At 57.9% G+C, this 113645-nt stretch carries 99 protein-coding genes, 1 tRNA gene and 16 pseudogenes (2 of these 116 cut by a window edge); 55 read left to right on the top strand and 61 right to left on the bottom strand.

Translation table 11 applies throughout. The annotated features are described in order from the left end of the window. The 11 genes from AABC73_RS16675 to AABC73_RS16625 all read right to left on the bottom strand — a co-directional run. Window positions 1-209, bottom strand: partial view of an MFS transporter gene (locus AABC73_RS16675; RefSeq protein WP_341520127.1) — the 5' portion only. It extends 1153 nt beyond the left edge of the window; only the first 209 of its 1362 coding nucleotides appear in the window; it begins with the start codon at window positions 207-209; its stop codon lies off the left edge, out of view. 116 nt (window positions 210-325) lie between these two features. Then, the gene (locus AABC73_RS16670) at window positions 326-1129 is read right to left on the bottom strand and encodes an enoyl-CoA hydratase/isomerase family protein (RefSeq protein WP_341520126.1); all 804 of its coding nucleotides are present in this window, start codon (window positions 1127-1129) and stop codon (window positions 326-328) included. 19 nt (window positions 1130-1148) lie between these two features. Beyond that, window positions 1149-2687 carry an AMP-binding protein gene (locus AABC73_RS16665; protein WP_341520125.1) on the bottom strand — a complete coding sequence of 513 codons (1539 nt, stop codon included), beginning with the start codon at window positions 2685-2687 and terminating at the stop codon, window positions 1149-1151. Beyond that, entirely contained in the window at window positions 2687-3193 is a 507-nt protein-coding gene (locus tag AABC73_RS16660; RefSeq protein ID WP_341520124.1) for a (2Fe-2S)-binding protein, read from the bottom strand. Before AABC73_RS16660 ends, AABC73_RS16665 begins: the two co-directional genes overlap by 1 nt. A 2-nt stretch (window positions 3194-3195) precedes the next feature. Then, the gene (locus AABC73_RS16655) at window positions 3196-4002 is read right to left on the bottom strand and encodes an FAD binding domain-containing protein (protein ID WP_341520123.1); all 807 of its coding nucleotides are present in this window, start codon (window positions 4000-4002) and stop codon (window positions 3196-3198) included. Continuing rightward, on the bottom strand, window positions 3999-6995 hold the full coding sequence (locus AABC73_RS16650; RefSeq protein WP_341520122.1) for a molybdopterin cofactor-binding domain-containing protein: 2997 nt from the start codon (window positions 6993-6995) through the stop codon (window positions 3999-4001). The genes AABC73_RS16655 and AABC73_RS16650 overlap by 4 nt, the downstream gene beginning before the upstream one ends. Window positions 6996-7189: 194 nt before the next feature. Further along, the gene (locus AABC73_RS16645) at window positions 7190-9247 is read right to left on the bottom strand and encodes a pyridoxamine 5'-phosphate oxidase family protein (protein ID WP_341520121.1); all 2058 of its coding nucleotides are present in this window, start codon (window positions 9245-9247) and stop codon (window positions 7190-7192) included. 52 nt (window positions 9248-9299) lie between these two features. Further along, complete coding sequence (locus AABC73_RS16640; RefSeq protein ID WP_341520120.1) at window positions 9300-9929, bottom strand: glutathione S-transferase; 630 nt, start codon at window positions 9927-9929, stop codon at window positions 9300-9302. A gap of 161 nt (window positions 9930-10090) precedes the next feature. Continuing rightward, window positions 10091-10993, bottom strand: a complete 903-nt coding sequence (locus AABC73_RS16635; protein ID WP_341520119.1) for a LysR family transcriptional regulator — start codon at window positions 10991-10993, stop codon at window positions 10091-10093. A gap of 3 nt (window positions 10994-10996) precedes the next feature. Continuing rightward, window positions 10997-11893, bottom strand: coding sequence for a LysR family transcriptional regulator (locus tag AABC73_RS16630; protein ID WP_341520118.1), 897 nt, complete (start codon window positions 11891-11893; stop codon window positions 10997-10999). A 126-nt stretch (window positions 11894-12019) separates the two neighbouring features. Further along, window positions 12020-12925, bottom strand: coding sequence for a LysR family transcriptional regulator (locus AABC73_RS16625; RefSeq protein ID WP_341520117.1), 906 nt, complete (start codon window positions 12923-12925; stop codon window positions 12020-12022). 87 nt (window positions 12926-13012) lie between these two features. On the opposite strand from AABC73_RS16625, the gene AABC73_RS16620 reads away from it, so the two are divergent. From AABC73_RS16620 to AABC73_RS16610, 3 genes are read left to right on the top strand one after another with little or no spacing between them, the layout of a single operon-like run. Continuing rightward, window positions 13013-14146, top strand: a complete 1134-nt coding sequence (locus AABC73_RS16620; protein WP_341520116.1) for an alanine racemase — start codon at window positions 13013-13015, stop codon at window positions 14144-14146. Window positions 14147-14191: 45 nt separating this feature from the next. Beyond that, the gene (locus tag AABC73_RS16615) at window positions 14192-14566 is read left to right on the top strand and encodes a RidA family protein (RefSeq protein ID WP_341520115.1); all 375 of its coding nucleotides are present in this window, start codon (window positions 14192-14194) and stop codon (window positions 14564-14566) included. Window positions 14567-14588: 22 nt separating this feature from the next. Further along, on the top strand, window positions 14589-15284 hold the full coding sequence (locus tag AABC73_RS16610) for an HAD-IA family hydrolase (RefSeq protein WP_341524258.1): 696 nt from the start codon (window positions 14589-14591) through the stop codon (window positions 15282-15284). Window positions 15285-15307: 23 nt separating this feature from the next. Here the strand turns inward: AABC73_RS16610 and AABC73_RS16605 are convergent. Beyond that, a pseudogene (locus AABC73_RS16605) lies at window positions 15308-15939 on the bottom strand (TetR family transcriptional regulator). Window positions 15940-16069: 130 nt separating this feature from the next. Here AABC73_RS16605 and AABC73_RS16600 point away from each other — a divergent pair. From AABC73_RS16600 to AABC73_RS16585, 4 genes are all read left to right on the top strand, one after another. After that, a complete protein-coding gene (locus AABC73_RS16600; RefSeq protein ID WP_331152476.1) occupies window positions 16070-16726 on the top strand; it encodes a class I SAM-dependent methyltransferase in 657 nt (218 codons plus the stop codon). A gap of 25 nt (window positions 16727-16751) precedes the next feature. Beyond that, window positions 16752-17618, top strand: a complete 867-nt coding sequence (locus AABC73_RS16595; RefSeq protein WP_341520114.1) for an SDR family oxidoreductase — start codon at window positions 16752-16754, stop codon at window positions 17616-17618. A gap of 13 nt (window positions 17619-17631) precedes the next feature. Next, complete coding sequence (locus AABC73_RS16590; protein ID WP_341520113.1) at window positions 17632-18858, top strand: arabinose transporter; 1227 nt, start codon at window positions 17632-17634, stop codon at window positions 18856-18858. 79 nt (window positions 18859-18937) lie between these two features. Beyond that, window positions 18938-19633 carry a tRNA (adenine(22)-N(1))-methyltransferase TrmK gene (locus tag AABC73_RS16585; protein WP_331152478.1) on the top strand — a complete coding sequence of 232 codons (696 nt, stop codon included), beginning with the start codon at window positions 18938-18940 and terminating at the stop codon, window positions 19631-19633. Between the two features lie 84 nt (window positions 19634-19717). Here the strand turns inward: AABC73_RS16585 and AABC73_RS16580 are convergent, their stop codons facing one another. Then, window positions 19718-20329, bottom strand: coding sequence for a glutathione S-transferase (locus AABC73_RS16580; protein WP_341520112.1), 612 nt, complete (start codon window positions 20327-20329; stop codon window positions 19718-19720). A gap of 109 nt (window positions 20330-20438) precedes the next feature. Here AABC73_RS16580 and AABC73_RS16575 point away from each other — a divergent pair, with 109 nt between their 5' ends. Then, a complete protein-coding gene (locus AABC73_RS16575; RefSeq protein ID WP_331152480.1) occupies window positions 20439-21335 on the top strand; it encodes a LysR substrate-binding domain-containing protein in 897 nt (298 codons plus the stop codon). 57 nt (window positions 21336-21392) lie between these two features. On the opposite strand, the gene AABC73_RS16570 is transcribed toward AABC73_RS16575, so the two are convergent. Then, a complete protein-coding gene (locus AABC73_RS16570; protein ID WP_341520111.1) occupies window positions 21393-22139 on the bottom strand; it encodes a transporter substrate-binding domain-containing protein in 747 nt (248 codons plus the stop codon). Between the two features lie 188 nt (window positions 22140-22327). Here AABC73_RS16570 and AABC73_RS16565 point away from each other — a divergent pair, with 188 nt between their 5' ends. Next, the gene (locus AABC73_RS16565) at window positions 22328-22918 is read left to right on the top strand and encodes an NAD(P)H-dependent oxidoreductase (RefSeq protein ID WP_047578098.1); all 591 of its coding nucleotides are present in this window, start codon (window positions 22328-22330) and stop codon (window positions 22916-22918) included. Here the strand turns inward: AABC73_RS16565 and AABC73_RS16560 are convergent. Next, window positions 22883-23788 carry a LysR family transcriptional regulator gene (locus AABC73_RS16560; protein ID WP_341520110.1) on the bottom strand — a complete coding sequence of 302 codons (906 nt, stop codon included), beginning with the start codon at window positions 23786-23788 and terminating at the stop codon, window positions 22883-22885. The two genes, AABC73_RS16565 and AABC73_RS16560, sit on opposite strands and share 36 nt — an antisense overlap. A gap of 102 nt (window positions 23789-23890) precedes the next feature. On the opposite strand from AABC73_RS16560, the gene AABC73_RS16555 reads away from it, so the two are divergent. Next, window positions 23891-24265, top strand: a complete 375-nt coding sequence (locus AABC73_RS16555; RefSeq protein WP_341520109.1) for a cupin domain-containing protein — start codon at window positions 23891-23893, stop codon at window positions 24263-24265. Between the two features lie 9 nt (window positions 24266-24274). On the opposite strand, the gene AABC73_RS16550 is transcribed toward AABC73_RS16555, so the two are convergent. Then, entirely contained in the window at window positions 24275-25771 is a 1497-nt protein-coding gene (locus tag AABC73_RS16550) for an FAD-dependent oxidoreductase (RefSeq protein WP_341520108.1), read from the bottom strand. 95 nt (window positions 25772-25866) lie between these two features. Between AABC73_RS16550 and AABC73_RS16545 the strand changes: the two genes are divergently transcribed. Further along, on the top strand, window positions 25867-26310 hold the full coding sequence (locus AABC73_RS16545; RefSeq protein ID WP_341520107.1) for a MarR family winged helix-turn-helix transcriptional regulator: 444 nt from the start codon (window positions 25867-25869) through the stop codon (window positions 26308-26310). Between the two features lie 220 nt (window positions 26311-26530). Then, window positions 26531-26863 (top strand): annotated as a pseudogene (locus AABC73_RS16540) (MlaA family lipoprotein); the annotation flags it as partial. Window positions 26864-26929: 66 nt separating this feature from the next. Here AABC73_RS16540 and AABC73_RS16535 read toward each other — a convergent pair. Together AABC73_RS16535 and AABC73_RS16530 are read right to left on the bottom strand one after the other, a co-directional pair. Beyond that, window positions 26930-28246 (bottom strand): ATP-binding protein, encoded by a 1317-nt coding sequence (locus AABC73_RS16535; RefSeq protein ID WP_341520106.1) that lies wholly within the window; start codon window positions 28244-28246, stop codon window positions 26930-26932. Window positions 28247-28301: 55 nt separating this feature from the next. Beyond that, the gene (locus tag AABC73_RS16530) at window positions 28302-29006 is read right to left on the bottom strand and encodes a response regulator (RefSeq protein ID WP_341520105.1); all 705 of its coding nucleotides are present in this window, start codon (window positions 29004-29006) and stop codon (window positions 28302-28304) included. Window positions 29007-29156: 150 nt separating this feature from the next. Here AABC73_RS16530 and AABC73_RS16525 point away from each other — a divergent pair, with 150 nt between their 5' ends. Both AABC73_RS16525 and AABC73_RS16520 read left to right on the top strand, forming a co-directional pair. Further along, the gene (locus tag AABC73_RS16525; protein WP_341520104.1) at window positions 29157-30320 is read left to right on the top strand and encodes an efflux RND transporter periplasmic adaptor subunit; all 1164 of its coding nucleotides are present in this window, start codon (window positions 29157-29159) and stop codon (window positions 30318-30320) included. Continuing rightward, entirely contained in the window at window positions 30320-33439 is a 3120-nt protein-coding gene (locus AABC73_RS16520; RefSeq protein ID WP_341520103.1) for an efflux RND transporter permease subunit, read from the top strand. The genes AABC73_RS16525 and AABC73_RS16520 overlap by 1 nt, the downstream gene beginning before the upstream one ends. A gap of 6 nt (window positions 33440-33445) precedes the next feature. Here the strand turns inward: AABC73_RS16520 and AABC73_RS16515 are convergent. Both AABC73_RS16515 and kdgR read right to left on the bottom strand, forming a co-directional pair. Then, window positions 33446-33601: pseudogene (locus AABC73_RS16515) on the bottom strand (TonB-dependent receptor); the annotation flags it as partial. A 200-nt stretch (window positions 33602-33801) separates the two neighbouring features. After that, on the bottom strand, window positions 33802-34584 hold the full coding sequence (gene kdgR / locus AABC73_RS16510; RefSeq protein WP_065832284.1) for a DNA-binding transcriptional regulator KdgR: 783 nt from the start codon (window positions 34582-34584) through the stop codon (window positions 33802-33804). A 151-nt stretch (window positions 34585-34735) separates the two neighbouring features. On the opposite strand from kdgR, the gene AABC73_RS16505 reads away from it, so the two are divergent. The 6 genes from AABC73_RS16505 (at window position 34736) to uxuA (ending at window position 42089) form a co-directional block, all read left to right on the top strand. After that, on the top strand, window positions 34736-35737 hold the full coding sequence (locus tag AABC73_RS16505; protein ID WP_341520102.1) for a sugar kinase: 1002 nt from the start codon (window positions 34736-34738) through the stop codon (window positions 35735-35737). A 4-nt stretch (window positions 35738-35741) separates the two neighbouring features. Further along, window positions 35742-36953: a D-mannonate dehydratase ManD gene (gene manD / locus AABC73_RS16500; RefSeq protein ID WP_331152495.1), complete on the top strand. Its 1212-nt coding sequence runs from the start codon at window positions 35742-35744 to the stop codon at window positions 36951-36953. A 67-nt stretch (window positions 36954-37020) separates the two neighbouring features. Then, on the top strand, window positions 37021-38052 hold the full coding sequence (locus AABC73_RS16495) for a Zn-dependent oxidoreductase (protein ID WP_341520101.1): 1032 nt from the start codon (window positions 37021-37023) through the stop codon (window positions 38050-38052). A gap of 67 nt (window positions 38053-38119) precedes the next feature. Further along, on the top strand, window positions 38120-39412 hold the full coding sequence (locus AABC73_RS16490; protein ID WP_341520100.1) for an MFS transporter: 1293 nt from the start codon (window positions 38120-38122) through the stop codon (window positions 39410-39412). A 26-nt stretch (window positions 39413-39438) separates the two neighbouring features. Next, the gene (locus AABC73_RS16485; protein WP_341520099.1) at window positions 39439-40896 is read left to right on the top strand and encodes a mannitol dehydrogenase family protein; all 1458 of its coding nucleotides are present in this window, start codon (window positions 39439-39441) and stop codon (window positions 40894-40896) included. A gap of 17 nt (window positions 40897-40913) precedes the next feature. Continuing rightward, window positions 40914-42089 (top strand): mannonate dehydratase, encoded by a 1176-nt coding sequence (uxuA, locus tag AABC73_RS16480; protein WP_341520098.1) that lies wholly within the window; start codon window positions 40914-40916, stop codon window positions 42087-42089. Between the two features lie 110 nt (window positions 42090-42199). Here uxuA and AABC73_RS16475 read toward each other — a convergent pair whose 3' ends face one another. Genes AABC73_RS16475 through AABC73_RS16465 form a run of 3 tightly spaced genes read right to left on the bottom strand, consistent with a single transcriptional unit; the run spans window position 42200 to window position 45509 of the window. Further along, a complete protein-coding gene (locus tag AABC73_RS16475) occupies window positions 42200-42904 on the bottom strand; it encodes a FadR/GntR family transcriptional regulator (RefSeq protein WP_341520097.1) in 705 nt (234 codons plus the stop codon). Between the two features lie 57 nt (window positions 42905-42961). Continuing rightward, window positions 42962-44488: an altronate dehydratase family protein gene (locus AABC73_RS16470; protein ID WP_341520096.1), complete on the bottom strand. Its 1527-nt coding sequence runs from the start codon at window positions 44486-44488 to the stop codon at window positions 42962-42964. A gap of 10 nt (window positions 44489-44498) precedes the next feature. Next, a complete protein-coding gene (locus tag AABC73_RS16465; RefSeq protein WP_341520095.1) occupies window positions 44499-45509 on the bottom strand; it encodes a zinc-binding alcohol dehydrogenase family protein in 1011 nt (336 codons plus the stop codon). A 306-nt stretch (window positions 45510-45815) separates the two neighbouring features. Between AABC73_RS16465 and AABC73_RS16460 the strand changes: the two are divergent. After that, window positions 45816-46169: pseudogene (locus tag AABC73_RS16460) on the top strand (decarboxylase); the annotation flags it as partial. Between the two features lie 307 nt (window positions 46170-46476). Further along, complete coding sequence (locus AABC73_RS16455; protein WP_341520094.1) at window positions 46477-47007, top strand: glyoxalase superfamily protein; 531 nt, start codon at window positions 46477-46479, stop codon at window positions 47005-47007. A gap of 59 nt (window positions 47008-47066) precedes the next feature. On the opposite strand, the gene AABC73_RS16450 is transcribed toward AABC73_RS16455, so the two are convergent. The 8 genes and pseudogenes from AABC73_RS16450 to AABC73_RS16415 all read right to left on the bottom strand — a co-directional run bounded on the left by AABC73_RS16450 (window position 47067) and on the right by AABC73_RS16415 (window position 53515). After that, window positions 47067-47927 (bottom strand): DUF1989 domain-containing protein, encoded by an 861-nt coding sequence (locus tag AABC73_RS16450; protein WP_341520093.1) that lies wholly within the window; start codon window positions 47925-47927, stop codon window positions 47067-47069. Between the two features lie 41 nt (window positions 47928-47968). Beyond that, window positions 47969-48088 (bottom strand): annotated as a pseudogene (locus AABC73_RS16445) (thiol-disulfide oxidoreductase); the annotation flags it as partial. Between the two features lie 59 nt (window positions 48089-48147). Beyond that, window positions 48148-49863: an amidase gene (locus AABC73_RS16440; protein ID WP_341520092.1), complete on the bottom strand. Its 1716-nt coding sequence runs from the start codon at window positions 49861-49863 to the stop codon at window positions 48148-48150. Between the two features lie 159 nt (window positions 49864-50022). After that, a complete protein-coding gene (locus tag AABC73_RS16435) occupies window positions 50023-50988 on the bottom strand; it encodes an endonuclease (RefSeq protein ID WP_341520091.1) in 966 nt (321 codons plus the stop codon). Window positions 50989-51048: 60 nt separating this feature from the next. Continuing rightward, entirely contained in the window at window positions 51049-51387 is a 339-nt protein-coding gene (locus AABC73_RS16430) for a hypothetical protein (protein ID WP_341520090.1), read from the bottom strand. A 22-nt stretch (window positions 51388-51409) separates the two neighbouring features. Continuing rightward, window positions 51410-51511 (bottom strand): annotated as a pseudogene (locus tag AABC73_RS16425) (two pore domain potassium channel family protein); the annotation flags it as partial. An 8-nt stretch (window positions 51512-51519) separates the two neighbouring features. Continuing rightward, window positions 51520-53100 (bottom strand): sensor domain-containing diguanylate cyclase, encoded by a 1581-nt coding sequence (locus AABC73_RS16420; protein WP_341520089.1) that lies wholly within the window; start codon window positions 53098-53100, stop codon window positions 51520-51522. Window positions 53101-53236: 136 nt separating this feature from the next. Beyond that, window positions 53237-53515 carry a helix-turn-helix transcriptional regulator gene (locus tag AABC73_RS16415; protein ID WP_341520088.1) on the bottom strand — a complete coding sequence of 93 codons (279 nt, stop codon included), beginning with the start codon at window positions 53513-53515 and terminating at the stop codon, window positions 53237-53239. A gap of 299 nt (window positions 53516-53814) precedes the next feature. Between AABC73_RS16415 and AABC73_RS16410 the strand changes: the two genes are divergently transcribed. Then, a complete protein-coding gene (locus AABC73_RS16410) occupies window positions 53815-54117 on the top strand; it encodes an SDR family NAD(P)-dependent oxidoreductase (RefSeq protein WP_341520087.1) in 303 nt (100 codons plus the stop codon). Continuing rightward, complete coding sequence (locus tag AABC73_RS16405) at window positions 54038-54355, top strand: SDR family oxidoreductase (protein WP_341520086.1); 318 nt, start codon at window positions 54038-54040, stop codon at window positions 54353-54355. Before AABC73_RS16410 ends, AABC73_RS16405 begins: the two co-directional genes overlap by 80 nt. A gap of 44 nt (window positions 54356-54399) precedes the next feature. Here AABC73_RS16405 and AABC73_RS16400 read toward each other — a convergent pair whose 3' ends face one another. Next, window positions 54400-54993 carry a TetR/AcrR family transcriptional regulator gene (locus AABC73_RS16400; RefSeq protein WP_341520085.1) on the bottom strand — a complete coding sequence of 198 codons (594 nt, stop codon included), beginning with the start codon at window positions 54991-54993 and terminating at the stop codon, window positions 54400-54402. A 153-nt stretch (window positions 54994-55146) separates the two neighbouring features. Between AABC73_RS16400 and AABC73_RS16395 the strand changes: the two genes are divergently transcribed. Next, window positions 55147-55905 carry an SDR family oxidoreductase gene (locus AABC73_RS16395; RefSeq protein ID WP_341520084.1) on the top strand — a complete coding sequence of 253 codons (759 nt, stop codon included), beginning with the start codon at window positions 55147-55149 and terminating at the stop codon, window positions 55903-55905. A gap of 484 nt (window positions 55906-56389) precedes the next feature. Here the strand turns inward: AABC73_RS16395 and AABC73_RS16390 are convergent, their stop codons facing one another. From AABC73_RS16390 to AABC73_RS16375, 4 genes and pseudogenes are all read right to left on the bottom strand, one after another. Then, complete coding sequence (locus tag AABC73_RS16390) at window positions 56390-56806, bottom strand: nuclear transport factor 2 family protein (RefSeq protein WP_341520083.1); 417 nt, start codon at window positions 56804-56806, stop codon at window positions 56390-56392. A gap of 47 nt (window positions 56807-56853) precedes the next feature. Further along, on the bottom strand, window positions 56854-57273 hold the full coding sequence (locus tag AABC73_RS16385) for an ester cyclase (RefSeq protein WP_341520082.1): 420 nt from the start codon (window positions 57271-57273) through the stop codon (window positions 56854-56856). Between the two features lie 79 nt (window positions 57274-57352). After that, window positions 57353-57991, bottom strand: a pseudogene (locus AABC73_RS16380) (NADPH-dependent F420 reductase); the annotation flags it as partial. Between the two features lie 30 nt (window positions 57992-58021). Next, complete coding sequence (locus AABC73_RS16375) at window positions 58022-58756, bottom strand: SDR family oxidoreductase (RefSeq protein WP_341520081.1); 735 nt, start codon at window positions 58754-58756, stop codon at window positions 58022-58024. Window positions 58757-58869: 113 nt separating this feature from the next. Here AABC73_RS16375 and AABC73_RS16370 point away from each other — a divergent pair, with 113 nt between their 5' ends. Then, on the top strand, window positions 58870-59232 hold the full coding sequence (locus AABC73_RS16370; RefSeq protein WP_341520080.1) for a helix-turn-helix domain-containing protein: 363 nt from the start codon (window positions 58870-58872) through the stop codon (window positions 59230-59232). A 239-nt stretch (window positions 59233-59471) separates the two neighbouring features. Here the strand turns inward: AABC73_RS16370 and AABC73_RS16365 are convergent, their stop codons facing one another. Next, the gene (locus tag AABC73_RS16365) at window positions 59472-60131 is read right to left on the bottom strand and encodes a glutathione S-transferase family protein (protein ID WP_341520079.1); all 660 of its coding nucleotides are present in this window, start codon (window positions 60129-60131) and stop codon (window positions 59472-59474) included. A gap of 171 nt (window positions 60132-60302) precedes the next feature. Between AABC73_RS16365 and AABC73_RS16360 the strand changes: the two genes are divergently transcribed. The 5 genes and pseudogenes from AABC73_RS16360 to AABC73_RS16340 all read left to right on the top strand — a co-directional run bounded on the left by AABC73_RS16360 (window position 60303) and on the right by AABC73_RS16340 (window position 66406). Continuing rightward, entirely contained in the window at window positions 60303-61190 is an 888-nt protein-coding gene (locus AABC73_RS16360; RefSeq protein WP_341520078.1) for a LysR substrate-binding domain-containing protein, read from the top strand. Further along, window positions 61186-61425 (top strand): annotated as a pseudogene (locus AABC73_RS16355) (hypothetical protein); the annotation flags it as partial. The gene AABC73_RS16360 and the pseudogene AABC73_RS16355, both read left to right, overlap by 5 nt. Before the next feature lie 149 nt (window positions 61426-61574). Further along, entirely contained in the window at window positions 61575-63158 is a 1584-nt protein-coding gene (locus AABC73_RS16350; protein WP_341520077.1) for a ShlB/FhaC/HecB family hemolysin secretion/activation protein, read from the top strand. Between the two features lie 7 nt (window positions 63159-63165). Next, window positions 63166-65508 (top strand): filamentous hemagglutinin N-terminal domain-containing protein, encoded by a 2343-nt coding sequence (locus tag AABC73_RS16345; RefSeq protein ID WP_341520076.1) that lies wholly within the window; start codon window positions 63166-63168, stop codon window positions 65506-65508. Next, a complete protein-coding gene (locus AABC73_RS16340) occupies window positions 65477-66406 on the top strand; it encodes a FecR domain-containing protein (RefSeq protein WP_341520075.1) in 930 nt (309 codons plus the stop codon). The genes AABC73_RS16345 and AABC73_RS16340 overlap by 32 nt, the downstream gene beginning before the upstream one ends. A 29-nt stretch (window positions 66407-66435) precedes the next feature. Here AABC73_RS16340 and AABC73_RS16335 read toward each other — a convergent pair whose 3' ends face one another. Beyond that, a complete protein-coding gene (locus tag AABC73_RS16335; protein ID WP_341520074.1) occupies window positions 66436-67305 on the bottom strand; it encodes an NmrA/HSCARG family protein in 870 nt (289 codons plus the stop codon). Window positions 67306-67544: 239 nt separating this feature from the next. On the opposite strand from AABC73_RS16335, the gene AABC73_RS16330 reads away from it, so the two are divergent. Further along, window positions 67545-68420 carry a LysR substrate-binding domain-containing protein gene (locus AABC73_RS16330; protein WP_341520073.1) on the top strand — a complete coding sequence of 292 codons (876 nt, stop codon included), beginning with the start codon at window positions 67545-67547 and terminating at the stop codon, window positions 68418-68420. A 489-nt stretch (window positions 68421-68909) separates the two neighbouring features. Here AABC73_RS16330 and nhaA (AABC73_RS16325) read toward each other — a convergent pair whose 3' ends face one another. Next, window positions 68910-70136, bottom strand: a complete 1227-nt coding sequence (gene nhaA / locus AABC73_RS16325) for a Na+/H+ antiporter NhaA (RefSeq protein ID WP_341520072.1) — start codon at window positions 70134-70136, stop codon at window positions 68910-68912. A gap of 289 nt (window positions 70137-70425) precedes the next feature. Between nhaA (AABC73_RS16325) and AABC73_RS16320 the strand changes: the two genes are divergently transcribed. Further along, window positions 70426-72303, top strand: coding sequence for a DUF294 nucleotidyltransferase-like domain-containing protein (locus AABC73_RS16320; protein WP_341520071.1), 1878 nt, complete (start codon window positions 70426-70428; stop codon window positions 72301-72303). Next, window positions 72303-73025 carry a 3'-5' exonuclease gene (locus tag AABC73_RS16315; RefSeq protein ID WP_341520070.1) on the top strand — a complete coding sequence of 241 codons (723 nt, stop codon included), beginning with the start codon at window positions 72303-72305 and terminating at the stop codon, window positions 73023-73025. Before AABC73_RS16320 ends, AABC73_RS16315 begins: the two co-directional genes overlap by 1 nt. A gap of 111 nt (window positions 73026-73136) precedes the next feature. On the opposite strand, the gene AABC73_RS16310 is transcribed toward AABC73_RS16315, so the two are convergent. The 5 genes from AABC73_RS16310 to AABC73_RS16290 form a co-directional block, all read right to left on the bottom strand. After that, window positions 73137-74249 carry a mechanosensitive ion channel family protein gene (locus AABC73_RS16310; protein WP_341520069.1) on the bottom strand — a complete coding sequence of 371 codons (1113 nt, stop codon included), beginning with the start codon at window positions 74247-74249 and terminating at the stop codon, window positions 73137-73139. An 87-nt stretch (window positions 74250-74336) separates the two neighbouring features. Continuing rightward, a complete protein-coding gene (locus AABC73_RS16305) occupies window positions 74337-76007 on the bottom strand; it encodes a BCCT family transporter (RefSeq protein ID WP_341520068.1) in 1671 nt (556 codons plus the stop codon). A 242-nt stretch (window positions 76008-76249) separates the two neighbouring features. Further along, a complete protein-coding gene (locus AABC73_RS16300; RefSeq protein WP_341520067.1) occupies window positions 76250-77485 on the bottom strand; it encodes a D-alanyl-D-alanine carboxypeptidase family protein in 1236 nt (411 codons plus the stop codon). Between the two features lie 79 nt (window positions 77486-77564). Beyond that, window positions 77565-78965: a HAMP domain-containing sensor histidine kinase gene (locus tag AABC73_RS16295; protein WP_341520066.1), complete on the bottom strand. Its 1401-nt coding sequence runs from the start codon at window positions 78963-78965 to the stop codon at window positions 77565-77567. Continuing rightward, window positions 78943-79620, bottom strand: coding sequence for a response regulator transcription factor (locus tag AABC73_RS16290; protein ID WP_341520065.1), 678 nt, complete (start codon window positions 79618-79620; stop codon window positions 78943-78945). The genes AABC73_RS16295 and AABC73_RS16290 overlap by 23 nt, the downstream gene beginning before the upstream one ends. Window positions 79621-79780: 160 nt before the next feature. On the opposite strand from AABC73_RS16290, the gene AABC73_RS16285 reads away from it, so the two are divergent. Next, entirely contained in the window at window positions 79781-80572 is a 792-nt protein-coding gene (locus AABC73_RS16285; protein WP_341520064.1) for a substrate-binding domain-containing protein, read from the top strand. A gap of 83 nt (window positions 80573-80655) precedes the next feature. Here AABC73_RS16285 and AABC73_RS16280 read toward each other — a convergent pair whose 3' ends face one another. The 4 genes from AABC73_RS16280 to AABC73_RS16265 all read right to left on the bottom strand — a co-directional run bounded on the left by AABC73_RS16280 (window position 80656) and on the right by AABC73_RS16265 (window position 85594). Then, on the bottom strand, window positions 80656-81042 hold the full coding sequence (locus tag AABC73_RS16280; protein WP_341520063.1) for a DUF1850 domain-containing protein: 387 nt from the start codon (window positions 81040-81042) through the stop codon (window positions 80656-80658). Beyond that, window positions 81039-83066, bottom strand: coding sequence for a TRAP transporter permease (locus tag AABC73_RS16275; protein ID WP_341520062.1), 2028 nt, complete (start codon window positions 83064-83066; stop codon window positions 81039-81041). The genes AABC73_RS16280 and AABC73_RS16275 overlap by 4 nt, the downstream gene beginning before the upstream one ends. Before the next feature lie 80 nt (window positions 83067-83146). After that, on the bottom strand, window positions 83147-84100 hold the full coding sequence (locus AABC73_RS16270) for a TAXI family TRAP transporter solute-binding subunit (RefSeq protein WP_341520061.1): 954 nt from the start codon (window positions 84098-84100) through the stop codon (window positions 83147-83149). Window positions 84101-84316: 216 nt separating this feature from the next. Further along, a complete protein-coding gene (locus AABC73_RS16265) occupies window positions 84317-85594 on the bottom strand; it encodes a DUF2254 domain-containing protein (protein WP_341524257.1) in 1278 nt (425 codons plus the stop codon). Window positions 85595-85832: 238 nt separating this feature from the next. Between AABC73_RS16265 and nhaA (AABC73_RS16260) the strand changes: the two genes are divergently transcribed. Next, window positions 85833-87206, top strand: coding sequence for a Na+/H+ antiporter NhaA (gene nhaA / locus AABC73_RS16260; protein ID WP_341524256.1), 1374 nt, complete (start codon window positions 85833-85835; stop codon window positions 87204-87206). Between the two features lie 19 nt (window positions 87207-87225). Here nhaA (AABC73_RS16260) and AABC73_RS16255 read toward each other — a convergent pair whose 3' ends face one another. Next, on the bottom strand, window positions 87226-88644 hold the full coding sequence (locus AABC73_RS16255; RefSeq protein ID WP_341520060.1) for an FAD-binding oxidoreductase: 1419 nt from the start codon (window positions 88642-88644) through the stop codon (window positions 87226-87228). Between the two features lie 48 nt (window positions 88645-88692). Continuing rightward, complete coding sequence (locus tag AABC73_RS16250; RefSeq protein WP_341520059.1) at window positions 88693-90027, bottom strand: MFS transporter; 1335 nt, start codon at window positions 90025-90027, stop codon at window positions 88693-88695. Window positions 90028-90828: 801 nt separating this feature from the next. On the opposite strand from AABC73_RS16250, the gene AABC73_RS16245 reads away from it, so the two are divergent. The 5 genes from AABC73_RS16245 (at window position 90829) to AABC73_RS16225 (ending at window position 95932) form a co-directional block, all read left to right on the top strand. Beyond that, window positions 90829-91803 carry a tripartite tricarboxylate transporter substrate binding protein gene (locus AABC73_RS16245; RefSeq protein WP_341520058.1) on the top strand — a complete coding sequence of 325 codons (975 nt, stop codon included), beginning with the start codon at window positions 90829-90831 and terminating at the stop codon, window positions 91801-91803. 64 nt (window positions 91804-91867) lie between these two features. Continuing rightward, complete coding sequence (locus AABC73_RS16240; protein WP_341520057.1) at window positions 91868-92359, top strand: tripartite tricarboxylate transporter TctB family protein; 492 nt, start codon at window positions 91868-91870, stop codon at window positions 92357-92359. A gap of 11 nt (window positions 92360-92370) precedes the next feature. Further along, entirely contained in the window at window positions 92371-93891 is a 1521-nt protein-coding gene (locus AABC73_RS16235) for a tripartite tricarboxylate transporter permease (protein WP_341520056.1), read from the top strand. Between the two features lie 288 nt (window positions 93892-94179). Continuing rightward, complete coding sequence (locus tag AABC73_RS16230) at window positions 94180-94908, top strand: AraC family transcriptional regulator (RefSeq protein ID WP_341520055.1); 729 nt, start codon at window positions 94180-94182, stop codon at window positions 94906-94908. Between the two features lie 79 nt (window positions 94909-94987). Beyond that, window positions 94988-95932, top strand: a complete 945-nt coding sequence (locus tag AABC73_RS16225) for a DMT family transporter (RefSeq protein ID WP_341520054.1) — start codon at window positions 94988-94990, stop codon at window positions 95930-95932. A gap of 23 nt (window positions 95933-95955) precedes the next feature. Here AABC73_RS16225 and AABC73_RS16220 read toward each other — a convergent pair. Next, window positions 95956-96163: pseudogene (locus AABC73_RS16220) on the bottom strand (TolC family protein); the annotation flags it as partial. An 88-nt stretch (window positions 96164-96251) separates the two neighbouring features. On the opposite strand from AABC73_RS16220, the gene AABC73_RS16215 reads away from it, so the two are divergent. From AABC73_RS16215 to AABC73_RS16205, 3 genes are all read left to right on the top strand, one after another. Next, window positions 96252-96866 (top strand): TetR/AcrR family transcriptional regulator, encoded by a 615-nt coding sequence (locus tag AABC73_RS16215; RefSeq protein ID WP_341520053.1) that lies wholly within the window; start codon window positions 96252-96254, stop codon window positions 96864-96866. Between the two features lie 76 nt (window positions 96867-96942). Next, window positions 96943-98049 carry an efflux RND transporter periplasmic adaptor subunit gene (locus AABC73_RS16210; RefSeq protein WP_341520052.1) on the top strand — a complete coding sequence of 369 codons (1107 nt, stop codon included), beginning with the start codon at window positions 96943-96945 and terminating at the stop codon, window positions 98047-98049. Continuing rightward, entirely contained in the window at window positions 98046-101132 is a 3087-nt protein-coding gene (locus tag AABC73_RS16205; protein ID WP_341520051.1) for an efflux RND transporter permease subunit, read from the top strand. Before AABC73_RS16210 ends, AABC73_RS16205 begins: the two co-directional genes overlap by 4 nt. A 75-nt stretch (window positions 101133-101207) precedes the next feature. On the opposite strand, the pseudogene AABC73_RS16200 reads toward AABC73_RS16205, so the two are convergent. Then, a pseudogene (locus tag AABC73_RS16200) lies at window positions 101208-101474 on the bottom strand (LysR substrate-binding domain-containing protein); the annotation flags it as partial. A gap of 32 nt (window positions 101475-101506) precedes the next feature. Here AABC73_RS16200 and AABC73_RS16195 point away from each other — a divergent pair. The 6 genes and pseudogenes from AABC73_RS16195 to AABC73_RS16170 form a co-directional block, all read left to right on the top strand. Then, window positions 101507-101887, top strand: a pseudogene (locus AABC73_RS16195) (phytanoyl-CoA dioxygenase family protein); the annotation flags it as partial. Window positions 101888-101986: 99 nt separating this feature from the next. Beyond that, window positions 101987-102214: pseudogene (locus AABC73_RS16190) on the top strand (hypothetical protein); the annotation flags it as partial. 254 nt (window positions 102215-102468) lie between these two features. Beyond that, window positions 102469-103104 carry an NADPH-dependent F420 reductase gene (locus AABC73_RS16185; RefSeq protein WP_341520050.1) on the top strand — a complete coding sequence of 212 codons (636 nt, stop codon included), beginning with the start codon at window positions 102469-102471 and terminating at the stop codon, window positions 103102-103104. A gap of 49 nt (window positions 103105-103153) precedes the next feature. Continuing rightward, a complete protein-coding gene (locus AABC73_RS16180; protein WP_341520049.1) occupies window positions 103154-104119 on the top strand; it encodes an SDR family oxidoreductase in 966 nt (321 codons plus the stop codon). 184 nt (window positions 104120-104303) lie between these two features. Then, window positions 104304-104924: an NAD(P)-binding domain-containing protein gene (locus AABC73_RS16175; RefSeq protein WP_341520048.1), complete on the top strand. Its 621-nt coding sequence runs from the start codon at window positions 104304-104306 to the stop codon at window positions 104922-104924. A gap of 63 nt (window positions 104925-104987) precedes the next feature. After that, entirely contained in the window at window positions 104988-105458 is a 471-nt protein-coding gene (locus AABC73_RS16170; protein ID WP_341520047.1) for a nuclear transport factor 2 family protein, read from the top strand. A gap of 530 nt (window positions 105459-105988) precedes the next feature. Here the strand turns inward: AABC73_RS16170 and AABC73_RS16165 are convergent. Together AABC73_RS16165 and msrA are read right to left on the bottom strand one after the other, a co-directional pair. After that, on the bottom strand, window positions 105989-106456 hold the full coding sequence (locus AABC73_RS16165; RefSeq protein ID WP_341520046.1) for a DUF1203 domain-containing protein: 468 nt from the start codon (window positions 106454-106456) through the stop codon (window positions 105989-105991). 187 nt (window positions 106457-106643) lie between these two features. Continuing rightward, entirely contained in the window at window positions 106644-107150 is a 507-nt protein-coding gene (msrA, locus tag AABC73_RS16160) for a peptide-methionine (S)-S-oxide reductase MsrA (RefSeq protein WP_341520045.1), read from the bottom strand. Between the two features lie 217 nt (window positions 107151-107367). Here msrA and AABC73_RS16155 point away from each other — a divergent pair, with 217 nt between their 5' ends. Next, window positions 107368-107574 carry a hypothetical protein gene (locus AABC73_RS16155; protein WP_341520044.1) on the top strand — a complete coding sequence of 69 codons (207 nt, stop codon included), beginning with the start codon at window positions 107368-107370 and terminating at the stop codon, window positions 107572-107574. A gap of 25 nt (window positions 107575-107599) precedes the next feature. Further along, window positions 107600-107779, top strand: a pseudogene (locus AABC73_RS16150) (cation:dicarboxylase symporter family transporter); the annotation flags it as partial. A gap of 110 nt (window positions 107780-107889) precedes the next feature. Here the strand turns inward: AABC73_RS16150 and AABC73_RS16145 are convergent. The 7 genes and pseudogenes from AABC73_RS16145 to AABC73_RS16115 form a co-directional block, all read right to left on the bottom strand. Continuing rightward, entirely contained in the window at window positions 107890-108780 is an 891-nt protein-coding gene (locus tag AABC73_RS16145; protein WP_341520043.1) for a serine hydrolase domain-containing protein, read from the bottom strand. 84 nt (window positions 108781-108864) lie between these two features. Next, window positions 108865-109014, bottom strand: a complete 150-nt coding sequence (locus AABC73_RS16140; protein WP_341524255.1) for a DUF4174 domain-containing protein — start codon at window positions 109012-109014, stop codon at window positions 108865-108867. A gap of 228 nt (window positions 109015-109242) precedes the next feature. Further along, the gene (locus AABC73_RS16135; RefSeq protein ID WP_341520042.1) at window positions 109243-109437 is read right to left on the bottom strand and encodes a hypothetical protein; all 195 of its coding nucleotides are present in this window, start codon (window positions 109435-109437) and stop codon (window positions 109243-109245) included. A 122-nt stretch (window positions 109438-109559) separates the two neighbouring features. Further along, window positions 109560-109829: pseudogene (locus AABC73_RS16130) on the bottom strand (helix-turn-helix transcriptional regulator); the annotation flags it as partial. A gap of 23 nt (window positions 109830-109852) precedes the next feature. Continuing rightward, window positions 109853-109987, bottom strand: a pseudogene (locus AABC73_RS16125) (DnaB-like helicase C-terminal domain-containing protein); the annotation flags it as partial. Between the two features lie 124 nt (window positions 109988-110111). Next, a pseudogene (locus tag AABC73_RS16120) lies at window positions 110112-110276 on the bottom strand (ParA family protein); the annotation flags it as partial. 166 nt (window positions 110277-110442) lie between these two features. Further along, window positions 110443-110518: transfer RNA gene (locus AABC73_RS16115), tRNA-Asn, on the bottom strand. Window positions 110519-110680: 162 nt separating this feature from the next. Here AABC73_RS16115 and AABC73_RS16110 point away from each other — a divergent pair. The 3 genes from AABC73_RS16110 to AABC73_RS16100 form a co-directional block, all read left to right on the top strand. After that, window positions 110681-112306, top strand: a complete 1626-nt coding sequence (locus AABC73_RS16110; RefSeq protein WP_341520041.1) for an NADP-dependent glyceraldehyde-3-phosphate dehydrogenase — start codon at window positions 110681-110683, stop codon at window positions 112304-112306. An 87-nt stretch (window positions 112307-112393) separates the two neighbouring features. Then, window positions 112394-113023, top strand: coding sequence for a biliverdin-producing heme oxygenase (locus AABC73_RS16105; RefSeq protein WP_341520040.1), 630 nt, complete (start codon window positions 112394-112396; stop codon window positions 113021-113023). A gap of 211 nt (window positions 113024-113234) precedes the next feature. After that, window positions 113235-113645, top strand: partial view of a DMT family transporter gene (locus AABC73_RS16100; RefSeq protein ID WP_341520039.1) — the beginning only. Its footprint extends 474 nt past the window's final position; 411 of the gene's 885 nt are visible here — the first part of the coding sequence; its start codon is at window positions 113235-113237; the stop codon falls past the right edge of the window.

Raw genomic sequence — 113645 nt, 5'->3', positions numbered from 1 at the left:
AGGGTTGGCGTGTCCGACGGAAAAAACAGTCGGCCAATGATTGGCGCCACGTACAGCAGGATGAACAGGTCAAACAGGTCCAGCGCCCAGCCGAAGGTCGAAGCGAAGCCTGCCAGCAATGCCTTGCGTGCAGGTAGATAGCCTGCGGCGGGCGCGTCCGGCGGCGAGGCGGTTGAGTGCGTCGTGGTGCTGGTATCGATTGTTGCCATGACAGTGACTCCGATTTTTATAGTTATCAGGGAGAAACATACTCAAACAAGCACTGGCGAAACGAGGGGGGTGCAGGAGCTTCGCTGCTGCACCGGTATCGCTTGCGCAGGATCTGTCATTCGCCCTTGAATACGGCTGCTCGCTTGCCATGAAATGCCTCGACGCCTTCCTTGAAATCCTGGGAGCTGCGCAGGCGGCTGTAGCAATGGCCTTCCATCTCGATGGCCACGGTCAGCGGCGAGTTTTCGTTGTCGTTGATCAGACGCTTGGCAGTGCGCTGGGCCAGGGGCGAGAAGCGGCACAGTTCTTCCACCAGGGCGTCGACCGTGTTTTCCAGCTCGTTATCCGGGACGCATTCAGTGGCGATACCCCAGTTGTAGGCCTGCTGCCCGCTGATGCGCTTGGCACGCATGACCATGTGCTTGGTGCGGGTGATGCCGATCATTTTCTGCAGGCGGGCAGAGCCGCCCGAACCGGGAATCTGCCCCAGATTCTGTTCCGGCAATGCGTAGCGGGTGGTCTCCGAGGCGACGCGAAAATCACAGGTCAGGGACAGCTCGAAACCCACGCCAAAGGTGTAGCCGCGATTGGCGACAATCACCGGTTTCTCACAGCGGGCAGGCGCTGCCACGTTCCAGGCCAGCTTGGAGACATGCTCCGGCGAGGCCTCAAGGAAGCCCTTGATGTCACCGCCGCTGGAAAAGTGCTCGCCTTCCGCGCGCAGCACGATAACCCTAACTCCCGGATGTTCGTCGAGGGCCTCGAATACCTGGCGCAGCACATCGCGCTGGGGCATGGCGATCACGTTCAACGGTGGGCGGTTGAGAATGATGTCGGCGCGCTGCCGGGCCGTATCGACCACGACCTGAAAGCCATCGAATTCGGTGTCGAGAAATTGCTGGATCGATTGCAGTTGCATGTGAATGTCCTCCTGGGGATTAGCACGCGGTCTTCAAGGTTTTTGCCTGATGCTCTTCGAGCAGCACGCGACGTAACACCTTGCCGACCGGCGATTTCGGGATTTGATCGATGAACTGGTAGTGACGCGGACGCTTGAATTTGGCCAGCCCCGAGGCGATGCAGTGCGCATCGAGTTCGGCCTGGCTGACGGCGCAACGCAGCTTGATGAAGGCCGCGATGATCTTGCCCCATTGCTCGTCCGGCAGGCCGACCACCACCACTTCTTCAATCGCGGGGTGCAGAGACAGCAGGCTTTCGATTTCCACCGGGCTGACATTCTCGCCGCCGGTAATGATCAGGTCGTCGACCCGGCCAGTGACGAAAAGGTCGCCGTCTGCATCGAAGTAGCCGATATCACCGGTGAAGTACCAGCCATCGTGCAGTGCTTTGGCCGTGGCATCCGGGCGATTCAGGTAACCCTCGAACGCTTCATCGCTGGCGAGGTCGGCAATGATCTGGCCTTCCTCACCCTGGCGGGACGCGATGCTCGGGTCGGTGGTATCCAGTGGCACGATGCGGATGCGCTGATTAAGCGCACCCCGACCGGAAGAACCCGGTTTGTGATGGGCGTGCTGGTCGATGGTGAAGGTGTAGATTTCCGAACAGCCGTAATGATTGACGAACAATTCCGGCTTGAAGGCCTGCTCGACGCGCTTCATCAACCCGTCACTCATGGGCGCACCGGCGAAGCCGATTTTTTTCACGCTGGCGACCCGTTCCTTGCGAAAGCCCGGATGCTCGATGAGCATGTGATACAGGGTCGGCACCAGGTACAGGTTGCTGACCTGCTGCTGCTCAATGGCTTGCAAAGTCGCTTCCGCATCGAAGCGCGGCACACAGACGAAATGTCCGTCGATCAAGGCCATGGACAGCAGCGAGCGCACGCCCATGGTGTGATACAGGGGCATCACGCCGAGCGTGCATTCGTCATGCCGGTACAGATTCTGCGCGACATGGGCCACAGCTGCCGCGCGCTCGGCACGGTGGCGGCGTGGTACGCCCTTGGGCTTGCTGGTGGTTCCGGAGGTATACAGCAGCAGGGAAAAATCCTCGGCCGTGGCGCGCAGGATGGTGGCGGCTGGGGCTTCGGCGCATAGCTCCTCGAAGCTCAGGTCATCCGATGCCACACGTTCGCCGCTGGCGATACGCGGCAGGGCGGCGGCGCTGGGGCAGGCGGCCAGCGCCGCAGCGGTGGCGTCGTCATAGGCGATGGCCTTGACCTGCGCATCGGTGATGCAATGGGCCAGTTCTTCGCCGGTAGAGCGCCAGTTCAGCGGAGTCACGACTATCCCGGCAAATTGGCAAGCCCAGTGCAGGGTCGCCATTTGCCAGCGGTTTTGCATCGCTACCAGCATCCGGTCGCCGCGTTTCAGGCCCAGGCGTTCCAGGCCGTGGGCGGCACGTTGAATATCGATGAACCACTGCTGGTAGGTTTTTTTCAGGGCTGCATCGCTGACCGCCACTGCATCGGGACGGCGTTCGACGGCAGCGAGGAAGCTGCGTCCGAGATCGAACATTATTGTTTTACCTCCTGGTTCGTTTGACGTTGTGATGCCACTTCAAGAACAGCCCGGACCATGCCGGTGTAACCGGTGCAACGGCACAGATGCCCGGACAGCATGTCGCGAACCTGGGTTTCGTCCGGGACGGGTACCCGTTCGAGGAAGTCCACGCAGGACATGAGAATGCCCGCCGTGCAAAAGCCGCATTGCAGCGCGTGATGACGGCGGAATGCCTGCTGCAGATCGCTGAGTACATCGTCCTCGGCCAGCGATTCCACGGTGTCAATGCGTCGCTCATGGCTCTGCACCGCCAACATCAGGCACGAGCGCATGGCCACACCGTCCACCAGCACAGTGCAGGCACCGCAGACGCCATGTTCACAGCCGACATGCACGCCAGTGGCGCCCAAGTCATGGCGCAGGAAATCACACAGCTGGGTGCGCGGTTCGGTGCTTGCCTGACGGTCGCGGCCATTGAGTTTCAGGTTGACGAGAAAAGCTTGGTCGGCATTGACGCGCATGATCAGACTCCTTCAATGAGGCGCTGCCCCAGTTCGCGAACCAGCTGTCGGCGATAGGCGGCGCTGGCGTGTACATCGTCCTGAGCGTCCAGCGACCAGGCCACTTCGTTCAATGCATCCTTGAGCGTGGCGCCACGGACCAGGCGCCGATGTTGCGGCCGGTCGCTGACGCCGCCGATGCCGAACTCCACCTGTTCCTCACCGATCGCCGCCGCCAGGGCGACCATGGCGAAGTCACCGTGACGCATGGCAATTTCCTGGAAGCGGTAGGTAATGCCTTCGCGCTTGAGGGGGAAGCGCACCTCGACCACCAGCTCGTCAGCACGCTTGTCGGTAGTCAGGATTCCCTGGAAGAACTCGTCGGCTTTGACGCTGCGCTGACCTTTTTTCGATTGCAAAACGATTTCCCCGCCAAGGGTGACCAGGCACAGCGGCAATTCGGCGCTGGGGTCGGCGTGGGCGACGGACCCGCAGACCGTGCCGCGGTTGCGGGTCTGGAAATGCCCGATCCACGGCATGGCCAGGGCCAGCAGCGGCACTTCATCGGTCAATGACGGGCGTTCCAGCAATTGCGCCTGACGTATCGCCGCGCCCACTGCCAGACAATCCCGGCGCCGCTCGATGAAGTTCAGGTCTGGCACATGGTTGATGTCGATCAGCAGTTTTGGCTGGGCCAGGCGCATGTTCAGCACTGCCATCAGCGACTGGCCGCCGGCAATGATCCGGGCCTCCTGGCCATACTCTGCGAGCAGGTCGAGCACCTCGCGACGGCTGCTGGCGCGTACGTAATCAAACGAGGCCGGCTTCATTGCGCACCTCCTTTGCCCAGCAGCGCGGCAACGGTGGCTTTCAGGCGTGTCCACCAGCTGCCGCTGATTGCCTGGCCGGTGACCCGCTGGGAAAGACGGGTGAATATCTGACCGATGATGACTTTCGAAGCACCTTGCAGCATGCGCCCGCCCACCGCGGCGACCTTGCCGCTGACCGAAACCTGATAGTGGTATTCAAGGCGTGTCTGGCCATTTTCCAGTTCGACGAACCGCACCTTGGCGTGGCCGATGGCCGATCCCATCGAGCTGTTGCCCGAGCCGGACAGGCGCAGGGAGTGCGGCGGGTCCAGATCACTGAGGGCCACCTTGGCCTCGAAGCGCGCCCGAATCATGCCGACGCCCACGGTGACATCGGCGCTGTAGCGGTTTTCGCCTTCCAGCTCCAGTGCATGGCATCCGGGGATGATCGCCTTGAGGGTTTGCGGATCCAGCAGGGTGTCGAATACCTGTTGCGGCGTGGCCGGGATCACCACCGAATCGCTGGCGCGCAGAGCCGGGCCGCCGGTGGCTTCGGCCGGGAAACTGTCGTCCTGTTCCATGCCAGCGGGGCGCGGCGGCTCGTCGATGCCGATCAGGGTGCGAACCCTCGACGGCGTCAGCGGCAGGCGGATGTCGTCACGACCCAGCGCATCGGCCACCGCATTGGCGATGCACACCGGCGTACTCATGTTGTTGCCTTCGCCGACACCCTTGGCCCCCAGCGGAGTGAAAGGCGAGGGCGTTTCCATGTGCAGGATCATTGGCTCGATGACTTCCGGGGCGGTGGGCACCAGATAGTCGGCGAAGGTGCCGGACAGGAAACTGCCATCGGCGCCGTAGGCGAATTCTTCCATCAATGCGGCGCCCAGCCCCTGGGTGAAACCGCCACGGATCTGGCCATCCACCAGGTCCGGGTTGAGCATGCGTCCGGCGTCGTGACTGGTGATGTAGCGATCGATATGGATCGCGCCGGTGACCGGGTCAATTTCCAGGGCGCAGATATCAAAGACGAACCCGTAGCACAGCGAGCTGTTGACCAGGTCCGCGTCATCTGGCGCGGTCAACTGCGGCGGCGACCAGAATGCCGTTTCGCGCATGCCGCCGGACTCGCCCTCGGGCAGCAAACCCGGCGCCCAATGCGCTGCACCGGCAATCCGGTGAAAGGGCGCGCCAGGACCGTCCACCACGAAGACCTTGCCACCGGCAAAGCGCACGTCCTCAGCATCTACCTTGAGCTGCACGGCGGCCAGCCTGGCCAGCCGATCACGAATTTTGATTGCCGCCTGATACACAACGCCGGCCACGGCCCCGGCAAAGCGGCTGGAGTAGTTGCCCGAGGCAATCGACCAGGCGTCTTTCTGGGTGTCGAGCTCGACATTGACGATGATCGATTCCAGAGTCACGCCCAGCACTTCGGCCACCACTTGCGCGACGGCGGTCTGATGGCCCTGGCCTTGAGGCGTGGAGGACACATGCACCGTCACGTCACCCAAAGGCCCGACGGTGATGGTGGCGGTACTCACCGCACCGTTTTTCGGCCCGGCCTTGCGGCGCTCTTCGGCGGTCATGGCGGTGGTGATATAGCCCATGTTGGATATCGACGGTTCGACCACGGCGGCATAGCCGATGCCGTAGATCCGGCCTTCGGCGCGCGCCTTGTCGCGGCGCTGGATCAGTTCGGCCAGCCCGCCATCGTTGACCGCCAGGGCGATGCCCGCCTGGTAATCGCCGGAATCCAGCAAAGCGCCGGCTGCGGCGCGGTAGGGGAACGCGTCGGCAGGCACAAGATTGCGGCGAATCACTTCCAGAGGATCGAGCTTGAGCTGCACGGCGATGTGCTGCATCAGTCGCTCCAGGGCGAAATAGACTTGTGGCCCACCAAAACCACGGTTCAGGCCGGTAGGGGTCTTGTTGGTCAGTACCACCCGGTTGCGGACCAGCAGGTTGCGTATGGCGTAGGCCCCGGTAAGGTTGCCGTGCATGCGGTAGAACGTGGCCGGTTCCGGGGCGCGCAGGTAGGCTCCGCAGTCATCAATCTGGTCATAGCGCATGGCTGTCACCCGACCATCGGCGTCTACCGCCGCTTCGATTTCAGTGACGCGGTTGGTGGCCGATGACGCCCCCTGCAAATGTTCCAGGCGATCCTCCACCCATTTCACCGGCGCGCCGACCTTGCGAGCGGCCAGACCCATCATCACCACATAGGGAAAGACGCCCTGCTTGATGCCGAAGCTGCCGCCGGAGTCCTTGGGGGTGCGCAGGCGCAGACGATTGCCTGGCACGTTCAAGGCTCGCGCCATGACCGTATGCAGCGCGTATGGACCCTGGAAGTTGGCCATCACGTCATACACGCCAGTAGTGCGCTCAAATTGCGCGAGGACCACATAACATTCGATTGGCGTACAGGAACTGCGCGGATACTGAATCTTCAGCGAGATCCGATGGGCTGCGGACTCGAAGGCCTGTTCGGGTTCGCCATAGCGAAAATGACGTTCGTTGACAACGTTGCTGCCGACCGCTTCGTGGAGCAACGGCGCCTGTTCACCGGTAGCAGCCTCGGGATCGATGATCGGCGGCAGCGGCTCATAATCAACGCGCACCGCTTCGATGGCGTCCTCGGCCAGATAACGATTCTCGGCAATCACCACCGCAACTGGTTCGCCGACGTACCGCACCTTGTCGACCGCAACGCACCAATGCTCCATGGGTTGCCGCACGCCTACCGGAAACGGCAGCGCCCAGCGTTTGACGTCTTCGCCGACCAGTACGCCATGGACGCCTTTCATGGTCAGCGCGGTGGCGAAGTCGATGGCGGTAATACGGGCATGGGCATGGGGCGAGCGGACGATTGCCGCATGCAAGGTGCCGGGCGGGATGGCCGCATCGTCGGCATATCGACCCAGACCGCGCAGCAGGGCGGCATCTTCGACACGCGCTTGCCGGGCGCCGATATGGCCGGTGTTGGCTTGGGTATCAGGCGGATGACTGTTCATGTTCCGGGCTCTTGTTTTTATGCATCGCAGTCATTGAACGTGCGATTGCTTTAGAGCCGAGTGTGAACAATGGGACCGCACAATGCCTTGCCTTGGCTGACGGAGTTCCGCGCGGGAGTCGGGAAATTTGCCCTGGAGTCTGAAATTCGTCAGTGCGGACTTCGTCAGCGGCAAGTCAAAGCGTTATTTCCTCCCTAGAGATCCAGGACCAGAGGCTGGATGCCGCTTTCGCCCTCTGCAGGAACTGCGCAGCAGATCAGCACCATATCGTCTTCCGGCAGTTCTGCCGGCGGGTTGGGGTAGTGGACCTGGCCGCTGATTAGCCGCGTTCTGCAGGTGCCGCACGACCCGCCGCGACAACTGAAGTCGGGGTTCAGGCCACGGCTCTCCGCCAGTTCCAGGAGACTGCCGGCTTGCGGGGTCCAGCGCGCTTCCTTGGCGGAGGTTGCGAAGTACACCGGCACCGGCGTGCTGGCGGGTGGCGGCTGAATCAAGATCGGACGCTGTGCATCGCCGTGGCGCTGTAGTGTCGAGGGGCCAAAGGCTTCGGCATGGATACGCAAGTCAGGGATATTAAGGCTGCGTAAACCGTCGTACATGTCCTGAGTAAAACTGGCCGGTCCGCACAGGTAGAAGTCGTAGTCGTCGAGCGGCAGGTTGGCCTTGATGTCCTTGAGGGTCAGACGTCCCGACAGCTCAAAATCCACGCCCGGTTGCGCGTTCTCGCCAGCGTTGCTCAACGCGCGCCACAGGTGCAGAAGGCCCGAGGCACGCTGCTTGAGTTGCTGGATCTCATTCTGGAAGGGCAGGTCATGCAGGGTTTTGCCGCCTTGAAACAGGTAGACGGGCTGACTCCGCTGCTGCTTGTCGATCTGCGCCACCAGCTCCCGTGCCATGGATAACAACGGGGTAATACCTACGCCGGCACCGATCAGTACGACAGGCCGTTCGCTGTCGGTCTTCAGGGTAAAACTGCCCAGTGGATGGCGAATTTCCAGAACATCGCCTACGTGCAGTTGCTCATGCAAGTAGCGCGAGGCTGGGCCCTGGACCTTGACGCTGATGCGCAGATGGTTATCGGAAGGGGCGCTGGACACGCTGTAGGTTCTGATCAGCACGTCACTGCCATTTGGCTGAAGGCGAACCGGAATGTGTTGTCCTGGGAGGAAGGTCACCGCCGCGCCATCCAGTGCTTCGATATACAGCGAACGGATGTCCGTGGCTTCCTGCTCCACGCGCACCACGCGCCATTGATGCCATTGCCGACGTTGCTCGATTTCCCGCAGGCGCTGGTCGGCGCCGGCCCATGTGCCGGTCATCAGGCTGGTGGGCGCAAATTCCTCAAACTGCCAGCGCAGCGAGACTGCCCCGGGGCGATGCACGACTTGCTCCACATCGAAGGTCCACAGACGCTCGGCTCCCTCGAAAGCGTTGATCATTGGGCTTTCCAGGATCAACTCGGTACGTCCGCTGAGCTGCAGCACGTCGCCGGTGCTGAAATCGACGAACAACAGACCGGCCTTGGGGTTGAGCTGCAGATTGCCCAGGGTATTGAAGTGCAGGTTGCCGGCGTAGTCGGGAATCACCAGACGATTGCCTTGCACCTTGATAAACCCAGGCCTCCCGCCGCGATGCGAGACGTCGACCGAGCGTTGCTGGTCGTCGTGCACCATGTAGCTGGCGACGAAGAAGGTGTCGGCATTGTCGATCATCTCGACAGCGCGCGGGTCTAGCTCGGCAAGGTCCTGCCTTGGTGGCCTGACGGCCAGCTCACTTGAAAATCGTGTATAGGTGCGGCGCTGGATGTACTGCGGGCAGTTGCCGAACGCATGTTCGACGGCGATTTCCAGGCGCCGCTCCGACGCCTGGGTAATCACCCCGTTGATACGGTTTCTGCGCCGCGTGTGCAGCTCGATACCGAGCATGCCGATGGCACTGCCAGCTTGCAGCCCGGGTGCGGCAGGGTCTTGCGGATCTGGCGCACTATCGAGGCTAAGGTGCTTCGGATCGGGGGAGGAGACAAAGCCTTCCGGTCCCTCGATCAGGGTCGCCCAGGGACGATTCTCGGCATCCACCGCGCCGACGATCATGAACGGCAGCTGGTGGTAGAAATCCCGGTGCTGGTCGGGGAGGTAATCGCGGATGAACTTCTGCCCGGCCGCCTCCATGCGGTCCGATGCGCCGATCTTTTGTTGCAGCGCGCGCTCACCGGCATGCCAGGGGGAACGGCGGTGTTTCGGGAGGGTTTCCATGAACGGGCACTCCTTGTGGCTGCCGGAGCTTGCCGGCAGCCTTGGTCCGGGTTCAGCTCGCCAGCAGGCCGGCGGCGGTGGACTGCATGGGCACGAACCCCGGAAGCGCTTCGACCCGCGCCAGCCAGGCGCGCAGGTTCGGGTAGTCCTGAAGCGATACATTCCCTTCTGGCGCATGAGCGATATAAGCGTAGTTGGCGATATCGGCGATGGTTGGCGCATCGCCGGTGAGGAACTTCACCGTGCCCAGCTCCGTTTCCATCATCTTGAACAAAGCATGGGCGCGGTTGATGACGTCCTCAGCATTGAGCGACGCACCAAACACAGTGATCAGGCGCGCCGCAGCCGGACCGAATGCTACCTGGCCCGCAGCCACCGACAGCCAGCGCTGCACCCGTGCCGCCGCGACGGGCTCTTGCGGCAGCCAACGACCGTCGCCGTAGGTTTTTGCCAGATAGACCAGAATCGCGTTGGAGTCGCTGAGCACGGTACCGTTGTCATCGATCACGGGCACCTGGCCGAAGGGGTTCAGTTTGAGGAATTCGACTTGCTTGTGCGCGCCTTTGGCGAGGTCGACGAACACCAGTTCAGTCGGCAGCTCAAGCAGCGAGAGCAACAGTTCCACACGATGGGCGTGGCCGGAAAGCGGATGGCGGTACAGTTTGATCGGGTGTTGAGGCATGTCGGAAACTCCGTATCCAGTGAGTGGGGCTTGCCGCAGCAAGCCGGTCGGCTTTGGTGATACGGCATGCTGCGCCTGGATGCAGCAGAACAGAATCGCCATGACGGGCAATCCATGATTTCAGTTTCTGCAACAAGGGCGTCGGAGCCGCCTGGCGGTTGTCAGGCCTGCAAAGCCTGATGAAGGCGTAAACGCGGCACTGCAAAGTCGATGAAAGTACGCACTCGCGCGCTGGCTTTACGTCCTTCACGGTAGATAAGCTGCGCCGGCAGATCAGGCGCCGTGAACGCTTGCAATACGGGTTCAAGTCGCCCGGATTGCAGCTCCTGATGGACCTCGTAGCTCATGCAACGGATCAGCCCCAGCCCGCAGGCTGCGGCGTGAATCGCGCCTTGCTGAGTCGTGCAGGTAAGGACTTGTGTGGTTCTGACCGTGTGCATGAAGGTATCGCCGTGCAACCGCCAGTCGGCCCCGTGGCCTGTGGATGTCGCAAGGAGGGTCCGATGCGCGCGCAGATCATCGGCCGTTTCGGGTCGTCCCCATTGGGCAAGGTAGGCGGGAGAGCCGCAGATGATCGGCCTGACGGTGCCAATCGATACGGCGAAACTGGATGAGTCGGGAAGATGACCAACCACCAGCGCGACATCGATGCCTTCCTCCAGCAGCTTGGGCATGCTTTCGCGGGTGAGGGTCAGCAGTTGCACGTCGGGGAAGGTATCCAGGTATTCCACTGCCAACGGTGTAAAAACCTGGTTGGCCATCAGCAAGGGTAACGCGACGGTCAACTTGCCAGTGGGGCGGCTATGCAGGCCAGCGGCCGACCGCTCGGCCTCGGCGGTTTCCTCCAGGATAAGCCGGCAACTGGCGGCGAACTGTTCGCCCGCACGGCTCAGGCTTATCCCACGAGGGCCGCGCAATAGCAGTACGGTTCCCAGGCGAGTTTCCAGTGCAGTCACTGTAAGCATGATGGTGGCGGGTGACAGAGCAAGGCTGCGCGCCGCCGATGCCAGGCTGCCTGCCTTGACCACTGCGGCGAAGATTTCTATCTGGCGGTAGTGGCCCATCAGTTACGGCGTCCCCGATTGCTGCAGTGCCGAATCGTCCACAAGCCTGCTGTAACAGTGATCGACAAAGGTCCTCACCCGGGCCGAAACCTGTCTGCCGCTCTGGTAAAGGATATGCACCGGCAGCGGCGGGGTGCCAAAGTCTGCAAGCACAATCTCGAGTTCACCTTTGGCCACGGCTTCCGCTACCTGATAGGAAAGCACCCGAGTAAAGCCCCACCCCATGCGCGCGGCATTGATGGCCGCCTGATTGGAGCTGACCACCAAACGGGGTTGCGGAGTGATTACCGTGGCCTCATCCGGACCGCTGAACTGCCAGTGGGTCAGTAAGCTGCTGGCCGAGGACATGACAATCTGCGCGCCCTGCATATCCTGCGGGTGAGCAGGGCGGCCGACGCGATCAAGAAACGCGGGTGCGGCACAGATCACCGAACGGATTTCCCCCACTTTCAGCGCGTGGAAGCTTCCTTCGGGGAGCTGTCCGATGCGTATGGCGACATCAACGCCCTCGTCGGCCATGCTCACCAGGCGATCTACCAGCAGGGCATTGACCGCTACTTCGGTGTGCGCCGTCAGGTATTGCGCAATCAGCGGAATCAGGAACAGCTCGCCGAACATCACGGGCGCGGTAACCGTCAGGCTACCCCGCGCACGCAGGCTGCTGCCGGAGGCCAGCTCTTCTGCCTCTTCGAGCTCCAGCAAAATGCGCTTGCAGTCCTCCACATAACGCTGGCCGGCTTCGGTTAGCCGAAGGGTGCGCGAATTACGGGCGAGCAACAGCGTGCCAAGGCGGCTCTCCAACGCGGCGATGGCGCGCGTCACACTGGACGGCGACATGCCCAAAATCTTGCCGCCACCGCCGAAACTCTTCGCCTCGGTAACGGCCAGCAGCACTTTCATTTCCTGGAACCGGTCCACGGCCATCTCCGTATTAAGCATCAGCAGGAACAGGAGATTAGTTTGTCTGCCTGATGAGTGTGTGCATTTCGCAGCGTTCCGGGGGGTGTGTGGAGCGAGGCCGGCGGCTCATTGGCGCCAGGACGGCTGCGGGAGGAACTGATCCTGGAGAAAACGCAAAAAGTTGCGGGTTCGAGCGGGCAGTCCCTCACGTTGATGGGTCAGCGCCACGACATTGGCATCCGGCAGCTTCCAGCCGGGCAGCAGTCGGATCAGCGTGCCATCCGCCAAAGCATCGGCAACGTCCCATTCCGAACGCATGATGACGCCGTGACCTTCGCATGCCCACTGGCGAATGACACTTCCTTCATTGCAGCTCAAGGCGGGGCGAACGCGCACACTGATCGTTTTACGCGCCCGCGTAAAATGCCAGAGCGTCACGTCTTCATTGTTTTCGCGCAGCGCAATGCACGGCAGGCTTGCCAGCTGTTCGGGATGTTCAGGCAGACCGTGTTGTTCGAGAAAGGCGGGTGACGCGCACACGTAGCGGCGATTGGGCGCAATGGAATGGCACACCAGATTGGACGCGTGCAGTTCGCCAATATGGATGACGACATCAAACCGATCGGCCACTTCGACCATCGGCCGTTCAGACAAACTCAACGCAATCTCGACTTCCGGGTGCTGACGTTGAAACGCGGCCACCGCGGGCGCCACATATTGGCGTCCAAAGCCGAAGGGCGCGTTGATTTTCAGCTTGCCGACAAAGCCGCTGCGCCGCTCATGCAAATCCGCCAGCAGGTTATCGAATTGCTCGACCAGCTCTGCGCCCCGCAGGCACAAAAGCTCGCCTTCATCGGTGAAGCGCAGCTGCCGGGCCGACCGATCCAGCAAGCGAATGGACAGTTTCTTTTCCATTTGCTGCAGCCGCTGGGTCACTGCCGAGGGTGTCAATCCCAGCTTGCGCGACGCGGCCAGCAAACTCTCACTTTCCCGAATGACCAGCAGAAAGCGGATATCGAGTGTTTCATTCATTAAGTTTCACTGAATATTAGAGTTAGCAACATTAAATTCTAATCTGAATCTGGAGGTTTAGAATAGCGCCATTCCAGGAGACCACCCATGTCAGCACTCAACTCTGCTATCGAAACACCGGCTTTGTTGCTGGACCGCGATCGTCTCGACGCCAACATCCAGCGGATGCGCAATAAACTGGCGCCGTTCAACGTGGTATTGCGTCCCCACGTGAAGACCAACAAATCGCTGGAAGTCACCGAGCGCCTGTTTGCCGGTGGGCGCGGGCCGATTACCGTTTCCACCCTGCGCGAGGCGGATTTCTTTTTCGAGGCAGGGTTTACCGACATCTTGTATGGGGTTGGCATTGCGCCCAACAAGTTTGCTCATGCTGCCGCGTTGATCCATAAAGGCGCAGCGCTCAAGCTGGTGCTCGACAATCTGCAGACCGCCAGGCAACTGGCCGATTTAGCCAAAACCACGGGTCAGGTGTTTGATGTCCTGCTGGAAATCGATTGCGACGGTCATCGCTCCGGCCTTGGTCCGCAATCACCCTTGCTGGTTGAAATCGCGCAGTTGTTAAGCGCCAGTGGCATCCGGGTCAGCGGCGTAATGACCCACGCCGGCAAGTCCTACGACAGCCAGTCAATCGCGCAAATCGAGGCTTGCGCCCGGCAGGAGCGCGCGGCAATTATCGAAAGCAGCCAGGTGCTGACCCGTGCAGGTTTCAACCTGTCGATCATCAGCATTGGTTCAACACCCACGGCGCTGTTTACCGAGAATTTATCAGGGGTGACCGAAGTTCGCGCGGGTGTGTTCGCATTCTTCGATCTGGTCATGGCGGGCCTGGGTGTGTGTCAGGTGCAGGATATTGCCGTCTCGGTCCTGACGTCTGTGATCGGTTATCAAGCTGAAAAAGGCTGGATCATCACCGATGCGGGATGGATGGCACTTTCTCGTGATCGGGGCACCGCTAAACAGGCCGTCGATCAAGGCTATGGCATCGTGTTCGACGCCTCAGGCCAACCGATTGGTGATCTGATCGTCAGTGCAACCAACCAGGAGCACGGAATCATTTCATCGCGATCCGGCAAGCTCGATCCCTCCAGTTTTCCGCCCTTGGGCACGCTGCTGCGAATTCTGCCGAACCATGCTTGCGCGACCTCGGCGCAGCACGCCGGGTACCACGTTCTGAGCGAAGGACGAGGCCTGGGTTTCTGGCCACGTATCTCGGGCTGGTGATTGTTCAGTTCGAATTCAGAACGTTGATCGGTAAAGGAGCGGGAAATGAAGTTGATCACAGCGGAAAAACTGCCTGCGCCAGGCGGGCATTACTCTCACGGCGTACTGGCGGGAAAGCTTCTGTTCATTTCCGGGCAGTTGCCGTTTCCGCCAGGCGAACAGGAGTTTCCCGAGGGGATAAAAGCCCAGAGCATTCAAGCGATGGCAAATCTGGAAGCTGTGCTCCAGGCGGCGGGAGCTTCCTTGAATAACCTGGTCAATGTGCAGATTTACATTGTTGATGTGGATGACTGGCCGATCGTCAATTCGACTTACTCGGCACTGATGGGCGCGCATCGACCTGCGCGAGTGATCATCCCCTGTGGACCACTCCATCATGGGGCCTTGGTGGAAATATCAGCAGTGGCTGAAATTGAATAACTCTTGAAGAAGGGCAGTGATTATGAAATCAGGTTGCAACAATGGTCAGCACGCTCCTCAACCAGCGGCTGCGGTGCAACTCGTCCTGTTCGACTTGCTCACCGCGTTACTGGATTCGTGGACACTGTGGAATTCCGTCGCAGGCTCCGAAGAAATGGGACGCACGTGGCGTATGGCTTATTTGAAAGCCACTTACGGCTGTGGAACCTATCGGCCCTATGAAACGCTGGTCGAGGAGGCCGCCATCAGCGTGGGATTGGGTAAGGTGGCTGCAGCAAATCTGGAGGCGCGCTGGACGGAGTTGCAGCCGTGGCCTGAGGCCAAACGCGTTCTCAGCGAATTGGCACCGCACTACAAACTGGGCGTGGTCACCAACTGTTCGGAGAAGTTGGGACGCCTTGCAGCGGATCTGCTGGGCGTGCCGTTTGATGTGATTGTCACTTCTGAACAGGCCGGTTTCTACAAGCCTGATCCAGAACCTTACCGGCTCGCGCTGCAACTTGCGGGTGTCGAGCCCGCTCACGCTGTATTCGTCGCAGGCTCGGCCTACGATCTGTTTGGCACGCAGAAAGTCGGCTTGCCAACCCTCTGGCATAACCGGATAGGGCTCGATGCCCCAGCAGGCGCGCCTGCTCCGTTATTCATGCGCCCGACACTGGATAGCCTGGTTGAGGACATCACAACCCTGAGCGCACACCGCTCTGCAGGTCACGACTGACCGAGTGACGCGCTTCGGCTCGCTCAGCGCTGATTAAGCACGGTCACATACGCGCTGAACATATCTGCCATGGCATCAGCGTAGGCAGTAATTTCGGCGGCAGTACGAGGGCTTTCCGAGAAGTCCTTTCCCACCGTACTGAAGGTCGTGGATATCAAATCGCAGGCCAGGGCGCGGGTTGTTTCAGGGACCTCAGGGAGCAGTTCAAGCATGAAGGTTTGAAAAATCTGCTCCCCCGTCGCTCGAACCTCGTGCGCTTCGGGCGCGTCCGGTAGAGCGGCGCGGCGTCATTGAGTGCAACCCGCATCTGCGCTTCTTCGCACTCCGAATGAATAAAGGTATGCACCAGCGTCCGCAGCCGCTCAAGGGGCGGCTTGTCCATGTCACTGAGGATCGCGCAGAGCATTTGCGTGGTTTGCTGCCATTCATCACTCTGCAGTCGAAACAGGATGGCGGCCTTGTTGGGGAAGTATTGATACACCGAACCGATGCTGACGCCTGCCTTTTCCGCGACGCGGGCCGTGGTGAAACGCGCCGCACCTTCTTTGGCCAAAACCTGAATAGCCGCTTCGAGGATGGTCGCCACCAGCTCGGTCGATCGGGCCTGTTTGGGCTGTTTGCGTGAGGAAATCTGCGAGGTCTGGCGACTGGTCATAGGGCGTTCCTGCCTGGGTGCTAATGCGAATAGCGAATGTGACGGATTGCTCGCATAATTTTAATGCGACGAATTAGTCGCATATTAGCCCGGCGCCTTGAGGCGCTCAACCTTGAAACGGGAAGCGACCATGAACACCCTTACCGCAGCACCGATGGCCCCGCTGATTGAACGCCTGTACGCCCGCGCCAACGCCGCCACCAGCGACGCGTTCAGCACGATTTCCGCTGATGAACGCGAACGCCTCATGCGTAGCAAGACGGACTATCGAGAACTCTACGGCCTGTTGAAAGACCTGTGGCTACCGGTCTCGCGGGACACCGGCAAGCTGTTGTACATGCTGGCGCGCAGCGCGAAGGCGCGGTCCATCGTCGAGTTCGGCACTTCGTTCGGGCTCTCGACCTTGCACCTGGCCGCCGCCCTGCGGGACAACGGCGGCGGTGTGCTGATCAGCAGTGAATTCGAAGCGTCGAAAATTGCCCTGGCCCGCGAGCACCTGATTGAAGGCGGGGTGAGCGACCTGGTGGACATTCGCGAGGGCGATGCGCTGGTCACCTTGGCCACTGATCTGCCTGATGCCGTCGACCTGTTGCTGCTCGACGGCGCAAAGGCTCTTTATAGCGATGTGCTGAGCCTGGTCGAAAGCCGCCTCAACGCGGGCGCAGTGGTGGTGGCCGACAACACCGATTACTGCCCGCAATACCTGGCCTACGTTCGCTCGCCGCAAAACGGTTACCTGTCCGTGCCGGTCGGCGAGGACGTCGAGCTGTCAGTACGCCTGAACTAATACCCTATCGATGGAGGATTGAACCATGCACGTATTTGTTACGGGGGCCACCGGTTGGGTGGGTTCCGATGTGGGAAAAGATTTGCTCAACGCCGGTTACCTGGTGACAGGGCTGGCCCGTTCCGAGGACAAGGCAAAAGCGCTGGCAGCCACGGGCGCTAAGGTGCTGCGGGCTACGCTCGATGACCTGGACAAACTGCGCCGTGCTGCCTGGATGGCAGACGCGGTCATCCACACCGCTTTCAATCATGACTTTTCGAGATTTGCCGAGAACTGCCAGCAAGACCGGCAAGTGATCGAAGCGTTGGAAAACTCCTTGAAAGGTTCCGACTGCCCGCTGCTTGTTACTTCAGGGTTGTCCGGGCTGCCCCGGGGTGCAACCGAGGCGCAACAACCCAACTCGGCATCCCCACGCCAGTCCGAAGCCGCCGCCAGATCCCTGGCCGAGCGCGGCATACGTGCGGCGACGGTGCGGCTTGCGCCCTCGGTGCATGGTGCAGGCGACCATGGTTTCCTGCCCATCCTGATCCGGCTGGCCCGGGAGACGGGCGTATCGGCTTACATCGGTGACGGACAAAACTGCTGGTCCGGTGTTTGTCGAACGGACGCCGCGCAGGTCTATCGGTTGGTCCTGGAGCAGGGTGTCACTTCGGCGGCGTATCACGCGGTCGCTGACGAAGCCGTGCCGTTCAAGGCCATTGCCGAGGTCATTGGGCGACGACTCGGCTTGCCGGTGGAGTCCAGAGAGCCAGCCCACTTTGGCTGGTTCGCCACGATGGCCGGGGCCGACATGACGGTGTCCAGCGCCCACACGCGAGCATTGCTTGGCTGGACACCCAGCGGCCCCGACCTGCTGACGGACCTTGATCAACCTGCCTATTTCGCCCTCTGAAAGGACGCTTTCCATGACACAACAAAGCAGCGAGCATTCTTCGGCTCCGGCAGCACTCGCGCCTTCGGTTATCAATGTGCTGCTGAAATTGCTGCCCATTACCGCCGCCGTATTTGTCAGCTTTCTAATCATTGGTATGCAACTGCCGGTGCTGCCGCTGCACCTGCACAACACCTTAGACATGAACACGTTGGTGGTCGGTCTGGTGATCGGCGTGCAGTTCGCTGCGGCGCTGTTGTCGCGGTCCTGGGCCGGAAACTTTGCCGATATGCGCGGCGCCAAGCGCGCCATGCTCACCGGTATTCTGGTCGCGGCGAGCTCAGGATTGCTCTATCTGGCGTCGCTGGCATTTGTGGACGTGCCGGTGATTTCGGTGTGGATTTTGCTCGCCGGGCGCGTGGTGCTGGCCTTGGGCGAAAGCCTGATCGTGACCGGCTCAATGGGCTGGGGCGTCGGGTTGGTGGGGCCGCAGAACGCTGGCAAGGTCATGGCCTGGATTGGCATTGCGATGTACGCCGCTTTTGCGCTGGGTGCGCCCCTCGGCGTGGTGGTCAATGGCGAATGGGGTTTTGGCGGGATTGCAGTGGCGACGTCAATGATTCCGCTGCTGGCGTTGGCAATCGTGGCGGGGGCGCAAGGCGTCCCACCCACCAGCCAGCGGCGCACCTCGTTTTTCAAGGTGTTGAGCGCGGTTTGGGTGCCCGGCCTGGGCCTGGCATGTTCCAGCGTCGGCTTCGGTGTGATTACCGCTTTTGTGGCGCTGCTGTTTGCCGCCAAAGACTGGGGCAATGCATCGTTGGCGTTTACTGCGTTTGGCCTGGCGTTTATCGGCGCGCGCATTTTCTTCGGTCATCTGCCAGACAGCATCGGCGGTGCCAAGGTGGCGTTGGTCTGCGTGATCATTGAAGCAGCAGGGCAGTTGCTGATCTGGGGCGCGGATTCTCCCTTGATGGCTTATCTGGGCGCGGCACTGACCGGCTTCGGGTATTCACTGGCGTTTCCCGGTTTTGGTGTTGAGGCAATAAAACGGGCACCACCGCAGTCGCGCAGCCTGGCAATGGGCGCCTACGTTGCGTTTCTGGACATCTCGTTGGGGATCAGCATTCCGCTGGCCGGTGTCCTGGCGGGTGTGGCGGGGGTTGCTTCGGTGTATCTGGCGGGAGCCGCTACGGTTGCCCTGTCGGTGGGCGTGGCGTTGATACTGCTTTGCAAAGCGCAGGGAGGAGGGCGTCAGGCTTGAAATAGACGGCGTTGCTCGACAGAATCGCCCTCCGATCCGGCCGACGTTGCCGGGCGTTCGTGGTGAAAAGGGGCTGCAGTTGAATCAACAGACATTGTCCATGCGCCTGGAACGCGTGGCGGCGCATGTGCCGGCCGGTGCGCGGCTGGCCGATATCGGCTCGGATCACGGCTATCTGCCGGTGGCGTTGATGCGTCGAGGCGCAATCGCGGCAGCGGTGGCCGGTGAGGTGGCATTGACGCCATTCCACGCGGCCCAACGCACCGTGCGCGAGAGCGGTCTGGACCAGCGGATCACCGTGCGCCTGGCCAATGGCCTGGCGGCAATCGAGCCGGGCGATGCAATCACCGCGATCAGCCTGTGCGGTATGGGTGGCGAGACGATCCGCGACATCCTCGACAGCGGCAAGGCGCACCTGAACGGCCAGGAGCGCCTGATCCTGCAGCCCAACGGCGGCGAGCAGCCATTGCGTCAATGGCTGATGGACAATGGTTACTGCATCCTCTGGGAAGAAGTGCTGCGGGAGAACCGCTTCGATTACGAAATCATCGTCGCCGAGCGTGCCGGGCCGGTGATGTACACCGCCGAAGAACTGTACTTCGGTCCGCTGCAGATGCAGGCACGTAGCCCGGCGTTCCTGTTCAAGTGGCAACGCCTGCTGCGCCTGAAGCAGCGGACCCTGAGCCAATTCGCCCGGGCACAGCAGGCCGTGCCCGAGGAGAAAGTACTGGAGGTCGCCCGGCATGTCCGGTGGATTACCGAGTTGCTGGCTTGAGCCTGGACGAAGTGAAGCACACTTTGAACCGGCCTTGATTCGCAGCCATATCTGACTCGGATTCAGCCGGGCCGCTGCCAGTACTCAAGCGATGGGATAGCGTTGGAACAGTTCAGTCTGTTCCAGACTCTCGGCAAATGCGCGGATCGCAGGGAAGTCCTCGGACTTGACGAGGTCGGGCACCATCAACTGAATGAACGACCATGCAACCGCGGTGCTGATCGCCGCCTGGTCCGGCCGAGGATTTCGCGGCGGTTCGGCTGTGGTGATCTGTGTTTCCAGCTCATGACAAGCAGCCAGCAGTTGCCGGGTGATGCGCTCCACCCAAGGCTGGTGCAGCTTTTGCGCGGGTCGCAGCTTGTGTTCATAGACCACTTGCACGGCTTTTTCGCAGGCCGCCAATGCCAGCCCTACGGTGCGCAAGGCCGCACCTCGAGCCTGTGGTTGCTGCGGCAACAGCTTGGCGGCCGGGGCGCTGGTGGCTTCGAAGTAGTCAATGATCAGCGTCGAATCCATCAGTACCGTACCGTCGTCGAGGGACAGTGTCGGCGCTTTGACCACCGGATTGATCTGGGCAAACGCCTCGAACGTGCTGAACACGGACAATGGCTCATGTTCGAATTCGACCCCGAACACGTCCAGGGAAATGGCGACTCGGCGAACATAGGGTGAATCCAGCATGCCCCAAAGCTTCATTTGCTACTCTCCGTCTCGTATGACCAAGTATTTACAATGCCTTACATTAGCGCGCTATTACTGACTAGAATATCGGCAATTATTATCAATATAGGTAAGTATTTCTTACATGTTCAACATTCCTCCTGCTACTGGCCTGCGCAGTTTCGAAGCGGTGGCAAGATTGGGTAGCGTGAATGCGGCGGCCAAGGAACTGCATGTCACCCACTCGGCCATCAGCCAGCAGATCAAAGTGCTTGAACAGACAATCGGGGTCACCTTGTTCGTGCGCGAGGGGCGAGGGCTTCGGGTCAGCGAAGATGGGCGGTTGTACGCCCTGCAGATTCGCGAAGCGCTCGGTGACATCGCTGAAGCAACGCGCCTGATCAAGGCGCAACCCAAGTCCAGCGAGTTGGTCGTTGCTGTTCTGCCGTCGTTCGGATGTCGCTGGCTAGTGCCTCGCATGCCGCGTTTCCTGGCGCTGCATCCTGATGTCAGTGTTCGCTTGCAGGCCGGTCTGGCGGTGTCCAGTTTGCATAAGGAATCTGTGGACCTGGGCATCCGTATAGGGCACGGGGATTGGGAGGGCATGGAAAGTCGGTTGCTGTTCCATGACGAAACCCTCGTTGTAGCCGCGCCGCATTTCAACGGTGGAGAGCTTCCGCGAACGCCAGAGGAAATCATCAGGAGCACAATCATTTTCAGCATGGAGTCGTGGCAGCCGTGGTGCCGCGCAGCGGGTCTGGACGCAGACGTACCGCGAGTGGGGCTATGCAGCAATGACTCCAACCTCGTGCTGCGGGCGGTTAGCCTTGGCCAGGGCATTGCTCTGGAACGCCGCAGCCTTGTGCACGACGCCATTGCGCAAGGTGAGTTGGTACAACTTACCGAGTTTACCGCGCCTTACCCTTATCCTTATTGGCTCGTAGTGCCCAATCAGGAACGCTCGAAATCGCGGCAACGTGATTTTTCCGAATGGTTGATTACAGAGGTCGATGAATACCTGAATCCTGGGTCATCGACATAACAGTCGATGCCCGTCGCGGTGGAATATGGCTGGGGACAGTGGCGCCGCTTCCGCGCTTTATTGCCCGACCGTTTGCTGGTATTGACGCTGGATGCGTTCCAGCTCGCCCGAGTGACGCAGTTGCGCCAAAGCCTTGGCCCAGGCGGCGACCAGTTCGTCGTCACAGTCGCGGCTGAAGGCGATGTACAACGACGAGCGATAGAGCTCGATGGGGATCTGCCGTAGCGTTCCGGGCGCGATGTTCAACTGGCGGCTGTAAAAAACTACCCCGGCATCGGTATCGCCAATGATGATGCGGGTGCGCCCGGCCATCAGCATGCGGTAGAGCTGCAGGTTTTCGGTGGCGCTTTTGTCGAGGTTGTTGAAACCCAGCGACTGCAGCATATCGGGTACCAGGCCGGCATGGCGGGTTGTGATCCGCGGCGCGTGCAGCAGTTGCTCCAGGGAATTCACCGGCGGCGCGTTGGCCAACTGATAGGGGTGGATGGACTCCTCAACGATCGGCCCAACCCACTTGTATAACGGCTCACGCTCAGCCGTGCGGAACATGGAATACATGATCGTCCTGGGCCGGGTTTGTAATACGCGGGTGGCTCGCATGCTGGGCAGCAGCACCACTTCAAAGTTATCTCCGGTCAGCGCCATGATCGCCCGGACGATTTCCGTGGTCATGCCGGTGAGCTGATTGTTCTCTTCGTAGTTGTACGGTGCCCATTCTTCGGTAACGACCTGATACGGCTCGGCCCTCGCAGGAGTGCCGAGCAATACCCACAACGATGCGGCGGCAAGTGTCCAATGTTTCACGTTTTCTGCCCGGTGGGCTGTTCGGTGTTCCAGGACGGATCGAACAGGCAAGACAAGCATAGACCGGGATCCTCGTCCAATGTCGGTGAAGTCACGTAGCGGGGCAGAATTGATGGCGCCGCGGTTATTCTCCTTTCGCACAATCGGCGGCTATTCTCGATAGACCCAATTATCCAGGAGCCCTGATCATGACCCACTCCGAACCGCTTACCATCGCCGTATTGCTCGGCTCTGTGCGTTCCGACCGGCAAGGGATAAAAGCCGCGCGCTTGCTTTTGGCGGCGCTTGAACAACGTGGCCATGAGGCAGTGCTGGTCGACCCGATGGTGACTCGCTTGCCCTTGCTGGACCGTATGTATAAGGAGTACCCAAAAGGTTCGGCACCGGCCGAGCTGGAGCAACTGGCTACCCTGTACCGTCGAGCCGATGGTTTTCTGTTGGTCAGCGCTGAATACAATCACGGGGTACCGCCAGCGTTGAAAAATCTGCTGGATCATTTTCTGGAAGAGTATTTCTGGCGGCCTTCGGCGATAACCTGTTACTCCGCTGGCGGATATGGGGGCGTGCGGGCGGCAATGCAGCTGCGGATGATCCTCGGGGAATTGGGCATGCCGAGTATTCCGAGCCTGTTTGCCATTCCTCGAATCGGTGACGCCCTGAGTGACGATGGGCAAGCCAAAGAGGAGCGCACAACCAGGCAAATGAATGGATTTCTGGACGAGTTTGAATGGTATGCGCAGGCGCTACGGCGTCAGCGCGCGAGCGGCACGCCCTATTAATGTGGGCAGCATTGCCGACTGGCGATAGTGCTCGCGAATAACCTCCGCCATCTCCAGTGCCCCGTCGCCTGCGCTGTGCGAGACGTGCAGCTCGATGGCGAAGTCGGGCAACAAGGGCAGTCCGGAATCTGCTCCCAGCTCCCGGAAATCTCCCGGCATCAGCGAGCGTAACCACGGCGTCAGGGCCAGGCCGCTGCGTACGGTGGACAGCGTGGCATCCACCGAGGCGTTTTCGAATACCACTCGCCAACTGATGTTCGCCTGGCCCAGCAGTGAGAATACCGTACGGCGAAAGGTGCAGGTTGGCGTCACGAAACACAGAGGTAATGGCCTTTGGCGAAACAGTTCGTCCGCCGCGCCGATCCAGACCAAGGGTTCCAGGCTGAGCCGCTCGCCAACAGCCTCGTCCTCAGGGCACTGACTCATAGTCAGATCCACCAGACCTCTGGAAAAATCCTGCAGCAGATCGACCGAAGAGCCGGTCACAATCGTGACCTCTACGTTTGGATGGCGATGGGCGAAGGCTTTCAGAATGGGGGCGCAATGTGCTCCGGCCATGTCGTAAGGCACGCCAACCCGTACCGTTTCTCTGATCTGCGGCCCGATCATTTCCTCGCACACACTGTCGTTGAGCTTGAGCAGACGGCGGGCTTTGGGCAGAAAATCCGCCCCACGGTCGGTCAGCTGCGTTCCCTGAGGATCGCGTTCCAGCAACAGACAGTCGAAAAACCTCTCCAGCCGCTTGACCTGCTGGCTGATACCGCCTTGGGTGAGATGCAGCTGACGTGCGGCCGCGCTGATGCTGCCGGTCTGCGCAACCGCAACGAAGGTGCGGATCAGGGCAAGGTCGATGGTGCGCAATCTGGACATTGTGAGGGCCATTACAGTTGCTAATGGCCGCATTATAAACATTCGATATTGCCCGTCATCCCTCCCAGGTAAATTGGTGATCCCTTCTACGGAGTCCTGCTCATGATGCTCAGCGGTCACACCACAAACATCGAGTCAGCCTTGGCCAAGGTCAGCCAATACTGGTCGCCACAGGTCATTGGTCAGGTCAACGATCAGTACATCAAGGTTGCCAAGCTCAAAGGCGAGCTGATGTGGCATGCCCATGCCAATGAAGATGAGCTGTTCATGGTGGTTTATGGAACCCTCAAGATTCAGTTGGAAGATCGGGACATCGTCCTCCAGCCTGGTGAGTTCTGCGTCATCCCCAGAGGCGTCCGGCACAATCCCGTGGCGTTGGACGAGTGCGGAATCGTGCTGATTGAAACGGTCACCACACTGCATACCGGGGATGAAATCAGCCCGAGAAGCGTGTCTGTCGAGCAACAGCTGCGATAAGGGCCGACATCAAAAACGTGAGGGCGGACTTACCATCGAGCTGATGTAGCGTTTCAGCGTCTCTTCACGTGCGGACGAAACGATGGCCGCGATATAGCAGTCGGGTCGCACAAGAACCCAGTCCCCAGCGGATAAACCGTAGGCATCACTGACCTGTCCGCACTCATCGATGACGTCACCACCCGGCCCGAAAATATGGGTGCGCAAGTGGCTGAGCACTGGCATTGCGCAGCGGGATGTCTGGTAACCCAGCAGGGTCCAATGCGTGCCCTTGAACAATTCGAAAAGCCGAGTTGGCTGTCCTCCCGCCCCGCGAATCTGCGCATCAGGGGCGCGCGCACCGGCGACCAGTTCGCGAGTTCGATCCGTTTGTTGCAAGGACAGTGAAGAGTCCGGGTAGCCGATATCGAGTTGTTGCACTTCACGGCCCCGGCGGTTTTCGCCTGTTTTGGACGCATCCAGCAATTTTATTGCAAGCTTGAGCATGCCCTCAGCGATAGGGCGGCGCTCCTCCTCGTAGGTATCCAGGAGCTTGTCAGAAGGTCCGGCAAGGGCTGCGGCCAGCTTCCATCCAAGGTTGTAGGAATCCTGAACGCTGGTGTTCAGACCCTGGCCTCCCGTTGGCGGATGAATATGTGCGGCGTCACCCACCAGGAACACGTTGCCCACGCGGTAGAAATCGGCCAGACGCGCATTCATGCTGTAGGCGGACGCCCAATGGACCGATGCAATCTCGATATCAGTACGACCGGTTCGCTCGGTCACCATGACTTCCAGGCCTGCGGCGGATAAGTCCACATCGCCTTCAGTAGGAATGGGGGCTTGCAGTTGAAAGAGTTCGGTCCCCGCCAGCGGACATAAATGCAGTTGCTGCGCTCCGGAGCCAAACTGGTGCCATGCGTCCCGGGTCAAGCCTTTGAGGACAATGTCAGCCACTACGGCGCGGATACCCAGTGTCGCGCCTGGAAATCCGATACCCACCGCACTACGCACAAAGCTGCGACCGCCATCCGCGCCGACCAGATAGCGGGCTTGCAGGATGTTCTCGCCCTCAGGGCTGGCAATTCTGGCCTCGACGCCCTTGTCACTTTGCTTCAGGCCCACCAGCTCGCAGGCGTACTCCGGATAATGGCCCAGCTCTGCCAGTCGCTCGCGCATCACCGCTTCAGTCAGGAATTGGGGGAGCATGAGCGGCTGCTGATAGGGCTCCGAAGGCGTCGTATGGCGGGCGGACTCTGTGGTCTCGGGCTTGGTAAAGCTGCCATCCGCCAGATATTTCCGGGCTGGCGGGTACAGGCCCCCGGCGGCTGCGGCGCGGTCAATGATGCCCAGATCCTCAAAGACTTCCTGGGTGCGGGGCTGAATGCCTTTGCCTCTTGAACCGTGGAACGGTGCCGGCATCTTTTCCAGAAGACGGAACGCCACGCCACGTCGCGCCAGGTCTATGGCAAGCGTCAAGCCTGCCGCACCCGCTCCGCAAATCAGCACATCGGTGAATGATTTCATGTCGTCGCCTTCCTGATTGAGTGTATTATGCACGCATTAGGAGAAAGGCTATGCCATCGAAGAAAAGAGTGCAAGATACACATAGTTCGAAACAGATGAGGGAGCTGCACGGCGCGCTGATCAGTATCGTCAGCGTGATGAACAGGCCTCGAAATGACGAAAGGCTGATCAATGAAGCAGGCGTTCGGCTTGATCAGGCGCTTTTTCGCTTGCTGGTGCTGATCGAGCGTCTGGGACCGATTGGTGTCGTTGAGTTGGCCGATCGTCTGGGCCGGGACTACACGACCATCAGCCGACAGGTCAGCAAGCTCGAAAGCATGGAGCTTGTCACGCGTCACGAAAATGCCGCTGACCGTCGCTTGCGGCAGGCAGTCATCTCGCCCAAAGGCAAGGAAATGACGGACAGCATCGACGCCGCACGTGAGCAGCTCGGCCGCGCGATATTCGAGAATTGGTCTGAGGAAGACGTCGACAGCCTCGTGCGACTCATGCGCAAATTCGCCGATGCGCTGGAGCAACAACTGCCAGCCGGGTCTTGAGGAGATTGAACCTCGCCTGCGCAGAAAGCGGCCCGGATATCGCGAGGTTTACGTGGGCTCGCTGCCGGAATGAATGCGCAGGAGGGGAGGTGGAATCACTCCCGGCACTACGCCATAGATTTCAACCTGGTAACAAAACTACAGGAGCGGCATAAAGCAGAAATCTTCAGGCAAAAAAGCGCAGGCAGGATCGCCAGCAGTCCTTGCCGAGATGCCTTGTATGCCAATTATCAAATGCGCTTCACCTGTTGTTCGCTCCACGCTTGCCGGTTTTGTTGCCGTGCTTGCCAGCGGTTGCGCGAGCGCGCCCTCTGCACCGGGGGGCCCCTGCGATAACGTGAGCTACACCCTTCATGATCCGGCGGAACCGGTCAACCGTGGCATCTTCGCTTTTAACCGCACGGTCGACGATTACGCGTTGGCGCCGGTTGCCCGTGGTTATCTGCACTTGCCGGACTTCTTCCAGGCGGGCATTCATAACTTCGTCGCCAACTTCGGCGAACCCAAGGTCTTCATCAACGACCTGCTGCAAGGCAATGGCGAACGCTCGGTCGCCACCTCGCATCCCGTTGACCCGCATGATCCGCTGGATAATCAGCAATGGGAAGGCGGTGAAGGTTTAGTTGCATGGTGTGCTGGCGAGCGGCAAAAAAATCTCAAATCTGGCGCCGCCAAGTGGCGATGAGCCGACGACGACTCTGCCGCCCTGGCATTCCACGGCCCGTCGACTGATTGCCAAACCCAGGCCGAAGCCTCCGGTGTCGCGATCCCGGCTTCTGTCCATGCGGTAAAACGGTTCGAAGACGCGCTCGCGCTCATCGACAGGTATCCCGATGCCATCGTCCTCAATGCTGACAATGAGGCCGTTGTCAGGATGCGCCCGTGCAATAACCCGAATCTGCCGTTCACAATATCGGATCGCGTTGTTGATCAGGTTTTGTATGGCGCGCGCGGTCAGGCGCGGGTCAAGCACGAAGCGCTCGGGTGCGTCTTCAAACTGCAGGATCAAGGTGAATTCTCGGCTTTCCTGTTCGTCGATAAACCCGCCCAGCACGCTGTCGAGGTAAGCCTGCATCGGCACTTCCTGTAGCTCAGGGAGCTGGTACGGTGATTGCAGGCGAGTGTACGAGAGCAGCTCGTCAATCAAGGTGTCCAGCTCTCGCACATGTCCGAGCATCTGTTCCAGTCGCAGCCTGGTTTGCGGCTCCAGCGGGTCGGCCATGACCAACGCCATACCGAACTCCAGCCTCGATAAAGGCGTGCGCAATTCGTGGGAGACTGCATTCAGCAGCTCCTGTTGCTGATTGAGCAATCCTTCAACGTCCTGAGCCATTTTGTCGAACACCTGGGCCAGTTCGCCAATGTTCGAGCGCGGCGAAATCCGGGTTCGTTCTGCCAGGTTGCCGTTGCCCAGCATCATCGCAGTGCGCTTGAGCCGTTGCAGATCACGCCAGTGCGGCCATACCCAGATCAGCAGGCAAGCGAGCAGCGCTGCGCCAACCAGAATGTTCATCAGCCAGTAGATGATATTGATGTCGACCGGTGGATCCGGCGACACCAGTTCAATCACATGATCACCGGGAAGTTGTGTCAGCGCGGTTCCCAGCTCGCCGAAGTAGCCGCTGCGCACGGCATTCTTGCCCTGTTTCAGGGCCTCGCGTTCGCTTGCGGTCAGGCTGGGGTCCGCCAGCGAGATGACCCTCAGCTGCAGAGGCGTGAAGTCTGCCTGCAGCTCCCGCTCCAGTGCTGGCCAGGAATCTTGCGGGGTCTGACTGAAGCGCACCTGGATCAGCCGTAAGGTGCCCTTGGCCTGCTGTTGGTTGTAAGTGCCGGTGCGCTCATCGAACAAGCTCAATACCAGCCCCGGAACGGTGTAGAGCGCAACGCCGTAAGTCACCAGCATGATCAGGTACAGCCGAGCGAGCATTTTGAACATGGGGATTGATCAACTATTGAAGTCGGAAGGGAAGCGTAACGTGCAAAGGGTCGGGCTACTCATCCCACTCGGAGCGGCTTAACAAGTAACCCTTGCCCCATACGGTTTTGATCTTGCGGGGTTCGCTCGGGTCATCTTCGAATTTGCGGCGCAGCTTGGAAATCGCGACATCCACCGAGCGGTCAATCCCGTTGAATTCGATGCCGCGCAGTTGCTGGATCAACTGATCGCGACTCAAGACTTCGCCGACGTGAGTGGCAAGCACCAGAAGCAGATTGTATTCGCCGGATGACAGGTCCACGTCCTGCTTGCGCCATCGCACCTGGCGCTCGGTCAAGTCGATGACGAGCTGGCCCAGGACGATTTGCCGAGGATCGCTGCGCTGGGCGGCGGCGGGGGTGCTGCGCCGCAGTAGCGTGCGAATTCGTGCCAGCAGCACTCGCGGCTCGCAGGGTTTGGCGACGTAATCATCCGCGCCGGTTTCCAGGCCAAGTATCTGGTCGTCGCTCTGGTCACGGGCAGTGAGCATGATGATCGGCAGTGCAGGCCTTTCGTCCCGCAACTGCCGACAGACATGCAAGCCATCCAGGCCCGGCAGCATCAGGTCGAGAATGACCAGGTCGGGTCGCAACTGATGCATGCCTGCAACCGCCTTATCGCCACGGTTGATCACCGCCACTTCGTATTCGAAGCGCTGCAGGTAGCTGGCAATCAGCTCAGACAGCGCCGCGTCATCCTCGACAAGCATTATCCTGGTCATTCTTCGGGCCGTTTCGCAAAGTGAGCAGCATAACCAGGGCATGCCAGGTTAGTACGAAGCCTTAACACTTCTTCACATCTTCCCAACACTTGTTTACATGCACTTTAGAGAGTGTCTCTAGCATGGCGTGATCTTTAGGGGAACGCCATCATGCCGTCTTTTTTTCGTCTCGATCCATACCGTTTGCTGCTGTGTGCGGGTCTTGCCGCGCTGACCGCTTGCGGTAAGCCGCCTGCGCCGCAAGACATGCCGTCGCCGCGAGTGAGTGTGGAAACGGTCAAGACGCAGGGCCTGACGCTAACCACAGAACTTAATGGCCGTCTGGTTTCACCGCGTACTGCCGAAGTTCGCGCGCGAGTGGCGGGCATCGTGCTACAGCGGGTCTATCGCGAAGGCACTGACGTCAAGCAAGGTGATGTTCTCTTTCGCATCGATCCTGCGCCGTTCCAGGCCGATGTCGACAGCGCCGAGGCGGCTTTACGCAAGGCCGAAGCCAACCAGTATCAGACCCGATTGCAGTCAGATCGTTATGCAGAATTGGTGATGATCAATGCCGTGAGTCGTCAGGAAGCGGAAAACGCGCGCGCTGGTTTTCTGCAAGCCCAGGCGGATGTGGCGTCGACCAAGGCCGCCCTCAAACGCGCGCGCCTGAACCTTGGTTACGCCACCGTCACCGCGCCAATTTCCGGGCGCATCAGCAAGGCGCTGGTTACGGAAGGCGCATTGGTTGGGCAGGGCGACGCCACTGCACTGGCGACCATTCAGCAATTACAGCCGATCTACGCAGATATCAATCAGTCCACCCGACAGATCAGCGAGCTGCGCACGTCATTGCGCCAGGGCCAGTTGCAGCAACTTGACCAGGGTCAGATTACCGCGACGCTGATTCAAGAGGATGGCAGCCCTTACCCACTGAAAGGCAAGTTGCTGTTTTCTGACCTGACGGTCGATCAAAGCACCGGCCAGATCGTCCTGCGCAGCGAGTTCCCCAACCCGCAAAGTGAGCTGCTGCCAGGCAGTTTCATTCGCGTGCAGCTGGATCAGGCTCGCACGGAAGGGGGCATCACCATTGCCCAGCGCGCGGTACAACGCGATGCCGGAGGCAAGGCCCTGGTAATGATTGTGGATGCTGAGGGCAAAACCCGGGAACGTGCCATTGAACTGGGCGGGGTGCAGAAGAGTCGCTGGATCGTAAAGACCGGGCTTGAAGCGGGTGATCGGGTGGTGGTGTCAGGTCTGCAGCATGTGCAGCCGGGTATGCCAGTCACCACAGAAGAGCAGGGCGCGCAATCGTCTGCTGCGGAGCAGAAGTAATGCCGCACTTCTTTATTGATCGGCCGGTATTCGCCTGGGTCATCGCGTTGTTTATTGTCCTCGCGGGCCTGTTGGCGATACCGAAACTGCCCGTAGCCCAGTATCCCAGCGTCGCGCCGCCACAAATCGAGTTGACCGCGACGTATCCCGGTGCGTCCGCCCAGACCATCGACGAAAGCGTGGTGAGCCTGATCGAGCAGGAACTCAACGGCGTCAATCACCTGCTGTATTTCAGCTCCAGCAGCAGTCAAGGCCAAGCCACCATTACCGTAACCTTTCAGCCGGGCACTGATCCCGAGCTGGCCAAGGTCGACGTGCAAAACCGGTTGAAAGTCGTCGAACCCCGCTTGCCGCGCGCAGTAAGCCAGCAAGGGTTGCAGATCGAGGAAACCTCGGCTGGCTTCCTGATGATTGCGACGTTGACCTCCACGGATGGGCGAATGGACGAAATAGCCCTGAGCGATTACCTGACGCGTAACGTCGTCAACGAACTCAAGCGGCTTGATGGTGTGGGTAAAGCGCAGTTGTTTGGTTCCGAGCGCGCCATGCGTGTCTGGATAGATCCGCAAAAGCTCGTCGCTTTCAACCTGACGCCCGCTGATGTCAGTCAGGCTATTTCCGAGCAGAACGTTCAGGTCTCAGCCGGCAGTATCGGCGACTTGCCGTCTGCCACCGATCAAGAGCTGACCGCAACGGTCATGGTCAAAGGCCAGTTAAGTACCCCTGAAGAATTTGCTGCTATCGTACTCAAGGCCAATCCGAACGGGTCCAACGTGACCATCGGCGACGTGGCGCGGGTTGAAGTCGGTGGCCAGAGCTACAATTTCGCGACGCGCCTGAATGGTCAGCAATCGGTGGCGTTGGGTGTACAACTGGCACCGGCAGGCAACGCGATGAGTACTGCCACCCACGTGCGGGACAAGCTTGATGAGTTGTCGAAGTATTTTCCGGCCGGGGTGAAATACGACATCCCTTACGATACGTCGCCTTTCGTGAAAGTCTCGATCACCAAGGTTATCTACACCTTGCTTGAGGCCATGGTGCTGGTGTTCATCGTGATGTTCGTGTTCCTGCAGAACATTCGTTACACCTTGATTCCAGCCCTTGTAGTACCCGTTGCACTGATGGGTACGTTTGCGGTGATGTATGTGCTCGGCTTTTCAATCAACGTGCTGACGCTGTTCGGCATGGTATTGGCCATCGGTATTCTGGTGGATGACGCCATTGTCGTCGTGGAAAACGTCGAAAGACTGATGGTGCAGGAAGGACTTTCACCCAAAGACGCCACGCGCAAGGCCATGACTGAAATCAGCAGCGCAATCATCGGCATCACGCTGGTACTGACCGCTGTATTCATCCCCATGGCCTTCATGTCCGGATCCGTCGGCGTGATCTATCAGCAGTTCTCGATTTCCATGGCGGTTTCCATCGTGTTCTCGGCTTTCCTTGCCCTGAGCCTGACGCCAGCCCTGTGCGCAACCTTGCTCAAGCCGATTCCGGAAAATTCGCATCACGAGAAGAAAGGCTTTTTTGGCTGGTTCAACCGTCGTTTCGAGCGAATGAGTGACGGCTATGAAGGCTGGGTCAGCAAAGCGGTAGGCCAGTTGGGCCGCTATATGCTGGTGTTCCTGGTGCTGGTGGGCATCATGGGGCTGTTATTTACCCGTCTGCCGTCTTCGTTTCTGCCGGTTGAGGATCAGGGTTACACCATCACTGATGTTCAGTTGCCGCCGGGTGCCAGCCAGAGCCGCACCATCGAAATCGCCAAACAGATCGAGGCGCACAACGCGCAGGAACCCGGTATTGCCAATACCGTGATGATTCTCGGCTTCAGTTTTTCCGGTAGTGGACAAAACGCTGCGCTTGCGTTCACTACGTTGAAAGACTGGTCTGAACGAGAAGCGCAAGACTCGGCGCAATCCATTGCGGATCGTGCCAGCGCTGTATTTTTCGCATTCAAGGACGCCATGGTCTTCAGTCTGCTGCCGCCTCCGGTAGAAGGTCTGGGCACGTCGGGTGGCTTTGAAGTGCGCTTGCAGGATCGCAGTGGGCAAGGTTATGCCGCCTTGCGCCAGGCCCGTGACGATCTGCTGAGCAAAGTCATCCAGAGCCCGATCCTGCAAAACGTTCGCGAAGCCGCTCTGGCCGAAACACCTCAAGTCAACATCGAAGTGGATCGTCAGCAGGCCAATGCCATGGGTGTTTCGTTCGCCGCCATTGCCAGCGTGCTGTCCACGTCGCTGGGTTCGGCCTACGTCAATGACTTCCCGAATCTTGGCCGCATGCAGCAAGTAATTGTGCAGAGCGAGGGTGATCGTCGGCAGCAGGTAGATGACGTCATGAAACTGGAAATCAAAAACAACCAGGGACGCATGGTGCCAGTTTCGGCATTTTCCACAGTCAAATGGACAAGAGGGCCCGCGCAGCTCAATCGCTACAATGGTTATCCTTCGGTGAGCCTGTCTGGTGAGCCTTCCCCGGGACACAGCACCGGTGAAGCGATGGATGAGATGGCGCGTCTGGCGTCTGGCCTGCCATCCGGTTTTGCACTGCAGTGGACGGGTCTGTCGTTGCAGGAAAGCATATCGGGTGGCCAGGCGCCGTTGTTGCTCGGCCTGTCCATGCTGGTGGTGTTTTTGTGCCTCGCGGCGCTCTACGAAAGCTGGGCTATTCCAGCTGCTGTTTTGTTGGTAGTGCCGTTGGGAGTTATCGGCGCGGTGTTGGCGGTGACGTTACGCGGCATGCCTAACGATGTGTTCTTCAAAGTCGGGCTGATCACCATCATTGGTCTATCGGCCAAGAACGCGATCCTGATCATCGAATTTGCCAAGAGTCTCCACGATCAAGGCATGAGCCGTGTCGAGGCCAGCATTCAAGCTGCACGCTTGCGCTTGCGCCCGATCATCATGACGTCGCTGGCATTCATTCTTGGTGTAGTTCCACTGGTCTTCGCCTCGGGCGCAAGTTCGGCCAGTCAACAGGCCATCGGTACCGGCGTGATCGGCGGCATGCTGACGGCGACGCTGGCGGTGGTTTTTGTGCCGGTGTTTTTCGTCATGGTCATGGGGATCGTGGAAAGGGTGAGGCCGGTCCCGGAGGAAACCAGGACCGCATCGTGATTGGGCCAGGCCGATTTCGTAGTTGCTGCCGATCACCGGTTTGAGCATCGAACCGCCCGTGTCACGGACGGTTTGTGGTTCGAATACATCGGTGTAGCTGGCATAAACCGCCCATTCGCGATTCAGGTCATAGACGATGCCGGCGTAGGGCGTGACTTCCCCGATTGCACAGATGCCGATGAATATGCGCCAGCAGTCAACGATGATGATCGCTGAAAAAGACTCCCGGTTTGCTGGACGAAGGAGATTGCACTGGTTGGTTTTACAGGTCTTATTGAAAATCGTTCGCAATAATACCTGCGACGAGAGTCAGTGCAATCCTGTGTGAAACGGAGTAGCGCGTTGCGGACCGGCTGCGTCAGCTATTGCACATGCCAGCCTAGCTGGCTGGAAATCTGCTGCGTGGCTTCCATCAGCCGCTTGACGTAGTCCTGCTTGAGTTCTTCGCGAAAGCGAAAGCAGGGGAATGACACGCTCATGCCACCGATCACATGGCCAAAGCGATCGCGGATGGGCGCGGCCAGACAGCGCATATTGTCTTCGAATTCTTCATGGTCTTCGGCATAGCCCTGGGCGCGAACCACTTCCAGTTCCTGCAGATACGCCTCGATGCTGGTCAGGGTGTTGGCAGTGCGGCGCTCGAAGCTTTCCTCCTGCAAATGGGCGATCAGCTCAGGCTGCTCCAGCCACGCCATCAGCACCTTGCCGATACCGGTGCAATAAAGCGGCGCACGTCGGCCGATTCGCGAGTACATGCGCAGATTGTATTTGGAGTCGATCTTGTGCACGTAGACGATGTTGCCTTCGTCGAGAATGCCCAGGTGTACGGTCTCGCCGGTCAATTCGTTGATACGCCGCATACCCGGCTCCGCTTCGCGGACGATATCCAGATGGGGCAGGGCTTGCGCGCCCAGTTCAAACAGCCGAACGCTGAGACGATAGCGATCCTCGGCATCCTGCACCACATAGCCACGGGCCTTGAGCGACTGCAGAAACCGATAAACCGTGCTTTTGGACATGTCCAGCTTCTGCGCGATTTCCGACACACCGCTTTCCTCGGGATGCTCGGCCAGGGCCTCAAGGACAGCCATGGTCCGGGCGACGGCGGAGACCAGTTCGTTGTTCTGAAGGGTGCTGTTGTCCATGAAGGCTCCAACGGGAACGAAAACCCAAGGATATACGTTAGCGAATCAAAACGCTGTTTCATTTTTCTTGACGCTCCAGAAAATCTGACTAAACTCGGCCTCAAGCTTTTAAAATGAAACGCCGTTTTAAAAACAACAAAGGCGCGCAGTGATGAAGGTAATTCCCGGGCAACGCCCGCAAACCGTTTCACCTCGTCCACTCAAAGTGGCGCTGGTGGGCGAGTGCATGATCGAGATGCGCGGCGAGCCAGTCTCAGGTTTCAGCCAGACCTTCGGCGGCGACACGCTCAACGCTGCGGTTTATCTTTCCCGATTGAATCCCGACTCGCGGATTGTCGCGGACTACGTCACCGCCATCGGCGCCGACAGCTTCAGTGACGCCATGCGTCAGTTGTGGCGCGACGAAGGCGTCGGCGACCAACATGTGCGCGTGATCGAGGATGCGCTGCCGGGGTTGTACTTCATCCAGACCGACACCCAAGGCGAAAGACGCTTTCTGTATTGGCGTGGCGAAGCCGCAGCGCGGAGCATGTTCGACGGCCCTGAAGCCGAGGTCCTGTTGCATGCCCTTGCGGAGTACGACTACGTCTATCTGAGTGGCATCAGCCTGGCGATTCTCACTGCCAACGGCCGCGAGCGCCTGATGCAGGCTTTGCGCCTGGCCCGTGAATCCGGTACGCGCATCGTCTTCGACAACAACTACCGTCCCCATTTGTGGCCCGATGCCCAGGTTGCGCGCCAGGCCTATGGAGCCATGCTGCGCCTGACTGACCTGGCGCTGATTACCTGGGAGGACGACGCCGCATTGTTCGGTTATGCCGACGTCGAGGCGTTGTTCCAGGCCTACGCAGATTTTGGCGTTGCCGAAGTCGCCCTCAAGCGTGGCGTCGCCTCGTGCTTGATTCAGTGTGCCTCAGGTCGTTTCGAAGTGCCCGCCGAACAGGTGCGGCAGATCGTCGACACCACCGCGGCGGGCGATTCCTTCAGCGCGGCTTATCTTTCGTGTCGCCTGCAAGGCGGTGAGCCACAACTGGCGGCGCGTTGGGGCCATCGACTGGCGGCTCAGGTCGTCCAGCATCGCGGTGCGCTGATCCCCTGCGCCGCCATGCCCACCCTGAACATGCCTTCATTTTCTTCTGCCGTAGAGGCCTGATCTTATGAAAATTATTGAAGCCCGCGTCATAGTTACCTGCCCGGGTCGCAACCTGATCACCCTGAAAATCGTCACAGATTCCGGTATCTACGGCATCGGTGATGCGACCTTGAATGGCCGGGAACTGGCGGTGGTCGCCTACCTTGAAGAACACGTGCTGCCAGCCCTGATCGGTCGCGATGCCCAGCGCATCGAAGACATCTGGCAGTACCTGTATCGCGGGGCCTACTGGCGCCGTGGCCCGGTAACCATGACCGCGATTGCCGCCGTGGATGTCGCCCTGTGGGACATCAAGGCCAAGGCCGCGCAAATGCCGTTGTACCAGTTGCTCGGAGGCAAAAGCCGCGAGCGGGTGATGGTCTACGGGCATGCCACGGGCAAGGACATCGAAGGTTGCCTGGACGAAGTCGCCCGGCATGTCGAGCTGGGTTACAAGGCGGTGCGCGTGCAATGCGGGATTCCCGGCATCGCCACCACTTATGGCGTGGCCAAGCGCAGCGGTGAGCGTTATGAGCCGGCCGACAGCGACCTGCCCGCTGAACATGTGTGGGACACCGCCAAATACCTGAACCATGTGCCCAAGCTGTTTGCCGCAGTGCGCGAGCGTTTCGGCGATGACTTGCACATCCTCCACGACGTGCATCACCGCCTTACGCCCATTGAAGCAGGCCGCCTGGGCAAGTCGGTCGAGCCATTCAACCTGTTCTGGCTCGAAGACTGCACCCCGGCCGAGAATCAGGAAGCCTTCCGCCTGATCCGCCAGCACACCACCACGCCGCTGGCGGTGGGTGAGGTGTTCAACTCCATTCATGACTGCCGCGAGTTGATCCAGGAACAGTTGATCGACTACATCCGCGCCACGCTGGTACACGCCGGTGGCATCACCCATGTGCGCCGCATTGCCGACTTTGCCGCGCTCTATCAGGTGCGTACCGGCTTCCATGGCGCCACCGACCTGTCGCCGGTGTGCATGGGCGCGGCGCTGCATTTCGATACCTGGGTGCCCAATTTCGGCATCCAGGAACACATGCCCCACGACGAACGTATCGACGAAGTGTTTCCCCACGCCTATCGCTTTGAAGATGGCCACTTCACCCCCGGCGAAGTCCCGGGGCATGGCGTCGACATCGACGAGAACCTGGCGGCGAAATACCCCTACAAACGCGCCAGCCTGCCGGTGAATCGCCTGGAAGACGGCACGCTCTGGCACTGGTAAACGCTGTTTCGACTGATCAATAACTACAAGAACACAGGGCACCACCCGCCCTGGCAGGAGTTACCCGATGAAAGCTTTTCAAGTAAGAGCACCTTTTGAATTCGGCCTGGCGCACGTCGAGATGCCCCAAGTGGCGCCTGGTGAAGTCAAGGTCGACGTCGCTTACGCCGGTATCTGCGGCTCGGACATGCACATCATCCACGGGCAGAACGCCTTTGTGCGTTTTCCTCGGGTGACCGGCCATGAGTTCTCAGGCGTGGTGCGTGAAGTGGGCGAGGGCGTCGAGAACCTCAAGATCGGCGACCGCGTGTGCATCGACCCGGTCATCAGCTGTGGTACCTGCTACCCGTGCAGGATCAACCGGCCGAATGTCTGCACGCGACTGCAAGTGATCGGCGTGCACCGTGACGGCGGTTTCAGCGAGCAAGTCTGTGTGCCAGCCGAGAATGCCCACCGCTTGCCTGACTCGATGTCCCTGAGCCACGCGGCGCTGGTGGAACCTTACTCCATCGCCCTCAACGTACTCGATCGCATGCAGCCCCATCCGGGCGACAGCCTGTTGATCTACGGCGCAGGCGTGATTGGCCTGACCCTGGTGCAGATGGCCCGGGCGTTGGGGCTGACCGACATCACCGTGACCGACGTCATCGACACCCGCCTGGAGACTGCCAAGGCTCTGGGTGCCAGCCGCACCCTCAACGGCAAGGATGTCGACGTCGAGGCGACCATGCGCGAATTGACCGATGGCGAAGGCGTGCCGCTGATCGTTGACGCAGCCTGCATTCCCGCGCTGATGCCGCAAATGGTGAGCCTGGCCTCGCCAGCGGGGCGGATCGGCCTGCTGGGTTTCAACGCGGTGCCGAGCGATCTGGTACAGCTGGAAATGATCAAGAAAGAACTGACGCTGGTGGGGTCGCGCCTGAACAATCGCAAGTTCCCACGGGTGATCGAACTGATCGCCAGCGGCAAATTGCAAGTCCAGGAAATGATCAGTCATCGCGTCAGCTTCGACGAAATGCCGGCGGCAATCGACTTGATCGAAAGCCATCCCGAACAGACCCGCAAGGTCCTCGTGGAACTGAACGGCGCTCATCAATAGTCCGTTGTAGATACTCGTGCCCATCCGGGCACCCTCACCGAATAAACACAACAAGCGGGAGGTTCCAATGTTTGGTCAAGGTCGCACGTTAATCATCATCATGCTGTTCCTGGCAGGCGTCATCAATTACCTGGATCGCTCGGCATTGTCCGTTGCGGCCCCCTTCATCCAGAAAGACTACGGTCTGACGACGGGTGAAATGGGCATGATCTTCAGTAGTTTTTTCGTCGGTTATGCAGTGTTCAACTTTGTCGGCGGCTGGGCGGCCGATCGCTACGGGGCGAAAACCACGCTGTTGCTGGCGATGGTGCTGTGGTCGCTGTTCAGTGGTCTCACAGTGCTGACCATCGGTTTCACTTCGCTGGTGTTCATCCGCATCCTGTTTGGTATGGGTGAAGGGCCGTTGAGCGTCACCACGAGCAAGATGGTCAACAACTGGTACACCCCGAAACAACGGGCGCGGGCGCTGGGTACGTCGATGTCCGGCACGCCATTGGGCGGCGCGATTTCCGGGCCGGTGGTGGGTTTTATCGCCATCAGTTACGGCTGGAAGGTGTCGTTCATCATCATTATGGCGTTGGGCCTGATCTGGGCGCTGGTGTGGTTCAAGTTCGTCAAGGACAAGCCTAAAGGCAAGGTCGCCGAGGAAATTCTGCAGGCCGAGGGCAAGAGCGAATTTGCGGCGCTGCCGGTTCATCCGTTGCGTTACTACCTCAAGCAACCGACGGTGCTGTTCACCGCGCTGGCGTTCTTTTCCTATAACTACACGCTGTTCTTTTTCCTGACCTGGTTCCCCAGCTACCTGACCATGGCCCACGGCCTGAACGTCAAGGACATGAGCATCGCCACGGTCATCCCCTGGCTGCTGGGTTTCCTCGGTCTGGCCCTGGGTGGTTTCATTTCCGACTTCGTGTTCAAGAAAACCGGGCGGATAATGTTCTCCCGCAAAGTGGTACTGGTGACATGCCTGTTGGCCTGCGCCGCCTGTATCGCCCTTGCCGGGATCGTCAAAACCCTGTATCCGGCGGTCATCCTCGTCGCCCTGGCCGTGTTCTTCCTGTACCTCACCGGTGCCATCTACTGGGCGATCATTCAGGACACCGTGCCTGCCTCGCGGGTCGGTGGTGTCAGTGGCTTCATGCACTTTCTGGCTAACACCTCGGGCATCATTGGCCCGACCCTGACCGGCTTCCTGGTGGAATTCACCGGTTCGTTCACCAGTGCGTTCCTGCTGGCGGGGCTATTGACCGTGATCGGCGCCGTGTGTGTGGCGCGCTATGTCAAACCCCTTTCGGCGGCGGATACCGGTAGCGCTGAGGCGCAAAGCCCGCAACCAGGTTCGGCCCTGAGCCGACCATAACCCGTCATGACAAAAGGAGCATGTCGATGCCTGTTGTGAAACGTGTGCCCTCTACCGGTGCTGTCCGTGAGATCGGCATCGTGCATCTCGGCCTGGGGGCGTTTCATCGCGCCCACCAGGCGGTCTATCTGCAACGCCATCTCAACCGCCACGGCGAAAGTGACTGGGGATTGTGCAGCGCCAACCTGCGCTCGAATCGCACATTGGTTGATCAATTGCGCGAGCAGGACGGCCGCTACCATGTGGCCGAGTATCGCGACCGCGAGCAGGTGACGCTGCGTGAAATCGGTGTATTGCGCGAAGCCCTGTATGTGGGTGAGGGCGGCCACGAACTGGAATTGCTGTTGCAGCGCATGGCCGCGCCGCAAACACGGATCGTCACGCTCACCGTAACCGAGAAAGGTTACTGCCTGAGCCCAGCCACCGGGCAGTTGCGCATGGAAGATCCGGCGATTGCCCACGACATCGCTCATCCGCAAGCGCCGCGCACAGCGCCCGGAATTGTCCTCGAAGCACTGCGTCGTCGCCGTGCCGCAGGCATTCCGGCGTTTACCGTGTTGTGCTGCGACAACATGCCGGATAACGGCCAGCGCACTCGCCAGGCGGTGAGTGCATTGGCAGCGATGCAGGACGAAGGATTGACGCAGTGGGTCAACGAACACGTGGCGTTTCCTGGCTGCATGGTTGACCGGATTGTCCCCGCCATGGATGGCGAGTCATTCGCTCGGCTGGAACAGCAACTGGACTGCCACGACCGTGCGGCGGTGGTCTGTGAAAGTTTCAGCCAGTGGGTGATCGAGGATCACTTTCCGCTCGGGCGTCCGGACTGGGAGGTGGAAGGCGTGCAGATGGTGGACGACGTCCGTCCGTTTGAAACGATGAAACTGCGCATGCTCAACGGCAGCCATTCGTTGCTGGCCTACCTGGGTTTGCTGGTCGGCCACGAATCGGTGTTCGACGCCATCAATGATGCGGATCTGGCGCAGTTCGTCGGGCGTTACATGGCCGAGGAAGCAGCGCCCACCCTGGACATGCCGGCGGGCATCGATCTGGCGGTCTATGCCGAGGATCTGAAGGCGCGCTTTGCCAATGACAGCCTGCAACATCGCCTGCGCCAGATCGCCATGGACGGCTCGCAGAAACTGCCGCAACGCTGGCTGCTCAGCGCGCAGCAGTTGCTCGACGAGGGGCGTGGCCTGGCCTGCACCGCGTTGGGGATCGCCGCATGGATTTACTATTGCACGCAGCCGCTACCCGACGGTTCGGTGCGAGTTATTGACGACCCCTTGAGCGCAACCTTTGCCGATCTGGCTGGAAGATTCGACGGCGCGTTGTTGGTGGACGCCTTTCTCGATCTGGACGAAGTTTTCCCGGCGGCGCTTTCCGAGCGCGCAGCATTTCGCGACGCGGTGCAACGCGCCTATGGCGCCCTGATTCGCGACGGCGTGGGCAGCCTTTTACACACCTTTGCTGCACACAACTAACAAGAAAGGAGAACAACATGGAACAGACATGGCGCTGGTTTGGCCCCAAAGACCCGATCTCCCTGGCGGATGTCCGCCAAACCGGTGCGACCGGAATCGTCACCGCGTTGCACGAAATCCCCAATGGCGAAGTCTGGCCGGTGGACGCCATCGCGGCGCGCAAACAGATGATCGAAGCCGCAGGCTTGAGTTGGTCGGTGGTGGAAAGCATTCCGGTGCATGAAGACATCAAGCGCGGTTGTGGCCGGCGCGACGAGTACATCGCCAACTACCAGCAAAGCGTGCGCAATCTGGCGAGCTGTGGCATCGATATCGTTTGCTACAACTTCATGCCGGTGTTGGACTGGACCCGCACTGATCTGGCCTGGGAGTTGGCGGACGGCGGTTGGGCGTTGCGTTTCGATCAAACCGCGTTTGCCGCGTTCGACCTGTTCATCCTCCAGCGCCCGGATGCGCAAGCCGAATACAGCGCCGGGGATATCCAGCTGGCCAAGGCCTACTTCGAGCAACTGACGCCAGCGCAGAGCGAAACCCTGGTCAACACCTTGATCGCCGGTTTGCCTGGCGCCGAGGAACACTACAGCCTGGAAGACTTCCGGGCCTTGCTGCGCACCTATGCCGAAATCGATGAAGCCCGGCTGCGTGAACACCTGGGGTACTTTTTACGCGCGGTGATTCCGGTTGCAGAGGAAGTGGGCGTGCGCATGGCGATCCACCCGGACGATCCACCCCGGGCGCTGCTCGGCTTGCCGCGCATCCTGTCCACCGCCGAAGACGCCCAGTGGTTGCTGGACGCCGCCCCAAGCCCGGCCAATGGCCTGACGTTCTGCACCGGCTCCTATGGCGTACGCGCAGACAACGATCTGGTGGCAATGGCCAAGCACTTTGCGCCGTTCATTTACTTTACCCACCTGCGCTCAACCCGCCGCGAGGCGGACCCGCGCAGCTTCCACGAAGCCCATCATCTGGACGGCGACGTCGACATGGTCGGGGTCATCAGTGCCCTGGTGGCAGAAGAGCGCAGGCGTGAACGCGAAGGTGGCCCACGCTTGCCGCTGCGTCCGGACCATGGGCACCAACTGCTCGACGACCAGCACCGTCAAAGTAACCCTGGCTATTCGCTGATCGGTCGCCTCAAGGGGCTGGCAGAAATTCGCGGTGTGGAATTGGCCGTGCGTCAGCAGTTGGGTTGAGATTCGGATTTTTTCTGTAGCAGCAAGGCTTGCCCGCGAAGAACGATAACGCGGTGATTCAGACATACCGCATTGGTTTCTTCGCGGGCAAGCCTCGCTCCCACGCAGATCTACTCTTCCGGCTCCAGCGTTTTGAGCCAACGGCTCTCCGAACGGCTCAAATGCTGGCGCATTGAAGTTTGCGCGCCGAGGACGTCTTTGTTGGCCACTGCGCGAAGTATCGCCTCATGCTCGATTACCGCAGCTTCCCAGGTCAAAGCGTTCTCGGAATGTTTGCTGAGGTGAGCCGAAATAGGGTTATGTCGCTCATCGAAGAGTGCGGTGATGATCCGCACCAGCGCGCAGTTGCCACTCATCTTAGCCAGCCGATGATGAAATTTGCGGTCGTCTTCCAGAGGCGGCAGGCCATTTGCGATGCTGACACGCATGGCGTCAATGCATTCCTGCAGATAGCGATAGTCGCTTTTTTTGCCATGCAGACAGGCCAGAATCACCGACTCACCTTCGATCAAGGCGCGGGCCTGCATCAGTTCCGAGGGGCTTTCGCCCAGGGTTACGCTCTGGTTTTGTCCGTCCAGGGTCAGGGCCCGCACGTACACGCCTGAGCCCATCCTGATTTCGACGCCGCCTTCTATTTCCAGGGCGATGAGCGCCTCACGAAGCGAAGGTCTGGAAACACCGAGAATTTGCGTCAAATCGCGTTCGGGGGGAAGCCTGGAACCCGGTTTGAAATCCCCTTGAAAGATGTAATCCCGCAGTTGGTCGGCGATTTTCTGGTACGGCTTTCGCTCAGCGGAGTTTGTCGGTGAGGCCATCGGTACGGCGTCCATCAGAGAGTTGGCGAAGGCTACCATAGTGACTGGCTGTGCGTTTCACATCACCGCGCCGATCTGCCAGGGCAGGAACTCGTTATCGCCCAGGCCGTTTTCTTCACTGCAGGTGGGTCGTCCGGAAGCGGTGTCCAGCATCAACTGGAATAACCGCTGACCGGCTTCGGCCACCGACTCCAGGCCATCGACAATACCGCCGGCATTGAAATCCATATCCAGTTCCATGCGCTGGAACAAGCCGGTGTTGGTGGCGATCTTCAACGATGGCGTGGGCTTGCAACCGTAGGTCGAGCCACGGCCAGTGGTGAAGCAAATCAGATTCGCGCCCCCCGCAACCTGACCGGTGGCCGACACCGGGTCGTAGCCCGGCGTGTCCATGAACACCAGGCCGTGGGCATCGATCGTTTCAGCGTACTGGTAAACGCCCATTAACCCGGTAGTTCCGGCTTTCGCCACGGCGCCCAGGGATTTTTCCAGGATAGTGGTAATGCCGCCGGCCTTGTTGCCCGGCGAGGGGTTGTTGTTCATGTCACCGTCGTTGTGGCGCACGTAGGCTTCCCACCAATGGATCCGCTCCATCAATTTCGCCGAAATATTGGCTGATGCGGCGCGGGCAGTCAGCAGGTGTTCGGCACCATAGATTTCCGGCGTTTCTGAAAGAATGGCGGTGCCGCCTTGCCGCACCAGCAGGTCTACAGCAGCCCCGAGTGCCGGATTGGCGGTAATGCCCGAGTAACCATCCGAGCCGCCGCATTGCAAACCGACGCTGAGATGGCTGGCCGCAACGGTAGTGCGCCGGAAGTTGTTGATGACCGGCAGCATCTCTTCAATATGGGCTATGCCACGTTGCACAGCCTCGCGAGTACCGCCCGCTTCCTGAATGATCAGGCTGGTCTTGAGCAGGGCTGAGCGATCCCCGAGTTCATTCATCAGCGGGGTCAGCTGGTTGACCTCGCAGCCCAGGCCGATCAACAGGACACCGGCAAAGTTGGCGTGATCGGCGTACCCGCGCAAGGTACGTTTGAGGATATCGATGCCTTCACCTTTCGCACCCATGCCACAGCCGCTGCCGTGAGTGATTGCCACAACGCCGTCGACGTTGGGAAAGTCTTTCAGGCGCTCGGAAGAAAATGCGTTGGCGATGTGCTTGCAGACGGTTGCCGAGCAATTGACGCTGGAAATAACCCCGATGTAGTTGCGCGTACCGACGCGTCCATCGTCGCGGACAAAGCCTTCGAAGCTCGCCGGTTCACTGCTCAACAAAGTGGCCGCATAGATGTTCTGCACGCTGTGTTCGGCGTTGGTTGTGGGCATGTCCAGGTTGTGGACGTGGACATAATCTCCGGACTCGATGCCTTGGGTCGCCAGGCCGATGGTCTGACCATACTTGAGCACCTGTTGACCCGCTGACACCGGACGCAGGGCGATCTTGTGGCCGGACGGGATTGGCTGTCGGGCAATCAGCGCGATACCGTCGGCGCTGAGCTGCTGTCCTGCGGCGATATCGCCTCGGGCTACGGCGACATCGTCACCGGGTGTCAAAACAAGCAAAGATTGCGAATCACTCATCACGCTGCTCCTAACACTCGATGATTGCTTTGACGACGCCTTGTTTCGGGTCGAGCAATGTCGTGAATGAGTTGGCAACATCGCCCAGCGTCAGCCGATGAGTATTGAGGGCGGCATCCGGAATCAACCCGTTGCGCAAGCATTCCTCGACATGACGGAAGTCTTCCTTGGTGGCGTTGCGGCTACCCATCAACGTGGCTTCACGCTTGTGAAATTCGGGGTCGGAGAAGGTGATGGAGTCCCGAACTACCGAAATCATCACGTAGGTGCCGCCGTGGGCGATGAACTCGAACCCGCGCTCCATTGCCCGGGCATTGCCGGTGGCATCAAACACGACGTCGAAAAAATCACCCTCGGTGAGCTCAGCCAGGGACTCCTTGTCGCCTTCGCCGATTTTCACCGACGCGTGAATCTTCAGGTGTTCCTTACAGAACGACAGACGATCATCACGGGTATCCAGAACGGTGACTTTGGCGCCGCGCAGGCTGGCAAAGATCGCTGCCGCCATGCCAATCGGGCCGGTGCCAACCACCAGCACGCGCTTATCCGCCTGGACATTTGAACGACGTACGGCGTGAGCGCCGATGGACAGAAACTCGATCATCGCGGCCTGATCAAGGGAAATTCCCACTGCCTTGTGGACGAATTCGTGAGGAATGCTCAGATATTCGGTAAAGGCACCGTCGCAGTGAACCCCCAACACTTGAATGCGGGTGCAGCAGTTGGTTTTGCCCTGGCGGCAGGCGATGCATGTCCCGCAGGAAAGATAGGGCATTACGTACACGACATCACCCGTGTCGAGATCGCTGGCGCTGTCCGTTTCTTCTACAAGTCCGGAGAACTCATGGCCCATCACGCGGGGGTATTCAAGGTAAGGCTGATTGCCGCTGAAAATATGCAGATCGGTGCCGCAAACCCCGACGCGCTTGATGCGGATAAGGATCTCTCCTGGCTTTCTGATCGGTTTTTCACGCTCGATGGCAATTAGCGACCCTGGTTCGTTACAGATGACAGTCAGCATGGTGATGCTCCTTGGCTGGCGCGCAGGCGACGGATGTCGATAAGCGGGAGAGGGCACCGAGCGCCCGGCTGGCGGGGAATCTACACATTCTGAGGATCTCTTTTTTGTTGTAGGCGGACAGTTGCCCGCCGGGATGATCAAGACCCAAAAACTACACGCCGAGGAAAATATTGGCAAGACCAATATCTGATAAATCCTAATTGGACAGACCAAATTGCGGTTTTTGGATCCGACAGTTTCGCCTGCCAAGAATCATTTTCGGGTTTGACGCCACGCCAGGCTTCAACATAATGGAATCCGGTAACGGGAGGTGTGAGTGGTCTGAGGGCTGTCCAGGAACTGCGGCAGTTCAACTTTGACCTGTGCTTTCTAGGCGCTTGCGCCATCGACCCGGACAACGGCGTGACAGCGGTCGGTCTCGATGACGCCGATTTCAAACGCGCGATAGTGGCGGCGAGCGGTCAGGTGGTGGTGGCCGTGACCAACGAAAAACTGTCTAGCGTTGCGCACTATCAGGTCGCTCCCTGTGAAGAAGTCGCCACGTTGGTGGTGGAGCACGACGCGCCCCGCGAGCGGCTCGGCCCCTTCTTTGACCAGATTGCCAATGTCATGACCGCGACCGCCGAGCAGTGGTCCGAGCAGGAAATGGCTGACCGATAAGCAGGCATGAAAAAAACCGCCGAAGCGGGTTGTTTTTCATCAATCCTCCTACACCGATCAGGGTGGGCGCCAAAGCTTTTATCGCTGCTGGAAGGGTATTTTTATGGCCAGCACTATTGATGCACCTTGTTGGGAAAAACTTTCTCCTTCATGAGTGGGTGTGTACTATCGCGGCTGGCCGATGCTGCCCGCCGCTCGCTCCCGAAAGGAAAGGTGAAAGCATGTTTTTCCAAACCCTATCGCAGCTCTCTTGATAGTCGAGGTTTGGCAACGCGAGCACCAAAAGGCTTCGACTCCAGGAGATGTCATGTTTTCAATCCAGAAAGCCAAGCAGATGGCCAAGAGCCTGCGCGCTTCGTTAGAGCAGCGTGATCAGCAAGTGTCTCACTCCACTGCACTCGAACTGGTCGCGCAGCAGCTGGGCTACAAGGACTGGAACATCGCATCAGCGATGCTTCCCGATGAAAGTAGCCAACCCGCGATTACGTTCGACAAGGCCATTCCGATATTGCGCATATTTGACGAAACCAAGGCCCGCGAGTTTTATGTCGATTTCCTGGGTTTCAGCGTCGAATTCGAGCACCGGTTCGAAGCGGATCTACCGCTGTATCTAGGGATCAGTCGAAACGGGTTGCAGTTCCACCTGTCCGAACATCATGGCGATGCGAGCCCTGGTTCGACGATCTTTGTCCCGATGCAAAATATAGAACTGCTGCGGGACGAGTTACTTGCCAAGCGCTACGGCTACGGACGTCCAGACATCGTTCAGCAAGGGTGGGGACAGGTTCTGGAAGTTTATGACCCTTTTGGCAATCGGATTCGCTTCTGCCAGAGCTGATCTTGCTGCGAGATGGGGTCGACTGGTCCGCCTCGGATTTGGCCGGCCCCGTCCCGGTTTCAGGCACCGTGGCTGCGGTCATACCCATTGATAGCAGGTGCAATCCAGCCTTGAGGTTGACGAGATGCCTCGTAGATTTCCACAAGGAGGGGGTAGCACTTCGCTGTGTCCGATGAGTGTTCCGCCGAACAATCCCCGCCGGGGCAGGCTGAAAGACACCCCAGAAGATCCACTTCTGCAAAAAGCTCCAGGTAGTCGCCAGGACGCACCGGGCTGGCCTTCATGAAGTATTGGCCTGTGTCCCTGGTAAAACCGGTGCACATGAAGACATTCAACACATCATGAACATGGGCTTCAGCCTCATGCAGGGGTATTCCGGTTGCCTTGGACAATGCGCGGGTAAGGTTCGAGTGGCAACAGTGATGATACTGCCCGCCATTGCTCAGCAGATTGTGGGTGTAAGGATCACAGCGAGTGCCGATCACGTCATGTACCGCCCCGCCGAATTCATCGAAACCATACCAGTCCAGAGAGTCATGAGTGATCGTGGCAATCGGGCGCAGGTAAGGGAAACTCGAATACAACTGATCGCCGAGGCCAAGATGTGTGCCATTCAGCGCGCGTGTTTTCCCGGTATAAAACCGCTCCTTCAAGTCGAGTGCATTGAACAGGTTCAGGTCACCCACTTGCGACCCTTCGGTCGAGACAATGCGAAAAAAATGTCCGACCGGCACGGTAAAAGTCGCAGCATCACGAGGAGGAACCACCACGGTCTCGATCAGTCTCAAGTCGTCGCGAACCCTGCGATAACTGGAGATATCCGGGCGTGGTAGACGGTCAACCGGGTAGCAGATAACGGGCTTTACGGCTTTGCGTTGTGCCGCGTCTATTGGCGCTTCTGTAATAGGGGTTGGCTTCATTCCAGTCTCCGTTTATATGACCCGGCTCACGCCGCTGGTTGTCACGGTCCTGCTTGCAAAAAACGTCCACTGTGGTCTGCGGTGGGCACCTGGCAAGTGTCGTACCTGCCGAACAGTCGGTAGCGATTCAGCGCGATTTTGTCGTACACCCAGTCGCGCATCCTTCCTGGGACAATTCGCCCATTGCTCATCCTGCGCCTTGCGCCTTACCCATCTTGCTTTAACCGTTCGGCAACGTCAGCGCTGGCGTACGCGGTGGAATCAAACGCTTGGTCCCCGCCGACTCGAAAGCCGAGGCAAAGCGCAACAGATTCGAATCGTCATACGCGCGCCCGGCAAAGGTGAGTCCGGCCGGCATGCCGATGTCGGCCATCACGCCCATCGGGACAGTAACGGTTGGCACGCCCAAGTGGCGAATGGCGAGATTGCCGTTGGCAACCCACACGCCGTTGCTCCAGGCGATATCGGCAGATTGCAGATCGACATCGGCATTCGCCGGGCCGACGTCGGCCACCGTCGGGAACAGCACCGCGTCCAGGCCAAGTTTGTCCATCCAGTCTTCCAGGTCGACGCGTCGAGTCTGTTCCAGGCCCCGAAGGCCATCGGGCAGGGTAGGGATCTGATTCCAGGGCGTGATACCGCGCTCGGCCATGCGCACGTATTCGTCCATGCCGGCGGCGAGGTCGTCCTCACGATTGGGTAACGTCCCGGGATCGTGAGGAAAGATCTTCGCCCCGTCGACATCGGCCAGACGATTCAAGGCTGGATCACCATTTGCCTGGAGGAAGTCATCAAACGCCCAGGCCGACAAATCCCATAGTTCATGATGCAGGAATTCCTTCGACACCAGTCCGCGAGTAAATACGGTTGGCGCGCCAGGACGATCCCCTTCGCAATTGGAGACAAGCGGGAAATCTACCTCAAGCACTTCAGCGCCAGCCGCCTCGAGCGCCTTGCGGGCGTCCTGCCACAGATCGATAACCGAGGCGCGGGTGATGATGCGTTGCCCGGTCGGACCTCCGATGCCTGGTTTCTCTGCGGTGCCAGCTTCCGGATCGGCGTTGATGTACATGCGCGGCACGCCGAAGCGTTTGCCGGCCAGAGCATCGCGACTGACCGCAAGTTCGGCATAGGACGCGGGGCGTACCGATGCAACGCTGGGGATCGGCACCCAAGGCTGCAGTCGCCACAAATCGCCGCGCGTGTCGGGATCTTCCGCGACCACGACATCCAGCACTTCAAGCAAATCTGCCATGGTTCTCGCGTACGGAACGACAACGTCCATGGTCGGCGTCAAAGGCCAGTTACCGCGCACCGAAATCACGCCACGCGAAGGGGTGTAAGCGCAAAGACCATTGTTCGACGCAGGGCCGCGGCCGCTGGACCATGTTTCTTCCGCCATGCCGAAAGCCGCAAAGCTTGCAGCCGTTGCAGTCCCGGCGCCGTTGGATGAGCCGGACGCAAAAGGCGCAGTCAGGAAGTCAGCGTTATACGGACTCTCCGCGCGGCCATAGACGCCGCGTTGCATACCGCCGTTGGCCATGGGCGGCATATTGGTCTTGCCCAGACAGATTGCCCCGGCAGCACGCAGGCGGTTGATAGTGAAAGCGTCGCGCTGCGCGACCAGATTGACGAAAGCCGGGCTGCCCGAAGCGGCGGTGAGACCCTTGACCAGATAGCTGTCCTTGGCCGTGTAAGGGATCCCGTCGAGCGGGCTGAGAGTCTCGCCTTTGGCCCGACGACTATCGGACGCCCGAGCCTCTTCAATCGCCTCCGGGTTGCGCACCACCACTGCATTCAGGGCAGTCGCTGTATCGGGGCCGTCGTAAGCGTCAATCCTGGCCAGATAGGCCTGCACCAGCTCGACTGCGGTTGTCTGCCCTGACTCAAGCGCGGTACGCAGCCTGGCTATGGGTGCCTCTGTGACTTCGATCATTGGAATTCCTCTATCTTCCACGCCTTCAACATTGCGCACATCTTGCATCACTAACCTCTATCGCCAACACGGACGGACACCTCGCAAAGGCTCGCTCGGCCAGCGCGAACAATACCTTTAGCCGACCGTGTAAGCACAGCTTAGGGCATTGCGCGTTCCTTATTTGCAGTTCCCGGCTCTCTGATAGCCCGCCGCCAGGGCTTCAGATTCGGATTGAAACGACATCCGGTTTTTCGCTGCAACCTTGTCGTAGCTCGGGCAGCCGTGGGGCAAGTGATACACGTGACTATTGCGGTTGCCGATGATCGCACCAGTTGACGCTGAGCGAGTGACTGGTGGCTGCGCTGCTGGCGGCGAAGCTCGGTCCGGGATCGAGCTGACTACACCGTCACCGACGGTCTTGTAGCCTTGCGTCCAGGTGCGGTCGTTGGTCACGAACGGGTTGGGGTGGCCCATGATCGCCGCAATCCGGACGTTTCGCTCCTTTTCCCAGGGCGTCACTGGAAACTGCCTGTCCCAGGCCATGAACAACTGTTGCTGCTGGCGTGACATGGTCAGGTTGTACCGGTCGAACATGTAGAACGTCGTCCTCGCTACCAGGCCTTTCACTTCATCGCGTGGCTCGGCTTCGCGCTGCTCGAAGTCGACTTTGGTCTTGCATTGACCATATTGCGGCGCGACGCCGGACGCCATTCCGTAGTTGAAATTGCTCCTGTCACCATTGACCTCACCCACTGAAGGGTAAAGGTTGAACAGATCAGCTTCCATGGCCTGAAACACCGGATCATCACTTACACAGTGTTCGCGACCGCCATTCTGCCAGCACTGCCGCTGATGGCCGAACGTCCATGCCGGAACGATGTGCTCCCACTCGGTTCTGTCGGAGCGGTTTTCTTGTTTGCGGGCTTGAAGGCCGCAGGAAGCGGCATCGATACGGCCACCCGATTTCCCCACCCACGTCCATTTGCAGCCGCAATACAGATCACCCTGCGCGCTGTTGGCCTGATCGAGATAGACCTTCTGCTTCGCGATGACCTTGGCTTCGGAAAAATTAGATGGAGGGCTTGAGAAGGCGGGATTGATGACGGAGATGGACAGCAATAAGACGTAAAGCAACAATTTCATGAGTGAGCATATTCAAGTTTCAGGTGCCGCATTGTACTCATGTTCTGGTTGAGAATTGGCTCACAATCGCTTCAGTAGGCACTCAAGCGTCCCGTGTTCCCAGGTCGAGAGCAGGGCGATCGGATCTGTACCGTAGCGGTCGCCATTGTCCAATGACCACCGCCTACCCTCGGGGCTGATGCATTCTTCACAGTAGTCGAGCGCGTCGCAGTCGTTGTAGATCGTGATACGCCAACCGTCGACGAGAACGACGAACAAGCCGGCATGGATCTCATCCCAGGACTGATCGCATGCCTTGGTCATGACGCGACGCTCGAAAGTGACCTCGCGCAGGATATGGCAAACCTCCCTTGCGGTCAGCGCAGCGCTGGAGTCTTCAGTGCTGCTGTCAATATTCATGGTTTTTCGAAGTGCGGATAAATTTCAGCCCGGGCAGGAGTAGATTCAGGCGCAACAAGCATTCGTAGTGGATGAACACAGCGGTGGTGATGATCAGCATATTGATCAAGGTGACGATGATCATTGGGGCACTCAAACAGCGTGCTCCAGGCCGTCCCGGTTGGCTGCAGCCCAGCGGTTGCGACCCTTGCTTTTTGCCGCGTAGAGAAAGGCATCGGCAGCTTTGATAAGCCCGTCGGCAGTGGCGTCTTCGGCCCCCGGCAAGCAGGTAGCAATGCCGGCACTTGCGGTGACAATCCCCAGCGGGTGATCGCTGTGCTCAATCGTCAGCAGGCGGATGCTGTCCAGAATCGTCTGCGCTACGAGGTAGGCGCCAATACTGTCGGTGTCGGGCAGCAGCACTGTGAATTCTTCACCCCCATATCGAACTGCCAGATCCGCGGGTCTATTGAGAGATTGGCGAATGGCCTCAGCTACCTGACGCAGGCAGTCGTCGCCGGCGGAATGTCCGTATTTGTCGTTGAAGCGCTTGAAATAGTCTACGTCCAGCATGATCAACGCCAGCTGCGTTCCTTCGCGTTTGGCGCGGCTGATTTCTTTGGCCAATACCAGGTCCAGCATCCTGCGATTGCCGAGGCCTGTCAGACTGTCGGTCAGGGCCATGTTTCGCACGGTTTGATGGACTCGCCGGATTTCCCGCTCCATCGCCGTTCGTTGCCGCAAATGGCCGAGCACCACAAAGCCAAAGACAGCCAGACCGGCAACCAGCACCAGCAGGACTATGCCGGTTTTGATCAAGTCCCGACGCCATGGGCCGACGAAGGATTCTCTCGACAGGCCTGCTTCGACTACAAGAGGGTAGCTGCTCAAGGCGCGATAGCCGTAGAGGCGATAGGTGCCATCAACCACGGCCTTGACCTCGGCAACACCCTGGTCGGAAACGGGAAGATAGGTCTTGAATATCTCGCTTGCAGCGAGGCTCTGGCCAATGACCGCTGCATTGTACGGACGCCGGACCAGGATCGTACCGTCACGCATGGTCAAGACCAGTGCGCCTTTGTCATCGATTTTGAAGTCACCGTAATAGTCGACGAAGTAGCTGACTTTGATGGTACCCAGCAGGACCCCGGCGAACGATCCGTCGGGATTGTCCAGGCGACGGGAAATGGGAATGATGGGCTCGCCGGTTGAGCGGCTATTAACGACCTTGCCGATCCGGACGTTCTGATCTTTATGGGTGCGATGGTAGATGAAATACTCGCGGTCGGCGTTGTTTGCGGCTTCAGGATTGACAGACTTGTCAGTAACGATCCAATCGCCATTAGGGCCGTAAATAAACAGGCCGTGTAGCTGGGGCATGATCTTGGCTTGCAGAATCATCAGCGCGTGTATTCGAGGCACGTCGATATTTGCGATGCCATCGCCTTCTACGCGTTCAGCGAGTGCCGCAGTCAGAAGATCAACCTGGCGAATGGCGTCTTCAGCATGTTGGGCCGTAGCACGTGCCAGGTTGGACGCCGAGTCGCGAGCTACGGCGAAAGCCTGGCGATAATCTCGCCATGCTCGCCACCCTTCGACAGACAGAAAGGTGATGATCACCAGCGCGATGAAACACACTGTCAGGCGAAATCCAGACGCAGCGCGGCCTGCGCCTAACGTCAAGGGCTCAGCGGTAGCGTCCGGTGATGCTGCTCTCTCTTTGCGTCCCGGCATCGAGATACCTCAATGGAAAAAAATGTGAACCGCCATACATGGGCAAGCGGACAATGGTGTTGACCAGCTTAGGGCCAATTGGCTCCCGATGGTTAACGGATGAAACCAGCCAGACGCATCGCTGCTTCCCGGATTATCAACCCTGGAGATAGTCCCTGGTGGTTTTACCGGTCCAGCGTTTGAATGCTCGGCGGAAATTGGTCGGCTCGGAAAAGCCCAGCAGTTGCGCGATATCGTCGGTGCTCATGATTGTCGTTCTAAGGTATTCGATAGCCAGCGAGCAGCGTACGTCATCCGTGATAGCCACGAACGACGTATCTTCCTCCAGCAGTTTTCGGCGCAGGCTGCGGGTGGTCATGTGCAGGCGTTCGGCGGTCATCTCCTTGCTCGGAAATTCACCCGGGTTCTGCCTCATTATCTGATACACCTCGCCCGAAATCCCCGAAGATACCTTCGCCTGCCCAATCAGTCGGTCACAGGTTTCTTGCAACAGAGTCGCTGTCAGGCGGTGGGCCAGATGAGTTTTTTGCTCGAGGATCGAACTGTCCGCAAAGGCATTTCATGAGGTGGATGCGCAAGTCTACATTTGCGATATCAACGCCAGCGCCGTCGACCGCATGAAGCTCGAGTACTCGGGATTGCGGGGCGGCGTGGTTGATGTCGGGTTCAAGCATCAGGTTGACCGAGTTATGGATGAGGCACTCTCGTTGCTAGGTGGGCTGGACGTTCTGGTCTACAGCGGGAATTGCCGGGCCGAAAGGCAATATCGAGGAGTTGGACGCGGATGCCCGGGAGCAGACTGTCTCTACCAACCTCAACAGCCAGTACTACTTCTTGAGCAAAGCCATTTCTTTCCTGAAGCAGTCCAGGCAGAACCCGCACATCATCGCCATGTCCTCGGTTGCGGGACGGTTGGGGTATCCCTTCAGAACGCCTTATGCCTCGACCAAGTGGGCAATTAGTAGGGCTGATGAAGTCGTTGGCGGCAGAACTGGGGCCACACAATATCCGCGTTAACGCCATCCTGCCGGGCGTGGTGGCGGGGGAGCGCATGGACCGGGTGATCGATGCACGAGCGAAAACACTGGATATCAGCTTCGAGGTCATGCGCGACCAGTACCTGGACAAAATCTCCCTACGCCGAATGGTGACGATGGAGGATATTGCCGCTATGGCGCTGTTTCTGTTTTCGCAGGCAGCGTCCAACATCAGCGGTCAAGCGATCAGTGTCGATGGCAATCTCGAATACCTCTGAGTGCATACCTTTAACAACGCTCTTACAAGACCGCAGCACATGCCTTACGGAGTATCGTTTGATGGCCAGGTTGACAATACCTGGTCTACGACCAATTCCAGTACATCACGCGTAAACCCCGCCTTGGCCTGAACAGCCATACCATGAAGCACCGCGAGCAGATAAACGGCCAGCGCAGCGCTATTGGCTGTCTGGGGTAGATCGCCTTCTGTCTTGGCCCGCTCGAGGCGTTCGCGCAGCAGCGCTTCTCCGTTGGCGCGGGCATCGATCAGCGCCTGACGAATAGGTTCGGCATCGTCCGAAGCGGCCAGTACGCCATGGATGCCAAGACACCCTGTGTGATCCGGATAGCGCGTATTGAGTTCAATAGAGCGGCGCAGAATGTGTTCAACGACTTCCCTGGACGTGGGCAGGTCCATCGCGGCGGGAAAGAAATCCAGATAGTGCTCGTAATAGCGCCCGAGCGCACGCAGGAACAACGCTTCCTTGTTACCAAACGCCGAATAAAGTCCGGGACGTTCGACGCCCGTGGCCTGAGTCAGGTCAGTGTATGACGCGCCCTCATAACCTTTGTGCCAGAAAACACCAAGAGCGGCGTCCAGCGCCTGATCCACATCGAATTCGCGATGACGTCCCATCAGATAGCCTCGGCTTTTTCCATAACGATCGATACTAAATATCTTGACAGTGGATGTACATCTAAAATTAACTACTGATCGTTATCGTAACGGTCGGTATGGATTGGGCAAGCTTCCTCCGACCCTCTAATCCCATGCGAAAGAGGTGGTCTCATGCAGAATTCATTGGTTGGCAAGGTGGCGTTGGTAACAGGCGGGTCAAGAGGTCTCGGCGCAGTTATCGCCCAGGCGCTGGCAGAACAGGGCGCTGATGTTGCAATCAGCTATGTGGCTTCCACCGTAAAGGCAGAGCAGATCGTCGAGCAGCTGAAGGCAAAAGGCGTGCGTGCGCTCGCTATCCAGAGCGACCAGGCCGATACGACCGCTGCCAAGCCGATGATCGATAAGGTACTCGCCCATTTCGGACGCCTCGACATTCTCGTCAACAACGCGGCAATCGCCGTACAAGGTAAAACAGTCGACGCGACGGATCTCGACACGGCAAATCTTGATCGCCAGTGGCAAGTCAACGTGATGGGTACGGTCGCGAACACGCGCGCGGCAGCTCCTGTGTTGTCCGATGGTGGCCGAATCATTTTCATCGGCTCGCTGCTGGGCGGCCACGTTCCTTTTGCCGGTGCCGCCGACTATGCGGGCACCAAGGCAGCCATCGCGGGCTATGCCAAAGGCGTTGCCCGTGATCTGGGCGGCCGGAATATCACTTCCAATGTCGTCCAGCCTGGGGTCATGCCTACTGACATGGCCGCAGAGGTGCTGGGTGATGGCGTCCCTGACGCGCTACTGGACCTTCATGTTATTCGGCGGATTGCATCACTTGAAGAAGTCGCAGCGCTGGTGTGTTTCCTGGCGGGTCCGAACGGTGCCTACATCACTGGTGGTGTGATTGATATCGCCGGTGGTTTGAGCATCTGAGCAAGTCCTTCAGCGAAGTTGCTCGGGAGGGCCAGTGCCTCAGTCTTAATGGTCGTGGAGAGAAAACGATGACCAGGAAGTCTGGAGCAAAGGCCACAGAAATGCGTGGCACTGCTGGATAGCTCTTCAGCCCGGTGAAACGTTGCTTCCCGGATATTGATAAGGAAGCCCCAGGCAGCTGTTCCTGACGGGAACAGCTGCCAGTGGGCAGGCCGACGTTGTGGCTATGACGGCGGTCGTTGATTATGGACGACTTGTCCCACATGTAACTGTCCACACATTGCGACGAAGATGTGCCGCATAACCGGAGCAGTTAAAAGCGAAATGTTTTATTCGATGGACCGAGTCGAAGTTTCAATTGGGGAGAGGTCCATAAACCATGTTTTATGCACTGATTTCGAAATGGAGGGTGGTCTTCTCAGCCGGCCGTGACCCATACATCAATCCTTTGCGGATAGTCTTGGGTGGTATCGGTCCCGATGGCTCATGGCCTGGGGCTTGCGTCCATCTCTGAGGCTCGCGCCAGTGCTTGCGTGTCGACATATTCTCGAATGTTCGTGAGCTTGCCATTTCGCACAGTGATGGCGAAGACAAAATAGTCCTCAAACGTCCTATTCGTGGCTTTGACTTTCCCCTTGGCGACGCCGACGACCAGAACCCGGTCTCCCTGCGCTACGAACTCAGGGGGCTCTGGGGATGAGATTTCCATCTCTGCGGAAGCCTTCTGAAGCAAGTCTGCCAATCCCGCGTGCCCGCGGTGTGTGCCGGCCAGCGGCCAGCCCTCTCCCGGAATGATCCACTCGATATCTTTGGCCGCCAACGCCAGCAGGCCTTGCCTATCGTCGCCGCCCATTGCCGCAAAAAAGTCCTTCACAATCTGGATATTCTCTTGAATGCTCATAAAGACCTCTCCATTGCTCTTACATAGGATCGCGTAGTGTCGGTAATTCAGCCGAGGCCAAGTTGTTGCTGCATGACGGAAGCCTCGTTGTAGCAATGGAAAGATATGACCTTCCCATTTTCGAGGTGGAAAACATCGCAGGACGGGACATCTATCGTCTTGCCCGTGGGAGCCAGGGTCCCGGAAGCAAGAGCCAGATCACCTGTGTGCGTTCCCCGAATCGCGAGCTCGACAACGACCACATCTCCCGCGACGTGGATATTCAACAACTCACGGTGGACATCGGGGAACGCGCTTACCAGACCAGCGATAGAGTCACCGATGGCCTTCCCGCGGAACTTCATGCCGGAAGCCATATCCCACATGTATCCTTCCTCAGAGAACATGGAAACAAACTTCTCGATATCCGTTCCTTGCCCCTCCGCGGCGGCACAGAGTTCTCTGATTATTCTTTCATTATTTAGCATCATCACTCCGTTTCTTCATTGTTAAGTACTTATCTAAGCGTCGAGGCCGGATCGCATCGACATGTGCGATCACGATTCATCAGTCGAACTTGACCAGGTCCTTGAAGATCAGTTGACCCCAGCTATTTCCCCGGGCCTGCACTAACAGCCCACCTTCCGAAAGCCCGCCAAGTTTGATCGGCGAGTAGCCGAGTTTTTCCGCAAGCGCACCAATCTCTTCCGCGGCGTCGTCATCGTCGCTCGCGAGGAACACAACTCTCCTGCCTCCCTGTACGGCCGGATCTTGACCAAGGACGGCAGCACCCAAATGATTGAAGCCCCTGACTAATTTCGCATCCGTGAAGGCCTGCGCGACGACCCTGGAAGAAGGTTGATCGCCCAGTTCCTCAGGGGAAACGCCGTAGGCATTGGTCACATCGATGATGATCTTGCCCTTCCAGGTCGGCAACGCCTTCGCGACATCCGGGTGTGACTCGAAACGGATCGCCAAAAAGACGATGTCCGCCTTGACGGCTTCCGCCAGGGTTTTGGGAATGATCGTGGGTCCGATCGCGGCCGCAGCGGAGGCAAAGCTCTCCGGGTCACGAGTGGTTGCAACGGATACTTCGATGCCGCTTCGGGCAAATGCCTTGGCCAGGGCCTGGCCAATATTGCCGAAGCCGATAATTGCGTAGCTCATATATTTTCCTTCAGTTTGCCGAGCCCTACGGCGCTCCGAATATTGAGTGGAGCGCCGTAGGGAGTAGGGTCAGATTTGCGCCAGGCCGCCGTCGACGGCAACCTCGCTGGCGGTCATGAAGCTGCTGTCCTGTGAGGCGAGAAAAGCGGCTACCGCTCCGATCTCCGCCGGTTCAGCCATGCGCTGGAGCGGATTCATCGAGGCGAAGACTTTCATGCCTTCCTCGCCTAGAGCCTGCTTCGCGAGATCGGTCGCCGTCGGGCCGGGCGACAGCACGTTTACCCGGATGCCGGTGCCCTTAAGATCCTCCGCCCAGGTCTTCGCGAGGTTGCGCACTGCTGCCTTGCTCGCACTGTAGGCACTAAATGCCGGGGCGCCCGTGGTGCCGGCGCTCGACCCGGTCAGGATGATTGAACCGCCCTGGCCCATCAGCGGCAGCGCCTTCTGGACCGTGAAGATCGTACCCTTCACGTTGGTGTCGAAGGTTTCGTCAATGTGCTCGGCGGTGATCTTGCCGAGCGCAAGCTGGCTTCCCGCTCCAGCATTGGCGAAGACGATGTCGAGGGTTCCGCGCTCGGCCTTCACCGCTGCGTAGAGTCGGTCGAGGTCGGCCTCATCGGAAACCGAACCCTTTACCGCGCGGGCATTGGGCCCGAGATCGGCCACGGCGGCGTCGAGCGCTTCCTGCCGGCGGCCGAAGATGAAGACGAAGGCGCCTTCCTCGATAAAGCGCTTTGCAGCGGCGAGGCCGATGCCGGTAGCGCCGCCGGTGATCACGGCGGTCTTTCCATTCAGTCTGGTCATGACGTGTATTTTTCCTTGGAGTTGTGTGCAAACAGGGAACTGCTTGCTTGAGACCAAGGATGCAGGCCTAATAACCTAACGACAAGTATGCACTTTTAGGTAAGTACCAAAAAATGACGACGACTTCTGAAATCTGCGGCACCGGCTGCGGGCTCAACGCCACGCTGCGCATCATCTCGGGCAAGTGGAAACCGCTGGTCCTGTTTTTCCTACGGGACGGACCGAAGCGCTACGGCGAGCTCAAACGTTTGATCCCCGGCGTCAGCGACAAGGTGCTGATCCAGCAATTGAAGGATCTGGAGGCCGATCACGTACTGGCGCGGAACGACTACAAAGAAGTGCCCCCGCGGGTGGACTACACGCTGACCCCGCTCGGTAGCAGCCTGGCTGAAGCGATCATGCCGCTGTGCACCTGGGGAACCGAGAACGCGGCGCAAATGGCAAGCATCTTCGCCAAGCGCGACACTTTGCCCTAGCAGAATGCTGGGAAATACTGAGCTGGGTGACGCTCCGCATTCGTGTGAGGGCGGCAGGTTTAATTCGTCCGATCAGGCTGTCAGGATGCGTGGTTTGAGCGCACTGGCACATGTTTTGGACGAAAGCTGAAGGTCCACTTCTGGCCGTTTTTTGCCCGTCGCGAGAGGCAGAAAGCGACTCATAGCGGACCATCATGATCTTGGTTTGTGGGCTTCAGGCTGATTTAGCCGTGCAGCGGTCAGCTTACGGCGCTGAGGGCTCCAACCATCCGCTTTTCTACCTCATCACGAGTAGCAGCCCATGCGGGTACGGTCTCGAGAAGACGCTGTTGCCACGCGACCAGGTTCGGGAACTCTCCGAAAGGCGCGCCAGTCCGTTTGTACTGCGAAAAAGGTGCTGCGATATCAATGTCGGCGAGGGTCAACGCATCACCGACGATGAATTTTCGGGTCGTGAGATGGGAATCCAGAACGTGTGCAGCGTTGCGAATATTGGTCATCGCCAACTGGACGATCGCCTCGGTCTCAGGCTTGCTCATGAACGCTGCGCCCGCCCACTCATTGAAAAGAAGAGTGGAGAATATCCGCCATTGCTCACCCGACCAGAACATCCATTGCAGGACCTCCAACTTCTCTGACTGAGTCCGTCCAAGCAGGTTTGAGTTGGCTTTCTCGGCAAGGTACAAATTAATGGCTGACGCTTCCCAGATGACGGTATCGCCGTCTTCAAGCACGGGAGTGAGGCCGTGCGGGTTCAGCTTCAGAAACTCAGGGGTATGACTTTCACCCTTGAATAAGTCGACATTCATACGTTCAATATCGACGCCCATGATTGCGGCAGCAGCAGTGACACGACGAAGGCTACCTGAGCCCGGATCGCCGTAGATTTTAATGGACATTGTTTTCCTCACACAGTGACGTTGGTTGTTAAATCAAGCTTGCAGGGGCTCGATAACCTTCCAGGATCACGAATGTTCTCCGTCAGGCTTATTGGGTGACGAGACCAAGGTAAACTCTTTCTTCAGGCAAAATAATACTGCCATTTCTCACAACACTTATTTGGAATGTGAATGACTGATCGCTGGCTTGAGATCGAAGTTTTCACCCGTGTCGCGGAGTCGGGAAGCTTCTCCCGTGCCGCCCGGAAGCTTGGGCTTTCACAGCCATCGACCTCGCGTATCGTCACGGGATTGGAAACTCGTCTGGGTGTGAAGCTCTTGCTACGTACGACCCGGAATGTGGCACTCACTGAAGCAGGTGCTGCGTTTCTGGAGAGAGCTCGCCAAGCTGCTGCCGACCTGGAGGACGCTGAAGATGCGGCTCGAGGAATCGATTCCCTGCGTGGCACCATTCGCCTTGCGGTACCTATTATGTACGGTACCCGAGCGGTCATTCCCGTCTTGCCCGGTTTCCTGGAGCGTTACCCTGATCTGCGAGTCGAAATCACCATGCGAGATGAGCGGCAGAACCTGGTGTCAGCCGGAGTCGACATGGCAATCCGAATGGGCACGCTTGAGGATTCCACGTTCGGCGCTCGGCAAATTGCTTCAGTGGCGCGAGTGCTAGTGGCGTCGCCGGCATACCTCGCCAAGAGAGGAGTGCCAAAAGCACCTGAAGAACTGGAACTTCACGACGCACTCTTGCACGAACAACGCTTTCCGGAGAAAAGCACATTAAAACTGTTCAAGGCAGGTACGGAGCGGATTGTGACGTTGCGTGGAAGAGTCAAGATCGATGCAGCACCAGGTATTCTGGCTGCTGCACTGGCGGGTCTTGGCATCGCCAATGTGACAACGATCATGTCAGCACAGGAGCTAAACGATGGCAGCCTTGTGCAATTGTTGCCCGACTACGAGCTCGAGCCTTTAAAGGCGTTTGCGGTATTTCCGTCGGGCCCCAAGCCTTCGGCCAAGGTGCGCGCACTGGTAACCCACCTCAGCGACGTATTAGGGAATTAGCGAACTGAGTGTTAACTGCCTCATTTGGGGCATCAGGATCAGCCTTGAGCTTGCCCAAAAAGTGAGAGATCCAGCGCTTTTCGATCCAGCAATCGACAGTAAGCTACGTGCATGAGATCTGACGAAACTACGTGTTCGTGATGTGGCCCATGGGAATTTCATCGCAGCCAGGGAAATGGTCGTGCAGCAAAAGACACGACGGCCCGTACAGTTTGAGATCACCGCGCAGATGCGACTTCGAACTGCCAATCGTCGACACGGTAGTCGGGTGATTCCAGTTTGATATTACACAGGCTAGACTGTGGAGGAGAAAACCCCTGCAGGCTCGGCATGCAGTGCGTATTTGAGTGTTTGCGTATCTAACTGCTGCCCAAGGGCCAAACAATGACCTACCGCTCGTTGCTGTTTCTGGTGCCTGCCTCACTGGTCGCATGCGCCAGTCTGGCCGCTGCCGATGAAGTTGCGTCCGCTTCCCCCCGTTTCGATATCAATAAGTTCGACGTGCGCGGCAATACCCTGTTACCGGCTCATGAGCTTGATCAAAGTGTGGCGGACTTCATGGGTCGCCAGCGTGATTTTGGCGATGTGGTCAAGGCCCAGGAGGCGTTGGAAGCCGCCTATCACCGGCGCGGATATCAACTGGTACGTGTAGACCTTCCCGAGCAGGAGTTGAACGGTGGGGTGGTGGTCTTTCAGGTCGTGGAAGCTCGCATTGGCCAGGTCAGGATTGCGGGCAACCAGCATTTCAGCAACGGCAATGTCCGCTATGCCTTGCCGGGCCTCAGGGAGGGCCAGACGCCCGACCTGACGGCGATTTCCAAAAGCCTGAAGCTGGCGAACGAGAATCCGGCCAAACAGACCGTGATGAAGCTCAAAGACAGTGATGCACAAGCCGCAGTTGATGCCGAGCTGCAAGTCACGGACGAGTCGCCGTGGAGCGCATCGCTAAACATGGACAACAGTGGCACCATGGAAACCGGCAAGACCTATATGGGGGCGGTCCTTCAGAACGCGAACCTGTTCGGTCGCGATCAGGTCATGAGCCTGCAATACACCACAACGCTCGAGAAGCCCGAGCGAGTCAGCGTCTATGGGCTTGGTTATCACCTGCCTTTATATGAACTGGGCGATTCTCTGGACTTCTTCACCAGCTACTCGGACGTGGACAACGGTCTGGTCACCGCCGGTATTTTTGATCTCGCGGTCAGCGGCAAAGGCACGATCTTTGGCGGGCGCTATAACCATAACCTGGCCACGGACGGTAACTACCAGTCCAAGATCGTGTATGGCATCGACTACAAGGCCTACAAAAACAACCTTGAAGCCGAAGATGTCCAGCTCGGCAACGACATCACCGTGCATCCCCTCAGCCTGGGTTACCAGGGCACCTGGGTGCGTCTGGATGGCGATGCCAATTTCGCCGTCACCCTGGTGCATAACCTGGCCGGTGGCTCCCGTGGTCGGCAGAGCGATTTCGATCTGGCACGTACCGACGCCCGAGACGATTACAACGCATTGCGTCTGGCGGCCAACATCACCCAGGCACTGCCGGCTGACTGGCAGTTGCGGGGTGTCGTGAACGGGCAGTACAGCAACGATGCGCTGATCCCGGGCGAGCAGTTTGGCGCAGGCGGGGCCATGTCGGTGCGCGGTTTCCGTGAGCGTGAGGTGTCCAATGACTCGGGCATCAGCAGCAACTTTGAGGCCTATACGCCGCCGATTTGTGGTGGTGGCAGCTGGCAGTGTCGTGCGCTGGCGTTCTACGACAATGCATACCTGACGCGTAACCACGCTTTGCCCGGCGAATTCACCCATGTCGCCTTGAGCAGTACGGGGCTAGGCGTGCGGGTGGCGTATCGCCGCAATCTGAACCTACAGGTCGACTACGGTCACGTGCTGCACGCCGAGGCCAGTGAGACCGAGCGCGGTGACAATCGCCTGCATGCCCGCCTGAGCTTGTCGTTTTGAGGATGTCATGAAAATAAAAATCACCTTTATCGGCGCGTGCCTGGTTGCCGCCGGCAACGGCATGGCGGCCCCGCTCAATCCTGTCGTCGTGAACGGTCAGGTCAGCTTCGCGCAGCAGGGCAACCAGCTAACGATCACCAACAGCCCCAATGCGATCATCAACTGGTCGAGCTTTTCCGTCGCCCAGGGCGAGATGGTGAGGTTCCTGCAGCAGAGCGGCAACAGCAGCGTGCTCAACCGTATTACCGGTCAAGACCCCAGCGTGATACTGGGGACGCTGCAGTCCAACGGCCGGGTGTTTTTGATCAACCCTAACGGCATCCTGTTTGGCGCCAATTCGCAGATCAACGTGGCTGGCCTGGTGGCGTCGAGCCTGGCGATGTCCAACAGTGACTTCCTCTCTGGCAATAATCGTTTCGCCGCGGATGGTTTTGCCGGCGCAGTGTCCAACCAAGGGGCAATTACCACACCTTCCGGCGGCCAGGTCTACCTGATCGCGCCGGATGTGACCAATACCGGCATCATCAATACACCGCAGGGCGAAACAATGTTGGCGGCGGGGCATTCGGTGCAGCTGGTCGACTCCAGTAATCCCGGCATGCATGTGGTGGTATCGGCCACCGATGACCAGGCGCTGAACCTGGGCAGCATCATTGCCCAGGGCGGTACGGTCGGCATTTACGGCGCGCTCGTGAATCAGCGCGGCACGGTCAATGCCAACAGTGCCACCGTCGGCGAGAATGGCAAGATCGTCTTGAAGGCCAGCCGCACTACCTTGCTGGAAGCCGGCAGCACCACCACTGCCACCGGCGTAGGTCAAGGTGGTGAGATCCAAGTGCTCGGCGAACAGGTAGGCTTGATGGCGGACGCGCGAGTCGATGCCAGCGGCAAGCTAGGCGGCGGAACGGTGTTGGTCGGCGGCGACTATCAAGGCAAAAATCCTGCGGTGCAGAACGCCCGGCAAGCCTATGTCAGCAAGGATGCGCAGATATCGGCGGACGCGCTGACCAGTGGCAAGGGGGGCAGGGTGATCGTCTGGGGTTCGCAGACGGCGCGGGTTTACGGTGGGATTTCCGCCCGTGGCGGTGCTTCGTCCGGTGACGGCGGCTTCGTCGAAACTTCAGCCAATGTGCTCGACGTGACCGGCGCACGGGTCGATACCCGTGCGGCGAACGGCAAAAGCGGCACTTGGTTGCTCGACCCGAAGGACATTAAAGTAAACACGCCGGCGGCGGGCACCTCCAAGACCCTGAGCGATGTCTCTGCCTTTGCCAACGACCCTGACGAATCCACCGAAATTGATTCCGGCCTGCTGAAAAACGCGACCAGTAACGTGGTGCTGCAGGCCAGCAACAACATTACGTTCTATACCGGGTTCGAAAATACCAACACTGGGGTGAGCCTGACGGCGCAGGCTGGCAATAACATCTACGTCAATTCCCTGATTCGTTTTGCGGGAAACATTACCCTGACGGCCAACGACAACAGTGCTGGCCTGGCCACGGGCACTGGGCAGGTTTACAAAGAGGGGGTGCCCACTGCTGGCGGTACGCTGACCATCAGCGATATGAATGGCACGGTCATTACGCCGCCACTCGTGCCACCTGGCCCAACGCCTGCCGAGATTGCTGCGGCTCAAGCGGCCGCACAAGCCGCGGCTCAAGCCGCAGCTCAAGCTGCCGCACAAGCCGCTGCGCAGGCTGCTGCCGATGCTGCTGCCCAAGCGGCTGCTGACGCTTCGGCCAAAGCGGCTGCCGATGCTGCGGCCAAAGCGGCTGCTGATGCTGCGGCCAAAGCGGCTGCTGATGCTGCGGCCAAAGCGGCTGCCGATGCTGCGGCCAAGGCGGCGGCTGATGCTGCGGCCAAAGCGGCGGCTGATGCTGCGGCCAAAGCGGCGGCTGATGCTGCGGCAAAAGCAGCTGCTGATGCTGCGGCCAAGGCGGCGGCTGATGCTGCGGCCAAAGCGGCGGCTGATGCTGCGGCCAAAGCGGCTGCTGATGCTGCGGCCAAAGCGGCTGCTGATGCTGCGGCCAAAGCGGCTGCTGATGCTGCGGCAAAAGCAGCTGCTGATGCTGCGGCCAAGGAAACCTGTTCTGTGTCGTCTACTTCTGCGCTCTGTCAGGTCACGACGCCATCGACCACCTCGGCGCCCTCAAAGCCGGTGCAGCAGGCGACTGAGCAACTGGTTCGCGTTACAAACAATTCGCTGGATCAGACGTTCAACGAAGCGCCGCTTATTAGTGACAAATTCAGTGAAGCCGACAAGAAATCTGTCGCTCCTTCCAGTCCCCTTGCATCCAGTGCCCAGAGTACAAACAATGAAGTCCCGAAAAAAATGTACTGCAATTAAGTCACTTTTGCTGGCTACGCTTCTGGGCTCGGCGGCTTGGGTTCAGGCCGCGCCGGGGGCGGGGATCGTCACTCACTTGAGTGGACCGCTGTTCGTGAATAAAGCGGATGGCAGTATGCGGATTCTAAGTGCTCAGTCGACGGTCGAGGCGGGGGATACGATTTCGACCCAGGGCAAGGGTTATGCGCAGATCCGTTTCAGCGACGACAGTCAGCTCACGTTGCAGCCCGATACAGTGGTGACGCTCAATACCTATGTCTTTGACGCGTCGATGCCCGCGCAGGACCAATTGCTGTTAACCCTGAAGCAGGGCGGCCTGCGTTCGGACGTCGGCAAGCTTGGGCAACGCAGCCTTGATCGCGTGACGCTGGTGACCCCGGCTGCGAGCATTGCCCTGCAGTCGGCCAGTGTCGTGGTGCAGTATCGTCCGGAGCCCAAGGCAGTTGCCGGTATTGAACGTCTTTCCCGCTATCTGGCGTTGACGGGTGCTGAATTCGAGGCCGCAGCCATCCAGAGTGATACATCCTACGGCGCGTTTACGTCCGTCATCGCCGCCCGTTATTCCTATCGGTTGGCCCGAGCGGTTGCCTGGCTGGATTCAAAGGTTGCAGGGAGTCTGTCGACTGTCGCGGCGGTCGTCCCGGCTGCTGGTCCGAGTCTGTCACCGGGTTTATATGTTCAGGTCATTGATGGCTTGATTAACCTCACCAATCGCGGCGGAACCACAAGTTTCGCGGCAGGGCAGTTTGGCTACACCCCCAGTTTCACGCAGCCGCCGGTCATGGTGCCTGCATCCCCAGCGTTAGGGTTTGCGCCGCCCCCTGCGTTCTCTTCCTCATTGCCAAGCAAGGCTACCTCATCAGGATCAAGCGCCGCTGTGGAGTGTGTAGTGCGTTAAGTCTCAACTTAGCCCTTTGCCATGGCTGCTTAAACCTCGGCAACGGCCTCGCGCACGAAGTCTTCGTAGGTGCGCAGCGGGTGTCCAATGATGGTCTGAAGCTTTTCCACCGTTCCTTCAGTTGATTGCATGCCGAAGGTCTGGATACCCGCCATCATCAGGCGCATGTCATAAGCCAGCCAGGTGGGACCATACGAAGCCAGCTGTCCTTCGAAAGCGGCCAGGTCATCACTCCCGTAGGCAATCTCGCGGCCCAGAGCTGCACTCCAGGTCTTCGCCACGGACGCGCCGGTGAGTGGTTGCGGCCCAACCAAATCCAGCGTTACACCTTCCAGCGCAGTGGATGCCTCGTCGCGTCGCAGTAATTCTGCAACGGCGACATCTGCGATGTCGCGCGCATCAATCATCGACACGCCCGCCGAACCGATGGGCATTGGGTATACCGAGTAGTTCTGAATCGTCTGTTGGACCATGCGGTCGTTTTGCATGAAGTAAGCCGGACGCAGAACCGTTGCAGGAATGTCGAGGCTCTCGATCATGCGTTCAACGGTATGCTTGCCAGTGAAGTGCGGGACATTGGTGAACTTGTCGGCATGAATCACCGAAAGATAAACGAAGCGCTCGATACCCGCCTCGCGAGCAAGGTTTAACGTGATAAGGGCCTGGGTTACCTCGTCGGGCGTCACGGCATTGAGCAAGAACAGGGTGCGCACCGACGAGAGCGCAACGCGCATCGAAGCGACGTCAGTTAGGTCTGCAACAACTTCGGTGACGTTTGCCGGGAGTTCCCGCTTGCCCGCTTGGCGCACAAGGGCTTTAACCTCGGCGCCCGCATCAGCAAGGCCTTGAGTGACGAGTGAGCCAATAGTGCCCGTGGAACCAATAACCAGAATGCTCATTTTATAAATCCTGCGTTGAATATAGGGGGGTGGATCAGAGAGTGGAGCCCGCACCGACCTTGCCAGTGCCTGAAACCGTGCGATTGCGTTCGATTGCATTGGGGATATCAGCGAAGCCAACTATCACGCCGATCCTCGACTGAAGCGTGCCGCTGGTTCCGATGACGAGAAAGTAATCCGTTGCACTTACAAAACGAAGATCACAATATGAAGACACCTCGTTTCAAATATGGAACACCATGAACCTGAACGCGCTGATCGATTTCATTCTCGTCGCCACCCATTCGGGGCTGGGAAAGGCAAGCCGTGCGAGCGGTATTTCCAAAGCCACCTTGTCGCGCCGAATCGCCGATCTTGAAGAACAACTGGGCGTAAGGCTGATTGAGCGCAGCGCGCGTGGTCTGAAACTCACCGACGCTGGTGAGGCGCTGATGTCTCGCACTGAAGGGCCGCTGAGTGAAGTGAGCGAAGCCTTGACGGCAGCAGGTGAAGGCGTATCAGCGCCTCGCGGACGTTTGCGAGTCGCTGCCCCGATTCTGTTCTCGCAGCTCGCGATGGGGCGTATTGGCGCCGAGTTCTGTGCGATCTATCCGGAAGTCTTGATTGAGGTCGTGGCGGAAGATCGCATGGTCGACCTAGTCGAGGAGCAATTTGACGTCGCCATTCGAATCAATCCGAGCCCGGATAGCAGCCTGGTCGGACGGTGCTTCGCCAAGGACCGGCTGATAGTTGTGGCGGCGCCTGAAATACCCAGGCCGATGCCCGGCGCAATCAGACCCGTTCCGGCCATCGTGACCTCAACGTTCCAGCCCACCCACTGGAGTCTCGATGGCGGGCAGTTGGTCCTGGAGCCGATCCCGAAAATGCGCTTCTCTTCATTGCTAATGGTCCGCGATGCGGCCATAGCCGGTGGCGGTGCAGCCCTCATTCCACAGTCCATTGCATGGGACCCGCTTGCCCGTGGTGATTTGGTTCAGTGGGGCACGGTGTCAGGTGTTGAACCAGCGCTTTGGGTCTTGCATACGTCCAGGCGCCTTACGGCTCCAAAGGTTCGCGCATTCGTCGACTTTATGTGTGGTAGATACCCAGACATGTCTCTTGTTCTGAGAGGATAGAACGCTTCGCCCCTGACTAATGCGCCCTCTATATTGGGTTGTAGCAGCCACCCGCGAACGTCCGCTCCAGGCCGATTCTGTTGAAAAAGTCGGATGTGGTCTTCACGGCGGAAAAGTACGCGCATGAGATTGAAATCTTGAATCGCCGCACAGGCGTCGAACTCAGATTTCACGTGATAGGCTCACCTGTGTATCGAATTGATGGTAGAAATTTGGCCTTCGCCCGGCAACTGAACGCCCTGCGCAATGCACCGTTTCGGATTTAGGAGAGTTGGCCACTGCGATCGCCTTAGCCTTGGATCCCTCGACCGTCGACAACCCGCAGCAGGACCGGCTCCTCCTGGAGAAAGTCTGCCTACACATCGTCGTCGGCCACCCTGGCGGCCACGACGACATGATCCAGCAGCTGGAAAATTTTGGTCGCTTGAACTCTCAGTCACCCGCGCCGATCACTGACTTATCGAGCAGATCGGGTTCGGGATTACCTGGTCATTTCGGATCCGGGTCCAACTTTAGGTCCTCAGCAGGTCTAACGCTTAGAAGAACGACAACTCCTAGAACGGCGGAAAGGATGGAGCCCAGCAATACGCCAACCTTTACCTCGTCGACCAGAAGCGGATGACCTGCGAAGGCCAAAGCGCCGATAAACAGGCTCATCGTGAAGCCAATGCCGCACAGGAGTGCGATGCCATACAGCTGGAACCAACCGCAGCCCTCCGGCAGTTTTGCCAGACCTGAACGAATGATCAGCGCCGCGAAGCCAAACACCCCCAGTTGCTTACCCAGCAATAGCCCGAGAGCCACGCCCAGCGGTACAGGATCGACCAGGTTACCTGGCGAAATGCCCGCAAGAGATACCCCCGCATTGGCAAAACCAAAGACAGGCACAACGGCGAAAGCGACCCACGGATGCAGCTTTTCCTCTAGGTAGAGAAGCGGAGATTTTCGATCGTTGTTCGAATCACCTAGCGGAATGCATAGCGCAAGAATGACACCGGCCAGGGTCGCATGGATGCCGGACTGGAGCATGAAGAACCAGAGTAGCCCGCCGGCCACGAGGTAAGGCCAAAGCCTTCTCACCCCACAACGGTTGAGCACAACCAGAAAAGCGATAACGGCCAGCGATGCCAATAACATGCTGACTGATAAACCACTGGTATAGAACAACGCGATGATGAGCACTGCCCCAAGGTCATCAAGAATCGCTAAGGCGGACAGGAAGATTTTCAAGGAGATCGGCACACGCTTTCCGAGCAGCGACAGTACGCCTAGGGCAAAGGCAATATCGGTGGCTGCGGGAATTGCCCAGCCGCCAAGAGTTTCACTGTTTCCCCAATTGACTGCGATGTAGATCATGGCAGGGATCAGCATGCCACCCAGCGCAGCGAAGCCAGGAAGCGCGCGCTGGCTCCAGCTCGATAGCTGGCCCACCAGCATTTCGCGCTTGATCTCCAACCCAACCAGCATGAAAAAAATCGCCATCAACCCATCGTTGACCCAATGTTCAATCGAGAGACCGAAAATTTTAATATGCAGAGTCGAAAAGTAAGTTTCAGACCAAGGGGAATTAGCTACGACGAGAGCTGCCAAAGCAGCCGCCATCAAGATCAAACCACCAGCGGATTCAGCTGCGAAAAACCGATAGAGAAAAGCCAGTGTGGCGGGTGATGCACGATGATTTTGGCCTTTTTCAAGGCGCGAAGGATCCAGGTTCATAGGCGCAATAACCCCGCGCGGCGGCCCGACCTGCGCTAAGTTAAACCTGCCTTGCCGCATTTTGCGGTGACACCCAGCGGCACATACTACACAAAACGTCTATCGGGAGGCGACGCGATGCCGGATAAGTAGGAAATCAGCACTAACACTGCTTCCTGACGCTGGCCTCTTTACACCAGCATCGGCGGGTTGAACATCACGCTGACATGTGATTTGGTGGAGCTCCGGTGTCCCCTTGGCGCAGGCACTCAGCCCGTTCATCCCCCTTGCTCATCAATTCTGAGGTTTCATGCAAATCGAGTTACTGGAGATTCGCGACCACCTTCAACGCTTTGCACCTTTCGATACGCTGCCGCAGGCATCGCTGGATGCCATAGCCCAGCGCGTAGAAGTCAGCTATTTCAAGGCCGGTAGCGATATTCTTGAGGCGGGTGCAGTTATTCAGGACCTGCACTACGTGCGCAGTGGGGCAGTGGAGGTTTATCGCCGAAATGGTGAGCTCTACAACCGGCTCGTTGAGGGCGATATCTTCGGGCAGGCCGGCTTGCTGCGTAGCAACAAAGTTCGGTTTCCCGCTCGAGCCCTGGAAGACAGCCTGATCTACTTCATCCCCGCGGATGTGTTCGCCCAAATGTGCTCTCTGCACGATGCCTTTGCCGACTTTGTCGAGGCTGAAGGTCACTCCAGGCTCAAGTCTGCAGTCGAGGCACAGGGCCGAGCGAGTGAGCTGACCCAACTTAAATGCAGGGCCTTGATATCACGTGCTTTGGTTTGGGTGACATCCGATACTTCGGTGCATGAAGCCGCGAAAGTCATGACCGAACAAAGCGTTGCTTGTGTCGTGGTCATGGCTCCAGTGGAGGGTGAAGCGGCGAAGATGGTCGGGATCGTGACTGACAGGGATTTGCGCACCCGCGTGGTTGCTGTGGGGCGAAGCGATGTCTCTACATCCATCAGCGAAATCATGTCCCCCGACCCCGTAGCAATACAGGCCGATGACTCGGTGTTCGAGGCCATGTTGGTCATGCTGAGGCGTAATATTCATCACCTGCCAGTCGTCTACAACGGCAGTACTCTAGGGCTGATCAATCTGTCGGATATCATCCGGTACGAGTCCCAGAGCAGCCTGTACCTGGTCAACCGAATATCCAATCAGACGTCAGTCGCAGGGCTGCGCTCATTGCTACGAGAACTTCGCGGAACCTACATTCGCATGGTCCGTGAGGGCGCAACAGCGCGCATGATCGGCAGTGCGATTTCAGGTATCGGCCGGGCCTTTACCCAGCGCCTGATCGAACTGGCGGAGAAAGAACTGGGCCCGCCGCCAGTGCCTTATTGCTTCATGGTGCTGGGCTCTATGGCCCGGGATGAACAGTTGCTGGTGACCGACCAAGACAACGCCTTGGTCCTGGATGATGGGTTCGATCCCGCTCTGCATGACAGCTACTTCCAAAGCCTGGCCACATTCGTCAGTGATGGCCTGGCAGCTTGCGGATATAGCTATTGCAAGGGTGGAGTCATGGCGACCAATGATCAATGGCGGCAGCCGCTGCGAGTGTGGTGTGCCTACTTTGATCAGTGGATCGAAACGCCGAATGCCGCGACGCTACTTAACAGCAGTATTTTTTTCGATCTGGACGGCGTGTATGGCCAGCTTGAATTGGTCCAGGAGCTCAAGACGTTGTGCGCGGAGAAATCCAGGACTCATCCCGTATTTCTTAACGCTATGGCCCGAATCGCGCTAAACCGCACCCCGCCCTTGGGGTTCTTTCGTACGTTTGTAGTAGAAACAGACGGCCAGCAGAAGAGAATTATCAATTTGAAGAGCAGGGGTACGGCCCCGCTAACCGACCTCATCCGCATACACGCTCTGGCCTGCGCAAGCACGGCGCAGAACTCCTTTGATCGTCTCGATGCGATCAGTGCCACCCAGCTCATACAGCCCGATGCGGTGGAGCATCTGCGATATGCATTGGAGTTTTTGTCCATGGTCCGCATCCGGCATCAGGCAGACGCGCTCGAGCAAGGTGCGACGCCGGATAACTACATTGAGCCAGAGCGCTTTTCCACCAGTGAACGGCACAATCTTAAAGAGGCGTTCAAGGTTTTGAGCAATGCGCAGAACTTTCTACGGTTTCGCTATCCGGGCAAAAGGCGTCAGTCGTGATGAGGGGTAGCAGATCTGCTCGCAAACCTGAAGCGCTGGACTGGGCGGCCAGGTTTCAGGTATTGGCGAAGAACGCCATCCATCCTTGCCTGCACACATTCTATGAAGCTGGAACCGTTGCCGCGCAGACACCCATAGAGCAAGTGCAACTGCTTGCGATGGATGTGGAAACTACCGGCCTCAACGCCCAGGCCCACAGCATTGTCAGCATCGGCCTGATACCTTTCACCTTGCAACGGGTACGTTGTGGTCAGGCATTGTATTGGGTGATAAAGCCGCCATCAGAGCTGAACGGACAATCGATCACCTTCCACCACATCACCCATAGCGATATTTTGCATGCCCCCCCACTGACTGAGATTGTGGAGGCTCTGTTGGGCGCCATGGCAGGAAAAGTGATGGTCGTACATTACCGAAATATTGAGCGAGGCTTTCTTGATCAGGCATTTCGCCATTATCTAGGAGAAGGGCTGCAATTTCCGGTCATTGATACAATGCAACTGGAAGCACGAATGCATCGACAGAAACCGGGATGGCTCGACCGGCTTCTGCTCCGTCCTCAGCGTTCGATAAGGCTGGCTGACAGCCGCGCACGCTACAACCTCCCGAACTACCACGCCCACCACGCGCTAACCGACGCCCTCGCTACTGCTGAGTTACTGCAGGCGCAAATAGCCAATAACTATTGTCCATCCACTCCCATCGGGGCGTTTTGGGATTGATCTGTTGCTTTGATCAATCAGACGTTTTTCCACAAAGATCCAAGGTCTCCTATAACGTTAATAGGGTTGGTTTTCGAAAGAAAATGGAAACATTGCAACCCGTGCCTTCGTTTAAATGGCGTGGTTGGTAAGGGTAGCGAGAGCGCTGTCATTAGGTACTGAGGCTACATGGATCGTGCGGGAAGGATGGGCGAAACTGACGCCCAGCTTAGTGAAAGCCTCCAGTATCCCAAGGTTGATTTCCTGCTGAACATCCATGTAAACGTTGTAACTTGGATCCAGCACGATGTAGACAGTTTCGAACTCTAGCGCGCTATTACCAAAGGTCCGTAAATGGGAGCGATCAAATCTGGCTTTATTTTGATCCCCGACGATATTCTCGATAAGTTTTGGAACTTCTCTGGCTTGTTGAGGGGAGCAGGCATAGGTGAGCGCGATTTCAAATACAATACGACGCTCTTGAAGTCGCTTGTAGTTTTGTATCGTACTGCCGATCATTTCTGCGTTTGCCATCACGATCTGTTCGCCACCCAGACTACGTATCCGGGTTGTCTTCAGGCCCACATGTTCTACGGTACCTGACAGCGAACCGACAACAATGAAATCCCCAATCTCAAAGGGCTTGTCTACAGCAATAGACAGTGAAGCGAAAACATCGGCCAGTATATTCTGGACAGCCAGCGCAATGGCAATGCCGCCGACACCAAGACTGGCGACGAAGGCAGTAATGTTTACACCCACGTTTGAAAGCATGGACATCACGACGATGACCCATAACAATACTTTCGCTCCCCACACACTCAACGTCGCCAGCGCACTGCCTTGGAAAGTTTCACTGGACCCGTGACGTCGGAAGTACCGGGATAGCGCGAGTGCAATAGCCCGATTCGCCCACAGGCCAACCTGCAGCGCCGCGACAACAAACCAAAGGCTGCCGACTCTGGCCAACCAACGCTCAGGCAAGTCAAGTACGCCGATGCCTATCAGTATCGATGCAAGTAGCAACAGGGTGTTACTGGTGCCTGAAAGCACTTCAATCGTGATATGACTGATGGGGGCGTTGGGTTGTGATGGTTTCGCCTGGAGTTTGGTGAGGAAAAAACCGATGACAGTCCTGGCGCACAGGAAGCTTATCGTTGCAGCTAGAATAGCTAACGCCCAGTTGGCAAGTGCAATGCCTAAGAGCTGGTAGTGTATAAAAAAATCGATAGTTTGTTGAACCATGCCGTCCTCAGTAGAATCCTGCGAGGGCGTAACAGCGGTACGCCTCGCAGGTAAAGTAAATTCAGATTCTCGTAGCTCAGCAGCTCATCAGGATCTGGGCTCAGACATCAGGCCCTTGACCAGCGAAATACAGCCCAGCATCAATACAATTGCGAACGGCAGGCCGGTTGAGACCGCCATCGCCTGCAACGCGACCAGGCCACCACCGAGGAGCAGGGCGATAGCGATTACACCCTCAATGACCGCCCAAAACACGCGCTGTGGGACAGGTGCATCGACTTTGCCACCGGCTGTAATAGTGTCGATCACCAGGGAGCCGGAATCCGAGGACGTGATGAAGAAGACAATGACCAGGATAATTCCCAGGAACGAGGTGATTTCCTTGAGCGGTAGGTGCCCCAGCATCGCGAACAGTTTGAGCTCCAGGACGGCATCCTTGACCCCGACAAAGCCCTGGACAGTGGCTTGATCAATCGCTGTTCCACCGAACGTTGTCATCCACAATACCGAAACCAGCGTAGGCACCAGCAATACCGAGACCAGAAACTCTCGCACGGTTCGACCGCGACTGACGCGGGCGATAAACATCCCGACAAAGGGCGACCAACTGATCCACCACGCCCAGTAGAAGGCAGTCCAGCCTTGGGTAAATTCGGTGTCGGTGCGTCCGAAGGGGTTGGACAGTGCCGGTAGATACTCGGCGTAGGTCACCAGATTCTTGAAGAAGCCAGTAAAAATCGCCAGGGTCGGGCCCACTACGATAATGAACAAAAGCAAGAGCAGCGCCAAACCCATGTTGATCTGGGACAGCATCTTCACGCCCTTGTCCAACCCTGCCAGCACCGACCAGAGTGCGATCAGGGTGATACCGATGATCAGCAAGACTTTGCTTAGATTTGTGGACTTGATACCGAATAAGTACTCAATCCCCGCGGCCGCCTGTTCTGCGCCAATCCCCAAGGATGTCGCCAAACCGAACAACGTGGCGAAAACCGCGAGAATATCGATGATGTGCCCTGGCCATCCCCAGACACGTTCGCCCAGTAATGGATAGAAAATCGAGCGTATTGAGAGTGGTAGGCCCTTGTTGTACGAAAACAACGCCAGGGACAAGGCGACAATCGCGTAAATCGCCCAAGGGTGCAGTCCCCAGTGGAAGATCGTCGAGGCCATTGCCAGGTCGGCGGACATTTTCATATCGCCTGCAGCGCCTGCCAGCGGTGCCCAGTCGGTGCGAGCTCCATTGGCGTCAAGGGTGACACCGCCCATTGAAGCTGCGTAGTGCGACATAGGTTCGGCAACGCCATAGAACATCAAACCGATGCCCATGCCGGCAGCAAAAAGCATTGAAAACCAGCCCACGTAAGTGTGGTCTGGTTTGGCATCTCTGCCGCCGAGGCGGACCTTACCCAGCGGAGACACAATCAGCGCCAGGCACAGCACAACAAATACGTTGGCCACGCTCATGAAGAACCAGGCAAGGTGGCTGGTCAGCCAGTCGCGGACCGAACTGAAAAGGGGTTCAACTTCATTCTGAAGCGCTAACGTCAAAATGACGAACAGCAATATTGCCGCTGCCGAAATGATAAAAACTTTGCCATGGATATCGAGCGAGAAAGAAAAATCACCTTTGATGTTGTCTTGACCGATGACATAGTCGGTATCGATCAGATTAGCTGCTCCGCTGGGAGCAGGAATGCCGTCCTCACTGACGTGCTGAGGATTGATCGGTGGTTCATCCTTTGGGTTTTGACCCATGAGAGCCTCCTTGGTTAGGGCACGTTCTGGCGTGCATTTGTATTGATGCTCTCTGTTCGGATGGTAGAACGGGATAGATGGTTCCCTATTCTGACCCGCATTGCCAAAAAAACCGGTTGATCAGCCATATTGGATATCAGCTACGACTCGTAGCCGCAGAGCGGCTGCCAATGTCCGGTTTAGTCAGCGATGGGTTAGCCCGTTTGGCAGTTTTCAGCTCAACCATTGAGTCTGTGGGATGATTAAGCGCTGCCGGAACGCTGCAAGCTGTCAACCACTCCACTGGCATTAGTCTCCAAAGATCCTGCAGCAGCGCCAAAAAGGTCGAGAATGAAGAGTTTCAACGTATCCCATGTGCGTGCCCACCAACCGCCTGAAGCCTGAGCCTCAAGTGCAATCAAAGGCCGGGTCGCCAGCTTCTTGTCACCCTCGTAAAGCGTCAGAGTACCGACCACTGCCCCCATGGCAATTGGCGCCGTAAGAGGCTCGTTGATGTTCAGGCGAGTTTCGGTTGTGCGTTTCGGATTCTTCGGCAGGGTGAGGGAAAGATCGTCCAGTAACCCAACCTGCACCGTGCGGTTTTCACCTTTCCATATCATCGGGTTAGCCAGCACTTGAGCGGCTTTGGCATAGGTCTGAGTATCGAAGAAACGGAATCCGTAGGTCAGCAGTTTTCCTGCGTCATTGGCACGATTATTTTTTGAGGAGGAGCCAAATACTGCAGTAATCAGGCGTCGCCCGTCTCGCACTGCGGAGGTGACCATGCAGTAACCCGCAGCTTCGGTATGGCCTGTCTTCAGGCCGTCAACCGAACTGTCGCGCCACAGCAACAGGTTTCTGTTGGGCTGGCGTATACCGTTCCAGGTGAAGTGCTTCTGCTTGTACAGCGAGTAGTAAGCCGACTCATCGATGATAATTGCCCGGGCGAGGCTCGCCATGTCCTGAGCCGATGAGTAGTGATCAGGCACAGGCAAGCCTGTGGGGTTCAGGAAGTGGGTGTCCAGCAGTCCAAGTTTTTCTGCAGTGGCATTCATCAGGTCGGCAAAGCTGTCTTCACTGCCCGCGATATGCTCGGCCAACGCAACACTGGCGTCGTTGCCCGAACCGATCACGATGCCTCGCAGCAGGTCTTGCACGGGCACTTGACTGCGAGGGTCAAGGAACATGCGTGAGCCCCCGGTGCGCCAGGCGTTTTCGCTGATCGTCACCAGATCATCCGCTTTGAGGCGGTTAGCCAGGATCTCATTGGTGGCTACATAGACCGTCATCAATTTGGTCAGGCTGGCAGGAGGCAGTCGCTCATGAGGGTCGTGACTGGTGATAATGTCACCGCTGCCGGCATCCATGAGTACCCAGGATTTGGCATTAAGCTGAGGCGCTGAGGGGATCATGGGGCCTGAGGGGGCAGCCAACGCCGGTAAAGCGTGAGCGCAAACAAGTGTCAGAGCGAGCCATAGTGTCGGATGTTTCACGAACATGAAGCCTTGGGTCGTCGGAAGGTCCGCCAACCTAGATGAACGATCATGTCGCCTCAAATTAACCGGGATTAAGAATTGTTTAATAAGCCTCTGGCACGACCTCACGTAGCGGGCAATCCAGTGTGATCCGGGTACCAGGGCCCTGATTCCCCTCTCCGATGTTCAAGCCAAACCCATGAAGGCGCGCAATGGCCGCGACGAGCGAGAGGCCGAGCCCGTTACCGGGTTGCTGTCTCGTGGCGTCGCCGCGATACAGGCGTCGGGTAACACTGTTGCGTTCGTCGATGGGGATGCCCGGGCCATTATCGAGCACTTCGATATGCACACTGTGCTCCCTTGGCACGCAGCTCAACTGGATTTCACCGCCCGCCTGAGTGAACTTGATCGCGTTATCTATAAGATTAACGAGCGCCTCAAACAACAGCGAGACATCGCCTTGCAGTGTCGGGCATTCATCCGTTATCAGCAGGATCAACCGCTGGCCTTTTTCCTGGGCCAGTGGCTCGTAGAATTCGTGGGCCTGTTGTAGTAGTAGCCCTGGCGCAAACGTGATGAAAGCCGAGCGCCGCCGGGTATCTTCCAATTCTGAGATACGCAGCAGGCCCTGGAATCGGGACATGATGGACTCGCTCTCTTCCAGCGCCAGATTCAGCGTGTCGGCGTAGCCCTGTTCTAGAGGTAACTTTTGCAATTGATAAAGCCGTGCACGAAGCCGGGTCAGCGGTGTTCGCAAATCGTGTGCAATACCATCGCAAACGCTTTTGACCTCCAGCATCAGTTGTTCGATGTGCTCAAGCATGGTGTTTACGGCATGGGCAAGCATGTCCAGTTCGTCGCGACGATCAGAAAGTGGCAAACGCTCGCCCAGGTTGCCCGAGACGATGCTTTCAGTGCTGCGCTGTAATTTCTCCACCCGGCGAATGGGGCGCCTTCGCAGCAGGCGCCAGCCTATCAGGCCGGGGATCAGGGTCAGTGACAGTCCCCAGAACAAAGCCTGCCCGATGATGCCTCCGACGGCCGCAATCGAACCCCCGTCACGAGCCAGAATCAAGATCCTGCCGTCAGCCCGGTTTTGCCTGAGTGCGTAGCTGCTGCGGGTTTCCTCACTGGGCAGGGCAATACTCAAACCACGCTCCAGATAATGGACGAGGCCGTCGTCAGGAAGTGTCGCGCGTAGCCTGAGCAGATCTCCCGTGATGTGCCTGCCATCCGCTTCGAACAGGCCATATGCGTCGATCCCTGGGACGGAATACGCATCGTTGCTGGACAGTTCAGCCAGCAGTGTGGCGTCGTCCACCTTCTGGTAATAATGCGCACGCTGCATCAGCGTGCGTTCGGCGACAGTGCCCAGATAGGCTGAAATCTGCCAATACAGCACACCGGTGAATACCGCGCACCACGCCACAAAAAACAGCGCATATAAACCGATCAGGCGGCTATTGCTGGAGCGCCAGCGCTCAGTTTTTTTCAACCAGAACATAACCTGACCCGCGAATCGTCTGGATGGCCGGAGCGCCATCAGCTTCTATTTTTTTGCGCAGACGTCCGATATGCACGTCGATAATGTTGGTGCCTGGGTCGAAGTGGTAACCCCATACTTCCTGAAACAACATGGTACGCGTGACCAATTGTCCAGCGTTACGCATCAGGTAGGTCAGGAGCTTGAGCTCGGTGGGAAGGAGGGCGATTGCATCGCCGTTGAGTGTCACGGTCTGTGTTATCAAGCCGATGTGCAGGCCGCCAAAGTTCAGGCAGTGGTCGGTGCTGCCGGGCGCAGGATCTCTAAGCAGGACCTCCACCCGCGCGATCATTTCCACCATTGAAAACGGTTTGGTGAGGTAATCGTCTCCTCCGGAGCGCAGACCGCGTACGCGCTCGTCGATGTCCGACAAAGCGCTTATCATCAGAACCGGCGTTTGAATTGCCAACTGACGTAACGTGCTGACGATGGTCAGCCCATCGTAGTCGGGCAACATGCGATCCAGGGTGATCACCTGGTGGCCACCGGCGATTGCCATGGCAAGGCCTTCGCGTCCGTTGTTGGCCCACTGCGTACTGAAACCATGGGCACTAAGCTCGGCAATGATCGCCTGTGCCGTGACGTCGTCATCCTCGATGACCAGTGCACGATTCATTCGGGTCTCCAGGCTGAGAAGGGCATGCATTCTAACGGCAACTGCACCTTGAGCCGGTACGTTTGTCCATTAATCTAAATTTTTCTTAATGCGAGTTAACGCGGCGCGAGCCGGCGCTTGTTTTAGCGTGAAGGTTTTCCCATCCGAGGAACTGCCTGCCGTGCGCTTTTTATTCAAACCTGTTTTGTTGTCCTGTGTGTTGTTAAGTCCGGGCGTCAGCTATGCGGATGATGCGCCGCAAAACACACCCGTGACCCTGACGCTTCTCAGTTCCAGTGGCGTCATGGGGGCGGTGCAGGCCATCGCTCCTGAGTACGAAAAAACCACTGGCGTCAAGCTCGCCGTCAAGGCTGCTCCACCCAGAGGACCGAGCCCGCAGGCGATTCCCAATCGCCTTGACCGCAATGAGCAAGCGGATGTGGTACTAACTGTCGGTGTGGTGCTGGACAAGCTTATTGCCCAAGGCCAGGTCGACAAAAGTACACGGGTCGATCTGGGTAAATCATTCATCGCCATGGCTGTGCTTGAAGGTGCCGTCAAGCCCGATATCGGCAGTATGAAGGCGTTTCGCCAGACCTTGATCAGCGCCGATTCGGTAGCTTATTCAGGCAGCTCAGGCGGCGCTTATCTGTCTCACTGGCTCTTCCCGCACATGGCGCTGGATCAGAACTTCAAGCTCAAGAGCAAGGCCGTCCCCGACGAGCCGGTGGGTAACGTCGTGGCCCGTGGTGAGGCTCAGTTGGGCGTTCAGCAGTTGAGTGAACTCATATCGATACCCGGTATTGATATCGTTGGCCTGATTCCTGATAAGGCCCAGCAAATGATTTTGTATTCGGGCGGTGTGTTGAAAAACAGTTCACATCCTGCCGAGGCCATGGCTTTGCTTGACTACATGGAATCGGACAAGGGGCGCGAAGCGCTTGAGCAAAGCGGATTGAAACCCATCCACTAGCCGCGTTTGCGTTTGCGTTTGCGCTGGCCTGGCGGTAAGGGCAGTACTCTATTTCGCAGAGAATTTTTCTGGTAATCGCAGCCTCAGTTTGACGTACAGGTCCAAAGCTCTATGGCCGCGTCACGGGCATTGGGTGCTCCGACCCATTTGCTCATCAAATGGCAGGAGTCATCGAAGCACAGCTCGAAGTCGCCAGCTTCCGGCGTTCGCCCAAGCTTCAGAGGTTGCAGGGGGGGCAACTGACGGTGGTAATGCCAACTGCCATTTTTGAGCTGAGCGCCTTGTGGTATATCCATGCCCGCGCCAGTGCCCCGAACTCGGGCCTCCCCCAACAACAGGCCCAGCTCGGTGACGCGATAGTCTTCCTCCCAGCGGATTTTTTCGATGGTGTGGTTCCAGGCGAGCGTAAAGGTGGAAATGGGAAGTTGGGCCCAGACCACACCGGCAAGGCCCAGACACAAGCCGATCATGCTTTCGCCAAGCCTGTCTGGCGAGCGCGCCAGTAGTGTAGGGCGATGACCAGTATGCCTAGCGCAAAGCCGATCTCATCGGTGAACGGCAGAGCCACTACCAGTAAAGCCCCGGCGATGAAGCTCAGCGAGCGCTCCCATATTGGCATCTTCTGTTGCAGATACCCGGTCGAGGCCATGCCCCACAGGCCCACTGCCAGTGTTGTCTTGATCAGCATGTAAGCCGTCATCCACAGATTGTCACCTTGCAGCATAAGCGCCGGGTTGTAGACCGCCATGAATGGAATGACGAATCCAGCCAGCGCAATACGCACCGCCCACAGACTGATCTTGAATCCTGTCTCCTTGGCAATCGGCGCAGCGGCAAAGCAGGCGAGGGCGACCGGTGGGGTCAGGTCTGCAAGGATGCCGAAATAGAACACGAACATGTGCGACACAATCAGTGGAACCCCCAACTCCAACAGGGCCGGTGCGGCTATTGAACTGGTGATGATGTAGTTGGGAATGGTCGGGATGCCCATGCCCAACACCAGGCAGGTGATCATGGTCAGGATCAGCGACAGCAGCAGATTGTCCCGGCCAATCGCCAAAATGTAGCCAGCGAAGGTCGATGCAACGCCGGTCAGTGACACCACACCGATGATGATGCCGACTAACGCACAGGCAATCCCTACCGGTACGGCGTGGCGTGCGCCATCGACCAGCGCGTGCAGGCAGATGGTCAAGGTGTCCCGGCCACCCTTGATGAACCAGCACGCCGCCACCAGAACCGCTATGACCGCAAAGATCACAGCGATCCCCAACTGGAAGAAACCGACGCACAGCACGCCAAGCGCAATCCAGAAGGCGCAGCGCAAAGCGAAGCTGGACACCCTGAGAATGATCGCCGAGCCGAGGATCACGATAGCGGTCAATGCCAACCCGACCATGCCGGAGAACAGCGGGGTGCGCCCGGAAAACAGTAGATAGACCAGCACCAATAGTGGAATCAGCAGGTACCAGTTTTCCTTCACGGCACCTAACGCGCTGGGGCATTGGTCTTTGGGGAGTCCCTGGAGATTGGAGCGCTTGGCTTCCAGATGAACCATCCAGAACACCGAGCCAAAATAGAGGATGGCGGGGATCAATGCCGCCTTGGCGATTTCCACAAAAGGGACGTTGATGGTTTCGGCCATGATGAACGCGACTGCGCCCATCACCGGCGGCATCAATTGGCTGCCCATGCTGGAGGTTGCTTCTACGCCCCCGGCGAATGCTGCCCGATAGCCGAAGCGCTTCATCAGCGGAATAGTGAACTGCCCGGTGGTGACGACGTTGGCGATGCCCGAGCCGGTGATGGTGCCCATCAGTGCCGACGAAACTACCGCTACCTTGGCTGGCCCCCCGGTTTTGTGCCCGAACAGCCCCATGGCGAAATCAGTGAACAGCTTGATCATGCCTGCCTGTTCAAGGAACGCACCGAACAGGATAAACAGAAAGATGTAGGTGGCGGACACGTAAGTCGGCGTGCCGTACAACCCTTCGGTGCCAAAAGACAGCTGGTTGACGATCTGGTCGAAGCCATACCCTCGGTGTGCCAGGTCGCCGGGCAAGTATTCACCCAACAACCCATAGGCCAGGAACAGGCCACAGATCATCGGTAATGCAATTCCCATTACCCGTCGGGCGGCCTCGAACACCAGTGCAATCAAGACCAGCCCGATCACCATGTCGCTGGTTGTCAGATCGCCCGAGCGCTGAATCAGATCCGCCTCAAATACCCACTGATACAAAGCCGTGACAATACCGGCCAGGCTAAGTACCCAGGCCAACGGCTGCCAGGGACGATTCCTGCCATAAGCCGGATAACTCAGAAACACTACCCAGAGCAGAAACCCCACGTGTACGGCGCGCAAGATCTGACTGGAAATCGGCGCAAACGCGGCCGTGATGATCTGAAAGATCGAAAACGCCAGCGCCACATAAAATAAGGTTTTTGGCCAGTCCCGCGGGTTCGCGGGAATGCCGTGATGATCTTCACTCATGTCCTGCCTGCCTCATGACCACATTGAAATCGAGCGATGTGCGGGCGCAGCGGCACTGTGCGCCGCTGCGCCTTGGTTTGTTAGAGCACGCCTTTTTCTTTGTAGTAACGCTCGGCACCTGGATGCAGCGGGATGGGCAGATTTTTGGCTGCATTTTCCAGCTTGATGTCTTTAGCCGCAGAGTGAGAGTTGCCCAGACGTGTGAGGTTTTCGAAGATCAGCTTGGCCATCTGATAGGCAACCTCATCGGGTACATCATCACGGGTAACGAGGATATTGGTAATCGCGACGGTCGGGACTGCCTCTGGCTGTCCGTCATAGGTGTTGGCGGGAATCATTGCGCTCTGATAAGCCGCGTTACCAATTTTCGCCACCACATCAGTGGGGATGGAGACGTAGTTCAGCGGCATGACCGAGGAAAGGTCGCGTATGGCCGCCATGCCTAGCCCGGAAGATTGCAGGGTTGCGTCCAGTTGTCGGTTTTTAATCAGCTCGACAGATTCGGCAAAAGGCAGGTATTGAACCTTGCCCATATCCTCATAGGTCAGCCCCGCGGCCTTGAAGATCGCCCGTGCGTTCAGTTCCGTGCCTGATTTCGGTGCCCCGACCGATACAGTTTTGCCTTTGAGGTCTGCCAGGGTCTTGATGCCCGATTCCTTGCTGGCCACGATTTGAATGTAATTGGGATAAGCGCCTGCAATCGCGCGCAACTTGGTAAGCGGTGTTTTGAAACCCGCGTCTTCCACTCCATTTTTGGCGTCCGCAACCGAATCACCGAGGGCAAAGGCCAACTCACCACGCCCGGACTGCAGCAGGTTCAAATTCTCCACCGATGCCTTGGTGGCCTGAACCGAGGTCTTCACTCCAGGTATGGCTTCACCGTAGATTTGCGACAAGGCAACCCCAATCGGGTAATAAACCCCGCTGGTGCCCCCGGTGAGTATGTTGATAAACACCGGTGCTGCTTGCGCTGCGCTGGTGACTGCCAGGGTGGCCGCGGCGGCCAGAAGGGTAAAACGCTGTGTTACTCGCATTGGGAATGCTCCGTCTTGTTATGGCTTTATGCAGAGTCATTGCACTGTAGTCGATGCAGGCGAAAGAAGGTGGCAAGTTGCTAGCCAATCTGTACGCAGGTGTTTCGCGAGGCCTTTACGTTTGAACCGCAGCCTCGATCATGCTTTTCTTCCAGCATTTCATGGCCAGCTCGCATCATTAGCACCGAGGACGTCATTCTGGCGGGGCGAGGGGACTTACACCATCAACTGGCGGGCCAGTGCGCTGAGTTGGTCTTTGTCTTCCGGCAGCGCAAGCGCGATGTTTGCGCGTTTGAGCAGCAGATCCGCGTGCTTGGCACATTGCTCGTGGAATACGCCTGGATTTATCTGCGACAGGCTCACAAGAGCCTTCATCAAGCGCAGATCCACTTCGATTAAAGCCGCGCCATCTCTGGCGATCGGTGCGAAGAAGTCATCGAACAGGTCATCCACTGTCAGGCCACGCAGGTAAACCTGCTCGCAGTCTGAATCTATCTGCGAAGTCGTGAGTTGTGGTTTGCCCCAACACGTCAGGGTTCTGACTCCACGTCCAATGACGTCAATGGCCGTCCCAGGGTCATTGACTGCTGGTGAGAGGGCGCGTGAAGCAATTTCGGAAAGCACCGAAAGTCCGAACCGTGGGTCGTGTTCGAAAGTTCGTCGGACCCCCAGCGTCACAGCCCCGAGAATTTTTTCAGCCAATGGATCTTGATCGTCAACCCTGCCGTTGTTCAAGGCCACTGTGTGAGCAAGTGGCAAACCCAAGTGCACGAAGCTCCCCGGGAGAATTTCCATATAGATTTGCAGCTGATGCTCTTTGGCGATGAGGCCCAGTGCGTGCACGTCAATGTGCTGCACGTAACCGGTGTCGCGACTTTTTACCGGTTGGGCGCAGGGTGCAAGCACGCCATCGATGGGGTAAGCCGATGCGCCCATGCAAGGCCATTGGATCCTGCTGCTGATGGCTTCCATTGCAACGTTCTCGACACGGTCAATGGTTTCGCCTACACGCCCGAGCTTGGACAAATGATCGATCCAGCGCAAAAGCGTATAGACGATCAGGATCACCACCGCGATGGTTACGGCAAACAGCAGCACTCTGCCTTGTCTACCGTAGGCTCCAGTGCTGAGCGCAATGATGCCGACCAAGCTGAACAGAAATGAGCCAATAAAAGTGGCCAGCGCATTTTGTGTGGTGGTGTCTTCCATCACCAGCGTGGTCGCACGTGGCGTAACGCCGCTGCTCGCAGCGCCATAGGCAGTCACCATCGTACTTAGCGAGAAGGTGGTGACGGCCAGCATGCTGGAGGCGATGATTCCCAGAATCTTGTCGACAGCGTCGGCACCGATCCGGGTCGGCAGCGACTCGGGAATGAAATCTTTGAAGGCAACCGCAAGCAGCGCAGTTGCCACACCGAGCAGCGAAAACAGGCTGGCTCTGAACCACAGTCGCTTGGTCAGTTGATTAAGCAGCCAGCGCCAACGAGCGATCATAGTTCGTACCTTCAATAGTAGGGCCCATCGTGGGGAGGCCCGTTCAACATCAGTGATGTGTGCCATCACGCTATGGCCTGATTGAGTGTTGCCTAGGGCAGAAGTTTCATGCCACGACGGGAGATGGCAATTTGCATCTCAACCGCCAGCTTCTTATCATCGCGCTGGGTGCGTTGTTGCATACGGCACTGCGCAGGTTAAATGCAAACGTTGGTCGGGCCGCCAACGGAGTGTTCTCGTGTCTGAAAAAAACTCCGCCTCACCTGCCATCCCTCGTCCTCAGGTTTTAACCGAACGTGCGTTCTCAGCATTGGAGCGGTTCTCCCACATTGAAGCGGTCAGCGGCATTGTCCTTCTGCTTGCTGCCCTGGCGGCGCTGATTTGGGCCAACAGTCCAGTTGCCGATTCCTACGAGCATTTCTGGAATACGCAGATCACCTTGGGGTTGGGCGATTTTAGCGTCTCTCGCTCACTGCATTTTCTGGTCAACGACGGCTTGATGACGATCTTCTTCTTGGTGGTTGGTGCTGAAATACGTCAGGAGATCAAGGACGGTGCACTGGCAAATATGAAACTTGCGACGTTGCCGTTAGGGGCGGCGCTGGGCGGTGTCATGATGCCGGCAATCATTTACACGCTGCTCAATCACGGCAGCGAGGCGAGTGCTGGCTGGGCTGTGCCTACCGCGACCGACATCGCGTTTGCTGTCGGGGTACTCGCACTGTTGGGCAAATCGATCCCAAGTGGCGTACGCATTCTGCTGTTGGCACTGGCAATTATCGATGACATTGTGGCCATTTTGATCATCGCGATTTTCTACACCGCTAGCCTTGATTATCTTGGGCTGGTCGTCGCCTTGGGCGGTTTGGCACTGGTATTGGTTTTACAGCGAATGGGTATTGGCAAGGCGTATGCCTACGTTGTGCCCGGCGCGATTGTCTGGTTTGGCCTGCTGAAAACCGGGGTTCATCCAACACTGGCGGGTGTGATACTCGGGCTCATGACGCCGGTGAACTCCAAGCCGACAACGGAGCGTCCACTGGAAACAATCGGACGGACTTTTCATGAGTTGATGGATCGCTTTTCTCAGGCCAAAGACAACCCGCAGGCCGTAGCTGAACCGCTTAAGCAATTGCGCCTCGCCCAGCGTGAAGTGCTGCCTCCCGTACAGCGAATCCAGGTTGGGTTGCACCCATGGGTGGCGTTTGGCGTCATGCCACTGTTCGCTCTGGCTAACGCAGGGGTGAGCTTCGCGGGCGCCAACCTCGACGAGGCACTTTCACAGAAAGTGTTCGTGGGCGTGATGTTGGCGTTGGTGCTTGGCAAGCCGCTGGGCGTCATGCTGGCCAGCGTGGCGCTGGTCAAACTGAACATTTGCAAGTTACCCGATGGCGTGACGTGGAGTGGGGTAGGGCTGGTTGGGCTGTTGGCCGGGATTGGCTTCACCATGTCTATCTTCATTGCATCGTTGGCGTTTGCCGATCCTGCATTACTGTCATCCGCCAAACTCAGTGTGCTGGCAGCCTCATCTGTTGCTGCGGTCATCGGGTTGATCTGGGGGAAAATGACGTTCCATAAACGGAGCGTGAGCGCGTCATCTTCCCCTGATTGAAAGACCTCAATTGCGGTTGTTACAGCAGCTTGCCGGGGTTCATCAAGCCGGCAGGGTCCAGCGCCTGTTTGAGGGTTCGCATCAATTCCAACTCCAGGGGCGCCTTGTAGCGCAGGGCGGCATCGCGTTTGGCCTGGCCGAGGCCATGCTCGGCGCTGATGCTGCCCGCAAAGGCTACAGTCGCGTCGTAAATAACGTGCATGATCGCTTCGGCTTGCGCCTTGAAAGGGGCGTCCTGCGCGCCGATCGGTTTGCTGATGTTGTAATGCAGGTTGCCGTCGCCCACGTGCCCGTAAGCGACGATACGCACGCCCGGAAAAGCTTCCAGAAGCTTACGGTCAGTCGTTTCGATGAACGCCGGAATGCTGCTGACAGGCACGCTGATATCGTGTTTCAGGCTCGGGCCTTCATGGTTCTGGGCTTCGGATATGCCTTCGCGTAACGCCCACAGCCCCGCGACCTGTGTCTCGTTGCTGGCGACCACAGCGTCGAGCGCCTCGCCTTGTTCCAAGGCTTCGCTCAGGCCGTTTTCCAGCATTTGGGCCAGCGGCGCATCAATCAGCGTATCGCTGAGTTCGATCAATACGTACCAAGGGTGGACTTCGTTGAACAGGTCGTTGCAACCGGCCACGTGCTGTAAAACGAACTCCACACTTTGTCGGGACATCAATTCAAAGCCCGTCAGGCGGTCGCCACACAACGTGCGCATACGACCGATCAGGTCGACCGCCGCCTGTGGGCTTGGCAACGCCACCCAGGCAGTGGTCAGGCTGCGCACGGCAGGGAACAGCTTGAGCACTGCGGCAGTAATGATCCCCAAAGTACCCTCCGAACCGATGAACAAGTGCTTGAGGTCATAGCCGGTATTATCTTTACGCAGACCGCGCAAACCATCCCACACTCGCCCATCCGCGAGCACCACTTCGAGCCCCAGGGTAAGGTCGCGCATGTTGCCGTAGCGTAATACAGCAGTTCCGCCAGCGTTGGTTGCCAGGTTGCCGCCGACGGTGCAACTACCTTCGGCGCCAAGCGACAGAGGGAAGAGGCGCCCCACCTCAGCAGCGGCCTCCTGCAACCGCTGCAGGATCACTCCAGCCTCTACCGTAATAGTTTCATTGGCCGGGTCGATGGCGCGGATAGCGGTCATCCGCGTCAGCGACAGTACGACCTGAGTGCCTGAGTCGTCCGGAATCGAGCCGCCGCACAGGCCGGTATTACCACCTTGGGGCACCAGGGCGACACCAGCCTCACGACACAAACGTACGACCTCAGCGACCTCGGCGGTACTGGCTGGACGCACCACCAGCGCAGCTTGGCCGCGATAGGCGTTGCGCCAGTCACTCAGATAGCTCTGCATGCGCTCGGCATCGTGGATCAGGCCAGCCTGGCCGACCACCTGCTCGAGTGCCTGTATCAGTGCTTTACTCAAATGGCTCATGACACGCTCCTTTTATTGTCAGCCCGGAAGAAAAGGGCACTGACTCGTTCATTCGGTTGCCGGCGTACGGACCGGCAAATCGTCAAGATCAATCCGGTGAATGCGCCCCACCACGACCAGATAGAAAAACACTGCCAGCAAGGCATTGGCGGCGACGTAAACCAGCGCCGAATCAAATGAGCCGGTGCGACTGACCAGGTAGCCGACCACGATCGGTGTGGTGATCGCCGCCAGATTGCCAAAGGTGTTGAACAGACCGCCTGAAAGGCCGATGATCTGGCGCGGCGAAATATCGGCGACCAACGTCCAGCCATGCGAGCCGAACCCCTTACCGAAGAATGCCAAGGCCATAAGCCCGACCACGGCGGCGTCACTCTGAACGTAAATGCACAGCACCATGCTGCTCGACAGCAGCAAGCCGCAGACAATCGGAAGCTTGCGCGCCAGTGTCAGGGAATAGCCCCGACGCAACAGGCCATCCGATATCAAACCGCCCAGGACGCCACCCACGAAACCGCTGATTGCTGGCAAGGCGGTGAAAAAACCCGCGGACAAAATCGTCATGCCGCGCGCCTGCACCAGGTAGACGGGGAACCATGTCAGGAAAAAATAGGTAATCGCGTTGTTGCAGTATTGGCCTAAATACAGGCCTATCAGCGTGCGGTGGCTCAGCAGTAATTTGAAGTAACGCCACTGCGAACCGTTTGAATCGCCAACGCGTGGTTCAAGATCCATCAACCCGCCGCCGGATTCGATATGGGTGAATTCGGCGTGGGTGATTGTCGGGTGCTCACGCGGTCCATGGATGACTCTGAACCAGATGATGCTGAACAACAGGCCAAATCCACCCAGCACGATGAATACGTACTGCCAGCCCATCGCCTGGACAACCCAGCCCATCAAGGGCGCGAAGATCGCGGTGGCGGAGTATTGCGCCGAACTGGAAATGGCCGTCGCTGTGGCGCGCTCTGCGCTGGGAAACCAGGCGGCAATGATGCGTGCGTTGCCCGGGAAGCAAGGTGCCCCGGCAAAGCCAACGGCCATCCGTAGGAGAAACAGGCTGGCGATCGTCCAGCTCAGCGGCAATACACCGACCAAACCCTGCAGCAGGGTAAACAGCGACCAACTGAACAGCGCGATGCCATAGACCCGCCGCGCGCCAAAGCGATCACATAGCCAGCCGCCAGGAATCTGACCAATCACGTAGGCCCAGCCAAAGGCCGAGAAGATGTAGCCGAGGGTCAAGGCATCGATCCCCAGATCCGCCTGCAAGGCAGAACCGGCAATGGACAGGCTGGAGCGGTCGGCGAAGGTCACCGAAGTGACAAAAAACAGCATCAGCAGGATCGAGTAACGGACCCGGCCCGGTTTGGTTGCAAGCATCTGAGTTGATCTTCCAATGATCGAACAAGCCTGCCCCGACCCAATCCACCGCTGGCAGGAGATAGGCGTGCATGACATTGTCCTGTTGTTATTTTTGTTTTCGGCTCAGCGAAGCTGACGGGTGACGCTTGCTTGCCTATTCAGGTTTAGCCTGAGCAGCTTGGCCCAAGGCTGGCTAAGTTATCGTACGACTCGAAAAATAACATCCTTTAACTTTCCTTCGTTGCTCGTGACTGACTCATTTGTGATCGTGCGGTTCGAAACCGGCCAGGGCTTATGTTCAGGAGTTAACGCAGCACAGTTTGAGCGTTTTCCAGCTTTCGATTGCACATTGACAGCAGTGCGTCCGCTTGGTAAAAAACACTCAAGTCATACGACAACATATGACATTCCAATAATAATAAATTGAGGTCAAACCATGCTAACGACCCTCGCTATTCCCCTTGAGAGCACCAAGCAGCACTCCCGAAATCGCCGTCGACTCCTCAATTCGCCCGTTCAGGCCTTGGCACGATTGACCCGCCAGGCTCAGCAGAGCGCGGAACTCAGCATTTTCTTGTCCCCCGAGAATACTTCGCCACTGAGCAGTTGGGTAATTGCTGCTTGCTCACCTATCGGATGTCAGCTCATTGTTTCTGATACTCGCACCAGCGGTGCTGTTTGCGCCGAACACGTCTTGATTACCTCCTGCGCTAACCATTGATAACGGCTATTCGTTTACAGGTCGGCGCATCGACATAAATAGTTACAACTTCAGCCGAGCCCATGAGTTCGGTAGTTTTCTAAAACCGGAGCATTCCAATGATAAAAACACTACGCGTCTCCCTTCTCTCTGCCCTCGTTGGCATGGGTGCGATCACCTCACACAACGTCGCGTTCGCAGCTGACGTTAAATGGCCGACGCGTCCGGTGCAGGTCGTGGTGATTGCCAATCCCGGCGGTGACACCGACTTCAACGCACGCATGATGGCCAAATATTTCAACAAGATCACCGGCAAAACCATGGTGGTGACCAACGTCGCCGGTGGCGGGGGCACGCTGGCTGCCGAGCAGGTCAAGAGCGCAGCAGCGGACGGCAACACCATTCTGTTTACCCATCCAGGCCAACTGATCGTCAACGAAGTCGCGGGCCTGTCCGATGACAGCTTCGAAGCGTTTGACGTTTCCTGCATTGCCGGTGTGGACAAGGGCGCGGTATTCGTGGCCTCCACTCAATCCGGAGTGACCAGCGTCAAGGACCTGATTGCCAAGGCCAAGGCCAAGCCTGAAAGTGTCATCTACGGCACCGAGATGGGTAGCTTTTCTCATATCCAGGGCCTGATGTTCGAGAAAATCACCGGCGTCAAACTGAAAATGGTCGATGCGGGCACCGTATCAGAGAAAGTAGTCGCACTACTCGGCGCGCGCATCGACTTGGGCGCAATCAGCTACGGCTCTGTGCAGGACTATGTCAACGGCGGCCAAATGGTCGCTCTGGGCCAGCCTAACGCCGAACGCAACGCTATGCTGGGTAATGTCCCGACCTTCAAGGAACAAGGGGTCGACTTCACCATCGACAAGCCTTACGTCGTAGCGTTTCCAAAGGGCACCGACGCAGCAATCGTGACCAAGATGGCTGACATCATGAAGCAGATCACCGAAATTCCCGAGTACGCCGAGGAACTGAAAAAATTCAAGCAGCCGGTTGCTTACTATGGCACCGAAGAGTCCAGGAAAATCCTCGCCAAGACCCGTGACGACTTCATGCAGTTCAAGGATGCTCTGCGCACCAAGTAACACCTGAAGCTGGCTGGCTTGAGCGCCAGCCAGCTTCACTTGGACTATTTCCCGAGGTTTTTCGATGGCCACTTGCAAGAAAAAAGAGCTGATTATCGGCGCTGCCATGCTCGGCACCGCACTGGGCTATTTACTGATGACCCTTAAACTACCGGGCCACTCCGGTATCGATGCCGCTTTCGTTCCAGTCCTGCTGGCAGGGATGCTCTGCCTGCTTGCCGTCATACAGCTGTTCGGCGCTTTTTCTACACCACAAGCACCTGCCGACAACCTCCCGAAGATCGATGCAGAGGAGACGAACAGCGCTATTGATGTAAAGACCGTGGTCAAGACCCTGGCTTTGATCGTGGGCTATATCGCGCTGATGAACCCGATAGGGTTTCCGATCATGACCGTGATTTACCTGTATCTGCAATTCATCGTGTTGACGCCGCTCGATCATAAGGTACGGCACGTTACCTACGCCCTGATCGCCTTGACGACCTCGGCTGTCATTTATCTGCTGTTCCGCGAGGCCTTCGATTTGATGCTGCCCGCTGGCCTGACGAATTTCTAGGAGTCTTGAGCATGCTCGACTTGTTGCAGCAAGGCTTCGGTGCCGTCTTCTCGATCAACATCATGTTACTGATGGCCATCGGCGTGGCTGTGGGCATCGTCTTCGGCGCCGTGCCCGGCCTGTCGGCTACCATGGCCGTCGCGTTGTGCCTTCCGCTGACTTTTACAATGGGGCCCCAGGCGGGTCTTTCGCTGCTGGTGTCGCTGTTTATCGGTGCCACGTCAGGGGGGCTGATTTCAGCGATTCTGCTGAAAATACCCGGAACGCCGTCTTCTATCGCCACGGTGTTCGACGGTGGGCCGCTGATGGAGCAGGGCCATGGCGTCAAAGCGCTGGGCATCGGTATCGTCTTTTCTTTCCTGGGGACCCTGTTCAGTATTGCGGCGCTGATGTTCATCGCTCCGGAGCTAGCCAAGGTCGCGCTACGCTTCGGTCCGCATGAGTATTTCGCGATCGCGGTGTTCTCCTTGACCCTGATTGCCACGCTGTCTGCGGGCTCCATGGCCAAAGGGCTGTTTGCTGGGGCATTGGGCTTTGCCGTCTCTACCGTAGGTATTGCTCCCGTTGAAGCGATCCGCCGCTTTACCTTCGGCTTCCCCGAACTAAACGGCGGCTTTTCCATGCTCACGGTGATGATCGGCATGTTTGCTGTGGCCGAAATCATCAAGCTTGCTGAAAATGGCCGTCACGCCAAACAAGGCAAGGCACGCTCAGTCAGCATGAAAAACATCAAAGGCTTCGGCTTCTCGCTCAAGGAGTTTCGCGAGCAGCTGCCGAACGCCTTTCGCTCCGGGTTAATAGGCTTGGGCATTGGCATTTTGCCGGGCATCGGTGCCGGTACTTCCAACCTCGTGGCTTACATCATCGCCAAGAAGCGCGCCAAAGACCCGGACTCCTACGGCAAAGGCAATATCGGTGGCGTCGTAGCCAGTGAAACGGCGAATAACGCCGGTATCGGCGGCGCCATGATGCCGTTGATGACCCTGGGTATTCCCGGTGACACTGTTACCGCGATCATGCTGGGAGGTTTTCTGATTCACGGCATTCAGCCAGGACCGCTGCTGTTTATCAGTCAGGGTCCGCTGGTGTACACGATCTTTGCTGCATTGATCGTCGCCACCTTCATGATGCTGTTCATGGAATTCTACGGCCTGCGCCTGTTCATCAAGCTGCTGGATGTGCCTAAACATATTTTGCTGCCGATCATTCTGGTGCTCTGTGTGGTCGGGGCGTTCGGCTTGTCCAGCCGCCTGTTCGATGTCTGGTCGATTCTGTTGTTCGGTGTGCTGGGTTATGGGTTCGTCAAGGCCGGCATGCCAGCAGCACCGTTTATCATCGGCTTCATTCTGGGGCCTATGGCTGAAACCAACCTGCGTCGCGGGCTGATGCTGTCGGATGGCAACTTTCTGTCATTCCTCTCCAATCCTATCGCCGCCTCGTTCCTCGGTCTGGCGCTGGTCTTCATTATCTGGCAGGTCTATAGCGCCATGCGTCCGAAAAAGAGTGTTATCGACGAGATCCTGCGCACTTGATCTAGAAGGCGTTGAGTTAAAGCGAATGCCTCACTCGCATCGATCTGCGGATCGATGCGCTGTAAAATCAGCATCCGTATGGCAATCCCGAGAGTGGTCGGCCCCTATTAACCTGACAGTGATTAAGTTGCTAAAATTGGTGGGCACCCGCTGGGACCCAGGTACTAATTCGAAAGAAACGATGAGGGGCCGCAATGCTGGAGCTTGCATTTAGCATTCTCCTGCGGTGCGCGCGGGCAATGTGGAACGCCAAACCTCGAATCACCAGACTGGCCGAATGGTGCGCTAATGTTGCTAAGCCTTGAAGTTCGCAGTTACGAGAGGGAAAACCCTCACCACCACCATGACCACGCTCAATTGGTACTGCCGGTTCGTGGCCGAATGGAGATTGACGTGGACGGTCGCGGGGGCTGCATTGATCAGTCATTAGCCGCGCTTGTAACGCCCGGCTCGGTGCATTCGCAGCACACTCATGTCGATAGCCGTTTTTTGGTTTTGGACTGTGCACGGACAATGCTGGAGACACTCGAGATGGGGCGTCTGGCTCAGAGAATATACTTGCCTATTTCTCCGGCGACCCGGCGGCTTATCGAGTTCGCTGAGCTGATAGGTAATGAGCAACTTTCCATCAGCGCCTCACAGCTGGCCCCTCTGCTTCTCTCGTCCCTTGGCTCGGATACCTCATGGTTTTCATCCCCCATGGAGCAATTGATCGCCAGCCTGCGGGCAAATCCTGGAGCAAACTGGAGCAACGAGGTCATGGCTCAAGTAGCAAACATGAGCATGAGTCAACTGCACCAGCGATTCCGCCAGTTGTTTGCCATGAGTCCTCAAGTCTGGTTGACCGATTTACGCATCCAGGAAGCTCAACGATGGTTGCGTAGCACCTCATTGCCGATAGCCGAGATTGCTTTGCGTGCAGGTTTTTCCGACCAAGCATCGCTTACCCGAACCATGCAGCGTGTGAGCGCCACGACCCCGGCGGTTTATCGCAAAGCGCAAAAACAGTCTGGGTAAAAAAGCCCACAGTTACCGACAATACTCTCCAAGTCAGCTGCTCCAGACTTCTTGCTTTACGCTTTGGAGCGCTGGTGAAATGTTTGCTGATCGATTACTGCTGAAGGGCATCGGCTACGGTGTTTGCGCGGGTCTATGTTGGGGAGTGATTTTCCTCGGCCCGCAGCTAACTCCGGGTCTGAGCGGTTTGCAATTCGCAGTTATAAGATTCCTCTGCTATGGCGCGATCTCGGCGGCCCTGCTTATGCCGCGTTGGCGGCGCGTATGCGTCAATCTCACGATGGCCGATTGGAAGTCACTCTTCTGGCTTAGCCTGATCGGGAACCTCATCTACTACTCGCTGGTGGGCACGGGTGTGCAGTTGGTTGGCATTGCCACAACTTCCCTGATTGTCGGACTCATCCCGGTGTTCGTAACCTTGGCAGGTCGTAATGACGCAAGCGCTGTTTCTTTGCGCAAGCTCTTCCCCTCGCTGTGCTGCGCTGTAGGTGGAGTCGTACTTATCAGCTGGCGGGCGCTGATCAATAGTGACAGGCCCGATACGTTGACAAATATTGCCGGGATTCTATGCGCGACAGGCGCATTGGTGACGTGGAGTTGGTTCGCGGTGAGCAATGCCAGGCGGCTGGTGCAGGTAGCCAGTGTTTCCTCGCACGACTGGGCCCTGCTGGCAGGGCTCATGACGGGGGCTCAGTCACTGCTTTTGGCAGTGCCTGTCTTTGGGTTTGAGGCTGGTACCCATAGTATCTCCGAATGGCTGGATTTTCTCTGGGTGGCCGCAGGGGTAGCACTTTTGTCTTCGGTTGTGGGAGGCGCATGCTGGAATCAGGCGAGCCGACTGTTACCGCTGGCACTCAGTGGGCAAGTGCTCGTGATTGAAACGTTGGCCGCACTTGTTTTTGGATTTTTATGGGAACATCGACTACCCGATAAATATGAGCTGGCGGCCATTGCACTGCTGGTTACCGGTGTCGTCTGGTGTCTGAATTGTCATCGTGCTCCCCTCCATTTCCCGGCCGCTTAGCTCGTACACTGACCTTGGGTACGTTGCGCACTGGCTTGAGCGAGATCGAGATTCTGCGCAAGCGCGCTTGAGACGAAGTTACTCAGTAAAGGATCATCAAAACTCCACCAGGCGGCATTACTGGTGGGATGCGCTGTAATATCTGGCTTGCCGGTGGTAGTCCGGACCTGTGGCGCAGCTCGACAGTGGGCCGGTACTCAAAACCGGTACGTACGTACAAAGCGGGCGCATTGAAATTCCTTGAGTTGATCTACGCAGTGACTATGTTACGGTTAAGTCACTGGTTCTCAATAAATGTTTACAGAGCTAAGCTGGAAATATGACTAATCAAATCAAGACGCCGCCATCGCGCGGTCCATCCGACCATAGCGTCCGCGATCAGGTTGTAGAAGCGGCAACACAGCATTTCGGACATTACGGCTATGAGAAAACCACGGTCTCCGATCTTGCCAAGGCTATCGGCTTTTCCAAGGCTTACATCTACAAATTCTTTGACTCCAAGCAGGCCATTGGAGAGGTCATCTGCTCGAATCGGCTTGCGATGATCATGGCCATCGTGAACTCGGCAATCCGCGATGCGCCAACAGCTTCCGAGAAGCTGCGCCGCTTGTTCCGGTCGCTTGTGGAAGCTGGCAGCGATTTGTTTTTTCACGACCGAAAGCTCTATGACATTGCAGCTGTCGCAGGCCGCGATCATTGGCCTTCTGCCGCGGCGCATGACGAAGACCTTCGCCAGTTAATCCAGCAAATTCTACTTGAGGGCAGAGAGTCGGGTGAGTTTGAGCGCAAGACTCCGCTGGACGAGGCGGTTCAGGCGATTTACCTGGTAATGCGGCCTTTCATCAACCCGGTGCAGTTGCAGTACAACCTGGACATCGTGTCGACAGCTCCTGTGCATCTCTCGGCTCTGATACTGCGAAGTCTAGCGCCTTAGGTGTGTGACTATTGACTAAATTGGTCACTATCTGGAGAATCGGTTCCCTGCTCACTTAATTGAAGTAAGGGGTCCCATGCTCCGGTCCAGACCTGCAATCATTGCCGCTTTTTGTTTATCGCCTTTCGTTTTGACTGCATGCGGCGAATCGTCGAGCGTGCGCGATCCACGTATTCAACCTCCTTTGGTAAGGACCGCAGCTGTCGCGCGTGCTGATGACACATCACGCTCGTTCACCGGTGTTGTGGTCGCTCGCGTTCAGAGCGACTTGGGATTTCGGGTGTCGGGGAAGGTGCTGGAGCGTTTGGTTGATACCGGCCAAACCGTCAAACGCGGTCAGCCGCTTATGCGTCTGGACCCCATTGACCTTGGTCTCCAGGCACTGGTTCAACAGCAAGCGGTTGCGGCCGCGGGCGCGCGAGCCAAGCAGACCGCAGATGACGAAGCCCGCAATCGCAACCTGGTGACTGTTGGTGCTATCTCCGCTTCGGCATACGACCGGATAAAGGCCTTGGCTGACACGGCAAGGGCAGAGCTGAATGCTGCGCAAGCCCAGGCTAACGTTGCTCACAACGCAACAGGCTACGCAGTTTTACTGGCTGACGCCGATGGGGTAGTGGTTGACACCTTGGCAGAGCCTGGACAGGTCGTAAGTGCAGGTCAGCCCGTTGTCAGGCTAGCCAAGGCTGGCCAGCGGGAGGGCATTGTCCAGTTACCCGAAACATTGCGCCCAGCCATTGGTGACCAGGCCAAGGCGAGGTTGTATGGAAACGGCGCGAGCGTGATCCCTGCAACGCTGCGGCTGCTCTCTGACGCTGCAGATCCACTGACGCGTACTTTCGAAGCCAGGTATGTGCTTGAGGGAGCAAACGTCAGCGCGCCACTCGGTTCAACAGTCACGATCGATATCGCTGGAAGCAAAGGCGTCCTGGATGCGTTGGCGGTACCCATTGCCGCCATCCATGACCCAGGTCAGGGGCCGGGTGTTTGGGTCATTGCAGGTACACCTGCAAAAGTAACCTGGCGTGCTGTTCACGTGCTGGGTCTGAGTGACGATTCGGCGAGGGTGAGTGGCGCTCTCAACGCCGGTGAGCAGGTCGTGGCACTGGGGGCGCACTTACTTCACGACGGTGAGGAAGTACTGGTGCAGCAGGGTGCCGGTGTCACCGGGGAACGACCATGAGCGGGGGACGTTTCAACCTGTCTGCACTGGCCGTGCGCGAACGATCTATCACGCTGTTTCTCATCTTCCTGATCGCAGTGGCAGGAACGCTTTCATTTTTCAAACTGGGGCGTGCGGAAGATCCACCCTTCACCGTCAAGCAAATGACCGTCATTTCTGCTTGGCCTGGCGCTACCGCGCAAGAGATGCAGGATCTGGTTGCTGAGCCGCTTGAAAAACGTATGCAGGAATTGAAATGGTACGACCGTAGCGAGACCTACACCCGGCCAGGCCTGGCGTTCACCATGGTCTCACTCGTGGACAAAACACCGCCTTCCCAGGTGCAGGAAGAGTTTTATCAAGCTCGTAAAAAACTTAGTGATGCAGCGAAATCCTTGCCTGCGGGCGTCATCGGTCCGATGGTCAATGATGAATTCTCGGACGTAACTTTTGCGCTCTTTGCGTTAAAGGCAAAAGGAGAGCCTCAGCGGTTACTCGTGCGCGATGCTGAATCGCTGCGCCAGCGTTTGCTTCATGTACCGGGCGTGAAGAAGATCAATATCATCGGTGAACAAGCCGAACGTATTTTCGTATCGTTCTCCCATGAGCGGCTGGCGACACTGGGTATCACTGCTCAGGACATATTTTCGGCGCTCAACAACCAGAACGTTTTGACGCCTGCCGGCTCGATTGAAACCAGCGGGCCTCAAGTATTTCTACGTCTGGATGGCGCCCTCGACAAGCTGGAGAAAGTCCGCAACACGCCCATTGTGGTGGAGGCTAAAACACTGAAGCTCTCGGACGTGGCGACAGTGGAGCGCGGGTACGAAGACCCCGCAACTTTTCTGGTCCGCAACCAGGGTGAACCGGCGCTGTTGCTGGGTCTCGTGATGCGTGACGGTTGGAACGGCCTGGACCTTGGCAAAGCGCTGGATGCCGAGACGGCCAAAATCAATCAAGGCATGCCATTGGGAATGACGCTTTCGAAGGTCACTGATCAGTCGGTGAACATCAGCTCGGCCGTTGACGAGTTCATGATCAAATTCTTCGTCGCGCTGCTTGTTGTGATGCTGGTCTGCTTCCTCAGTATGGGCTGGCGAGTGGGTGTGGTCGTCGCCGCGGCCGTGCCGCTCACACTGGCTATTGTCTTCGTGGTGATGGAAGCCTCGGGCAAGAACTTTGACCGTATTACGCTGGGATCATTGATTCTGGCGCTGGGTCTGTTGGTGGACGACGCCATCATTGCCATCGAAATGATGGTGGTGAAGATGGAAGAAGGCTACGACCGTATCAAGGCATCAGCCTACGCCTGGAGCCACACAGCAGCTCCAATGCTTGCCGGGACATTAGTGACTGCTGTTGGCTTCATGCCTAATGGTTTTGCGCAGTCGACTGCTGGCGAGTACACCAGCAACATGTTCTGGATTGTCGGTATCGCTTTGATTGCCTCCTGGGTAGTTGCAGTGGTCTTCACGCCCTATCTGGGTGTGAAGATGTTGCCAGAAATCAAGCCGGTTGAAGGCGGGCATGCCGCTATTTATGACACCCCGCATTACAACCGTTTTCGACGAACGCTGGCTCATGTCATTGCTTGGAAATGGTGGGTGGCTGGTGCGGTCATCGCTGCATTTGTAATGGCGATTCTTGGGATGGGACTCGTTAAAAAACAATTCTTCCCGACGTCGGATCGTCCGGAAGTGTTAATCGAAGTGCAAATGCCCTATGGCACTTCCATTGAGCAGACCAGCACCACGACAGCAAAAGTCGAAGCATGGCTGCAAAAGCAGGATGCAGCAAAGATCGTCACGTCTTACATCGGCCAGGGCTCGCCGCGTTTTTATCTGGCAATGGCACCGGAGCTTCCGGACCCCTCATTCGCGAAGATCGTCGTCCTGACTGAAAGTCAGAAGGCGCGCGAGGCCCTCAAGCTACGGATTCGTGAGGCTGTTGCTCAGGGGCTCGCACCTGAAGCTCGGGTTCGCGTTACACAACTCGTGTTCGGTCCTTACTCACCGTTTCCTGTCGCGTATCGCGTGACGGGGCCAAATCCGGACACATTGCGTGAGATCGCTGGCCGGGTCGAATCCGTCATGCTGGCAAGTCCGATGATGCGGACCGTCAACAGCGATTGGGGACCACGAATGCCCACGCTGCATTTCTCTCTGGATCAGGACCGATTGCAGGCAGTCGGGCTGACGTCGAGCACAGTAGCCCAGCAATTACAGTTCCTGCTCTCAGGTATCCCGATCACTTCTGTGCGTGAAGACATCCGTTCAGTAGCGGTGATGGGGCGGGCAGCAGGAGATATCCGGCTCGACCCTGCGAAAATTGAAGGCTTCACCCTGGTAGGTTCTGCCGGTCAGCGTATTCCGCTTTCGCAGATAGGCGAGGTCAGTGTGCGCATGGAGGACCCCATTCTTCGGCGCCGAGACCGCATGCCGACAATCACCGTGCGTGGAGATATTGCTGAAGACCTGCAACCACCGGATGTGTCCTCGAAGATCATGAGCGAGTTGCAGTCCATCATCGACAGCCTCCCAGATGGGTATCGGATTGAGCAAGCCGGGTCGATTGAGGAGTCAGCAAAGGCCACCGTGGCCTTACTGCCGCTGTTTCCGATCATGATTGCAATCACCTTGCTGATCATCATCGTCCAGGTACGGTCGATGTCTGCGATGGTGATGGTTTTCCTTACCGCGCCACTTGGATTGATTGGCGTAGTGCCAACACTACTTCTGTTCAACCAGCCATTCGGTATCAACGCCCTGGTAGGGCTGATCGCGCTGTCCGGCATTCTGATGCGCAACACCTTGATCCTGATCGGGCAAATCGATCACAACGCAAAGGAAGGGCTTGATCGGTTCCATGCGGTAGTTGAAGCAACTATACAGCGAGCTCGCCCGGTATTGCTCACGGCGGTGGCGGCGATCCTGGCATTCATCCCGCTAACGCACTCAGTGTTCTGGGGCACCCTGGCTTACACCCTGATTGGAGGCACCTTAGGGGGGACCGTCATGACCTTGGTCTTCCTTCCTGCCATGTATTCCATCTGGTTCAAGATCCGTCCCGGGGGCAAGCCTATTACGCAAAAACAGGGCTCATAACGTTTATGAGCAGTAACGGCTGTTTTTGACTGCCGCAATTGCCAACGAAGTTCACTAACTTTGAGCCTGGCCGCGCTAGATTGATGAAAATGTCTGCCGCTCCGAGAACCATTCCAGGGCCTTCGCCTTGAATGCTTCGGCCGCAGGGGTTAGAGGATAACGTTGGTCATAGGCCAGGACGATTCGCTGAGGAGGAAGTGCCTGCTTAATGGGTCGACAGACCAGAGGTAGACCATCGTAGTTTCGGTCGCCAAATGGCCCGGTGTAGGTCAGCGCTACACCAAACCCGTTGGCTACCAGGCCGCGTTGGAATTCGAAGCTATGAGCCCGGGTTACGTTCTCAGATGTCTGCAAAGGCTCGTGCTTCTGTCAGATCAACGTTGAGACTGCTGCCAGGCTCCCATCGTTGGGAGAAAGGGATTAGACCGGTTCACTGGGCTGATCAGAGTGACTTTTACAAGGGCGCCGAAGGTTATCGGGACGCCCCTGATCCTGACGCAGAAGAAGGAATGCCGGTGCTGGAGTGGGAGATGCAGCCGGGCGACGCAGTGTTTTTCGATTTTCGTACTGTGCACGGCGCCAGGGGTAATGGGGCGGCGCAGCGGCGGCGGGTGCTTTCGCAGCGTTGGGTAGGTGATGATATTCGTTACCTGGAGCGCCCGGGGCGTACATCTCCGCCGCTTCCAGGACATGACATGCAGACCGGTCAACGGCTGCGCGAAGATTGGTTTCCAACAATATATAAATCTGCCTGATCTTCTTTCGCTCGCAGCCGCTGCACTGCTGATTGAGCCTGTTTTGCTGGCATCTGCCCAAACCTGATTTGATTATTTCAGTGCATAGGAGCGCCGATGATGAAGATGAAAAACAGCGTGATGGCTTGTCTGCTGTCTTTGGGATTGGTAACGGGCAGCGCATCGACTTACGCTGCCAGCTGGTGTGGTTCGGGCAAGCCTGTGAAGTTTGCCGGACTCAATTAGGAAAGCGGCATGCTCCTTACCGATGTATTGCAGACGATTTCCAAGGAGGGTTACGGCTGTGAGATCGACACCATTGTCTTCTTACCCACAAAAACGATGTCGCGAATGATCAAGAGCGCCCACCGGTCGCCGAAGATCTCCACGCCATAGTTCACTGCGCAATGGGACCGAACGTCTCTGTTGATGTTGCTTTCATGGCTAGATCTTAATATTGGTTGCATATTGCAAGTTAATTTCTGGTAGTTACTTGCTATTTGCAAGTGAAGAGGTCAGCATGGCTCGTACGTTGAGCACGGTCGCCGGATCGCATCGGCAGTCCATGAATGATCAACCCCATATCTGTAAGGAAACTGCACATGAGCACTATCAGCATCATCGGCTCAGGTGGCATGGCCGCAGCGATCGGCGGCCTTGCCGCCAAGGCCGGACACACCGTCGAGGTGATGAGCCGTGACGCCGCCAAGGCGCGGGCACTGGTCACGCAAGTGGGAGCCGGCGCGACGACAGGAACGTACGGCGCCGCCCCGGCGGGGGATATTGTCATTCTGGCGGTTCCCTACGCCGCTGTTCTCGACGTGGTGAAGCAGTACGGCGAAGCACTGGCAGGCAAGCTTCTTGTCGACATCACCAACCCCGTCGCCCCCGACTTCACAAGCTTTGTGACCCCTAAGGACACTTTCGGCGCACAGGAAATCGCCAAAGTCGCCCCGGTCGACGCCGAAGTCGTCAAGGCGTTCAACAGCCAGTTCTCCCATGTCCTGGCTGCCGGTTCTGTGGAGGGTCACCCGCTGGATGTGTTCATCGCCGGGGACGACGCACAGGCGAAGGCACGCGTTTCGGCGTTCATCGAGAGCCTCGGACTGCGTCCTATGGATACAGGGCCGCTACTCATGGCCCGAACGCTGGAGCATGCCTGCCTGCTTTCGCTGGGCCTCATCGCCCACTCCGTCAAGCACAACAACTTCTCAATCGGCGTCAGCATTCTCGGCTGAGTGCGCTCGCAGAACTTCTCGCATCCCATCACTTACAAGGAACACCAACATGCACGTATTCGTCACTGGCGGGACCGGCCATTCCGGTCCATACATCATCTCCGACCTCATCGCCGCCGGCCACGAGGTCACCGCTTTGGCCCGGTCGGACAGTGCGGCGCAGGCGCTCACTGCGCTCGGCGCAAAGGTGCGTCGCGGTGATCTCGATGATCTCGACGGGCTCAAGGAGGCGGCTGCAGCCGCCGACGGTGTGATCCACGTCGCGCACAGACAAGACCTGCTTCCGGTCGGCGGGCTCGACGCTGTTGCCGCAGCGGAAGTCCAGATCATGCTTGCTTACGGTGATGCACTGGCTGGAACGGGAAAGCCGCTGGTCGTATCGGGAAGCATCGGTTCGCCGACTAACGTGGGGTGGCCGGTTCCTGGGCCGCTGCAGAGCCGACCGGCGACCGAGGATGATCCGGCTCTTTCTCCGGCTGGCGATCAATATAAGGGCTCCCTGCGGGTTCGTAACATCGTGGAGCTTACCGTCATCGGTCTCGCAGAGCGGGGCGTGCGGTCTTCGGTCGTGCGCATTTCTGAAATCATGCACAGCTCAACCGACAAGGCCGGTTTCCTTCAGGTCCTGATCGGGCAAGCAAAGGAAAAGGGCGTCGTTGGCTTCCCCGGCGACGGCTCCAACCGGTGGGCGGCAGTGCATGCCCGCGACCTCGCTACCCTGTTCCGTCTGGCGCTGGAGAAGGGTCCCGCTGGCAGATGCTGGCACGCGGTTGCCGAAGGGTCTATCCCGTACCGCGAGATCGCGCAGGCCGTTGGCAGCCGTCTGAACCTTCCCGTCGTGCCCATTCCCGTAGACGTAATGATGGGGCCGGGTTTCTTCGGCTTCCTCGCGAACCTGGTGACGCTGGATACCCCGGCGTCGAACGATATCACGCGCCAGACGCTCGGCTGGACACCAGTGCAGCCCGGCCTGTTTGCCGATATGGACAATGGGCACTACTTCCCTGCCGCCTGAGTGAGCTGAGGCTGTTCGCCGAGTCGCAAAGAGTCCGGCGAACAGCAACGTCGCGATGCCGTGATCCGTTCGACCCGAACATGGCATAGGGGCGGCGGATGCGGCCCGGCACACACGGGATACTAACCGGGGGAAGCCCGTTCAAAGACGGCGGGCAATACCCGAATTCATTTGGAGATTACACATGAGCACTATCAGCATCATCGGTTCAGGAGGCATGGCCGCGGCGATCGCCGGTCGTGCCGCCAAAGCGGGATACATCGTTGAGGTGGTCAGCCGCGACCCCGCCAAGGCGCAGGCGCTGGCCGACCAGCTCGCAGCCGGAGCGATCACAGGCAAGTACGGGGCCACTCCAGCCGGCGACATCGTCATCCTCGCCGTGCCGTACACCGGTGCGGCGTCGGTGGTGGCCGACTACGGGGACGCGCTCGATGGCAAGGTGATCATCGACATCACCAACACGGCCTCCCCGGACCTCAAGGGCCTTGTCTCTCCCGCAGGCAGTTCTGGTGCGCAGGAGATCGCCAGGATCGCCCCCGCAGGCGCGCATGTCGTGAAGGCGTTCAACACGCTTTTCGGCCACGTCCTTGCCAAGGGTGGGCGCCTCGACGCGTTCATCGCCGCCGACGATCCGGAGGCCAAGGCGCGCGTCTCGACGTTCATCGAAAGTCTCGGGCTGCGTCCGCTGGATGTCGGCGGCCTGCACATGGCGCAGACGCTCGAGGCGCTCGGCCTGATGATGATCGGCCTGGCCAAAAACGGCGCCGGCACTTGGGACATCGCCTTGAACGTCGATATCGGCTGAATCGCCGACACCCGTCAGGTCCATAGCGTCGAGATCAGAAGTGAGAGAAACGGAGAGATTTCGATGAACGTAAAAGCGAATGTCCAGATTGTGAAGGATGCGTTTGCAGCAATCGGCCGCGGCGATATGCAAGGTCTGCTGGCGTTGTCTGCCGAAGATATCGAGTGGATCATTCCGGGCGAGGACTGGCCGCTGGCCGGCACCCGCCGCGGGCATGCGGGATTGGCGGATTTGTTTCAGACGCAATCCGAAACGATGGAAACTTCATTCATGGAGCCCCGCGAATTCGTAGCGCAGGGAGACCGGGTTCTGGTCGTCGGCTTCGCCAGGGGGAGAATTAAAGCGACGAACAGGACGTGGGAGGACGATTGGGTTTTCGCCATTACTGTGCGAAATGGAAAACTGACGAACATCCGGGAGTATATCGATACGCAAGCGCTGGCGCGGGCCTCCGTATTGGACGAACAGGACTTAGCTGCTGGCGCTCTGGCTACGCTCGATGTGGAAGGTTCGCCGCAGGAGGGAGTTAAATAGATATCTGCGCAGTTCACGCGACAGACTCACTGCCGGGGCCAGTTGGACAATGGCTGATTGATCGCCTCAGTTGCTCCCCAATCTATTGACCACGGTGCTCGAAATTTCTGGGCCGTGCGGAGATCTTCGTATTGACTGAAGACTGCCGATGGAACGGGGGTAGTGTTGCGGGGGAGTTTGTATCAGGAGAGGCGCCGGTCAGTTTCACAAGGTGTGTTTGGTGTTCGCTTACAATCGAACACCTTCTTGATCCGCTCGTAGCCAATGGGCACGATGTGGTTTTTGTGCCGCCGCCTCGTTCATTCATTGAGAAGACCTTCAACATCGTGCACTGGACTGAAATGTCATCGGGTGGTCATTTCGCGGCATGGGAGCAGCCTGAGTTGATGCTGGCCGACTTACGGAAATTCATCAGCACGGTTTCAGGCTGAGCCCAAGTGGCCTTGATTGGCGTGGTCTCGGGGCCTGATGGCAAGCAACAGTCACGCGCTGTAAAACGCACTGAAGCGCTGGCCCCAAGCCGACGATGACTATGCCCGATCAATACGCCCTGAGTAACAGCCCCGTTTGGCATTGTGGACGTGGATGTAGCTCACCTCTGGATTATCAAACAACCTACTGATTATCGGTTCTATTGCTGTTCCCTCGGCGACATCTGCGTCGAGCATCATCCCGTCCTCCGCGTAAGCACGAAGGGATAACAGGCGAATTCGCATTGCCTCAGGAACCTGATCAACTGCGTCATAGATCCGAGTGGCACCCTCACGTATGAAAATAGCGTGTGAGGCACGGTAGGGTGTATTGGCCGGCTGGCAGACATGATTAAGTAACAGCACGCTCTGACCCAGCTCTGCATCTTTCATTTCGATACGGTCAGGAAAACCTGGTTTGCTGTCGACGATGTAGCGCTTTATCCCAAGTGACGCCAGTTCCCGGTCAGGCAAGCCAAAAAGTGGCTGGAATTGTTCAGGGCAAAGGCCAGATATACGGAAGGTCATGGTCGGCTCCTATTGGTTTTGAGCCTTACAATAAGAGTGTTCGCACGGTACTCGCGCTCCGATTCTTGCTACCGAAAGTGTTTTTCACAAACGCCGTCATGCTGGTCAGTCGATCAAGCATTAATAATCATCAGTTGTTAAAAGAACAACATAAAGCGTTGCGCATTGATGCTGGCTCTACCGGATCTCAGGCGCGCTTCGGCAGTTTCCAGTTCGGCCGGATGAAGTGGCAGGTGTAGCCGTTGGGTATCCGTTCCAGGTAATCCTGGTGCTCTGGCTCCGCTTCCCAGAACGGTCCCGCCGGTTCAATTTCGGTAACCACACGGCCAGGCCACAGTTGAGAGGCGTCGACGTCGGCGGCGGTGTCTTCGGCGACATCGCGTTGCTGTTCGCTGAGGTAGTAGATCGCCGAACGATAGCTGGGGCCAAGGTCGTTGCCCTGACGGTTGGGCGTGCTGGGGTCATGAATCTGGAAGAAGAACTCGAGGATCTGCCGGTAACTGATGACGGCCGGGTCGAAGACGATTTCAATGGCTTCGGCGTGATTGCCGTGGTTGTGGTAAGTAGCGTTCGGCACATCGCCGCCGGTGTAGCCGACTCGCGTGTGCAGCACGCCGGGGTAACGCCGCAGCAAGTCCTGCATGCCCCAGAAGCAGCCGCCTGCGAGGATGGCGGTTTCAGTTTGGCTGGTCATGGTATGTCCTTCCCCTCGGGTGATGTTGGATACAGCTGTTGTTATGAGGGCGCGCTGCGTGATTCCAAGGAGGGTTTGTCATCTTCCTCGAGTTTTCTATTTCGTCCGCTTGATTCAATCGTTACATCATGCCCATCAAGGCGTTGGCCTGCGGATCCTGTTCTACTCTTCAAACCGATTACCGCTGACGCGCAGCTGGCGCATTGGGATTTCCCTTTTGCCCGCTTCAGCAGTGTTGCCGCAGCATGTCATCTGTCGGGAGATGCCGGCGGTGCCGCCCTCCGAGATGGCGTTGCTCAGCACGGGTGCGACCCTCAATGCCGCACAACTGGCATTGGTCGGCTACCTGCGCGTAGGGCTCAATGCGCGTCGATCAATGCCGATCGGAGTGATCGGCAGGAGCTTCCCCGCCATCCAGTGTTAAATTTTTGTGGAGCCATAACCAATTATTGCGCGTCATCAAGGAAGAACTGTTTACGGTGCTGGGCACCTGTTCGTCTGAATCGGTGCTGCCGCAGATGATTTCCAAGATGGAAAAAGCCGGTGTCTCCAAGCCGGTTGCCGGGATGATTATTCCCTCCGGTTTGACCTTCAATCCTGACGGCCAGGCGATCTATTACACCATTGCCCCGAAAGCGCTTCCCCCGCGCCGACCAGGCCAGTGCAATGATACTGCGACGAATAGCTGGCAAGTATGCTCACGTTGATTGCCCCATCAGGAGGCGGGCGCGGTAAGTACTCAGGCGCCCCAAACCTCTTGTCGCAAGGCTTGTTGCAGTTGTCGAACAACGAAGGCTTCGACAGCGCCTTCACTGGCGCCTGCCTCGAAAGCAGCGCAACAAGCTGATGCGTCGCCGTCGCAGGCACGGTATACGGCAATGACACTGCCAGGTCCGCAGCCTGTGTGTCCGCATAGGGACAAGCTGCATTCAATCCGACCTTGCATCACACCAAGGCCATATCCAGGTGTAATCCACGGGCGTCCGGGAATCGGGCCACCCAATTTTCGTGCTGTCTGCATTTGCTGGAGCAAACCCGCAGGGAGAAGGTTTCCGCTGAGCAGTCGATCCAGAAATAGCGCCGCTTGCGAAATCGGGCCGATCAGCAAGCCGTGATAGACCCAGGCGGGGTCATATGTATTTTCGAGGTGGGTCTGTTGTAAGTCTGCTCGGGTTTTAGCGAAGCAAACGTTCGACAGGCCTAAAGGGGTTAGTGCACGTTGAGTCACTGCTTCTTCAAGCGTCAGATCAGTCACCCTTTCAATTAGCCTCCCTATGAGCAAGTAACCCACATTGGAGTAGCGCCAACTGGTTCCGGGGCTGTATCGAAGTCGAGCACCATCAAGGCGTTGCATCATTTCACTTTCTGACCAGGCGGACTCATTGCCAGCAACTGCGGCGTGATACTCCGCCAGTTCGCCATAATCGCCGAGACCTGCTTCGTGCCGCAGTAACTGGCGCAACGTGAAAGGTTGACCAGAAATAGGGGCATCCAATTCGACCCGTCCATCACGCACCAGTGACAGGGCGGTCACGGCCAGGACTGTCTTGGTAAAGCTCCACCATGGCACCATCGGTTCTGATCGGTCGGTCGTAGGTGACTGACCGTTTGATACAAGTGAACTAAGCATTGAATTCCCTGGAGTATTGAATGGATCGACAGCTCGGCAAGATATCCCATATATCCTTTCCAGAGAGATTGAGGGAACGCCAGGCTAGGGTTTTTGGCGCATCGGTATTTTGTCAATGGTGGCGAAGATTGCGCGGGCGTCCAACGGCGCGTGTTGGTCAACCTTTGTGCCGCCGTCCTTACCCACCAGGAGCAGACGGGTCGGGCCATCAGGTTTTACGCCAAGTGCGCTCAGTAGCGGCTAGAGGTTCGGGCATCGGATGCCCAGCACGGCTGAGCAGCGAATATGTCAAAACGTAGCCACCGTCAGACTTCAACGCGCAAGGCGTGGATCAATTTCATAAATGCCCTACCGCTCCCAGCGCCTCCATCAACCGCAAAAGTGCTGGTTTCTCGGCTGGTTTTTCGCCGATGCAGCACACTTCGGGGGCGGTGAGAGAGCACCAGACCGGCACCGGGTCTCCTACCCGTACGAAGCTTTATGCAGAGTTGCAGGTGACCAAGCGTCGACGGTTTCGTTGAGAGACTTATGAAACCGCTGCCCGTTGGCGGTATAGCTGAAGCTCATGAACAGCGGTCCGGCCAGCGATGCCTCGCTCCCGACAAAGGTTATGTAGCCTGTTACCACTTGCCCCTCAGGCATATCCATAGCGCTCATAAGTTCTCTCCTGAGACTGTTCTCAAAGTATGCCAAATCTTTCGCATTTGCAGGGTTAATGGCCGATTTCTGCCAGCCACCAAGCGTCAAATGCGGGCGATAAATTGCCGCGATCGGAGCCTCTAACCTCGGCGTAACTGTCCGGGACTGACACCCAGACGCTGCCTGAAAACGGTCGTCATGTGCGCCTGGGAGTTGAAGCCGCAAGTGAGGGCGATGTCCGATAGGCCAGCGCTCGAGTCGCGCATCAGAGTACGGGCCTTGGCGAGGCGTCGGTCGATCAGGTAAGCGTGGGGGCTTTTGCCGGTGGCGGTCTTGAATGCGCGGATGAAATAGCTCTCGGATAATCCGAGCAACTGCTCCATCGCTTTTACACCCAGCGGCCCGCCAAGCATCGGAACGAGTACCAGCGCAGCTCCAGCGTGCCGGACTCGTGCAAGTTACCGGAGTGCGGGCGTTTGTTGGGCCGGTTCTCCCGCGAGCGATTGAGTTGTGACAGAGCTATGACCGGGCAATTGCACTCCTTGGCGACAGACTGGAGTACCGCCAACCGCACAAGCGGCGCTCCCCGCCGTCTTCAATGTGATGCGGGTGTTGGTGATAGTAGCCGCTCGGCGAAAACTAACGGCGCCGGGGATGGGGTGTCGAGAAGATTGATCTGCGGATGATCGGTACGGCGCTTCGTGCTCAAGGCGATAAAACGAGGACAACGAGGGTTGTGTATCGAGATCAATGAGCAGAGTGCGGATATTGGCATCGGCGCAGAACGCGCCAAGATTGGCAGTGACCGTGGTTTTACCAGGTCCGCCTTTGGTCGACAGGATTGTTGCGATTTTCATGATGCTTGCCTCTAAATCGAATGATTAGAGACAGCGTGCTGCGGCGCGACAAAGTACTCGGCTATTCAGGGGGGAGGGTAGATTTCAGGTTTCGTAAGATTTGATACCCAAAGCATCACAACTGACGAAAATTCCTACAAGCCTACCTAAGCCCTTGAATCAAATATGGCTCCACGACCTGGACTCGAACCAGGGACCCAGTGATTAACAGTCACTTGCTCTACCAACTGAGCTATCGCGGAATGAGCGCTATGTTACTGATTGGATTGGAGAAGTCAAGCAAGCCCGAAAAATATTTTCGGTTGCCGACGGGCAGTCTGCGCAGAGGGTTCGTTCGAGGCAAGGGTTTGGCGTAAGGTGGCCGGGAACGTGTTTGTTGCCAATTTCACGAGAGGTGCAAGGAAGTGACTGTTAACAGCCAACTTGAAACATTATTCCCCGCGCTGGAGGACATTCCGGAGCAGTATCGTCCAGGCAACGCCATCGAGCAGCGCGAATACCTGGTCGGCGGGGCTTTGCATTTGTGGCCGGGGCCGTTGGCTCCGGTGCGCAGCCCGATTTGCCTGACGGCTCCGGAAGGCATCCGCTCGGTGATTCTCGGCAGCACACCATTGATGGATGCCGCAACTGCGATGACGGCATTGGACGCCGCCGTTCAGGCTTATGACCGGGGGCAGGGCAGTTGGCCGACGATGCGGGTCGTGGATCGAATCCGCCACGTCGAGGCCTTCCTCAAACTTATGCGAGAGCAGCGTGAGGCCGTGGTCAAGTTGTTGATGTGGGAGATTGGCAAGAATCTCAAGGATTCGGAAAAGGAGTTCGATCGGACTTGCGACTACATCACCGACACCATCAACGCATTAAAAGAGCTGGACCGGCGTTCGAGCCGTTTTGAGCTCGAGCAAGACACGCTGGGCCAGATCCGGCGCGTGCCGTTGGGCGTCACACTGTGCATGGGCCCTTACAACTATCCGCTGAACGAGACCTTCACCACGCTGATCCCTGCATTGATCATGGGTAATACCGTGGTGTTCAAACCGGCGAAATTTGGGGTGTTGTTGATTCGCCCGCTGCTTGAGGCGTTCCGTGACAGTTTTCCCGCAGGTGTGATCAACGTGATCTACGGCAGTGGCCGGGAAACGGTCAGTGCCTTGATGGCCAGCGGCAAGATCGACGTCTTTGCGTTTATCGGCACCAACAAGGCCGCCAGTGACCTGAAAAAGCTGCACCCCAAGCCGCATCGCCTGCGTGCCGCACTGGGTCTGGACGCGAAGAATCCGGGCATCGTTTTGCCGGATGTCGATCTGGATAATGCGGTCAGCGAGTGTGTTACCGGTTCTTTGTCATTCAACGGGCAGCGCTGTACCGCATTGAAAATTCTGTTTGTTCACGAAAACGTGGTTGACAGTTTTCTGCAGAAATTCACCGACAAGCTCGCCCAGTTGAAACCCGGGATGCCATGGGATCCGGGCGTATCGCTGACGCCTTTACCTGAGCCGGGGAAAACCGAATACCTCAAGGGGCTGGTTGATGATGCGCTGGAAAAAGGCGCGCAAATAGTCAATCCCGGCGGCGGTGAAATCCGCGAAACTTTTTTTTACCCTGCGCTGTTGTATCCGGTAAATGCTCAGATGCGGGTTTATCACGAGGAGCAATTCGGGCCGGTGGTGCCTGTTGTGGTGTACAGCGATCTGGAAAAAGTGATCGACTACGTCCTGGATTCCGACTTCGGCCAGCAGCTGAGTATCTTCGGTACAGACTCTGCCCAGGTCGGTCGTCTGGTCGATGCATTTGCCAATCAGGTCGGTCGCATCAATATCAATGCGCAGTGTCAGCGCGGTCCTGATCAGTTTCCGTTTAACGGCCGGAAAAACTCGGCGGAGGGAACGTTGTCTGTGCATGATGCCCTGCGGGTATTCTCGATTCGAACCCTTGTTGCAACCAAATTCCAGGATGGTAACAAGGCGCTGATCAGTGACATCATAAGAAACCGCGAGTCGAGTTTCTTAACCACCGATTACATTTTCTGAAAGATGGCTCCTGGATATCGGCGTCGCAATTTGGCGTCGATGTCCATTGGTGAACCAATACTTACACTTTGCCGGACTTGAAAGACCTTGGTTGAAACACACCCTCAAACAGCGTTGAATCCTGGGAAGATGACTGTCTCTGTGGTTCATCAGGAACTGCGCGATGCCACCGCCGCGCCCCATCAATCCCTCGAGAAAAGACTGCCATTTGTTTCTGATGACCTGGACAGAGGTGATTATCGGCGCCTGTTGGAAGCCTATTACGGCTTTTATTTTGCCCTTGAGCGACAACTCGATCAGGTTTCTGATCTCGATACCTCGAGCCTTATCGGTCGACATAAAGCAGCGGCGCTAGCCCAGGATCTTGAAGTGCTGGGGCTCACTCCGGAACAAATTGCTGCGCTTGAGCTATGCCATGAACTGCCCCCGCTCAACAACCGGCTGCAAGCGCTGGGTGTCATGTATGTGATGGAAGGTGCGACGCTTGGTGGCCAGGTATTGAGCCGGATCGTAAAGGCCAAGTTATCGATTGAGAGCGACAGTGGTGGTGCATTCCTCAATGTTTATGGGAGCGCCGCAGGGCCGATGTGGAGGAGTTTTCTTGCCCTGCTTTCGGGCGTTGATGACCCCATTCAGCGGGACCAGATTGTCCAGTCTGCGCTACTGACCTTTACAAGTTTTGAACGTTGGTTGGAGCGCTCACAGGTTCTACGGTAATTGCCGATGCGGACGAAGTCTTCGCCTGGCTGTGGACCTGGGCGTCGTTGCGGGACCGCTCGGTCATAAATATTCCTGAATTCTTCGGCTTTGTTTGGATTACTGCAGACGCTTGTATATTCTTGCGCTATCCATCACTCAGGGACGGCGGGCACATTGCCGTATTGGCATCCAGTCAAGTGCCTGTTTTCTGCCTCGCCAAGGAAACTCGATGAGCACTGCCAGCACGCCCTTATCCGGCGTCAATCAGCCACTCAAGGGTATCGCCCTTATTGTTCTGGCGACTCTTCTCTTCTCTACGCATGACACGCTGTCCAAATACCTGTCGGGTTTCTATCCCATCGTCATGGTGGTCTGGGTGCGTTACGTCGTGCACACCTTGCTGATGGCCTGCATTTTCATGCCTTCGGCTGGCTTGCGGGTCTTGCGAACCAAACGGCTGAAACTGCAAGTGATGCGTGCGTTGTGTCTGCTGGGCACCAGCCTGTTTTTCACCACCGGCCTGATGTACATACCACTGGCCGAAGCGACGGCCGTTAACTTTCTGGCCCCCTTGCTCATCACTGCGCTGTCGGTGCCATTGCTGGGCGAGCACGTGACGCGCAAGCAGTGGGCGGCCGTA

This window comes from Pseudomonas sp. G.S.17 (assembly GCF_038096165.1).
GTDB lineage: Bacteria > Pseudomonadota > Gammaproteobacteria > Pseudomonadales > Pseudomonadaceae > Aquipseudomonas.
The sequence above is the reverse complement of the archived record's forward strand: the minus strand, read 5'-3'. Positions and strand labels throughout refer to the sequence as shown.

What these genes read in the sequence shown, in the direction of transcription:
- AABC73_RS16670 (WP_341520126.1), bottom strand. Translation starts at nt 1,129, where the DNA reads ATGCAACTGCAATCGATCCAGCAATTTCTCGACACCGAATTCGATGGC.
- AABC73_RS16665 (WP_341520125.1), bottom strand. Translation starts at nt 2,687, where the DNA reads ATGTTCGATCTCGGACGCAGCTTCCTCGCTGCCGTCGAACGCCGTCCC.
- AABC73_RS16660 (WP_341520124.1), bottom strand. Translation starts at nt 3,193, where the DNA reads ATGCGCGTCAATGCCGACCAAGCTTTTCTCGTCAACCTGAAACTCAAT.
- AABC73_RS16655 (WP_341520123.1), bottom strand. Translation starts at nt 4,002, where the DNA reads ATGAAGCCGGCCTCGTTTGATTACGTACGCGCCAGCAGCCGTCGCGAG.
- AABC73_RS16650 (WP_341520122.1), bottom strand. Translation starts at nt 6,995, where the DNA reads ATGAACAGTCATCCGCCTGATACCCAAGCCAACACCGGCCATATCGGC.
- AABC73_RS16645 (WP_341520121.1), bottom strand. Translation starts at nt 9,247, where the DNA reads ATGGAAACCCTCCCGAAACACCGCCGTTCCCCCTGGCATGCCGGTGAG.
- AABC73_RS16640 (WP_341520120.1), bottom strand. Translation starts at nt 9,929, where the DNA reads ATGCCTCAACACCCGATCAAACTGTACCGCCATCCGCTTTCCGGCCAC.
- AABC73_RS16635 (WP_341520119.1), bottom strand. Translation starts at nt 10,993, where the DNA reads ATGGGCCACTACCGCCAGATAGAAATCTTCGCCGCAGTGGTCAAGGCA.
- AABC73_RS16630 (WP_341520118.1), bottom strand. Translation starts at nt 11,893, where the DNA reads ATGAAAGTGCTGCTGGCCGTTACCGAGGCGAAGAGTTTCGGCGGTGGC.
- AABC73_RS16625 (WP_341520117.1), bottom strand. Translation starts at nt 12,925, where the DNA reads ATGAATGAAACACTCGATATCCGCTTTCTGCTGGTCATTCGGGAAAGT.
- AABC73_RS16620 (WP_341520116.1), top strand. Translation starts at nt 13,013, where the DNA reads ATGTCAGCACTCAACTCTGCTATCGAAACACCGGCTTTGTTGCTGGAC.
- AABC73_RS16615 (WP_341520115.1), top strand. Translation starts at nt 14,192, where the DNA reads ATGAAGTTGATCACAGCGGAAAAACTGCCTGCGCCAGGCGGGCATTAC.
- AABC73_RS16610 (WP_341524258.1), top strand. Translation starts at nt 14,589, where the DNA reads ATGAAATCAGGTTGCAACAATGGTCAGCACGCTCCTCAACCAGCGGCT.
- AABC73_RS16600 (WP_331152476.1), top strand. Translation starts at nt 16,070, where the DNA reads ATGAACACCCTTACCGCAGCACCGATGGCCCCGCTGATTGAACGCCTG.
- AABC73_RS16595 (WP_341520114.1), top strand. Translation starts at nt 16,752, where the DNA reads ATGCACGTATTTGTTACGGGGGCCACCGGTTGGGTGGGTTCCGATGTG.
- AABC73_RS16590 (WP_341520113.1), top strand. Translation starts at nt 17,632, where the DNA reads ATGACACAACAAAGCAGCGAGCATTCTTCGGCTCCGGCAGCACTCGCG.
- AABC73_RS16580 (WP_341520112.1), bottom strand. Translation starts at nt 20,329, where the DNA reads ATGAAGCTTTGGGGCATGCTGGATTCACCCTATGTTCGCCGAGTCGCC.
- AABC73_RS16575 (WP_331152480.1), top strand. Translation starts at nt 20,439, where the DNA reads ATGTTCAACATTCCTCCTGCTACTGGCCTGCGCAGTTTCGAAGCGGTG.
- AABC73_RS16565 (WP_047578098.1), top strand. Translation starts at nt 22,328, where the DNA reads ATGACCCACTCCGAACCGCTTACCATCGCCGTATTGCTCGGCTCTGTG.
- AABC73_RS16560 (WP_341520110.1), bottom strand. Translation starts at nt 23,788, where the DNA reads ATGTCCAGATTGCGCACCATCGACCTTGCCCTGATCCGCACCTTCGTT.
- AABC73_RS16555 (WP_341520109.1), top strand. Translation starts at nt 23,891, where the DNA reads ATGATGCTCAGCGGTCACACCACAAACATCGAGTCAGCCTTGGCCAAG.
- AABC73_RS16550 (WP_341520108.1), bottom strand. Translation starts at nt 25,771, where the DNA reads ATGAAATCATTCACCGATGTGCTGATTTGCGGAGCGGGTGCGGCAGGC.
- AABC73_RS16545 (WP_341520107.1), top strand. Translation starts at nt 25,867, where the DNA reads ATGAGGGAGCTGCACGGCGCGCTGATCAGTATCGTCAGCGTGATGAAC.
- AABC73_RS16535 (WP_341520106.1), bottom strand. Translation starts at nt 28,246, where the DNA reads ATGTTCAAAATGCTCGCTCGGCTGTACCTGATCATGCTGGTGACTTAC.
- AABC73_RS16530 (WP_341520105.1), bottom strand. Translation starts at nt 29,006, where the DNA reads ATGACCAGGATAATGCTTGTCGAGGATGACGCGGCGCTGTCTGAGCTG.
- AABC73_RS16525 (WP_341520104.1), top strand. Translation starts at nt 29,157, where the DNA reads ATGCCGTCTTTTTTTCGTCTCGATCCATACCGTTTGCTGCTGTGTGCG.
- AABC73_RS16520 (WP_341520103.1), top strand. Translation starts at nt 30,320, where the DNA reads ATGCCGCACTTCTTTATTGATCGGCCGGTATTCGCCTGGGTCATCGCG.
- kdgR (WP_065832284.1), bottom strand. Translation starts at nt 34,584, where the DNA reads ATGGACAACAGCACCCTTCAGAACAACGAACTGGTCTCCGCCGTCGCC.
- AABC73_RS16505 (WP_341520102.1), top strand. Translation starts at nt 34,736, where the DNA reads ATGAAGGTAATTCCCGGGCAACGCCCGCAAACCGTTTCACCTCGTCCA.
- manD (WP_331152495.1), top strand. Translation starts at nt 35,742, where the DNA reads ATGAAAATTATTGAAGCCCGCGTCATAGTTACCTGCCCGGGTCGCAAC.
- AABC73_RS16495 (WP_341520101.1), top strand. Translation starts at nt 37,021, where the DNA reads ATGAAAGCTTTTCAAGTAAGAGCACCTTTTGAATTCGGCCTGGCGCAC.
- AABC73_RS16490 (WP_341520100.1), top strand. Translation starts at nt 38,120, where the DNA reads ATGTTTGGTCAAGGTCGCACGTTAATCATCATCATGCTGTTCCTGGCA.
- AABC73_RS16485 (WP_341520099.1), top strand. Translation starts at nt 39,439, where the DNA reads ATGCCTGTTGTGAAACGTGTGCCCTCTACCGGTGCTGTCCGTGAGATC.
- uxuA (WP_341520098.1), top strand. Translation starts at nt 40,914, where the DNA reads ATGGAACAGACATGGCGCTGGTTTGGCCCCAAAGACCCGATCTCCCTG.
- AABC73_RS16475 (WP_341520097.1), bottom strand. Translation starts at nt 42,904, where the DNA reads ATGGCCTCACCGACAAACTCCGCTGAGCGAAAGCCGTACCAGAAAATC.
- AABC73_RS16470 (WP_341520096.1), bottom strand. Translation starts at nt 44,488, where the DNA reads ATGAGTGATTCGCAATCTTTGCTTGTTTTGACACCCGGTGACGATGTC.
- AABC73_RS16465 (WP_341520095.1), bottom strand. Translation starts at nt 45,509, where the DNA reads ATGCTGACTGTCATCTGTAACGAACCAGGGTCGCTAATTGCCATCGAG.
- AABC73_RS16455 (WP_341520094.1), top strand. Translation starts at nt 46,477, where the DNA reads ATGTTTTCAATCCAGAAAGCCAAGCAGATGGCCAAGAGCCTGCGCGCT.
- AABC73_RS16450 (WP_341520093.1), bottom strand. Translation starts at nt 47,927, where the DNA reads ATGAAGCCAACCCCTATTACAGAAGCGCCAATAGACGCGGCACAACGC.
- AABC73_RS16440 (WP_341520092.1), bottom strand. Translation starts at nt 49,863, where the DNA reads ATGATCGAAGTCACAGAGGCACCCATAGCCAGGCTGCGTACCGCGCTT.
- AABC73_RS16435 (WP_341520091.1), bottom strand. Translation starts at nt 50,988, where the DNA reads ATGAAATTGTTGCTTTACGTCTTATTGCTGTCCATCTCCGTCATCAAT.
- AABC73_RS16430 (WP_341520090.1), bottom strand. Translation starts at nt 51,387, where the DNA reads ATGAATATTGACAGCAGCACTGAAGACTCCAGCGCTGCGCTGACCGCA.
- AABC73_RS16420 (WP_341520089.1), bottom strand. Translation starts at nt 53,100, where the DNA reads ATGCCGGGACGCAAAGAGAGAGCAGCATCACCGGACGCTACCGCTGAG.
- AABC73_RS16415 (WP_341520088.1), bottom strand. Translation starts at nt 53,515, where the DNA reads ATGAGGCAGAACCCGGGTGAATTTCCGAGCAAGGAGATGACCGCCGAA.
- AABC73_RS16405 (WP_341520086.1), top strand. Translation starts at nt 54,038, where the DNA reads ATGCCTCGACCAAGTGGGCAATTAGTAGGGCTGATGAAGTCGTTGGCG.
- AABC73_RS16400 (WP_341520085.1), bottom strand. Translation starts at nt 54,993, where the DNA reads ATGGGACGTCATCGCGAATTCGATGTGGATCAGGCGCTGGACGCCGCT.
- AABC73_RS16395 (WP_341520084.1), top strand. Translation starts at nt 55,147, where the DNA reads ATGCAGAATTCATTGGTTGGCAAGGTGGCGTTGGTAACAGGCGGGTCA.
- AABC73_RS16390 (WP_341520083.1), bottom strand. Translation starts at nt 56,806, where the DNA reads ATGAGCATTCAAGAGAATATCCAGATTGTGAAGGACTTTTTTGCGGCA.
- AABC73_RS16385 (WP_341520082.1), bottom strand. Translation starts at nt 57,273, where the DNA reads ATGCTAAATAATGAAAGAATAATCAGAGAACTCTGTGCCGCCGCGGAG.
- AABC73_RS16375 (WP_341520081.1), bottom strand. Translation starts at nt 58,756, where the DNA reads ATGACCAGACTGAATGGAAAGACCGCCGTGATCACCGGCGGCGCTACC.
- AABC73_RS16370 (WP_341520080.1), top strand. Translation starts at nt 58,870, where the DNA reads ATGACGACGACTTCTGAAATCTGCGGCACCGGCTGCGGGCTCAACGCC.
- AABC73_RS16365 (WP_341520079.1), bottom strand. Translation starts at nt 60,131, where the DNA reads ATGTCCATTAAAATCTACGGCGATCCGGGCTCAGGTAGCCTTCGTCGT.
- AABC73_RS16360 (WP_341520078.1), top strand. Translation starts at nt 60,303, where the DNA reads ATGACTGATCGCTGGCTTGAGATCGAAGTTTTCACCCGTGTCGCGGAG.
- AABC73_RS16350 (WP_341520077.1), top strand. Translation starts at nt 61,575, where the DNA reads ATGACCTACCGCTCGTTGCTGTTTCTGGTGCCTGCCTCACTGGTCGCA.
- AABC73_RS16345 (WP_341520076.1), top strand. Translation starts at nt 63,166, where the DNA reads ATGAAAATAAAAATCACCTTTATCGGCGCGTGCCTGGTTGCCGCCGGC.
- AABC73_RS16340 (WP_341520075.1), top strand. Translation starts at nt 65,477, where the DNA reads ATGAAGTCCCGAAAAAAATGTACTGCAATTAAGTCACTTTTGCTGGCT.
- AABC73_RS16335 (WP_341520074.1), bottom strand. Translation starts at nt 67,305, where the DNA reads ATGAGCATTCTGGTTATTGGTTCCACGGGCACTATTGGCTCACTCGTC.
- AABC73_RS16330 (WP_341520073.1), top strand. Translation starts at nt 67,545, where the DNA reads ATGAACCTGAACGCGCTGATCGATTTCATTCTCGTCGCCACCCATTCG.
- nhaA (WP_341520072.1), bottom strand. Translation starts at nt 70,136, where the DNA reads ATGAACCTGGATCCTTCGCGCCTTGAAAAAGGCCAAAATCATCGTGCA.
- AABC73_RS16320 (WP_341520071.1), top strand. Translation starts at nt 70,426, where the DNA reads ATGCAAATCGAGTTACTGGAGATTCGCGACCACCTTCAACGCTTTGCA.
- AABC73_RS16315 (WP_341520070.1), top strand. Translation starts at nt 72,303, where the DNA reads ATGAGGGGTAGCAGATCTGCTCGCAAACCTGAAGCGCTGGACTGGGCG.
- AABC73_RS16310 (WP_341520069.1), bottom strand. Translation starts at nt 74,249, where the DNA reads ATGGTTCAACAAACTATCGATTTTTTTATACACTACCAGCTCTTAGGC.
- AABC73_RS16305 (WP_341520068.1), bottom strand. Translation starts at nt 76,007, where the DNA reads ATGGGTCAAAACCCAAAGGATGAACCACCGATCAATCCTCAGCACGTC.
- AABC73_RS16300 (WP_341520067.1), bottom strand. Translation starts at nt 77,485, where the DNA reads ATGTTCGTGAAACATCCGACACTATGGCTCGCTCTGACACTTGTTTGC.
- AABC73_RS16295 (WP_341520066.1), bottom strand. Translation starts at nt 78,965, where the DNA reads ATGTTCTGGTTGAAAAAAACTGAGCGCTGGCGCTCCAGCAATAGCCGC.
- AABC73_RS16290 (WP_341520065.1), bottom strand. Translation starts at nt 79,620, where the DNA reads ATGAATCGTGCACTGGTCATCGAGGATGACGACGTCACGGCACAGGCG.
- AABC73_RS16280 (WP_341520063.1), bottom strand. Translation starts at nt 81,042, where the DNA reads ATGATCGGCTTGTGTCTGGGCCTTGCCGGTGTGGTCTGGGCCCAACTT.
- AABC73_RS16275 (WP_341520062.1), bottom strand. Translation starts at nt 83,066, where the DNA reads ATGAGTGAAGATCATCACGGCATTCCCGCGAACCCGCGGGACTGGCCA.
- AABC73_RS16270 (WP_341520061.1), bottom strand. Translation starts at nt 84,100, where the DNA reads ATGCGAGTAACACAGCGTTTTACCCTTCTGGCCGCCGCGGCCACCCTG.
- AABC73_RS16265 (WP_341524257.1), bottom strand. Translation starts at nt 85,594, where the DNA reads ATGATCGCTCGTTGGCGCTGGCTGCTTAATCAACTGACCAAGCGACTG.
- AABC73_RS16255 (WP_341520060.1), bottom strand. Translation starts at nt 88,644, where the DNA reads ATGAGCCATTTGAGTAAAGCACTGATACAGGCACTCGAGCAGGTGGTC.
- AABC73_RS16250 (WP_341520059.1), bottom strand. Translation starts at nt 90,027, where the DNA reads ATGCTTGCAACCAAACCGGGCCGGGTCCGTTACTCGATCCTGCTGATG.
- AABC73_RS16245 (WP_341520058.1), top strand. Translation starts at nt 90,829, where the DNA reads ATGATAAAAACACTACGCGTCTCCCTTCTCTCTGCCCTCGTTGGCATG.
- AABC73_RS16240 (WP_341520057.1), top strand. Translation starts at nt 91,868, where the DNA reads ATGGCCACTTGCAAGAAAAAAGAGCTGATTATCGGCGCTGCCATGCTC.
- AABC73_RS16235 (WP_341520056.1), top strand. Translation starts at nt 92,371, where the DNA reads ATGCTCGACTTGTTGCAGCAAGGCTTCGGTGCCGTCTTCTCGATCAAC.
- AABC73_RS16230 (WP_341520055.1), top strand. Translation starts at nt 94,180, where the DNA reads ATGTTGCTAAGCCTTGAAGTTCGCAGTTACGAGAGGGAAAACCCTCAC.
- AABC73_RS16225 (WP_341520054.1), top strand. Translation starts at nt 94,988, where the DNA reads ATGTTTGCTGATCGATTACTGCTGAAGGGCATCGGCTACGGTGTTTGC.
- AABC73_RS16215 (WP_341520053.1), top strand. Translation starts at nt 96,252, where the DNA reads ATGACTAATCAAATCAAGACGCCGCCATCGCGCGGTCCATCCGACCAT.
- AABC73_RS16210 (WP_341520052.1), top strand. Translation starts at nt 96,943, where the DNA reads ATGCTCCGGTCCAGACCTGCAATCATTGCCGCTTTTTGTTTATCGCCT.
- AABC73_RS16205 (WP_341520051.1), top strand. Translation starts at nt 98,046, where the DNA reads ATGAGCGGGGGACGTTTCAACCTGTCTGCACTGGCCGTGCGCGAACGA.
- AABC73_RS16185 (WP_341520050.1), top strand. Translation starts at nt 102,469, where the DNA reads ATGAGCACTATCAGCATCATCGGCTCAGGTGGCATGGCCGCAGCGATC.
- AABC73_RS16180 (WP_341520049.1), top strand. Translation starts at nt 103,154, where the DNA reads ATGCACGTATTCGTCACTGGCGGGACCGGCCATTCCGGTCCATACATC.
- AABC73_RS16175 (WP_341520048.1), top strand. Translation starts at nt 104,304, where the DNA reads ATGAGCACTATCAGCATCATCGGTTCAGGAGGCATGGCCGCGGCGATC.
- AABC73_RS16170 (WP_341520047.1), top strand. Translation starts at nt 104,988, where the DNA reads ATGAACGTAAAAGCGAATGTCCAGATTGTGAAGGATGCGTTTGCAGCA.
- AABC73_RS16165 (WP_341520046.1), bottom strand. Translation starts at nt 106,456, where the DNA reads ATGACCTTCCGTATATCTGGCCTTTGCCCTGAACAATTCCAGCCACTT.
- msrA (WP_341520045.1), bottom strand. Translation starts at nt 107,150, where the DNA reads ATGACCAGCCAAACTGAAACCGCCATCCTCGCAGGCGGCTGCTTCTGG.
- AABC73_RS16145 (WP_341520043.1), bottom strand. Translation starts at nt 108,780, where the DNA reads ATGCTTAGTTCACTTGTATCAAACGGTCAGTCACCTACGACCGACCGA.
- AABC73_RS16135 (WP_341520042.1), bottom strand. Translation starts at nt 109,437, where the DNA reads ATGAGCGCTATGGATATGCCTGAGGGGCAAGTGGTAACAGGCTACATA.